The sequence below is a fragment of the Pseudenhygromyxa sp. WMMC2535 genome, from assembly GCF_011083025.2.
In genome coordinates this window covers 8,750,424-8,865,766 of record NZ_JABJWV010000001.1, presented here as the reverse complement: position 1 = coordinate 8,865,766, position 115,343 = coordinate 8,750,424, and the positions used below count along the sequence as shown (strand labels likewise).

Sequence of the window (115,343 nt, the reverse complement as noted above, 5' to 3'; positions counted from 1 at the left end):
GAGCTGTGGCCCGTCATCGCCGTCGTCGTCGTCGCTGCAGTTCTCCTCTCTGGTGATTCGGGTTGTTCCTGTGGTCACAACGGGGGCGCAGAGAATCACCCCGGAACGAATCATCCAGAGTAGGTGTGGCGTCGGCTGGTGAGGCTCAGCCGGCGTCGTCGAGGTGCGCGAGGATCAGCGCCGTCACGCGCTCGGGCGCCTCGATGTTGAGCAGGTGCCCCGCGCCGGGGATCTCCTCGACCTCGACCTGGGCCTGGCGGATCTCCTCGGCCGCGGCGTGCAGACACTCGGGCGGCGTGGACACGTCGGCCTGGCCGGCGATCAGCAAGCTCGGCGCCGTGATCGCGCCCAGCTCTCCGCGCAGGTCCGCGTCGCGCAGGGCCGCGCAGCAGCCCGCGTAGCCCTCGGCCTTGGTCCGCCGCAGGATCTCTCGGGCGGCCTCGACCTCCGCCGGCGCCTCGGACTGAAAGGCTGGCGAGAAGAAGCGCTCGATCGCCAGATCGGCGATCGGCCCCATGCCCTGCCCATGCACGGCGTCGATGCGCGCCTGCCAGCCCTCGCTGTTGCCGATGCGCGGCGCCGTGGCGCAGGCGACCAGGCGACGCACGCGGGCGGGCTCGTGGGCGGCGATCCACAGCGCGAGCTGCCCGCCCAGGGACAGGCCGCAGAGATCGAAGCGCGAGGCTCCGGCCATGTCGGCGACCCGCAGCACGTCGCTGGCGAGGTCCTCGAGGCTGTAGGGCCCCGGCGGGGCGGGCGAGCGCCCGTGGCCGCGCAGGTCGACGCGGATCAGCTGGCGGCGCTCGGCCAGGGCCGCCGCCTGGGGATCCCACATCGTGCGGTCCGAGCCGAGGCTGTGCAGCAAGACCAGCGGGGGCGCGGCGGGGGAGCCCTCGGCTCGCCAGGCGAGGTTGACGCTCACGGGTTGGCGGCCAGGGAAGAGGGGTGAGTGGCCAGGGGCGTGACCGTGATCTCGAGGTAGGGGAAGAGCGGGAGCTTGGACAAGATCGCGTGGAGCTCGTCGTGGTCCGCGACCTCGAAGACGCTGTAGTTGCTGTATTCGCCGACCACCCGCCAAAGGTGCGGCCACTTGCCCTCGCGCTGGAGCTCGAGGGCCATCTGCTTCTCCTGAGCCTTGCGCTCGAGGAAGTCTTCGGTGGCGGGGTGGGGCGGGTTGACGCGCATGTGAGCGAGGTAGAGCACGGGGATCTCCTGTCGGTTTGGTCGGGTTGGGTTGGGTTGGGTCAGTCGACGCGCAGGCGATCGAGGGCCTGCGCGTCCAGGGTCACGCCCAGGCCAGGGGCGTCGGGGACGTGCATCCAGCCGTCGACGATCGCCGGCGGCGTGATCACGTCGTCGGCGAAGGAGCGCCCGGAGTTGAGCTCGGCCGGGTAGCGCGAGGTGGCCGCGAAGGCGGCGGCGAGGTGGAGGTTGGCCACCGCCCCGAGGGCGCCCTCGATCTGACTGCCGACGACCAGCTCCGCGCCCAGGCCAGCGGCCAGCCCGACGATGTCGCGGCCGCCACGAAAGCCGACGCGCCCGGCCTTGAGGGCGATCCACCGGCAGCGCTGAGAGGTCAGCTGGCTGGCGGCGGCGTGGACGTCCGGGGCGCTCTCGTCGGCGACCACCGGGAGGTCGAGGTGCTGCGCCAGCCACTGGCGGCCGAGGACCTGGTTGGCCGGCGAGGGCTCCTCGACCCAGGCCAGGTTCACGCCGCGGGCCTGCATGGCGCGCACGGCCGGGAGCGCGGCCTCGGCCGACCACTTGTGGTTGGCGTCGACGTAGAGCAGCGCGCCGGCGCCCACGGCCTCGCGCACGGCCACGGCCCGATCGACGTCGCCGGCCGGGTCGAGGCCGACCTTGATCTTGAAGGCCTGCACGCCCATCTGTGCCTGGACCTCGACGGCCTCCTCGGCCATCTTCTCGGGGGTGTCGAGGCTCAGCAGGTGGGCGACGCGGACCTTGGGCGAGTAGCCGCCGAGCAGGGTCGAGACCGGCAGGCCGGCGCGCTTGCCCAGCAGATCCCACAGCGCCACGTCGAGGGCGGCGCGGGCGGTCACGTTGCCCACGAGATCGGTGAGCGCCGCGTGGACGCCCTCGATCGAGCAGCTGTCGAGGCCGACCACGCGCGGGGCGATCAGCTGGGTCAGGGCGTGGACCACCCCCGGCGAGGAGTCGCCGTAGGTCATCGGCCGCGGCGAGGCCTCGGCGATGCCCTGGTGTCCATCCTCGGCGTTGACCCGCACGATCACGTGCTCGGCCGCGTCGACCGAGCCGTTGGCGAAGCGCACGGTCGCGCGCGTGGGCAGGCGAACGGGGATGGCCTCGATCGACTCGATGCGCGTGCTCATGGCGTGGAGATCCGGTTGAGGACCACGTCGTGGGTGACCTCCCAGGCGACCTCGCTGCCCGCCGCGGCGCGCTGGAAGTCGACCATCAAGGAGCCCTTGACCGCGTAGACCGAGTCCGTCTCGATATAGGGATCGTTGGTGTCGTAGATCTGCGAGACCAGCGACTGAAAGCCCGGCGCGCGCACGATCATGTGGACGTGCGCGGGGCGGTAGGGGTGGCGACCCATGATCTGGAGGATGTCGCCCGCGGGGCCGTCGTAGGGGATGGGGTAGCTGACCGGGCGCACGCCTCGGAAGGCGTAGCTGCCGTCTGCGGCCGTGGTGAACACGCCGCGCAGGTTCATGTCGGGCTGGGCGGCGTCCTGCTGCTCGTAGAGCCCGTCGGGGCCGGTCTCCCACACGTCCAAGGTCGCGCCGGCGATCGGGTTGCCCGAAGGATCAGTGACCTTGCCGGCCATGCGCATGCTCTCTCCGTCGACGTCGCCGCGCTGCGAGATGCTCGCGTCTTTCCCGAGCTTGGGCGCGCCCTCGCGATAGAAGGGCCCGAGCACCGAGGACTCGGTGATGTTTTCGCCACCGTCATGGCTGATCGCGTCGACCAGGCTCTCGATGCCCAGCACGTCCGAGACCAAGATGAACTCGTTTCGCTTGTCGTCGGTCATCTGCCCGGCGCGGGTCAGGTAGTCGATGCCGACCAGCCACTCGTCGTGGGTCAGCTGGACCTCGCGGCAGAAGTCGTGAAGGTGGCGCACGAGCGAGAGCAGCACCTCACGGGCGCGTGGGTGGATGTCCTTGGACATGGACTGCTCGAAGACCTTGGTGATGTTCTCGATGGTTACTTGGCTCATGGGGCTCTCCTCCCTTCGCGGGCGGCCAGAATCGGGGTCAGTATCTTGTCTTTCAAATACAATTTTCTGAGTGTATTAAGTTGGATAACGAATGAATCTGCGCCAGCTGACCTACTTCGTTCGCGTGGCCGAGGAACGTCATTTTGGACGGGCCGCGCGCATCTTGAACGTCACGCAGCCGCCCCTGTCCCAGCAGATCAAGGCGCTCGAGGAGGAGCTGGGGGTGACCTTGCTGGAGCGAACCACGCGCTCGGTCGAGCTCACGCCCGCGGGCGAGCGCCTGTTGCTGCGGGCGCGAGACATCCTGGCGGCGCTCAACGACGCCGCCCTCGAAGCCCAGCGCGCCGCCGAAGGGCTGGTCGGTTCGGTCGCGCTCTCCTTCGTGGGTTCCGCCACCTACGCGCTCTTGCCCCAGGTCGTGCGAGCCCTGCGAAGTCAGCTGCCCGACGTCCACCTCGCGTTGTCGAGCGAGCGCCTGACCGCCGAGCAGGTCGAGGCGCTCTTGTCCGAGCGCATCGATCTCGCGGTGCTGTCCGTCGATGACTTCGAGACGCTCTCGCCACAGCTCAGCGTCGAGCCGATCCGGACGACGCCGCTGGTCGCGGCGCTGAGCCAAAACCACCCTCTGGCTCAGCGCGAGACCCTATCGCTGATCGAGCTGGCCGAAGAGCCATTGTTGCTGCACCCCTCGGGCGGGCGCTCGGTGCTGCACAGGAAGGTGCGCGAGCTGTGTGCTCAAGCGGGCTTTCGACCAAAGGTTGCCCAAGAGGTCAGTGAGACGGTGACCGCGGTGAGCTTGGCCGCGGGTGGGGTGGGTGTGGCGATCTTGCCCGAGAGCGTGCGCGCGCTGTCGATCGCCGGGACTGTCTATCGCTCGCTGCGTGACGCTGACGCCCATCTGGTGACCGCACTGGCCCTGCGTCGCGGGGACCAGCGCCCGGTACTCCAGCGAGTGCTCACAGTGATCCGCGAGTGCCTGGCGCTCGAACGCGGGTAGACGCTAGTTCATTAAATGGACTCGGCGGTCACGCGCTTCTTCGCACACGCGGTGCTGTCGTCGATCAGTCTCGGTTGGCGCGATGAGTCCCAGTCGGGGCGGTGAGTTTGGCGCGTGGAAGCGTGCGCTCACCGCCGCGTCGTCGTCGTCCGCGCGGGTGTACGATGGACATGCCGATGCAGCAGCGTACGCACGAAGTCGAGCTCAACCAGGTCCCGATCCGCTGGGAGCTGGACGCGGGCAACATGAGCTTCTTTGGCTTGCCTGCGGTCTTGTTTTGGCTCAACCCCTCGCTCTATCGCATGCTCAAGCCGCTGGTCGAAAACTGCGGCGAGGAGATGTTTCGCCTGCTGGTCGCCCACGAGTCCAGCAAGGGCACGGCGGAGGACTACCACAACATGGTCACGCAGCTGGGGAGCTCCTTCGACGAGGGCTTTTTGGCCTGGGGCGCGGCCGTGGGCACGGCCTCCTGGGGGCACTTCGAACTGCCGGAGTACGACCCCGAGCGCAAGCTCGCGCGGGTGCGGATCACCAACCCCTGGGAGCTCAAGATGGTCGTCGGGACCGGCGACTGCTGGGGCTGCCCTTTCATGCAGGGCAAGATCATCGGGGTGTTCTCCCACGCCTTCGGCGAGACCTGCTGGGCCGACGAGGAGAACGTGATCCTCGGCGATCAGCCGTCCGTGGAGTTCGTGGTCTATCCCGCCGACAAGACGATCACCAGCGAGATCGAGCGGCTACGCGAAGCGCGACGCAGCGAGCGTGAGCGCGAGCTCAAGGCCGAGGTCGAGCGCGCGACGGAGCAGCTCAAGGAGCAGCTCGGCGTCGTCGAGGAGCAGCACGCCGTGATCCGCAGCCTGTCGACGCCGCTGATCAAGGTCCGCGAGGGCGTGCTCGTGCTCCCGCTGATCGGCGTGTTCGACGATGACCGCGGGGGGATCCTGACCGAGAGCACCCTCGAGGCCGTGGCCGCGCACCGGGCCAAGCACCTGATCCTCGATTTCACCGGCGTGTCGCGCTTCGACGACCTCGCGGCCGGGCACCTGCTGCGCACGGTCCGAGCGGCGCGCTCGCTGGGCGCCCGGGCCATGCTCACCGGGCTCTCGCCCGACGCCGCGCGGGCCTTCGTCGCCCTCGGCAGCGAGCTCGCCGGCGTGCCGGCCCTGGCCACGCTCCAGGACGCGCTCGAGCGGGTCAACCACCTCGACCGCGATCGCTCGCTGGGCAGCGCCCGGACCAAGGGCTGAGCGCCGAGTTGGTCGCGCGTCGAGTCCCGGGCTCGGGTCAGGGCGTGATCACGCCGCGAGCGAGGACGACCTCGCCAGCGAGCTGGGAGCGCTCGGGGTGGGCATGGTCGCGGGAGTCGACGCGCTGGTAGCTGACCTGCCAGCGCAGCTCGGCGGCCTGGTCCGCGCGGGCGAGGGAGAGGCTCACGCTCGCTGGCCCGGACAGGCGATCGTCGGGGGCCTCCCCGATGTACCCGTGCCCATCGACCTCGGCATCGAAGTGGCGCGCGAGGTAGCGGCGCTCGACCTCGATCACCCGTCCGGCGTGATCGCGGGCCTCGACCGAGAGCGCGAGGCGGCGGAAGAGATCGCCGGTGGGGAAGCGATGGCCGACGCCGACGGGCTCGAGTTCGAAGCGCAGCGTGTCCGCGTCGACGCGGGTGACCGCGGCGTGGAGGCTGGCGCGGAGCAGCTCGGGATCGCGGGAGACGGACATGCCGTGGTCGCGGCCGCCTGTGTCCTCGCGCTTGGGGAAGTGACAGTCCGCGCAGTCGAGCTCGGACCACTCGCTGCGCTCGTGCTCGAGCATGGTCTTTTGCATCAAGGTCCCGGGGGCGCGGTGGGCCTTGCGGGGGAACTCGAACTGATGGCAGCTGGCGCAGGCGGTCTCGCCAAAGTCGGCGCTGCGGACCACGCGATGACCGGCCAGCGCCTTGGGTGATCCGCCGTCTTCGCCGAGCCCGGTGTGGACCACGTCGTCGCGCACGTGGCAGCTGACGCAGTCGACCCCGAGGGCGGCGAGCTGCGCGGGCGGCTCGTGCTCGGGGTCGGCCCGGGGCACGTGGCAGGTCCGACAAAAAGCCAGCGGCTCGCGGGCGTAGGAGGTCTGGAAGGCCGGCTCGATCCACGCGCGCTGGTGCAGCGAGCCGGTCCAGGTCTGGGCGGCGGCCGGGTGGCAGTCGACGCAGGCTTGGTTGTCGCCAGGGTCGATGTCGACGTCGACGCGCTCGGGCGTGGCTAGCTCGGGCGTAGTTGGGAGCGCGTCGGGGTCGGTGTCCCGTTGTTCGAAGGCCTGCGCCCTGTCCTCGGTCGCGGCGTCGAGCTCGGCCGGCGTCGGCTCCAGGGGATCGCAGGCCAGGCCGAGTAAGCTGGCGAGCGAGAGGCTGAGGATGGCGACCAGGCGCTGCATGGCGGACTCGCGTGTGCTCAGCCGAGGTCGGCGGGCAGGGCGTAGACGGCGTGGCTGTCGGGGCCGTTGAAGGCGACCCACAGGGTTTCGTCGTCGACGCGGGTCACGTCGAGATCGAGGCTGGCGCCCTCGGTGAGGGCGTCGAAGCCCTCGGGCAGGGCGATGGCCGTCCACGCTCCGGCGGCGTCGCGCTGCCACAGCTGCTCGCGCTCGCCGACGCCGACGACCGCGAGCAGCCCCACGTTGGCGGTCGCGGCGAGCTCGCGAAAGTCCCCCTCGTCCACGGGCGAGGCGTCGACGACCCAGCCGTCCGCGTCTCGACTGAGCAGCTGCTGGGAGATCTCGAGCTCGTTGTTGCGTAGCTCGACGCTGAGCTCGTCCTCTCCGCGGACGACCATGCGGCCGTAGCTGCGGTCGCTCACCACGGATGGGAGGTCCAGGGTCTCGACCTCGCAATTGCGCCGACAAGGCGCGCGCTCGACCACTTTGTTCTCGAAGGTGCTCTCACCGCGAACTTCGGAGAACACCAGGAGCCGACCCGAGGGCAGCTCACGGATATCTTGGACCGAGCCGCGGGTGTCGTCCCAGTCGAGGGGCACGGGCGCGAAGTTCTTGCCCGCGACGCGGCGGAAGAGCAGGCGCTCGTTGTCGTAGTCCTCGAGCGCCAGCAAATAGCCGCCGCGACCGCCGACCGAGCCCCAAAAGGCCGTGGCGAACTCGTGCCACTTGCCCTCGTAGGCCCAGACGAAGTCCTCGGGCAGGTCGCGGATGGGCTGGGGAACCCAGCGGTTGTTGCCCTTCCACTTCGCCATGCGCATGTAGATCCCCGCGCGCTCCTCGTAGCGCATGCGCACGGTCCAGGCGTTGTCGGGCCAGCTGCCGACGACCTCGTGCTTGCTCTTGGCCTTGCGGGGCGCGGCGACGAGCTCGCCCGCCTCGCCAATGGTGAAGCGCTGCTCACCCACGAACATCAGCACGCCGCGGTCGAGGTCGGCGAAGTGGGTCTCGGCTTCGGTCGTGCCGACCAGGGTCCAGCTCGGGCGGAGGCCCTCGGGCTCGACGCTGTCGTCGTCACTGTCACTGTCACCGTCACTGGCTCGTGCGCCCTGGCCAAAGCGCTGGGCGAGCTCGCCGTCGTGGATGATCTCGCGCGCCACCTCGTCCGTGTCCGGACCTTCGCTCGGCGTCATCACGGCGGCGAGAAGCTGCGTCTGTGGGAGGGTCTGGGCCTCCACTTCGGGGTCGTCGCATGCCGAGAGGGCGAGGGCGAGGGCGAGGCAGGGGATGACGAAGCGGGGGCGGGCGAGGCGGTCGAGGGCGAGGCGTTCCATGGCGGTGCCGGCCCTACGCGCGAGCCTCGACGCTTTGTTCCTTTGACGCGCGGACCCCCTCGGCGCTCGCTCTCGCGCCGCCGAGGGGGTCCGTGGAGCTCGATTCGTGGCGCTATTGTTGGGCCAGCTCGACGAGCAGCGCGTAGAGCTCGTCGTAGTTGGCATCGGTGGTCACCGGCTTGTCGGTGAGGTTGTAGACCGCCGCGAGCGCACCCTCGCCATCGAGGATGATCATGTCGCGATAAGTTGGGTTCCAGCTCCCCCACCAGTCGGCTTCGAGCGTGTCTTGCAGCCAGGGGATGTCGTTGCCCTCACAGGCGAGGTCGTTGCCGCTCTCGTAGCCGGCCCCGTTGACGCCGAGGATGTCGATCTCGAGCTCGGGGTAGTCGGCCGCGAGGGCGAACTGCATCTCGTTCAGGCGCCCAAACTGGGCGCGGCAGAAGCTTCATGTCGCGTGGCCAAAGTACCAGGCCGAGATCTGATCCGGGTAGTCGTCGGGGTGACGGGTCTGCTCGAAGGTCGCGGAGGTCGGGTTGACGTCGAGGATGGCGAGCACGCCGAGATCGACGGTGGGCCCGAGCTCGCCCGTGTCCGTCTCGGTCTCGGTGCCCGCGCTGGTCTCCGTGTCTGTCTCCGCGCTCGTGCCGGTGTCCGTGTCCGTGCTGGTTTCGGTGCTCGTGTCCGTCGACCCGGGCGTGCCCTCGCCGCTCGAGTCGGTGCCGGGGCCGACCTCATCGGACCCGCTGAGCTCGGAGCCCGCGTCGGCGACCACGTCGTCGGAGCAGGCCAAAGCGAAGGACGCGACCGCCACCAGCACACAGGTAGGCCTGAGTTGTCGCAGCATGCCAAGATTGTCGGCGCAGCGGGCCGCCGCCGTCAAAGGGCGCGGCCGGCCCCGAAAGCGGCCGGCCGCAGCGGGCCGCAGCGAGCCACTGCGACCGGTTGGGGAGAGGATGGGGAGCGGCTCAGCGCAGGTGGTGGACCTTTTGGATCCCGTACACCGGGGTGTCGATGCCCTCGTAGCGAGCCTTGAGCTGGAGCGAGAGGAAGCGCGAATAGAAGCGCGACTGGTGCAGGTTGCCGCCGTGGAACCACAGCGACTGCTGCTGCGTCGGCTTCCACATGTTGCGCTGCTCGCCCTCCCAGGGGCCGGGGTCCTTGGTCGTATCCGAGCCCAGGCCCCAGACCTTGCCGACCTTGTCGGCGACCTCCTGGCTGATCAGGTCGGCGGCCCAGCCGTTCATCGACCCGTAGCCCGTGGCGTAGACGATCAGGTCCGCCGGCAGCTCCTTGCCGTCGCTCAGGCGCACGCCCTGCTCGGTGATCTCCTGGACCTCGCGGCCGCTCTCGAGCTTGATGCTCCCGTCGATGACCAGATCGCAGGCGCCCACGTCGATGTAGTAGCCGGAGCCGCGGCGCAGGTACTTCATGAACAGCCCGCTGCCGTCGTCGCCCCAGTCGAGCATGAAGCCGACGTCGGCCAGCTTGGCGTAGAATTCCGCGTCCTCCTCGCGGATGCGGTCATAGGCCGGCTTTTGGAAGGTGTTCATGATCCTGTAGGGCAGCGAGGCGAAGATCATGTCGGCCTTGTCCGTGGTCACCCCGGCCTCGAGGGCCTCCTCGGAGTAGAGCGCCCCGAGCCCGTGCTTCATCAGCGGCCCGCTGCGCACGATGTGGGTCGACGAGCGCTGGACCATGGTGACCTCGGAGGCGCCGCACTCCCACAGCGCCGCCGCGATGTCGTGGGCCGAGTTGTTGGACCCGATCACGACCGCGCGCTTGCCCGCCCACTCGTCCCCGCCGCGGTGCTGCGAGGAGTGCTGCTGGATCCCCTGGAAGCGGTCCATGCCGGGGAACTGGGGCACGTTGGGCTTGCCGGACATGCCCGTGGCGAGGACCAGGTGCTTGGGTCGAAGCACGACCGGCTCGCCGTCGCGGTCGATGTTCACCACCCACTCGTCGCGCTCGGGATCATAGGAGGCCTTCGTACACGTGGACTTGGTCCAGTAGTTGAGCTCCATGATCTTCGTGTACATCTCGAGCCAGTCGCCGACCTTGTCCTTGGGCGGGAAGATCGGCCAGTGCTCGGGGAAGGGGATATAGGGCAGGTGGTCGTACCAGACGGGATCGTGCAGACACAGCGACTTGTAGCGCTTGCGCCAGCTGTCGCCCGCCCGCTCGTTGCGCTCGATGATCAGCGTGGGCACCCCGAGCTGACGCAGGCGCGCGCCGAGCCCGATCCCGCCCTGACCGCCGCCGATGATCACCACATAGGGCTGGCGCTCGTAGCCCAAGGTCCGCTCTTCCTCTTCGCGGGACTCGAGCCAGGTCTTGCGATTCCTCGCCACGCCGTGGTGCGCGCCCAGGATCCGCCGCTTGCCGAGCGGCTCCTCGTGGCCCTCGAGCTCGACCATCGTCGTCAGCAGCGTCCAGATGCGCCCCTCCTCGAGCCGCATGAGCCCCCAGCCGCGGGCGACCTTGGTCTCGAAGTTGAACCAGGCCGTGACGATGCCCGCCTCGTCGCTGACCTCGTCATCGGTGAGCACGAAGTTCGAGGGCTCGACCAGGGCGAGCTGCGACTCGAGCATCGCGCGGATCTGATCGTGGCCCTCCGAGGTGCGAATGTTCCAGGTGAAGGTCACGAGGTCTCGCCAGTAGCAGTCGTCTCGAAAGAGGGCGGTGACGCGGTCGATGTCCCGGGCCTGAAGCGCCTCGTCGAGGGCGGTGAGGGTGGACTGAGCTTGCTCGCGGGGGGTGGGTTCGTTCATGTGGTGGGAAAGCCTCCTGTGCGGCGGTGCTGAGCAACTGGCGTGCCAGGCTTTGAACGATGTTTTTTGGTGGATTGGAGGGGGTGGTGTGGCGTTGGGTGTGGCGGGCGCCACAGCGGGTGCCACAGCGGGTGCGTCACCTTATTCGGCCAAGGCCGCCGAATCAGCTACTCGCGGCGCCATCTTGGTGACCTGATGGCTGGTTTTCAGAAAAGTCATCCTTTGACATGACTCTGAGTAATCTGTTTATATATACTGTTGAGGGTAGTAGACGCTATGTTGTGAGTTCAACCGTCGCCCCCCGGCCGGGAGACGCCGAGCCGCCGCATGCGCCGGTGCACCGTCGAGCGATCGACCCCCAGCACCTCCGCCGCCCGCGAGACGTTCCAGTCGCACGCGTGGAGGACAGCCTCGAGCGCGGCGCTGGGCGCCAAGGAACGCGCCTCCCCGGCGGCGAGCGCCTCACTCGACCCGCTCGACCCGCCGGCCATGTCCGACACGCCCAGCCCCCCCAAAGCCGGCTCCCCGAGGTCCGCGGCCTCGATCTCGGACCCGCTCGCAAGCGCGATGGCCACGTCCAGCGTGTTGATCAGCTCGCGAACGTTCCCCGGCCAAGCCCGGCGAAGCAGCGCGAGCCGGGCCGCCGGGCTCAGGCGAAGCTGCCGGCTCCTGTTCCCGCCTCGCTGCCCGCCCCATTGTTCGCCCCACTGACTGGCGTAGGCACGGACGCGCTCGCGCAGCAGGCGGTCGATCAACCACTCGAGGTCCTCGCGCTCGCGCAGGGGCGGGATGACCAAGGTCGCGGCCGCCAGGCGAAAGAACAGGTCGGCGCGGAATTTACCCGCGCGCACGAGCTCGGGGAGGTCGCGGTGCGTGGCGGAGATCAGCTTGAGGCGCACCGGCCGGGGTCGGTGCTCGCCCAGGCGGGTGACGGCGCCCTCGGAGAGCACGCGCAGCAGCCTGGCCTGGAGGGGGTAGGGCATGTCGCCGATCTCGTCGAGGAAGAGCACGCCGCCGTCGGCGGCTTCGATGAGGCCGGGGCGGCCCTTGGCGAGGGCGCCGGAGAACGCGCCGGGGGCGTGGCCGAAGAGCTCGCCTTCGATCAGTGATTCGGGCAAGGCGGCGCAGTTGACCGCGACGAAGGGGCCGGCGTTCGAGCGCGAGGCGTGGATCGCCCGGGCGAAGCGCTCCTTGCCCGCGCCGGTCTCACCGCGCAGGAGGATCGCCAGCGGGCCGTGGGCGAGGCGGGCGGCCTTGGCCTGGAGGGCGCGCATGCGCGGATCGTCGCCGGCGAGCTCTCGAAAGGCGCCGGGCAAGCTGGGCGCGCGCAGGTGCTGGGTGGGGCGGGGCGGTGGATCGAGGGGGGCGATGGCGTGGCCAAAGAGGGCCGAGCCGTCGCCGAGCCGAACGCGGCGCTCCTCGGTGGGGCGCCCGGCGATCAGGCTGGGCAGCTCGTCCACGCACAGCTCGAAGAAGCGGGAGAGGGGCTGGCCAAATACGGCGCCGGGCGTGCGCCAGTCGACGCCGGCGATCCGGGCGAGGAGCTGGCGGGCCTCGTGGGTGGTGCCGACGATCCGCCCGGAGGCGTCGAGGGCGATGGCGGCCTCGGGGTCGACGTCGAGGAACTCGGGGGTGTGGGCGAGGCGGAGCACCCAGTGGTGGCGCATGGTCGCCATCATGTTGGCGAGCTCGATGCGGCGGACGGTGGCGTCGACGAGGTGCTGGGCGAGGCGCTGGCTGGCCTTGGGCGAGGGCGAGCGCAGCAGCGAGATGTCGAGGACGGCCTGGAGCACGCCCTCGGTGTCGAAGATCGGCGCGGCCGTGCACGACAGGCCGGTGTGGCTGAGGTCGAAGTGGTCGGTCTGGTGGATGACCACGGACTCGCCGGTGGCGATGCAGCAGCCCACGCCGTTGGTCCCCGCCGAGGACTCGGCCCACATCGAGCCGAGGTAGAGGCCGGCCTCGCGCAGGCGATCCTTGGGCCCGGTGTCGCCAAAGTAGTCGACGGTGACGCCGGCGCCGTCGGCCAGCAAGAGCACGTAGTTTTGCCCGGTGACCTGGCGGTAGAGCTCGGAGAGGCCGCTGCGAGCCATGCGGATGATCCGCTCGGATTGCTCGCGATGCTCGCGCAGCTTGCCCTCGGGCACGATGTAGGCCGGGCTCGAGCGCGCGGGGTCGAGGCCGTGCTCGTGGACGCAGCGCCGCCACGAGTCGATCACCTGATGATCCCGACGGACCCTTGCGCCAGTCAGGGCGCTCTCGATCTCGTCGATGTGGTGGATGGCGATCGACACGGCTTTTCAGTCTACAAGAGCGGACCCGAGCTGGCGCTGGCGCGGCTGGATACGGTGTTTTGGCGGAGGGACTCGCCTGGACGCGGCCGCGAATCGAGGTGCACGCCGATGCGGCGCAGGACCCTCGGCGCGCTCGACCTCACCACACGGTCTTCATCTTGCCGCCGTCGACGGCGAGGGAGACCCCGGTGATGTAGCCGGCGGCGTCCGAGAGCAAGAAGGCGGCGGCGCGACCGAATTCGTCGGGCCGGCCGTAGCGCTTCATCGGCAGCGCGGCCTCCTGGCGCTGGCGGACCTGCTCGGGGGTGGTGCCGGTCTGCTCGGCGCGGACCTGGTTGAGCGAGGCGACGCGGTCGGTGTCGATCAGCCCGGGCATGAGGTTGTTGAAGCGGACGTTGCGATCGGCGTACTCGAGCGAGAGGCTCTTGATCAGCGCGGTCACGCCGGAGCGCATCACGTTGGACAGCAAGATGACGTCGATGGGCTCCTTGACCGAGGACGAGGTCACGGTGAGCACGGAGCCGCCGCGGTCGAGCATGTCGGGGAGCACGGCGCGGATCATCCGCACGGCGCTCATCAAGGTCAGCTCGAAGGCGGCCTGCCAGTCCTCGTCACCGAAGTCGACGAAGTTTCCAGATGGTGGGCCGCCGGCGTTGATCAGCAGGCCGTCGACGGGCCCGAGATCGGCGCGGGTGCGCTCGACCCAGTCGCTGATGCTGTCTGCTTCGCCGGCGTCGAAGGTGTAGGCGCCGACCTGCGCACCGGTGGCCTCGCGGATCGAGCGCGCCGCCTCGTCGATGGCCGCGCGCCCCCGGCTGGCGATGGAGACCTTGGCCCCTTCGCGGGCGCAGGCCATGGCCACGCCGTAGCCCAACCCCCGACTGGCCGCGGCGACCATCACGACTTTGTCTTTCAGCTTCAGATCCATGGCCCCAAGCTACCAGTCCTCGAGCTGGCATCCATTGATAGGTCATTAAAGTGTGATTTCGACTGCTTCGCGGCATGTCCGAAAACCTGGTCTGGAATGAGAGTTTGTATTCTGGAAGGTGTCGAAAACCCGCGAAATTGGGGACTCGACGCGCGTAGAGGCCGCTGGTGTGGCGCGCGCTTCACTGTGATTTCGATGGGTATCGAGAGCTGCATTGGTCCTCCTGGCAGGGCGCAAAGGCCGGGAGAAGTCGGGGGCTCTACGATCGCGAAGCATGATCGCGAAAGCTGCGATTGTGTGTTGAGTCGGTCTTCTCTGGTCGAGAGCCCGGGATATGATGGCGGCTCCATGGCTAATTTGTGTCTGCGTCCGCTCACCCCAATTCTCTTGAGCACGTCGCTGCTCGTCGCTTGCGGCGACGATGGAGCGAGCACTGACGACGACGATGTCGGAGAGGGCATCGGTACCGGAGATGGGACCACGTCGGACACGGGCGGCGAGACGGGGACGACGTCGACGACCTCGAACACGGACCTCGACACCACCGATGGCTGCGAGAACCTCTGCGGCGACGAGTGCTGTGGAGACGACGAGGTCTGCAACCCCAACACGCTGGCTTGCGAGCTCGACTGCGGCGAGGAGGAGCCCTGCGGGGACCCAGAGGTGTGCTGCGGCGACGCGGAGATCTGCTACGCGGGCAGCTGCATCGTGCCCGGCGACGCCTGCCAAGCTGGGGTGTGCGCCACGGACACGGAGACGGGCTGCCAGGACGACGAGGTCTGCGACGGCGAGCTCGGCCTGTGCGTGCCGGACATCGCCAACGCCGACTGCACCTACACGCCCGAGGCCGGCGTGTTCGATCCGGTCCCGCGCTTCACCTGGGGCCAGCGCAAGAACCGTTCGTGCGACTCGGACGCGGACTGCCAAAAAGAGGAGATCTGTGACGCGGGCACCTGCGCGGTGACCTGGCCGCACGTCCTCCCGGGCGAGGAGGACATGCCGGACCACTATCAGGTGGTCTCGACGCCGGCCGTGGGCGATCTGGACGGCGACTGCATCCCCGAGATCGTGTTCAACACCTACAACAACTCGAGCTACACCAGCAATGGCGTGCTCCGGGCGATCCGCGGCGACACCGGCGAGATCGTGTGGACCTTCAGCGACTCGAATTACCGCTCCGACTCCGGTGCGACGCCGGCGATCGGCGACCTCGACTACGATGGCGTGCCCGAGGTGATCAACCCCGGCCAGGGCAGCTGGCTCTACGCCCTCGACGCCGAGGGCAACTTCTTGTGGCAGTCCGACACCTACTCGGGCTCGGGTAAGTCGGGCTCGCCCTCGCTGGTCAACATGGACCTCCAGGGCGACGCCGAGATCGTCTACGGGCGCGCGGTCTACGACTCCCAGGGCAGCCTGATCTGGGAGGGGACGGGGCACAACGGCAACAACGGCAGCGTCGGCAAGCTCAGCTGCGTCGCGGACCTCGACGGCGACCTCCGCCCCGAGGTCATCGCCGGCGGCACGGCGTGGACCTTCACGGGCAGCGTGGGCGTGGACTTCGAGGGCAGCCAGCTGTGGACCAACGGCTCCGACGGCTTTTGTGGCATCGCCGACTTCCAGCTCGACGGGGTGCCCGAGGTCGTGCTCGTGCGCTCGAACGACATCGACATCCTCGACGGGATCACGGGCACGACCGTGGCGAGCATCGCGATCGCGGGCGGCGGCGCCGGCGGGCCGCCGAACATCGCCGACTTCGACGGCGACGGCTTCCCGGACATCGGGACCGCGGGCGGCAACAACTACGTGGTCGTGCAGTTCGACGGCGTCGACACCCTCACCCAGCTGTGGCAGGCCGACACCAAGGACGGCTCGTCCCAGCGCACGGGCTCCTCGGTGTTCGACTTCGACGGCGACGGGCGCTCCGAGGTCATCTACGGCGACGAGTGGTACCTGCGGATCTATCCGGGCGTCGAGCCGGACTGCACCCTGGACCCGCCGGGGGCCGGCTGCGACGGCGACATGACCGACGACGAGATCCTGTTCATCGACATCAACTCGTCGCGGACCCGCGCCGAGTACCCGGTGATCGCGGACGTCGACGGCGACTTCAAGGCCGAGATCATCGTCTCGACCAACAACGAGTCGAGCCAGGGCGCGATCGGTGACGCCGGCATCGAGGTGTTCGAGGACCGCCTCGACAACTGGGTCGGGACCTTGCCGATCTGGAACCAGCACACCTATCACATCACCAACGTCGACGCGAAGGGCGGGATCCCGCTGATCGAGGACAACAACTGGGAGGTGCCCGTGGCCAAGCCCTACAACTCCTACCGGCGCAACACCCAAGGCGAGGTCGAGAACTGCGCCCCCGACCTCGTGCTCGAGGACCTCGAGCCCGTGGGCATGTGCCTCGACGAGGTCACCTTCAAGGTTCGCGTGTGCAACCAGGGCTGCCTGGGCGTCGGCCCTGGCGTGCAGGTGACCTTCAGCGAGGCCGAGGCCGGCGTCCTGGGCACGGTCGAGACCGACGCCGCGATCGCGGCGGGTGCCTGCCAGAGCGTCGAGATCACGCTGCCTGCCCCGGGCAGCGCGCCCTATGACGTGAGCGCGACCGTCGACGACGACGGCATGGGCCAAGGGGCGCTCAACGAGTGCGTCGAGGACAACAACTCGATCGGGCCCAAGGAGCTGTGCGTGTCGATCGGCTGATCGAGCGCCGCCGCTGAGCGACGAACAGACCCGCCGCTGGCTCAGGCCGGCGGCGGGTTTGTTTTAGAAGCCCCGGCCCACGAACACGCGGAAGTAGTCGAGCCCGAGCTCGGGGTCGAAGCCGTGGGCGTACTGAAAGAAGAGCGACACGCTCTCGCCGTAGCCGAACTTGAAGCTGGTGATCAGCGTGGCGCCGATGCTCCCGGCGAGGTCGCTGAATTTCAGCGGGTCGGTCCACGCCATGCCCCAGTCGGTGAACACCACGGCGACCATGCGCTCGAAGAAGGCCGGGACGCTGCCGAGGCCGCGGTCGATGTCGATCAGCGGGGCGCGGTATTCGGCCTGGAGCAGGCCGTAGTACTGGCCGGAGAACACGCTCGGGTCGTAGCCGCGCAGGGCCCCGGTCTCGCCCCAGGCGCTGCGCGCCACGGTCGTGCGGATCACGTCTTGCTCCTCGCTGAGGCCGCCGAGGCGAAAGGCGCCGCGGCGGCGCAGGCCGCCGGCCGAGGCGCCGCCGGCGAGGCGCAGGGCGAGGACCTGGTGGCCGACCCAGGGCATGCGGATCATCTCGGTGTAGGAGGCGCTCGCGCGCACGTCCCCGTAGTCGCCGCCGAGCCGGCGGTCGCTCACGGTCAAGCTGATCGCGGCCCGGCGCCCGGTCTCGTTGCCGTAGCCGTAGCGCACGGCCTCGCGGTTGTCGTAGCTCATGCCCAAGGTCAGCGAGGCGACGTCGCCGACCTCGGGCAGGTCCGCGGTCGGGGCGTTGGGGTCGACGACGTCGTCGAAGTCGTCGAGGTTCTCGTAGTTGACGAAGCTGTAGCTCAGCGAGGCGGTCGCCGAGTGTCGAGCGAGGCGCAGGACCGGGACCGAGAGCCCGGCGGACACCGAAGTGATCTGCTCGAGGTAGCCGTCGTAGGCGTAGGACTGGTCGTCGTCGTAGGCCGCGCTGCCCACGGGGGGATCGTAGATGTAGCGGCGGTAGCCGCTGCGCACGCGATAGTCGCGGCCAAAGCCCACGCTGAGGCTGGGGAAGAGCCGCGAGAAGCTGTAGGAGAGCGAGCCGCTCGGGCGCTGGACGGCGGTCAGCCACTCGAAGCTGGCCACGGCCGAGTGGAAGCCGATCACGTCCTCGAGCGCGACGCTCAGGCCGAGGGTCGAGAACAAGCTGCCGCTCTCGAATTCGAAGGACGCGGGGACCAGGGTCCGCGGGTAGAAGGTGCGATAGAAGCGGTAGGGTTTGGAGTCGAGGCTGGGCGGGCGGCCGCGGTCCTCGGGCAGCTCGGGGGTCGGGTCGTCGGCCGAAGGCCAGGCGGGGATCGCCGGCATCGGGGTGATGAAGTCCTCGGGCTCGAAGTCCATGGACCACAGGTCGTAGCCGGTGCTCGAGTAGCCGACGTAGGCCAAGGACGCGCCGTCGTGGCTCAGGGCCGGCTCGAAGGCGCCGCCGAGCACGTTGCTGACCTGGTGGACCTCGCGCTCGTGGGTGTCGTAGGCGTAGATGTTGTAGACCCCGCTGCGGTCGCTCGAGAACAGCAGCCAGCGCCCGTCGGGGCTCCACTCCGGCGAGTTGTCCTGGGCCATGTCCGCGGTGATCCGCTGGTGGGTGCGGGTCTCGAGGTCGTAGACGTAGAGGTCGCGCCAGCCGCCCTCGCGCCAGGCCGAGTAGGCGACCTTGGTGCCGCTGGGGTGCCAGTCGGGGTCGTAGACCTGCTGGACCTCGTCGAGGGGGGCCAGCTCTTGGACCTCGAGGGTGTCGAGGGCCAAGAAGGCGACGCGCGACTGGCCGGTGTCGTTGCGCACGAACACCACGCTGCGCCCGTCGGGGGACACGTCGGGGGCGCGCGCGCGCATGCCAAAGGTCAGCTGCTCGCGCCCGCGCCGGTTGGGCCCCTTCCAGCGGTAGAGGTCGCTCCAGCGGTAGCGCATGTCGTGGACCCCGACCATGTCGAAGACGATCTGGTCCTCGTTGGGCCCGATGAAGCTCGGCCGCGAGCTGTCCTCGACGTCGATGATCCGCTCGATGTCGGGGCTCTTGCCCTGGTTGCCGATGCCCCGGCCCTCGCGGATCCGCGAGCCCTTGGCCGGGACCCGGCGGATGCCGGCCTGCTTGTGGCCGTCGTCGTCGAAGAAGTAGAGGTGGCTGTCGTCGGGGCTCCACACCGGGTAGCGGGTGTGCGCGCCCGAGGCCCCGCTGCTCGAGGTGAAGGTCAGGCGCCGGCCCTGGCGGAGGCCGCGGGCGCGGATCTGCCGGGCCTCGGCCAGGAAGCGGCGCTCGAGGTAGGTCTGGTACTCGCGCTCGACCTCTTCGAAGTCGACGCCGATCACGTCCTGGAGCGCGCGGTTGATGCCCCAGGGCACGACCCGGCCGCCGTAGAGGTGGCTGAGCTCGGCGAGCTTGTCCTTGCCGTACTGCATGGCCAGGAAGTGCATCATGTGCAGGCCATAGAGATAGACGGACGAGCCGTGGGGAAAGACCCGGGCGTTGGAGTTGTACTGGTCGATGCGCTGGAAGCGACCGTCGAGCACGGCGGTGCGCACGAACATGTCGAAGAGCGCCGAGCGGTGGCGGCCCTGGCTGCCGAGCTCCGACTCGTACATCGTCGCCAGGCCCTCGATGATCCACCGCGGCTGGACGATGTTGGGCCCGAGCACCTTGCCGACCACGCCGAAGCCGAGCATCGCGTTGAGCAGGCGCGGGAGCCCGTGGACCGTGTCGATGTGGACGACGTGCACGAACTCGTGGGTGATCAGGATGTCGAGCCAGTCGTCGTAGCTGCCGAGCACGCTGAGGGTGTCGGGGGCGGCGGCGTAGAGCCGGATGCGCGGGTAGGGGACCGCGTTGGCGAAGCCGTTGGAGGCGTCGGTGGTGTCGGTGATCACCACGTGGGTGCGCAGCGAGGGCGCGTGGGTGAGCTCCCGGGTCAGGCGCTGCCAGGCGCGCTCGGCCAGCATCGCGATGCGATCGGCGACCTCCTCCTCGCCGACGTGATAGTGGATCACGAAGTGTTCGGTCTCGATGGTCCGAAACTCGAGGTCGGGGTTGGCCGCGGCGTCGCGCAGCGGCGCGAGCAGGACGAGCGCGAAGACCAGGAGGCTCCACAGCCACGCGCGCGCTGGCCTTGGTGTGCCGGACCTGCTCTTGCGCTCGCGCACTGGCGCCAGCCTACCGCGTTTTCGCGCGGGCGCGGCCATGTTGGGCGCGCTGGGCTCAGCTGGGCTCGGGATCCGGCGCTGGCTCGGCCGCCATGGTCTGGTCGTCGAGCCCGGTGAGCTTGGCGTAGCCGCCCTCGCTGACCCACAAGTCGAGGTGCTTGGCCCGCATGATCGGGAAGGGGTGGGTGCGCAGCACGGTGATCAGCAGCTTGTAGGCGCGATCCAGGGTCGAGACGTCGCGGTCTTCGTAGGCGCGGATCTGTGCGAGGAACTCGCTTGGGTCCATGTCGGCGAGCAGGCTCTCGGCGCCGCCGGCGAGCTTCATGAACACGCTCAGCGCGACCTGGGGATCCTGGACGGCGAGCAGCCCCGCTCGGTCGGCGGACAGCTCGGCTTTGCGATACCAGTCGAGCAAGGGCAGCGCCAGGCCGGCGCCGATCAGCGAGCCGAGCCCGAGGGTGACCCGGCCGACGGCCTCGAGCAGCACCGCGAGGTTCTCGGCGACCAGGGTGTAGAGCACGTGCTCGCACTTGATGTGCCCGAGCTCGTGGGCGATGACGAACAGCTTCTCGCGCTCGTCGAGGACGTCGAGCAGCGCGGAGGTCAGGACCATGAAGGGCTTGGTGTGCCCGTAGGTGTAGGCGTTGTAGGCCGGGTCGAGGGTGACGTAGAGCTCGGGCGGCTCGTCGATGTCGAGGATCTTGCAGCCCCACTCGAGGTAGCGGTGGAGCTTGGGGAACATCTTGGGGGTCACGCGCACGTTGTCGGCGGTGTTTTGCAGGTAGTAGACCCGCTCGAAGCTGTACTCCATGACCTTGGCGACGAGCTTGTCGAAGCCGGGGACCTTCTTGAGGGAGGCGGTCGCCTGGACGTCCCAGGGGTGCATGAAGTCGGCGCCCTGGAGGCCGGGGAAGGTCTTGAGCTGGGGCATGGAGCAAGTTCCGGGGAGGGGCGGGAGCCTGCGGCGAGGTGCCGCGTTCGGGGGACGATATCAGGGGGGAGGGGGTCGAAAAAATCGACCGCGGGGGCGCACCCTCGGCGCCTCGGCGTGGCTCAAAGAGGGCGAAGAACCACGACCATGCGCGCCATCACCACCGCCCGCACCCAGCTTTTCATGCTCCTTCCCTCGATCGCGCTCCTCGGGGCCGCCACCGGCTGCAAGCACGAGTCCGAGTCGACCGAGGCGCCGACCGTCGAGACCGCCGCCGTGTTCGAAGAGGAGGAGGCCGCGCCGGCCGCCCGCGTCGAGCTGCGCGACGATCGCATCGTCATCCACGAGAAGATCCAGTTCGACCTCGACAAGGCGACCATCCGCTCGGAGTCCGACAGCCTCCTGCGCGAGCTCGCCGCGCTGATCGAGCAAAACCCCCAGCTCGAGCAGGTGTCCATCGAAGGCCACACCTGCAACCTGGGCAGCGCCGAGTACAACCTCGACCTGTCCGAGCGCCGCGCCAAGGCGGTGCGCCAGCGCCTGGTCCGCGAGGGCGTGGCGGCGGAGCGCCTGAGCGCCCGCGGCTACGGCCTGACTCAGCCGCTCGCCGACAACGACGACGAGAGCGGGCGCGAGACCAACCGCCGCGTGGAGTTCCGCATCGTCAGCCAGACCGTGCTCGCCAAGAAGGTCGAGGTCGACGGCAAGACCGGCAACGAGCGCGTGCTCGAGGAGCACCGCGAGACCGTCCGCGACGAGCCGGCGCCGAGCCCCACCAAGAAGAAGCGCCGCGCCTGAGGGCCGCGCGCCTAAGCCCGAGTCCCCTCCGTGCTCGGGGCCGGCTCCACCCGAGGGCGCTCGGAGCTGGTCCCGAGCCGACATTCTTGCAGCTTGGTGAAGCCGCGACCGATCTGGTCACGGCCTCGCCGAGCTGTCATGTTTGGCGCGTGGGTGGGCGGGTCGCTCAGGGAGCGGCCGCGGCCTGCTTGGTCACGGCTTCGCCCAGGGCGGCCATGAGCTCGGCGCGCATCGCCGGCGGGATCGCGTGGCCGACCCCGGGGTAGGGGCGCAGCTCGACTTCGTAGCCGAGCTTGTCCAGGGCGGCGACGGCCTCCTGGGTGGGCGCGAAGGACACGGCTCGATCGGCGTCGCCGTGGAAGGCGAGGATCGGCGGGCTGTCGGGGCCCGGGCTGGACTGCGGCCAAAGTGGCGGGGGCAGCCAGCCGCCCACGGGGAAGGCGGCCGAGAACAGCTCGCCGTGGCGGACGGCGAGGGTGAAGCTGAGCATGCCGCCCTGAGAGAAGCCCGTGACGATCGGCTCGCCCGCGGTCGGGTAGGTCTTCGTCAGCGCCTCGACGGCGGGGGCGAGGGCGTCGGCGGCCTTGGCGATGCCCTGGGCGAGGCCCTCGATGTCGGCATCGCGGGCGCGGACCGGGAACCATGACCAGCCGGGCTCATAGGCGTCGAGGCCCTGGGGCAGGATCACGCGGGCCGGCTGATCGAAGCCCTCGAACAGGCCGACGAAGCCCTGCGGTGAGTCACCCAGGCCGTGGATGGCGATGATCATCGGCAGGGTGTCGCCGGCTTGGGCGCCGCCGGTGAGGTACTCGAGGTAGTGGACGCCGGCGGCCTCGGGCAGGCCGGCGGGGGCCTCGGGCGCGGTCGGGGCCTCGCTGCCGGGGACCTCTGCGGGGGGCGTGGGCGCTTCGGCGGGAGGGCTCTGATCGCGCTGGGTTGCGGTTGGCTCGGGGCTCGGCTTGGGGCCGCAGGCGACGGCCAGGGCGATGGCCAGGGCTGGCAGCGAGCTTCGCGTTCGCGAGTGGAAGAGCGGCACGGAGGTGCGCATGGGGGCGAGGGTAACCGAGTTGGTGGCCGAGCGCGCTCAGGAGCTCGGCGCGACCTGCTCTTCCGTGTCCTCGAGGGCGAGCGCCTCGGCCTCGAGCGCCTGCTCGGCCTCCTCGAGCGCCTGCTCGGCTTCCTTTCGCTCGGCCACCGCCCTGTTGTGCCGCACGATCAACACCGTCCCGTGGACCACGTCCGTGAGCCACACGAGCGCGAGGATCGAGGTGCCGATGAGCGAGCCCGAGAGCCGCAGCAGCAGGCCGAGGGCCGCGAAGGCCAGGAGGATCCGCGCGCCGGTCTTGTTGCCGGCGTAGGCGTGGACGGTGCCCAAGGACAGGCCGAGGAAGGCGAGCATCAGCACCGCCCCGATGGACTTGCGCTGCGCGGGCTCGAGCTCGGCTCTGGCGTCTTCCTCATTGTCCTCGCCTTCTTCGCTGCCCTCTTTGTCAGCAGCGGCCGCGTCGCCCCCGTCCTCGTCCTCGGTGTCCGGGTAGGGCACCAGGTCCTCGGCGGGGGGGCGGCGGGTTGGTGAGAGCTCGAAGCCGGCGGGGGCCTCCTCCGGGCCGAGGTCGGGCTCGGGGAGGCCAGCGATGATCTCGCTGGCGAGCTGGTGGGCGAGGCGCAGCTGGGAGGCTGGCACCATGATGCGCAGCTCGATGGCGCTGCCGAACAAGTTGAGCATGCCTCGCTGGTGTTCGCCGTCGACATGCACGGGCACCCCGCGGGCCTCGAGGGAGCCGCGGATCGCCATGGCCTCCGCGAGGTCCCAGCATGTGCAGACAGGTACGAGCTTGTCGGTCACGGGGCATCATATCCGAGCCGGGGCTGCGCTACAGTGGGAGGTGAAGTCATGTCGCCTCGAGCTTCAGCCACGCGCGCGCTCTGGCTCGCGCTCTCGATGTCGGGTTGCGGCCCCGGCGGGCTGGGGAGCGGGAATTTTGGCAGCGTCGGCGATGAGGTCGCGGGCGAGGGCGGTGCCGCGGACGTGGGGAGCGCGGACGATCCCGACGAGATCGGGGGCGAAGGTACTGGCGAGGGCAGCGGGGGAGAGGAGAGCGCGTCGACGAGCGCGGGGGAGAGCGAGAGCGACATTGGTGAGGGCGAGTCCGGCGGGGGCACGCAGACGAGCGGAGGCGAGGGCACGGACACGGACAGCGGCGAGGTCGGCGAGGGCCTCGACGACCCCGACGAGGGCCTCGACACCTGGGGCGTCCCCCCCGACGTCACCAACGAGCCCTGCGATCCCCTGGCCCAGGACTGCTTCCCCACCCACAAGTGCGTGCCCTTCGCGAGCGTCGAGGGCAGCAACTTCCTCGACGCCGACAAGTGCATGCCGATCCTCGGCGACAAGGTCTGGGGCGAGCCCTGCACCCTCAGCGACTTCAACGAGGCCCAGGACGACTGCGACGGCGAGGGCTTTTGTTGGAACCTCGAGTGGGTCGAGGGCGAGCTCCAGGGGACCTGCGTTCCTTTTTGCGTGGGCACGCCGCAGGACTTGGTCTGTCCGGCCGGCTGGGCCTGCCTGTTCTCGGGCGCGGTCTCGCTGTGCGCCAAGCAGTGCGATCCCTTGGTCCAGGACTGCCCCCTCGACTACGGCTGTTACTGGACCGGCAACGCCTTCGACTGCTCGCTGGTCGCCACGCCCGCGGGGGATCTGGAGGCCTGCGACGACTACAACGACTGCCTGGCGGGCTTTGGCTGCGTCGACCCGGCCCTCGTGCCCAGCTGCGTGGGGGACGATCCCGGCTGCTGCACGCCCTTTTGCGAACTGGGGGGGGCCGAGGTCTGCGCGGGCCCGCGCGAGTGCGTGGCTTTCTTCGCGCAGGACGAGGCGCCGCCCGGCTACGAGTCCACCGGGATCTGCGTACTTCCCTAGGAGCCCGTGGTGGAACCCAGCGCGGCTCCTGGCGCCGGGTTTCACCACGGGCTCCTAGATCGGTGAGCTTCGGTGAGCTGTCGGGACGTGGCCTGGGGCGGGGCCGACTCGCGGGCGCTCGCAGCCGCTGCCACGCCGTGCTATGGCCCGAGCATGCGCCGCGTCTGCGTGTTTTGTGGCTCGAGCCCGGGCGAGCGCCCGGCCTACGCGGGGGCCGCCCGCCGCTTCGCCGAGGCCCTGGCCGCCGAGGGCCTCGGGCTGGTCTATGGTGGTGGTCGGGTCGGGCTGATGGGGGTGGTGGCCGACGCCGCGCTCGCGGCTGGCTGCGAGGTGATCGGGGTGATCCCCGAGGCCCTGCAGGCGCGCGAGCTCGGGCACACCGGGATCACCGAGCTGCGCGTGGTCGAGAGCATGCACGTGCGCAAGTCGACCATGGCCGAGCTCTCCGACGCCTTCGTGGCCCTGCCCGGGGGGCTCGGGACGCTCGAGGAGTTGTTCGAGGTCTGGACCTGGGCGGTGCTCGGGCTGCACCGCAAGCCCGTGGGGCTGCTCGACGTCGAGGGCTACTGGGGCCCGCTGATCACCATGGTCGATCGCATGGTCGACGAGGGCTTCGTGGGTGTGCCACACCGCGGGATGCTCAGCGTTGCCGAGGAGCCCGCGGCCTTGCTCGCGCGCCTGGGCGCCTGGCAGGCGCCGGAGCTCGCCAAGTGGATCAGGCCTGATCAGACTTGATCAGGCCTGATCAGGCCTGATCAGACCTGATCTCCAGCGTCGCAGGAGAGCCCGCTCGCAACAGGTACAGGCGCCGACGCAGGGCTCTGCAAGTCCCTGCGCCGGCGCGCGCGAGCTGGGGCTCGCGCCGAGTCATGCTAGGTTCAGCTCTCGCCTTCGCCGACACCCTCGGTGCTGGTGCCCAAGAACGCGTGCGACGACGCGAAGTAGAAGTTGATCGGGCTCTCGTTGCGGAGCATGTCGATCACGCCCGCGTAGGCGCTCGAGGGCAGGTGCATGTAGATGATGCTGCCGCTCTCGCTGTCGGCGGGGAAGGTCATCCCGTCGTCGTGGAAGCGGACAAACCCCAAGGAGGTGCCGTTGTTGCTCAGGTGGATCTGGGCTCGGTTGTTGGAGTAGCCGTCCGAGGTTCCGTAGAAGAGGATCGAGTAGTCGGTGACTTGTGCCATGGTGACTAGTCTGAGTTCGCAATGCTGCATTGCAATATTTAAATGTGTGTATTTGGTGTGCGTGATGCGGCAGTTTGATAGTCTGGGTAATGTGCATATCGTAGGGTGCCCAGCCGCTGTTGTGACGACGAAGTGGGCTGGGGCTGGGGCCAGACCCCAACAGCCAGGGCCTGTGTCCGTGCGCCATGGTGTCAGCCGAGGCGCAGGCGCAAAACGAGGAAGTGGCCACGTGCACGCCGTCATGCGTGCGCGTGACCGCCTCTTTTGTGACGTCGTGTCAATGGCGGGTGAGAGACAGGCGACGGAGCAAAGGCGAGGTTGCTCGGCCCATGAGCCAGGCGCCGGTGAAGGCTTGCCAGTAGAAGCCCAAAGCCATGATGATTCCGTGAATTTCAGCGCTCAAGGTGGTGCCAGCGTTTTGCTCGAGCATGGGAGCACCAAGCCAGACGAGCATCAGGATGGATCCTCCGACAAACCATGGCTTGCGAATGGAGGACGGCCCGTCCTCGCGGCGGTGGTGCCAGCTAGAGCGGATGAAGACCACCGTCGTTACAATCGCGACGAGGCCGAGAGAGAGCAGGGCTTCCTCGATATCGTTGGCGCTGAGCTCTTCGTTGGAGCTGGGCAGGGTCAAGCTCGCGTAGACGACCGCCAGGAGCAGGGGGACGCCGAGATAGACCAAGGCTGCAGCCGGCGAGAGCAGCAGGCCGACGAGCACGCGAACGATCAACGCCGAGGTCGCCTGCCCAAAGCGGCTGAGGATCTCGGCGAAATCCTCGGTGTCGGAGGCCTGCTGCGAGCGACCCGCGGCCGAGTCGACGAGCTGTTGAGTGCTCTGCGCTCGCGGCTGGCTTGGGGGCCGTTCGCGATGGTTTGGGGCAGCTCGCGGGGGCTGGCGGTGTCTGTGCACGGACACGCTGGGCGCGCCCCCGAGCTGGGCCTCGAGCACTGCGATGACCTCCTGGGCGCTGTTTGGCCGCTGATTGCGGTCCTTGGCCAGCAGTCGCGCGAGCAATTGCTGGAGCGCGGGCGAGAGCTGGCGGCGAACCGGCTCGGGTAGGGTCGGCGCGGGGTGATTGCAGATCTGATCGAGCAGCTTGCGCGGTGAGTCGCTATGAAAGGCAGGCCGGCCGGCGAGCATCTCCCACCACACCAGGCCGAGGGAGAAGAGGTCGGAGCGGGGGTCGATGGGCTGGGCGTCGATGTGCTCCGGGCTCATGTACTGCAAGGTCCCGACGGGGTGGGTCGTCGAGCCGGCCACGGTCTGGAGCACCTTGGAAATGCCGAAGTCCATGACCTTGACCTGGCCGTTCATGAGCACCATGACGTTCTCTGGCTTGAGGTCGCGGTGGACCACCGGGGGGTGCCGCGAGTGGGCGGCGCGCAGCGCTCTGGCGATCTGCAAGGCGTAGTCGGTGGCCTCTCGCCAGGGGATCGCGGCGCGCTGGGTGAGCATGCGGCGAAGGGTCAGGCCTTCGAGGCGCTCGAGGATCATCACGGGCTGCTCCTCGATCTCGGCGCAGAGCAGGCAGCGCACGACGTTGGGATCGTCGATGGTCGCGAGCACGCTCATCTCGTTTAGAAATTGTCGGCGCCCGCGAGAGGTTCTAGCGAACTCGGCGCGGAGGATTTTGATCGCCACGGGCCGGTGGGTCAGCGCCTCCTCGGCGGCGTAGATTCTCGCCATGCCGCCTTCGTCGAGGAGCTCGTGAATGATGTAGTCACCAAAGCGGCGGGGGAAGCCGCCAGGGTCCAAGGGCTTGACCATGGTCGGAGCATAGCAAGGACCGCAGTTCGCGGGTTGGCGAAGCTGCGGTCCTCGTTGCGTCTGGTCGCGCGCGAACCCGAGCGCGCGAGCTCGCGCGCTCAGAGCACCGGGTGCGTGGGCAGGTAGCCGCCCGCGCCGAGCAGCGCGTCGGCGATCTCGCGCAGCGCCTCGTCGCCGTTCTTGCGGCCCTGCTCGATGGCACGCAGGTGCCGGCGGATGCGGCGATCGGCCTGCTCGCAGAACACCGAGGCCAAGGTGGCCTCGTGCTCGGCGTGCTTGCGGCCCTGCTCGAGCGCCCGGGTCGCCCGCGAGACCACGGCGACCATGGCGTAGAGGTCGATGGCCACGTTGGCGACGCGCTCGATCAGCATCTGCTCGTCGATGATCTTCTTGCCGAAGTGACGAAGCAGGCGCTCGACGGCCTGGCCGAAGGCCTCGGCCTTGTCCTCGATGTGCACGGCCGCGCGCTTGAGCTTGGGGGCGGCGCGCTGGAGCTCCTCGGTGATGACCCGGCTGCGCACGCGGCTGACGAGCTCGGTCAGCAGCATGCCGTAGTTCTCGACGGGGTCCTTGAGCGCCGAGACGAGCTCGCGCAGGTGCTCGCCCGGGGCCTGGATGCCCGAGAGCGCGATGAACAGCCGGAGGATCTCGTTGGTGCCCTCGAAGATCAGGTTGATCCGCGAGTCTCGGACCACGCGCTCGAAGATGTACTCGCGCGAGTAGCCGAGGCCACCCATGACCTGGAGGCACTCGTTGGCGATGTGCCAGGTGGCCTCGGAGGAGAACACCTTGGACATGGCGGCCTCGATGGCGTAGTCGCGGGCGCCGCGATCCATGAGCCCGCAGGTCATGTAGGTCATCGACTCGGCGGCGTAGGTGAGCAGGGCCATCTCGGCGAACTTCTTGCGGATCAGCTCGAACTCGCCGATCTTCTTGCCGAATTGCTCGCGCTGGTTGGCGTAGGCCGCGGCCTCGCGGATCAGCCGCTTGGAGCCGCCGACGCAGCCCGCGGCCAGGCCGAAGCGGCCGTTGTTGAGGATCGTCATCGCGATCTTGAAGCCGCCCCCGACCTCACCGAGGACGTTGGCCTTGGGCACCTTGCAGCCGTCGAAGTGGATCGGCGTGGTGCTCGAGCCCTTGATGCCGAGCTTGTGCTCCTCGGGCCCGCTCTCGACCCCGCCAAAGGCCCGCTCGACGAAGAAGGCGGTGATCCGGTCCTTCTTTTGCCCGTCGATCTCGACCTCGGTCTGGGCGAACACGGTGAACACATCGGCGAAGCCGCCGTTGGTGATCCACAGCTTGGAGCCGTCGAGGATCCAGTGCTCGCCGTCTTCGGACAGGCGCGCGCGGGTGCGGATGCTGGCGGCGTCGGAGCCCGAGCTGGGCTCGGTCAGGCAAAACGCGGCGACGAGCTCACCGCTGGCCAGCAGCGGGAGGTAGTGCTGCTTTTGCTCGGGGGTGCCGAAGAGCATCAGGCCCTTGAAGCCGATCGACTGGTGCGCGCCCAGGGTCACCGCGATGCTCGAGTCGGTGGCCGCGACGCGCTCGAAGAGCCGGGCGTAGCCGGTGTTGGACAGGCCGAGGCCGCCGTACTCCTCGGGGACCTGGAGGCCGAACAGGCCCATCTCCTTGAGCTCGTCGAGGAGCTCGGGCTCGAGCAGCTTGTCGTGGTCGACGCCGCCCTCCTCGACGCGCTCGCGCAAGAAGCGGTCGAGGGGATCGAGGAGCAGCTGGAGGGTCTCGCGCTCCTCGTCGCCGAGCTCGTCGGGGTAGGGGAAGACCTCGTCCTCCTCGACGGAGCCAAAGTAGAGCTGGCGAGCGAAGGACAGCTCCTCGTCCTTGGGGGGCTCGGCGGCGGCGTGCTTGGCAGACTTGGGGGCGTCGTCCATCAAGCGCAGGTTAGCTCGCGCTCGACCTCGGCGGCGAGGCGATCTTCGAACTGCTCACGATTGTTGCAGGTCTCGACCTTATCCTCGCCTGTGACGGCGTTGATGACCACTGCGGCGCTCTCGGCGAGGGAGCTGCCAAAGAGCATGTGAATGCCGATGATGGAGTCGCGGTTACGCTTGATCCATTCGGTCCACAGGTAGCGGAAGCGGGCGTCGTAGCTGCGCATGGCCTCGGCGTCGAGACCCAAGAAGATGTGGCCACAGCTGCCGAGCTGCTCGTCGATGGTTGCGATCAAGTGCTCGGCGAACTCGGCGTAGGCGTGGCCGTCGACGTCGACGCGGGCGACCCCCGGGCCGATCTTCGACAGGCGCGCGCGACCTGCTCGGCCGGCGACCCAAAGGCCGTCGGCTGTCGGCATGACCTCGATGTCGCGGCCGTGGTGTGGCATTAGCGCAGCAATCCAGCTGGCGAGCGCGGGCCCCCGCGACCGCCGTGGCTCCAGATGGTACCACTACACCCCCCAAGATGGACAACGCCGCAAAGACCGAACATCCGATCCTCGACGTCATCGCCAGGCGCTGGAGTCCCCGGGCCTTCGACCGGCGCGAGCCGACCCAAGACGAGCTCTCGCCGATCCTCGAGGCCGCGCGCTGGGCCGCCTCGAGCTACAACGAGCAGCCCTGGCGCTTCATCTTGGTCCCGCGCTCGGCGGGGTCGCGCTACGAGGACGCGCTCGCGGGGCTCAACGAGTTCAACCGCAGCTGGGCCGCCTCGGCGCCGGTCCTGGGCTTCTCCTTGGCACGGCGAAATTTCACGCAAACTGGGGCCCCCAACACCCACGCCTGGTACGACACGGGCGCCGCGACGGCGCTGATGTCGGTGCAGGCCGCAGCGATCGGGCTGATGATGCACCAGATGGCGGGGATCGAGCGCGAGGTGGTCCGCGAGCGCTTTGGCGTGGGCGAGGACTTCGACGTCGTCGCCGGGCTGGCGCTGGGCTGGCCGGGGGATCCGGCGTCGTTGCCCGAGGGCCTGCGCGAGCGGGAGACCGCGACGCGGCTCCGCAAGCCCTTCGCGGAGATGGTCCACCCCGAGCCTGGAGGCGAGGGGTGAGCCTGGGCCAGGCCGAGGTGCGCACCGGGCTGGGCGCGGCGGCGCTGCTCGCCGTGGTGCTCGCGGGCTGCGGGGGCGAGACCGAAGAGGCCGCCAAGCCCAGCGGGGAGCGGCGCGCGGCGCCCGAGCCCGAGACCCCCAAGGAGGCCCCGAGCGGGCCCTTTGGCGCCTACGACTTCGCGGCCGCGGCCAAGCGCTTCGAGGGCGCGTGGGTCGTGCCGGGCCTGGCACCCGGAGGCGAGACGGCGTGGTTCATCGAGGGTGACGAGCTGGTCGAGTTCGACGGCGAGAGCGAGCACCGCTACGCCTTTACGATCTACTCGCCCTGCCAGGTCGCGCTGACCGACGCCGACGCGGGCGAGACGACCTACCGCCCCTTCACCTTCGTCGGCGACGCGCTGCACGTGGGGGTGGCCTCGTCCACGGGGGTGGTGATCGGTGACGAGACGGTGGCCTGCGTGATGGGCCAGGTCTATGTGCTCGAGGCCGGGGGGCGCTGCTCGGCCTGGTCGGAGATCTTCGACGACTGGAAGCGCGAGGACGCCGAGTGCGAGATCGAGGGCGAGGGCGCGTCGCGCCAGTTGGTTGTCGGAGATCGTCGGCTGCGCTTCGAGGGCGAGGGTCTCTACGACGACAACTCGAAGACGAGCGTGGCCAGGCGCGAGTCGGACTTCGCGGCGGCCAAGGCCGCCCTGGCGAGCGCACCGTGAGCGCGGCGCGAGCGGGGGACGCCCGCGGGGCGCTGCGGGGTCGCTACGCCGCGCGCCTCGAGGCGCGCGAGGCGACGATGACCGCCCTCGAGGCCCGCAGCCGAGCGCTGTCGACGGCGCGGGTGATCACCTTCTCGCTGACGCTGATCATGATCTTCATGGCCTGGCGTGCGGGGCTCAGCGGGTGGACCGTCGCGGCGCCGGCGCTGATCTTCTTGGCGCTGGTGGTCGTGCACGATCGCGTGCTGCGGAGCCTGGCGCGGATCGGCCGGGCAGTAGGGCACTACCGATCCGGGCTCGCGCGCCTCGAAGATCGCTGGACGGGGGAGGGCGGCGCCCGGGGAGAGGGCACGCTGCTCACCGGGGAGCACCCCTTCGCGGGGGACCTCGATCTCGCGGGCGAGCGCTCGCTGTTCTCGCTGCTGTGTCGGGCGCGGACTCGGGCCGGCGAGGACACGCTGGCGGCGTGGCTGAGCCCCGGTGTCGGCCGCGGGGGCGAGCTCGTCGCGCTCGTCGATGCCGAGACGATCCGCGCGCGCCAGCGCTGCGTCGAGGCCCTGCGTGACGCCCTGGATCTGCGCGAGGCGATGGCCGTGGCCGGGCCGGTGAGCGCGGCGATCCGCGGGACGCCGCGGCGCGAGGCGCTGCCGGGTCAGGGGCCGCGGGTCGAGGTGGATCCACAGAAGTTGATCGACTGGGGCCTGGCCCCGGCGGTGATCTCGGTGCGCGCCCGGACGTGGCTGCGCGTCGCCGGGGCGGTGATGCCGGCGCTGGTCGTGGGCGGGGTCGTGGCGTGGACCCAGGGCCTGGGGGCGTGGGTGTTGCTCGCGGCCCTGGCGGTGGAGGGCGTGATCCACAAGGTCGTGGAGCCACGGATGATGGCGGTGGTCGGCCCGGCGGAGCGCGGCGGCGAGGAGCTCGCGGTGCTCGCCGAGCTCTTCGAGGTGTTCGAGGGCGCGTCGGAGCTGCTCGATGGCCAGCCGCAGCTGCGTGCGCTCCATGCTCAGCTGGGCGCCGAGGGCCAAAAGGCGTCGCTGGCCGTGGCCCGGCTGCGGCGGCTGATCGGCTGGTACGAGGCGCAGCGCAACGGGCTGTTCTTCGCCCTCGCGCTCGCGCTGATGTGGGGCCCGAGCTTCACCCTGGCGATCGAGCGCTGGCGCCTCGAGCACGGCCAGCGCATCGCCGCGTGGATCGCCGCCCTCGGCGAACTCGAGGCGCTCCAGTCCCTGGCCGGCTACGCCTGCGAGAACCCCGAAGATCCCTTCCCCGAGCTGGAGAACGCGGAGAGCGAGGGCGGCGTGCTCGAGGGCGAGGGGCTCGGGCACCCGCTGCTGCCGCGCTCGGCCTGCGTGCGCAACGACCTCGCCCTCGGCGATCCGGTGCGCGCCTACGTGGTCAGCGGCTCGAACATGTCGGGCAAGAGCACCTTCTTGAGGACCGTGGGCTGCAACGTGGTCTTGGCGCTGGCCGGCGCGCCGGTGCGGGCGACCCGGCTGCGCCTGAGCCCGACGCGCCTGGGGGCGACCTTGAGGGTGCAGGACTCGCTGCACGAGGGCGCGTCGCGCTTTTGGGCCGAGCTCACCCGCCTGCGGGCGGTCAGCGATCTCGCCGACGCCGGGCCCTGCCTGTTCCTGCTCGACGAGATCCTGCACGGGACCAACTCCCACGACCGCCGGATCGGCGCCGAGGCGCTGCTCGAGAGCCTGATCGCTCGGGGTGCCCTGGGCATGCTGACGACCCACGATCTCGCCCTCGCCCGGGCCGCGGAGTCGCTGGCGCCGCGGGCGGCCAACGTCCACTTCGAAGACACGCTGATCGACGGCGAGCTCGTCTTCGACTACCGCATGCGACCCGGCGTGGTCGACAAATCCAACGCCCTCGAGCTGATGCGCTCGATCGGACTGCTGCCATGACCTATCCCGCCCACCTCTACGTCGCGCTGCATTCGGGCAACCCCGGGGACGTCGACTTCTATCGCCAGCGCTGCGCGGGCGCGGCCTCGGTGCTCGAGCTCGGCTGCGGAGACGCGCGCGTGCTCGCGGCGCTCGCCGAGCCCGACCGCGAGCTCGTTGGCGTCGACCTCGACGACGGCCTGCTCGCGCTGGCCCGGGCGCGGCTGCAGGCCCTGCCGCCCGCGCAGGCCGAGAGGGCCGAGCTCGTGCGCGCCGACATGGGCGCCGAGCTCGAGCTCGGGCGCCGCTTCGATCGCGTGATCATCCCCTTTGGCGGGCTCTACTGCCTGCTCGAGCCCGCCGCGGTCGACGTGCTGCTCGCCAACGTCGCCCGTCACCTCGGCCCACAGGGGCGGCTGATCCTCGATGTCTGGGCCGCCGATGGCTTCCACGCCGAGGCCGAGCCCGAGGACCTCGATCCTGGCTGGCTCGAGCACGTCGGCGCCGTCGAGGTGGACGAGGGTGAAGAAGAGTCGGTCCGCTACGAGATCCTCGAGCGCAGCAGCTGGGACAAGGCGCAGCAGCGTCTCGATGTCACCTATCTCCACGTGCCCGTGGGCGGCGAGGAGGCCATCGAAGGTGAGCTGCCCCAGCGCTACCTGCTCTCCGAGCAGCTTGGAGAGGCCTTGTCGCGGGCGGGGCTGGAGCTGGAGTCGCTGCTCGGTGACTTCGAAGGGGCGGCCTACGACGAGGCGTCGAAGCTGATGATCGTCGTGGCTCGGCGGGCCGGCGAGGGCGACAGCTGATCAGCTTCCGATCAGCAGCTGATCTTTGGTTCACGGTCTGCGACTCGTCTTTGCGCGCGCGTATTTTCTGCGCACCTGGCGGTCGTGGACCGGTAACCTAGAGGGAGGCGCTGGACTCGACCATGATGATCGCCCTCCAAGAATTCGCTCACCGCTCTTCATCTCGCCAACCCTCGCGACGTGGCCTCGCGTTTGTCGCGCTCGTCGCGATGACGACGCTAACGCTGTCAACGATGGCCTGCGGCGGAGGCGAGGGCGACGATGGCGAAGAGGAGAGCAGCGAGGAGGAAGACGAGGGCGTGCCCGACACGGGGGACGGCCTGGGCATGGGCGACTGCGCCGACTCGTGCGGGACGCCGGGCTGCGGCGAGTGCCCCGAGGGCCCGACGATGATCGCCGTCGACGTCGAGGGCGGCGGCGTGCAGATCGACGCGACCGAGGTGAGCAACGCCGCCTACGCGCCCATGCTCGAGGTCGTCTTCGACGCCTCGGTGCTCCCCGCGGGCTGCGACTGGAAGAGCGCCTTCGAGCCCGAGGGCTGGGCGGACGAGCTGGTGGGGGAATTGCCTGTCGTTGGGGTGGACTGGTGCGACGCGGCTGTCTACTGCGCCTGGGTCGGCAAGTCGCTGTGCGGCGACGTGGCGGGCGGGCCGGCGAGCTACGAGACCGCCGAAGATCCCGTCACCGACCTGTGGTATCGGGCCTGCTCCAACGACGGCGCGCGAGACTACCCATACGCGTCCAGCTACGAGCCCGAGGCTTGCAACGGGGGAGACGCGGGGTTGGATGATCTCCAGGCCGTGGGCAGCATGGCGAGCTGCGAGGGCGGTCTGTCCGGCCTATTCGACATGAGCGGCAACGTCTGGGAGTGGACGGACGCCTGCGAGGTGTCGGGGGGCGACTTCGACACGCCATGTCGGAGGCGAGGTGGATCCCGTCACTCGGACGAGGACAACCTACGCTGCGCTGTCAACAGCACGCGGCCGCGCAGTGATCGAGACAACGCGGTCGGGTTTCGCTGTTGCGTGTCGCCCTAACGCGCGCAGGGGGGTCGAGAAACATCGGCTCAATATTCGTGTTTCCCAAGCGATTAAATCTGCACACTTAGACTCGTAAGTGAGTCAGCTCACGAATTAATATAGGATCCATGAGAGGAATTTGGTGCACTCATAGGGTATCACAAACAGAAATTTCAAAGAAATAGCAAGTTTTGTTAGCTGCCCCACTTTTCAGACAGGTTCGGCGAGATTCGCGCGAGCGTGAAGGGGATAGCCTCAAAACGGCATGTCTTTGCAGTCAATCTCTTCAAATCAGCCTGACCAACTTCTTCTTCTTCGGATTTCCAGATGACCTCTTCCCTTCATCGCTCGACCATCGCCCTTTTGCTCGCAACCACCACTTTGACCTTCGCGTGCTCGGACGACATCAGTGAGGCCGAGACGGCCTCCTCCGCCGAGAGCGGCTCCGAGACGGCGGAGACCGACACCGCTGACACCGAGTCGACCTCGAACGACGAGGTTGGGGAGTCGGAGTCGACCTCCGGCACCGACACCGACACCGACACCGACACCGAGACCGAGTCGACCTCCGAGACCGACACCACGGCGGAGACCGACACCGAGAGCGGCTCCGAGACCGCCGAGTCGGAGAGCGGCTCCGAGACCGCCGAGTCGGAGAGCGGCTCCGAGACGGCGGAGACCGACACGACCACCGGCGAGGAAGAGTCCGAGACCGGTTCGGTCGGCGGCCCCTGCGACGGCGGCTGTGGCCTGCCCGACTGTGGCGCGTGTCCGAGCGGCCCGAGCCTCGTCGACATCGGCTCGACCTCGATCGACAGCACCGAGGTCACCAACAGCCAGTACCAGTACTTCATGTCCGTCGAGTTCACCGAGGCCGGCCTCGCGGAGATCCTGCCCGAGACCTGCTCTTGGAAGGACGACCCCGACGAGTTCATCCCCGACAACTTCCCCGTCGAGCCGAACCCCGATCTGCCGGTGACCGGCGTCGATTGGTGTGACGCCTACGCCTACTGTGCGTGGTCGGGGCGCCGGCTGTGCGGCAACACCAACGGCAGCGCGGCGGAGTTCAGCGACGTGCAAAACCCCGCCAACAACGAGTGGTACAAGGCCTGCACCCAAGGCGGCGTCAAGAATTACCCCTACGGGCTGCTCTATGACGAGGACGCTTGCAATGGCGAGGAGGCGGGCTACGGTCAACTTCTACACGTTGGTAGCCTCGCAACCTGCGACGGTGGTTACTCGGGTATCTACGACATGAGCGGAAACGTCTGGGAGTGGACCAACGCCTGCGGCAGCGATGACGTCGACGACGAGGATCAGACCTGTCGCCGGCGCGGCGGCTCCTACTTCAGCGATGGGCCCACGCTGCGCTGCGGCATCGACAGCAAGCGCGCTCGGAACTTCCGTAACATCGACACTGGCTTCCGCTGCTGCGACGAGGGCTGAGCAGCAGGGGAGGGCCATAGCGAGTGAGGACGACATGACACGGCGAACGATTAAACTGGGGACGGCACTCTTATCCACGAGCTTACTGACGCTGGGCTGCGTCGGTGACGACATCCCGATTGGGGAGAGCTCGAGCACCGACGACGAGGTCGGTGAGCCGACGACCGAGACCGACACGGAGGAGTCGACGGATACGACCGAAGAGTCGACCGACGAGACCACCGAAGAAGAGTCGTCGACGGACACCACCGAGGAGGAGTCGACGGAGACGACGACCGAGACCTCGGGGACCACGGACAGCGCGGATACGCTCGGCGACGACCTCGACGAGATTCCGCCGGAAGAGTGGGAGCCGACCCCGAACCCCGACGGCGTGCCGACCCCGCTCCCCGGCGTCTACGACGACCTCGGCGAGGCCGACCCCGACGACGGCTTCCGGGCGTTGATCGGCCTCGACCTGCGCAACCGCGAGGAGCTCGAGGACTTCGTCCTCGACGTCTCCGACCCCAACAGCCCGGCCTTCGGTCAGTACATGACCGTCGACGAGCTGCTCGAGAACCACGCGCCGCTGGAGTCGGACTTCAACCTGCTCCAGGCCTGGCTCGACTTCGAGGGCCTCTCGGTCAACTACCTGGCCACCAACCGCATGCTGATTCAGTTCAGCGGTCTGGTCGGACAGTTCAACGAGGCCTTCAACACCACGCTGCACGTGTGCATGCGTAAGAACCCGCAGCAGGGCAACGACCCGATCCCCGTGTACTGCACGCCGGATCCGATGACCCTGCCGATCTTCGTGGCCGACCGCAGCCCCGGGATCGTGACCGCGGACCTGCTCGCCGAGGAGGGCAGCTTGCCCAACGAGGCCGGTGAGATCACCGTCTCGCCGCCGAGCACGGCGACCAACGGCTCGCGCCTGACCCCGGCCCGCGTCGCCCAGGCCTACGACGTCGACGACCTCTACGCCCTCGGCTACGACGGCAGCGGGCAGAAGATCGGCGTCGTGATGGGGGCCGCGATCCACTACAAGTGGGCGCAGACCTTCTGGCAGAGCTTCGGCATCGTCCGCACCAACCCCGAGGTCCTCAACTTGATGGAGGATCCGATCACCCGCTATGTCGAGTCCCAGCTCGACAACACCTGGGCCGGCGCCATGGCCCCGGGCGCGGAGATCGTCAGCTACGCGGGCCCCGACTCGCGCAACACCTCGATCGTGTTCGTCTACAACGAGGCCCTGACCCGCGCGCCGCTCGACGGCGTCTCGGTGATCACGACCTCGTTCGCACACCGCGAGGACTCGGAGCCCGAGGTCGTGCGCAACCAGTACGATCACTCGTCGCTGATCGGCGCGGCCCTCGGCCTCACCGTGCTCGCGGCGACCGGCGACTCGGCGCAGACCGATACGCCGAGCTCGAGCCCCTGGTGTAGCGGTGCGGGTGGTACGCGCCTGCACTGGAGCGGGAGCACCCTCGCCGGCGAGTCGCTCTGGGACGAGTCCGGTTCGGGCGAGACGCTGAGCTTCGACATCCCTGACTGGCAGGTCGCGGCCGTCGCTGACTACCCCTTCTACGACTCGGAGCACCGCATGACGGCCGATCTCTCGGCTGCGGCGTCCCCGTACTCGCCCTACTGGGTTTACTACAACTCGAACTGGGCGCTCTATGGTGGCACGAGTTTTGCGTCGCCCGTGCTTGCCGGTATCATCACGGTGATCAACCAATATCGCGAAGACAACGGCATGGCGCCGATGGGCTACCTCAACCAGATCCTGTACACCGACGAAGCGGTGCAGGCGACCTTCCGAGACATCACCTCGGGAGCGACCGAGTTCCACCAGGCCGCGTCCGGGTGGGACCCCGGCAGCGGGTGGGGATCGCCCCACTCCCTGGAGCTCGCCCAGACCTGGCCCTCGCCCTGAGGGTTCTCGGGCCGCGCCGAGTCTAGCCACCATGGCCAAGGCCCGGAGCCAGAAGACCGCTAGTGGTCAAAAAATCAACCCGCGCGAGCTGCAGCTGCTCGCGCGGGCTGGTCGTTTGGTTGCGGCGGTCCTGGTCGTCGTCTGGCTACTCCAGCTCGCCGGCCTGACCGGGCGCCTGGATCAGCGCGTCCATGGGCTGTGGTTCGAGCTCGGCGAGCGCGTGGGCGCGACGAGCAAGAGCTCGCAGAAGGTCCACCTGATCGTCGGCGACGCCGGGACGATCGAGAAGTGGGGTCCGCCGCCTTGGGACGCGAGCCGGCTCGAGCTGCTGATCGAAGCCACGACCAAGGGCGCGAGCGATCCCCTGCTCTTCGTCGAGGTCGGGCATCAGCGCATGTTCCAGCTCGACGAGGCCGACCTCGCCCACCTGCGCGAGCGCTTCCCCGAGGTCCGGCTGCTGCTGCGCGTGGGCGAGGACGCGCCGAGCTCTCCGTGGAGCGAGGGCGGCCTGCGCGACGGGGCGCTGCCCGTGTCCAAGGGCGGGCGCCTGGCCAAGATCATCGACAGCAGCGGGTCGATGTTCCCGCCGGTCCACGATCGCCTCTATGTGCAGTGGATGATGCCCGACAGCAGCCTGCCGCGGCTGTCGGCGAGCGTGCTCGTCAGCGACGATCACATGGAGCGCAATTTCGCGAACCAGCTGCTGCTGATGGGCGTCACGGATCCACAATTCGCGATCCCCATCGACACGCCGGTCGGTCCGCTGAGCCCGGCGGAGATCGAGGCCCACGCCCTGCGTGCCCTGGCCGACGGTCAGGTCGCGGAGCCGCCCTCGCCGGTGCTGGTCTACGTGCTCTGGGGCCTGTTCGCCTTCGCGCTGCTGTGGGCCCTCGAGCGCATGCGCGGCAAGAAGGCGGCGCTGATGCTCTTCGCCCTGGTCGTGGTGCTGGCGAGCCTCGACGGCGTGCTCTTGCTGCGCGGCGTCACGCGCCTGGGGATCTCCCGACCGCTGCTGATCATGGCGCTGACGACGGCAGGCTATTGGCAGGGCCAGGCCGTCCAGGCCTTCGAGCGCCTGCGCGCCCTCCGGGCTCGGGTGCTGCGCGAGGCCTCGGAGAAGCGCGACCTCGACCGCCCCGAGGACGACGGCTTTTGGGACGACCTCGCCGAGATCGGAGCCGAGTACGCCCAGGGTATCGTCGGCGGCGCGGCGGCCTCGACGATCATGGAGCGCCAGCCCGACCGCTGGAACCTCCAGGTCTGGGCCAGCGCCAAGCTCGACGCCGACAGCCACAAGTACCTGGCCGAGCGCGAGGCGCTGGATCTGCGCCGCGCGCCCTTCCGCGCCGCCTGGCTGACCCTGCGGGCGAGCTGGACGCGCGACCTGCTGCCCAGCGGCGCGCGCTTCGGCGAGCGCAAGACGCTGATCGTCCCGCTCGAAAATCGCGGCGAGCTCCTCGGCCTGTGGCTGATCCACGTGCTCATCGAGGTCGAGATCGGCCCCGACGACGTCGAGGTGTTCGAGAACCTCGGCCGCCAGATGGCCGGCGCGGTGCTGCGCAGGCGTGAGCGCAGCGCGCTGCGCTCGCAGTCGGCGCGGACGCGGCTGCGCGACCACCTCGACACGATCGTCGGCGGCCTGCGGCTGATCACCGACGAGCACCGCTGGGCCCTCGAATTTCTCGGTCAGCTGCCCGTCCGGGCGATCATCGCCACGGTCTGGGGCGAGGTCGAGTTCGTGGATCCGCAGCTCAAGAAACAGCTCTCGCAGCGCTACCCGGGGCTGTTCAGCGCGGACAAACCAGATGACAATCTGCGCACCGTGCTCGCCAGGATTACCGGAGGGAGCCTCGAAGACGCGAACCGTCTGATGCGCAAGGTGGCCAAGGGCGGAGACGCCAAGCTCGTCGAGCTCGAGCAGGCGCCTGGCTCGGGTCTCGACGGGGCCGAGGGGGACGACGTGGTCTGGGTGCTCTCGCTGATCCACAGCAAGGAGGGCATCGACCTGCCCGGCTTCAAGCCGGCCGTGACGGAGCACATCTTGTTGATGGCGCGCTCTTCGGCGCCCGCCAAGACGATCAGGACGGACAGCGGCCGCACCCTCCGGGTGCTCAGCGGCTTCGGCGGGTAGCGATGATCCAGGCGATCGTCCTCGAGCTCCTCCCAGCTCGCGGCCTCGATCAGTCGATGCTGCTGCCGGTCCTCGTGGGCCTGCTGGTGGTGCTCTTCTTTACCGAGGTGTTCGGCTGGGTGTTCGCCGGGGCCGTGGTCCCGGGCTACCTGGCCTCGGTCCTGGTCATCCAGCCGGTGACCGGGGTGATCGTGATCTTCGAGTCGCTGACGACCCTGGCGATCTCGGCGGGCCTGGCCAAGCTGCTGAGCAAGACGGACGTGTGGACGCGCTTCTTCGGGCGCGAGCGCTTCTTTTTGATCCTCCTGGTCAGCCTGATCGTACGCATCCACGATCACGCGTGGTTCGCCCCGTGGGCGATCAATTGGCTCGACCACCAGCTCGAGCTCCAGCTCGAGATCACCCAGGAGTTCTACAGCGTCGGCCTGGTCCTGGTCCCGCTCACGGCCAACATGCTGTGGAAGCCGGAGCCGCACCGCGGCCTGCTGCAGCTCGGCGTCGAGGTTGGGATCACCTTCCTGGTCGTCGCCTTCGTGCTCCTGCCCTACACCAACTTGTCGCTGAGCAGCGTCGAGCTGACCTACGAGAACACGGCGGTCAACTTCGTCGCGCACGCCAAGGCGCACATCATCTTGATGAGCGCCGCGCTGCTCGCGGCCCAGTTCAACCTGACCTACGGCTGGGACTTCAACGGCATCCTGGTCCCAGCGTTGTTGGCGCTGCTGTGGTTGACGCCGCTGAAGCTGGTCGCGACCTTGGTCGAGGCCATCGTCGTGCTCTACCTGACCCGCGGCTTCCTCAAGCTCCCGGTCATCCAGCACCTCGACTTCGAGGGCCCGCGCAAGATCGTGCTGGTCTTCAGCCTGGCCTTCTTGTGGAAGCTGGCCCTGGGCTTCGCGCTGATCCCGCTGTTCCCGGAGCTCAAGATCAGCGACACCTACGGCTTCGGCTACCTGCTCTCGAGCCTGCTCTCGGTCAAGATGCTGAGCAAGAAGAGCGTGCGCGCGGTGATGCTGCCGAGCCTGGTGGCCTCTGCGGGCGGCTTCGTGATCGGCAGCTCGATCGGCTTCGTGCTCGAGCTGCTCTCGCCCGGGGTGCCCGAGGCGCGCGCGCTGGCGGTCAACGACAGCCTGCGCCTGGGCAAGACGCCCGTCGGGGTCATGGCGCTGGCGCGGATGCAGGCCGGGAGCTACGGCGACGAGCTCGAGCCGCCGCCGCAGTCGGAGCTCGTCAACCTCCAGCGCTTTTGGAAGAAGGCCGCGACCTGGGTCGAGGGCGAGGGCGAGATGCCCGGGGAGGAGGACGCCCACCTCCAGGCCCTCGGCCTGCGGATCTACGAGCTGCCGGACATCCCCGTGGGTCGCATGCCGCAGCCGGGCAGCCTCGACGCCCGGACGCAGCGCGACTGGTACGGCTTCGTCGAGCAGGGCGAGGGACCCTACCGCGGCTGGCCGGTGGCCCTGCTCGCGCCGGGGGCCAAGGGCCCGGTGATCGTCGTGCCGGCGCCCTACAGCGAGGCGCCCGTGGCCGAGGCCGCGGCGGTGGTCTGCCGCGAGCTCGACTGCCGGGCGGTGCTGGTCGCCGGGCGCGAGCAGGCGGCCGAGGGCACCTCGATCAACCCGCGCCCGCTCGAGAAGGCGATGGAGGCCTTCGCCGAGGTGCCGATGGTCGTGCTCCGCGGCGAGCCCTCGCTGCTCCCGGAGAGCGTCGAGGCGCTGATCCCCTTCGTCGACGGGGTCACCGATGACGAGGACCAGGCCATCCCCGAGGCCGCCTACGCCCGCGTCCACCCGCTGCGCGGGAGCTTCGATCTCCACGCCCCCTGGTCGCACTACAGCCTCGAGTGGGAGCCCCTCGACACGGGCGTCCGGCCGCCGGGGGGCGACGCGCTCTTCGTGCTGATGCGCGTCGAGATCCCGGCGCTCGAGGCCCGGGTGATCTCGGGGCTCGACGAGTTCGTATACGGCGGGACGGCGCCGCGGGGGCCCGAGCCGGTCGCGCCGACGATCCGCGGGGTCGGGCTGCTCGCCGAGCTCTCGCGCATGCACGACCAGCGCGAGCCGCCGGGGCTGGCCGGAGCCAAATACCGCGAGCCCTCGCCGGCCGAGCTGCGCGTGCTCGAGGAGCTGGTCGTCGAGCCGCTGGTCCGCTGGTCCAAGGATGTCGAGGCCGACGACGTCAGGACATCACGCTCGCCGCCGCCGGGGGTCGCCGCCTGGGCCTCGCTGCTCGAGTACGAGCTCGCCGACTTCGGGGCTTGTGACGAGGACGCGGCAGGGGAGGCCGAGCCCGGGGCCGAGCCCGAGGCCGAGCCCGGGGCCGAGACCTCTGCGGAGCTGCCCGAGCCCTGCATGCTCATCTTGCGCGAGCAGGACCGGGAGGACACGGCGGGCTGGGGGACCTTGCTCGTGCGCCGAGGCGAGCACGCGCCGACGATCATCGAGGTCCCGCGGCCGCACCGCGAGTTCAACACCTGGCGCGTGGGCGCCGAGCTGTGGCAGCTCAGCGACTCCCAGGCCCTGCTGATCGCGGGCGCGGACGGCCTCCCCGACGGTCTCGGGTCGGGCCGCGAGCGGGGGATGTCCTCCTCCGACGCCGAGGAAGGCGACGACGCCGAGGCGCCCACGGACGATGGCGAGTCGACCGAAGACGAGCCGGCGCGCCTCGATCGTCGCCTGGATCTCGGGCCCAGCCCGGTCCGCCCCGGCAACCTCGAGACCCCCTTTCAGGCCATGCACCAGGGCATCGAGCGCGCGCTCGCGGCCCGGCCGGGCGCGCCGCTGATCCAGGTCCGCGGGGTCGCCTCGTACCGCGCCCTTCGCCGCGAGGTGATCATCGGCATGGGCCAGCCCTCGCTCGAGGAGCTCGAGGGTGATGCCTGCCTCGGGCTCCTCGTCCCGCCGCTGCGCGCGTTGGTCGAGAGCTGGGGCGGCTGTCAGGTCGCCGACGGATCGCAGGAGCTCTACCTGCTGTCCGGCGCCGGCGTGCCCCAGCTCGAGTACAGCCGCGAGCTCGGCGACGAGCGTGAGCTGCGGGTGCTGTGGCTCAGCGCGAACATCCGCTCGCGCTTCGCCACGGACAGCGGGCGCGGGGAGCTGCGCGGGCTCTTGCAGGCGGGGATCCCGGTGTCCGCCGGCGGCGAGATCGCGCGCTTGCTCGCGCCGCTTTGGTCTCCGACGCCGCAGGGCGAGGTCCAGGCGGACGAGCGCGCCAGCGAGGGCGCCGACGCCGAGGCGGTCGCGGGCGCGGTCAGGATCGCCGAGCAGGCCGAGTTCCAGCGCGCCGTGGCGCTGGCGATCGGCTACGCGGAGACCACCAACTACCATCAGCTGCGGGCGCTGCGAGAGCTCGACGCGGCCTCGTCGCGGCTGCGCGTCCAAGCTGGCGTCGGCAGCGACTGGGGCCGGCCCTTCTTGGTGATCGAGCTCGTCGGGGATCAGCTCGGGCGCCGGGCCCTGGTCTCGCTCGAGCACCGGCTCTCGGGCAGCGTCGAGTTCAGCTGGGCCGAGCTCGCGTCGGAGGACGACGGCGGGGCGGGCACGCTGCGGGCCGCGGCCATGGGCCGGCCGCAGACGATGATCGTCAAGGACCTCGTGCTCAGCCGGTCGCCGGAGGTGTTCGAGTGAGCGTCCCCGGGCGCAAGCCGACCCCGGATCAGGCCGAGCGGATCGTCGCGCGGCTGCTCGAGCCGGCCAAGCACGGGGCCAGGCCGCGCGACAAGGTCATCGCGATCATCACCTTGATCGTGGTCGCGATCTTCTTGCTGCTGCTGACCTCGCGGCGCTCGACCTGGTCCGAGGACGTCCGCTCGCCCCTGTCCGAGAAGATCGCCGGCGCCGATCGGATCAGCTACTACGTGCTCGGCGAGCACACCGGGCCGAGCTTTCGCCTCGGGCCCAACGAGCGCTCGCTCAAGCTGATCTCCCACCTGATGCTGCCGGTCAACGACCTCGGCGTGGTCGGGGGCAAGAGCCAGCAGGGCTACGCCTACGCCAGGGACGCCGAGTACGCCTACGGCATCGAGCTGAGCCTCGAGACCCTCGACGGCGAGCCCTTCGAGGTCGGCGGGCAGCCCTGGCGGCGGCAGATCAACATTCGCACGCGGCAGAGCAAGGACGGGGGCGACAACTTCGGGTGGCGCTACGAGAACTCCTTCATGCTGACCCCCGCCCGCGAGGTGACCGACGATCGCCTCACGCGGCTGAGCCTGCCCGAGGCCGAGGGCCGCGATCGCATCCTCCGCATGCGGCTGATCCCCGGCAAGCCGGCGGATCGCGTCGGCGGGCTGATCCGGCTCTACGTCCGTGAGGAGCGCCCCGTGGACGACAAGACCCTGCGCCAGCTCGCCCTCGATCCGGGGACCGGCAAGGCGCTGGTCGATCGCGTGACCTACCACGACTGGGAGGAGCTCTCGGCGGCCGAGCGCGCCTACAAGCTGCGCTACATCTGGCGGCGGCTCTCGGCCCAGGGCCTGCCCGGCGTCGACTACGAGCTCCGCAGCGTCTACGAGACCGGCTTTCGCCTGCCGCGGGGGACCGAGGCCGAGGTCGACTACCTGCCGGTCACGCCCACGCGCTGGCTGGCCTTCAACGTCACCGGGCCGGCGGAGCTCGAGCTCGATCTGATGCCCGGGGAGCACGAGCCCAAGCGGCTGGTGATCGAGCGCTACGGGGTCGATGGCGACTTCGAGGAGGTCCACCCCGGGCCCGAGGGCGAGATCGAGGTCCCCGCGGGGATCCACTGCTACGTGCTGCGCAGCGATCGCCCGCGCGACTACAAGGTCAAGCTCAGCGTCAGCAAGGCCGAACTCCCGCGGGTGTGGTTCACCGAGGCCGAGCTCCCGACGCGCATGGCCGAGGACGGCCGCGAGATGCTCGAGCCCGACACGCGGCGGATCCCGGTGGTCCGCATGGGCGCGCGCCAGCAGGTCGAGCCGCGCTGGGAGCTCGCCGGGCCGCCGGATCCCGTGTCTCGCATGCTGCGCTTCGACGTGCGCGTGGAGGCCCGCTTTCGTGACTCGTGGTGGTGGGAGACCCCGCCGCCGACGCCCAGCTTGCGCTACTGCTTCGTCGACAGCGAGGGCGCCGAGCTCGGCTGTGAGCGCTGGGAGGGCGAGCCGATCTGGGAGTCGCACTTCGAGGGCGTCGAGCGCATGCCCAAGCGCGCGGCCGGGGTCGAGCTCGGGGACGTCGACGCGCTCGATCCCGGCGCCGAGCCGGTGAGCGAGGGCTGGTTCGAGGTCTCCGAGCCGCAGACCCTGCGCGTGGTCGCGCCGCTCGAGGCCGCGGGGATCGTCCTCGCGCGCGACGACCTCGCCGTCGAGGCGCCGGACAGCCCGCCAAACTGGGACCTGCTGGTGCGCGGCTACGGCTACTGGCCGGAGGTCGAGACCGAGGTCGCCGAGCCGTGGCGGCTGCACGCCAGCGAGATCTATCGCTGGCGCTATCCGCCCCTGGATCTGCGGACATGGTTCCCGATCCGGCCGGTGAATTTCGACGCCCTCGAGGCCGACGAGGCGATCGCCGACCTCGTCGCGCAGATCCGCTTGATGCCCCGGGGCGAGGACAAGGGCCGCGGGCGCGGCGGCCCGGGCTTCGGCGACGACCCGCCCTGGCGCGGGCGGTGGTTCGAGCTCTACGCGGGCGAGGACGGCTGGGATCCGGGGCCGTGGGTGAGCGTGGATCCCCGCGGTCGCCACCGCCGGCGCTCGATCGTCGAGCAGCTCGACGACGAGGCCGGCCAGCGCCTGCGCGATCGCTGGTCGGGCAGCTTGTTCACCGAGGTCGTGCTCGGCCGGCGCGTGGTCGTGGATCTCGACGCCGCGGGCCCGAGCGCGCCGGAGCTGCACTGGCAGGTCGATCCGGCCCTGCTCGGTCGCAAGTGGATCGTCGAGGTCGGTGAGCGCGAGCTCGAGCAGACGATCACCGCGACCCGCGGGCGCTGGCGCCTGCCGGTCGAGGGCGGGCGCCGCAAGCTGCGCGTCGACCTCGAGGGCGGCAGCCTCGGCCAGTCCGGCGAGGTCCTGGCGTGGATCGACCGCCCGGTGCTCGTCGCCAGCCCGCCGGTCTCGCGCCGGCGCAGCGTCCACGAGCTGACGACCTCCCTGGTGTTCCCGATCCGCAAGCCCAACGAGGACGCGCTGACCTTCAACGTGGTGGTCTACCTGCCGCGCCGCCGCGAGCAGGCCGAGCTCGAGCTCTCCGTCGACGGCGGGACCCCGCGGCGGCGGACCGGCGTGGCCTTCGACAAGCTCAGCGTGGCCGAGCGCCGCTACGAGATCGACGTCGACGCGGCCCGGGACGAGCGCGGGCGGGTCGTCGACGAGCGCGCCCGCGTGCGCTTCGAGGATCTCGAGGGCCAAAAGGGCGTGCCCCTCGAGGCCGTGACCTTGCTGATCACCTTGGGTGAGGACGTGGTCCCCGGGAGGCACGAGGTCCGCGTCAGCCTGCGCGACGGCGGGCGGGTGTGGGTCCGCGGCTTTCACCGCGGGGTCGGGGACGACTCGCTGCCGGCGGCGAGCTGGGGCGAGTCGGCGAGGGCGGCGGATCTGCGCGTGTTCGAAGCCGAGGCCGAGGGCGAGGACGAGGACGACGCGGGCGAGGAGCAGTCGCCTTGAGCCGCGACGAGCGAGCGCTCGAGCCCACGCGCGGCGCGGGCCCTCGCCGGGCTGCGCTGAGCAAGGTGGCGATCGGCGCGGCCCTGGTCGCGACCATGGACGCGACGGGCTGCGCGAGCGCGGGCGAGCTGACCCGGCCCGCGGCGCTCGCCGAGGAGGGGGCCGTGGCGGTCGACGCCCTGTCCAAGCTGCTGTGGCCCGCGGGCGTGAAGCAGCGCTGGGCCGCGAGCAGCGAGGACGAGCTGCGCGAGCTCGAGGCCCTGGTCGACCTGCTGATGCGCCGCGCGGAGCAGGGGGAGCTCAGGCGCGGGGAGGCTCGCCGCGCCCTGGCCATGGCCGCGCGCGTGGGCCTGGAGCTGAGCAGCGTCGAGACCCAGGCTGGGCAGCGGCGCATGCAGCTGTGGATGCTGCGCGAGGCCGGCGAGCGCCGGCGGGGCCTCGGCGCCTACCTGATCCGCCGCGGCCCGCTCGGGGTCCGCGGTGACGAGCTGATCTTGCAGGCGCCGCACCCCTTCTTCGATCGCCACACCGGGGTCATCGCCTTGCACCTCTTCCTCGAGCAGGGCGCGAGCCGGGCGCTCTTCGTGGGCTCGATCCATCGCTACCGCCGGGCAGACGGCAGCAAGCGCAGGGATCCCGCGGGGGACAACCCGGCGGATCCCGCCCACAGCCTCGACCACCCCTTCGCGCGGGTGAGCGCGACCTTGCTGCGCCGGCGCAAGATCCAGCTCATTCAGCTGCACGGCTTCGCGCGCGACGCAGAGGCGGGGGAGCCCGAGATCATCGTGTCGGCCGGGAGCGAGCTGCCCAACCACGCCAGCGCGGCCGTCGAGATCGGCCTGCTCACGGCGCTCGAGAGCGTCGACACCTCGCACTACGGCATCAGCGTCGAGCGCCTCGGCGGGACGACCAACGTCCAGGGCCGGGCGGCGCGGGCGGCCAAGCGCTGCTTCGTGCACATCGAGCTGTCCGAGGGGCTGCGCGAGCGCCTGCTGAGCGAGGCGTGGACGCGCGCGCGCTTCGGTCGGGCGCTCTTCGAGGCGAGCGAGAAAGAGGGCGCGCGTGGGTGTCGGTGAGCTGCGCGCCCGCTGGCCCGGGGGGCTGCTGCTGCTCGCCTTGCTCTGTGCGCTCCTGACCCGCCCGGCGAGCGCCTCGCCACCCTCATCCTCGGCGCCTTCGCCCGTTTCGCCCGTCGCGCCCGCACCCGCCGAGGCGCCGTCGCGCGCCGACGATGATGGCGGCGAGGCGCGAGCGGCCGCGGTGTCCAAGCGCTTCGAGGGTCGCGCCTCGGGCCAGAGCAGCCGCGAGCGCCTGGTCTGGCGCCCGGCGAGCGTGGCCTGGCCGATGTCGCCGCTGACCCTGCTGCGGGCGAGCGACGCGAGCGGGGAGGGCGAGGCCCTCGTCCACGCCGTGGACAACCTGCCGGCGCAGATCGAGCAGCGCGAGGCCATGCTCGACGGCGAGCTGTCGGCGCCCTCTGTCCGTGGCCCCGTGGCGATCGACAGCCAGCGCGCCGTCAACGTGTGGCTCGCCGCGCTCGAGACCGTCCGCGTGCGGCGGATCTCCGGCGAGGGCGAGCTGCGCTTCGTCCGTCTGGTCGAGGGCGCCTCGGTCGCGATCGAGCGCGGCCGCCTGGTCGAGCCGGGCCCCGGCGGCGAGTCGCGCTGGGAGCTGACTCAGCCGCCCTCCGATGGCTCGATCTGGTCGATCGAGTCCGACGCGCCGGTCGAGGTGTTGATCGAGCGCGCGGTCCAACGCAGCCCGCGCTACAGCGCCGTGGAGGTCGAGGACGCGCTGCTGCGGTGGATCGAGAGCGGCGCCGGTGTGGATCACATGCCGCGGGTGCTCGAGCCCGCCGAGGCCCTCGAGGCCGCGCTGCGTCTCGACGCCGAGATCGGCCGCGAGCTGAGCGAGCTGATCGAGGGCGACCGCGACCTGACCCGGGCCGTGGTCGCCTGGCGTCAGCTCGCGGCGTCGCAGGGCCTCGATCGCCTGCGCATCCCGGTCCGGCCCTACTTCGTGCGCAACCGCGACCGCAACCGGCCGCTGCACCTCGACGACACCGAGGGGATGACCCTGGACACCGAGGACACGCGCAGCTATCGGCTCGCGCGCCTCGACGAGGAGGAGCACGGCGAGCGCCGGCGCTGGACCTTTCAGCAGAGCGGGCCGGGGCTGCTGCGCGTCGGCGCCCGGGCGTGGTCGCCGGAGGGCGAGCGCCTGCGCGACGCCGAGCTGCGGGTGATCGCCGGCGAGCGGGTCATCGCTCGGCTCCCGCTCTCGCGCCGCGCGGCTCGCCACAGCGTGGATCCGGGCGCGGCCTTCCCCGTGTTCGAGCCGCTGCTCGCGAGCGACGGCCACACCGTGGGCGAGTTCTCCGAGGCGGTGATCCCCCTCGCGCCGGGGCGCCGCGAGTACACCATCGAGCTCGTCGGCGGCCCGGCGCTGCTCGAGGTCCGCCAGGCCAAGCGGATCGAGTCTTCGCTGGCGAGCCTGCGCGGCTGGACGCCACGCAAGCGCGCCAAGGCTGCCCAGCGGGCGCTGGCGCGCAGCGAGCGAGGCGAGCGCGGGTGGATCGAGGCCCTGCTCGCCGCCGCGCTCTACGAGGTCCCGACCCTCGACCCCAACGACCCGGGGCTCGCGGCCCTCGGCGAGCGCAGCCCGGCCCTCGCGCTGCAGCTGCTCGCGGCCCTGGCCGAGGACACGCGGCGCGGCGACGAGGAGGTCCACGACATGGGCTTGCGGGCGGTCGAGTGGCTGGCTGCGCTGGCCGCCGACCGTGAATTCGATCCCCGCGCCCGCGGGCAGCTGCGCACGCGCTGGTTGGTGGTCGCGGCCACGCGCCGGGATCGCAAGCTCGCCCGGGACCTGGTCGACGCGGGCGCAGACGTCGGGCCGGATCCGATCTACGAGCTTCCCCTGGCGGGGCTCCTGGTCCTCGCCGAGCAGTTCACCGCCAACGTCGACACGGTCCGCAGCGCGGCCCTGGCCCTGATGGAGATCGCCAGGCGGCGCGCCCCGGAGGACGAGCGGATCCGCGGGCAGCTGCTCTACATCTGGAACGAGTTCACCCGCTGGTCGCGGCGGCGGCCGGTGGTCGACAGCGACCGCGCGCTGCGGCCCGCCGGCGAGTGGCTGATGCCGCGGGCGGTGATCCCCAACGACCCCGGCGACCGCGGGGCGACCTGGCTGCGCTTGATCCCCGGCCAGCCCGCGCGCGTGCGGGCCAAGCTCGGCGGCGGGCTGATCGCCCGCGAGCTCGACGGCGATCCAGACGCGGACGCCGGCGCGGGCGAGGACGACCGTCGGCGCATGCGCCTGCTCGACGTCCACGTGTCGACGCCCCTCGACAGCGTCGAGCCGGTGCGCCTGCGCGTGGACGATCGCGCGTGGTGGAGCCCGCAGCTTCAGGGCGTGGTCCGGCATCGCGTCGCCGTGGCTGCCGGCGTCCACGAGGTCGAGCTCCAGGCCCCCGCCGGGACCACGGCCTGGGCGCAGCTGCCTCCGGCCGAGGACCTCGACGAGCTCGACCCCGGGATCCTCGGTCGCAAGGAGCGGATGTGGCCGCTCGACCGCGTGCGCTGGCGCCTGCCGGGGCCGCCGCTGCCCGGCTTCGTGCGCCTCGAGCTGCGCTGGCTCGAGGACGAGGCGCCCCGGCCGATCCGCATCACCATGCGCGAAGACGGGGTGCTCGGCCCGGGCACCACGCTGATCTTCGATCCGCGCGAGATCGTGGCGCGGGAGTCCCAGGCCGAGGGCGAGCAGGCCCGCGAGTCCGCGACCCTCGGCGGGAAGATCGTCGTCGACAGTCTGGCCGTGGACCCCGAGGCGACGCCGCTGGGCGCCTCGCCACGGGCCGGCGTGCGCCACGACGCGGTGTTCGAGATCGACGCGCGCAGCAAGTGGATCTGGTTCGAGGTCGAGGGCGACGCCAAGATCGCCGCGGCGCTCTCGCTGCGCCGGGCCGCGCACCCCGACGAGATCCGCGACCTGGGGATCCAGAGCTGGGGCCCGGACAAGGCCGAGGACGACGACCCGCTGCTCGAGGATGACTTCGAGACGCTCGGGGCGATGAGCTCCGACGAGCTGATCGACGAGCTCGCCCGGCTCAGTCGCGTGCTGCTGCTGATGCCCGACGACCTCGAGCTGCGCGCCCGCCGAGCCGCGCTCTTGCTGATGCTCGGCGAGACCGGCTACGTACGCGCGGACCTGATCTGGCTGTCGACGCGCATCGACGACGAGAGCCTGTCGCTGGACGAGCGCGCCCGCGCGGACCGGCTGCTCGTCGAGCTCGAGGACAATTTCGACGCGCTGATCGAGCCGCGCGAGATCATCGTCTCGGATCCCTCGCACGTGGGCGAGCCCTTCCTGGTCGAGCCGGCGATCGCCGCGTTGGTCGGAGACGACCGCCGCCCGCTCGATCCCTGGCTCGAGCTGTGGGCCAAGGGCAGGGCACGAAACCCACGCGACGCGCTGGGCCTGCTCGACGAGGCGATCGCGGCGGGTGTGGGCCGCGGCCCGGTGACCGCGGCCGAAGTCGAAGCCGAAGCGGAGGGCGAGGCGGAGGACGAGCAACCCGAGGCGAGCGAGCCCCGAGGTGAAGCTGACGAAGCAGAGCTCTCCCCGGAGCGGGTGGCCGCGCTCTTGCCCGTGGCGACCCGCGCGACCTGGATGAGCGTGCACATCCAGCAGGGCGTGAGCACCGAGGCCGGGCAGGCGCGCGAGGCCAGCCGGCTGTGGCTGCGGCTCTACGGCCTGGTCAGCGGGGGCTTGGGCCGGGCGCGGGAGCCCGTGGCCGTCGGCCTGGCGGCGGTCCGTCCCTTGCTCGCGCACCTCGACGGTCCCGACAGCGACGTCCGCGACGCGGGCATGGCCTTCGGCTTGGCGCGGGAGCTCGAGCCGCGCTACAGCCACACCAGCGTGCGCCACCTGGCCTTCGTGGCCGCGCTGCGCAGCGACTGGCAGCGCTTCAGCCACAGCGAAGACAACGCGGGCTTCGAGCGCCTCGAGCTGCCGATCGCCGAGCTCACGCCCAGCCCCTCGGCGAGGATCCGCGAGGCCATGCTGGTCGCGCCGTGGCCGGCCGAGGACGCGAGCGAGCTGCTCTCGCCCGGGCGCAAGGACGTGCTCGCCTGGGACGCCGCGCGCGGCGAGGTCGAGGTCGATCTGTGGTGCCGAGTCGCGCGCCCGGACCTCTCGCCCGATCGCTCGGAGCTGGTCGCCGATCCCCGCGCGCTCGCGCCGGCCAGGGTCCACCTGCGCCTGCGCAGCGGCGACGAGGACGTCGACGTGCGCGAGACCGTGGAGGTGGTCGACGCGGAGCTTCGCCAGGTTCGCCTGCCGATCGCCGAGAGCGAGCGCCACCGCCTGGAGTTGGTGCTCAGCGACGATCCGATCTGGCTGTGTGGCTGGCGGGCGCGGACGATCCCGAGCGCGGCCAAGCAGGCCAAGCAGGGCGAGAAGGCCAAGCAGGGCGAGAAAGCCGAGCAGGCCGCGGCGGGCGAGGCGATCGAGCCGCGCCGCCGCGCGCAGTGGTGGACGGCGGCGCCCGGGAAGCCCGTGGAGCTCGTGGTCCTCGGCCCCGTCAACGTCGACGTCGAGGCCCGGGCGATCGCCTCGGGGGAGGGGACGGCGACCAGTCTCGAGGTCGAGGCGGTGCCCCTGCGCGAGGGCGAGCCGCTCGGCCCGGGCCTCGAGCCGGTCGCGGCCACGGGCTCGCTGGCGCTGTCGTCGACCGTGGAGGAGCCGGTGATCACCGAGGAGAGGCGGCGCTTCGCGGTCACCGAGGCCGTCGGCCACACCTTGCTGCTGACCGAGCCCGTGCCCTATCGCGTGCGTCTGCGCGGCGACCAGGGCCGGGTGCTGGTCCGTGCGCGTCTACGCCGTGACCGCGAGGACCTCCCGCCCCCGGCGCGGGTGTCGATGCGAGAGCTCCGCCTCGACTTCAAAGAGCCCGAGTCGGTGCTCGACTGGCGGGGCATCGGCGTGGCCGTGGGCATCGACGCCGCCGAGGCGCCGCAGGCGATCCGCAACCGGATCGGATCCCTCGACGCCCGGGTCCGCGTGGGCCTCGACGACATCGGCGAGTTCGATGATCTGCGCCCGCGCCTGGGCATGGAGGCCAGCGCGGCCTGGCACCGCGCGGTGATCGAGAACCGCCTGTGGGTCACGGTCGCCGGCGAGCTGCTCGTGCGCGACCAGACCCCGGTGGCCGGCGGCGGCGCGCTCGGTGTGTCGGGGCGCGTGCCCTATCTGTGGCTGCGCGCCGGCGTGGATCTCGAGGCTCTGGGCTCGCGCTACGGCGAGCGCGGGGCGAGCAGCGTGCGCGTCAGCGCCTTCGTCGATCGCCCGACCTGGCTGGGCTCCTACCTGCAGCTGCGCCCTGGGATCAACGTCGGCTACCGCTGGCAGTCCCTCGATCCGGGCGACCTCGACGCGGCGCTCGAGGTCCACCCGCAGATCTATCAGGACTACATCGAGGACCACCCCTTCGTGCTCGAGCCCGAGCTCGAGCTGCGCGTCTATCCTTTCCAGGACATGGCGGTGTCCGCCGAGGCCTCGCTGATCCCCAACAGCGACCTGGCGAGCGTCGACCGCGTCGACCTCGAGCTCGGCCTCGACGGCATCGGTCGCCTGCCTCAGCCCTGGGTGCCGATCTGGTCCGCGGGCTACCAGGCCTCGACGCGCTTCGCCGACGCCGATCGCTCGACCACCTTCGTGCGCCACTCCGTCGATCTCAGCCTCGGCGTCGCGGTGTGGCTGCGCGACGCCATGCGCCTGAGCTTCGGCGCCGCCGATCGCCTGTTCTTCACCCCCGGCCTCGAGGACACGCCGCCGCGCAACGTGTTCGAGCTGTGGCTGCGCCTCGACGCGACCTTTGGCCGGCGGATGCGTGACTACGGGCCGCGGGAGCTGTGGTTCAAGGAGCCGTGGGCGCCGCGGGCCTGGGCGGATGACGAGCACCAGGCAGGCTCGACGACAGCGCCGCTGCCGGGGCTTCGGCGTGGCCGAACGCACACGCGTGATAGCGTGAATGACGCGGAGCGCGGGGATGCGCAGGGCTGGGAGGCCGAAGAGGTGCCCGCCGACTGAGCTTCAGGTCGCGCCCAAACGGCCCAAAAAGCGCGCATTTTCATGGTCGTGGGCCGACTCGCGGCTCGCTCCTCTCGCGGCGATGAAGCATGAGTCACTCTGTGACCAATTGTCGCTGGCGCCCAGGCCGATGGGCGGGGAACACACACCAGGGTGGTCAAGGCCGAGGATATTCGGCAAATTGCTACGCCCAGGCGGTCCACGGGTGACGATCTGGAGCGAGACTCTCGCTCCAACGCCAAGGGCGACACCCTGTGCCCTCGCGCCTTCGCGCCCAATGTTCTCTCGCCGCCAAGACGACGAGTCGGCCACTCCCGATCCCCGCGCACTCGCGGGGACCCAGGCGTTGCTCGATCAGGTCTTGCCGGCGCTGCAGCTGAGGGTGCGTCGGCGACATGTCGCCGTGCTCGCGGAGGAGGTCGTGAGCATGGCCGATCCCGCGGAGGGCTGGGGCCTCGACGCCCTCGGCGCGCAGAGCTGGGCCGACGGCCTCGTCGACCCCGAGAAGCCGCTCGCCCTGGCCAGCCTCGGGGTGCTGCTGATCCGCCTGTGCGATCGCCTGCACCTCGAGCTCGCCCAGCTCGACCGGCGCGTGGCCGAGCACGTCGAGGGCTACTCGCGGGCCGAGGACGAGCTCGGCCGCAAGCGTCGGCTCGAGCAGATGATCGCCGAGACGGCGCGGGATCGAAAGAGCGCGCGCAAGGACCAGCGCGCGCTCAAGCGCTACCTCGACTTCGACGCGCTGCGCGAGCGCTTCGACAACCAGCGCGACCTGATCTTGGTCCGCCTCGAGCTGGCGATCATGGCGATCGGCCCGGCGGTCGAGCAGGCGCTGGCGGCCGCGGGTGGATCGCATACGGCCCGGACCAACGTCAGCGAGCTGCTGCGCCAGGCCGAGCCGCTGCGCTTCTTGGTCGACCAGCTGAGCTCGCTGCGGCGCTGGCCCACGCGCCTGGCCTGCCTCGAGTCGCTCGAGCGCGTGCTCGATCACCTGGGCCTGCCCACGCCGATCCTCAGCGCCGCCGGTGGCCACCGCCGCGAGGTCATGCCCATGGTCGAGGAGCTGCGCCAGGCCCTCGAGGGCGTGGCCATGGACCGCGACGAGCACGAGTGGGTCCAGGCCAAGGCGATCACCTGCATGCGCCGCGTGGACGTGGGCGCGGCCCGCAAGCTGATGGCCGCGCGCCTCGGGCACGAGGGCGAGGTCCCCGACCCCTGGCCGCAGCGCGACTTCCTGGTCCGCCGGCTGATCATCGCCGAGCTGTGCGTGCGGGCGCGGCCCCAGGCGCGGCCGTCGAAGCCCGGCTCCTCGCGCAAGCGTGCCCCGCTGCCCGGCGACCCCGCCGATCTCGAGATGCTCCTGCGCGCCCTCGAGCTCAGCGACCCCAGCGAGCACGTGCGCATGGCTCACTGCGAGGCGCTGATGACCCTGGCGGCGGCGCAGCCCGACGCCGTCGCTACGTGGGCGCGCTACCTGACGCGGACCGAGGGCGCCGACGGCTCGGCGGACGACGTCGAGCTCCCGCGGGTGCGCGCGCGGGCCTGCCTGGCGCTGAGCGAGGCCCTGGCCGAGACCTTCGAGCACGCCGCCGACGAGACCCTCGAGGAGGTCGGCGAGGCGGCCGTCGACAGCCTCGCGACGAGCATCGCCAACGACGGCAACGCCCTGGTCGCGCGCGTCGCCTGCGAGCAGGCCGTCAGCTTGATCGAGGTGTTCACCGAGCACCCGCGGACGCGCGAGCAAAGCGATCGCATCGCGGCCCACGCCGGGCGCTTCGAGGAGGCGCTGCACGCCTGCCTGCGCGACGAGGGTCGCAGCGCGGTGATCCACGAGGCCGCGTCGGCGGCCCTCGAGGGCATCGACGCCGCCTTGCGCCCCGAGCGAAAGGCGTGGACCGAGGCCCTGGCCGCCGCGATCGACAACGTCCACTCGGGGACCCGCGCGCGGATCGAGCTGCCCAAGGTCGGCGGCCGGGCCCCGGACGAGCAGGACCTCGCGCGGATCTTGGCGATGCTGACCCGCAACGACTGGGGCGTGGACGTCGAGCCCCAGGGCCCCAACGCGCCGATGACCCTGCGGCGCGGGGATCATCGGGTCAAGCGGCTGTGGCGGATCATCCACGAGCTGCGCCACCCGGCCAACAACAAGCGCCAGGCCTTTCGCCACACAACCGGACGCAGCTACCGCGGCCGCCTGCGCGCGCACCCGGGGCGCCTCGACGAGGTCACGGCCACGGTCGTCCCCGGTGAGCGCCTGCACCTCGACGCCGAGGGCGGCTGGGCGCGGCACCTGCCGCTGGTCGACGACATCTTCGGCTTGCCCTGGCTGCGCGGCGGCGACCGGCGGGTGGCGCTGAGCTCGAGCCACGGGCGGACCACGCTGCACCTGGGCGGGAGCTTCTTTCAGCGCCTCAAGCGACGCCTGCGCCTGAACATCAAGTACGCGGAGCTGGCCGAGCTGCGCCGCCGGGCGCTGATCGCCGAGGAGCCGATCGAGCGCCGGCGCTTCCTGGAGATCCTGCGCAACGACTACGGCGTCGAGGCGGCGTTCGAGGCCCACCCCAGCCTCGCCCTCGGCGGCGAGCCTGCCCACGCGCGCCCCGTGCCCAAGCGCCTGGCCGCGCTCTTTCCCCCGTCGCGGGCCGACAAGGCGGGCGCGAGCAAGCAAGATGGCGCGCAGATCGTCGTCAGCGGGGCGCAGGTGGAGGCCAGCCAGCCCACGGCGAGCGCGTCGCTGCTGCCCGCGCCGATCTTGCTCGTCGCGGCCGCCCCCGACTTCGGCGAGTGGATGCGCGACAACGTGCACTACTTCTTGACCCTCGAGGGCAACAGCCAGGAGGCCCTGGGCCTCTACGCCCTCGGCCTGGCGATGCTCTTCCTGGGCTCGGGCTACGCTCGCCGCCGCGTCATCGCCGAGGCCCGGGCGGCGATCCCCCTGTCCGTGGGCGGCTGGGGCACGCGCGGGAAGTCGGGGACCGAGCGGCTCAAGGCCGGTCTGTTCCACGGCCTGGGCTTTCGGACCTTCTCGAAGACCACGGGCTGCGAGGCGATGTTCATCCACGCCTCGCCCGGCGGCCCGCAGGTCGAGATCTTCACCTTTCGGCCCTACGGCAAGGCGACGATCTGGGAGCAGCGCGACCTGCTGACCCTGGCCGCGGGCCTCGAGTCCGAGGTGTTCTTGTGGGAGTGCATGGCGCTCAACCCCGAGTACGTCGACATCCTCCAGCGCGGGTGGATGCGTGACGACTACGCGACGATCACCAACACCTACCCCGACCACGAGGACATCCAGGGCCCCGCGGGCATCGACGTCGCCGGGGTGATCGGCCGCTTCGTGCCCGAGGGCCAGCTGGTGATCAGCTCGGAGCTCGGCTTCAACCCGGTGCTGCGCGACTCGGCGCGCGAGCGCGGCTCGGAGTTCATCGAGCTCGGCGACTACGAGGGCGACCTGCTCCCCGACGACCTGCTCGGTCTCTTCCCCTACTCGGAGCACCCGCGCAACATCGCGCTGGTCACGGAGCTGGCCCGTCAGCTCGGCATCGACCCGGAGCTGGCGATCGTCAACATGGCGGACTACGTGTACCCCGACCTCGGGGTGCTCAAGCGCTACCCGGAGGTCGTGGTCCGCAGTCGGCGGATCGAATTCGTCAACGGCTGCTCGGCCAACGAGCGCGCCGGCTTCCTCAACAACTGGCGGCGCACGGGCTGCGACGCCATCGCCACGGCCGCCGATCCGGCCAAGATGGTGGTCACCGTCGTCAACAACCGCGACGACCGGGTCAGCCGCTCCGAGGTGTTCTCGCGCCTGCTGGTCAACGACGTCGAGGTCGATGCCCACGTGCTGATCGGCACCAACTTGTCGGGCCTGCTGATCTTCTTGGATCGCGCGCTCGAGAATTTCGTGGCCGAGCAGGAGCTCGTCGACGACGAGGGTCTGCAGGCCGGCGGCGCCGGACATACGCGCGCGCGGACCCGCCTGCGCAACCTGCTGCGTCGCGTCCGCGCGCCCGTCGACGACTGGTGGGCGGGGCAGCTCGGCAAGCTGCTCGAGCTCGGCTTCGCGGCCATGGGGCGGCGCTTCGACATCGCCAGCGCCGAGGCCGAGGCCTTCCGCGCGCGCGTCGAGGCTCTGCGCGCCGAGCAGGGCGCGCTCGAGTTCGAGGCGGTCAAGGGTCGGGTCAGCAAGGACGGGGACTACGTTGGCGCCCTCGACCGCCTGTGGCAGGCTAGCGCGGCGGCGCCAGAGCTCGCCGCCAAGTACGAGGTCTCGAGCGCCCCGAACTTCGAGGAGTTCCGCGCCCACTTCGACGATCGCGTGGCCCGGGCGGTGATCGCCGGGCGCTTCGACCTGCGCCTCGAGAAGGTGCTCGATACCCGCGACAGCGCCGGCCTGACCAGCATCAGCAACGATCTGCGCAAGTCGTGGATCGGCCTGTTCAAGGGCCAGCTGCACATCGTCTGGGACGCCGGCTCGACCGGTGACCAGGTCATCGATCGCGCGTCCAAGGCCGTCCCCGTCGGCGTCCACGCCACGGTCCTCGGCACCCAGAACATCAAGGGCACCGGCCTCGACTTCATCTACCGCTGGCTGGCCCTCGACGCCGTGGTCATCGGCCTGAGCAAGCTCGAGTCGGACAACGAGCAGATCCGCCTCGACGCCCTGCGGGCCCTCGACTCGCACAGCGACTTCGGGTTCACGGACACGGGCACCCTGGTCACGCGCCTGCCCGACTTCAAGGGCGGCACGCCGCAGGAGGTCACTCAGCGCAAGGCCCTGCTCGAGAAGGCCAAGATCATCCACCAGCAAAAGCTGTCCAAGCTGTCGAGCTCCGCGAGCGGGGCCGCGGCCAAGGGCGGCAAGTTCTGGACGTGGATCGAGGGCTGGATCGACTTCATCGACGGGGCGGTGCGCTACCGTCAGTCGCGGGCGCTGGTCGACGATCTGATCAACTACCGCGTCAGCCACAACCGCATGGCCGTGGAGATGCGGGAGATCTACGCCCGGGCCAAGGGCGGGTGGCTGGGCAAGTACCTGGCGGCCAAGGTCGGCCTCGAGAAGAAGGGCGAGGACGAGGAGGAAGAGGAGGGCGAGGCGCCCGCGCTGGCCGAGGGCGCGCCGGCATCGGCCGAGCCAGCGCCAGTATCCGCCGAGTCAGCGCCGGCATCGGCCGAGCCAGCGCCAGTATCCGCCGAGTCAGCGCCTGCATCGGTCGAGCCAGCGCCGAGCTCCGCCGAGCCAGCGCCAGCCTCCGCCGAGCCAGCGCCGGGCTCCGTCGAGCCAGCGCCAGCGTCCGCCGAGTCTACCGAGCGGGGCCCTGTCGACTTGGTGGTCGTGCCATCCGAGCCCTCGGAGGCAGCGGTCGCCGAGGCGCCGAAAGACGCGAGCGCGCCGGTGGAGGCTCCCGCGTTGGTCGAGGTCGAGACCGCTTCGAGCCTGCCCTCCGAGGCCGCGGAGTCGGCTGAAGTGAGCGCGGGGACGGCCAAGCGAGCGCGCGGGAGCTCGCCCGACGCAGCCGACGACGGCGCGGCTGATGTGATTGATGTGGCCGAGACGAGCGCGCGCCGACCCAGGCCGGCGCGTCGACGCCAGCGTCAGCGGATCATGCAGGCGCGCAAGCGAGCGGCCGCGGGCGGACGTCGACGTCGCGGCAAGGGCGAGCGCCGGCGCTGAGCCCAGCGTCCTCAGTCACACAGCCCCGACTCGTTGCTGCTCTCGATCTTGGCCCCGCCGACCTCGAGCATAGCGATGAAGGCCTGCGCCAGGCACTCGGACAGCTTGGGGTTGCTGGACACGCGCACGTCCCCGCCGACGGAGACCAGGCCCCAGCCCTCGAGGGTGTCGAGCTCGGCGTTGTCGATGATCTCGAGGTCCCCGCCGATGGCGGTGAAGGCCTCGAAGCCGGTGAAGTCGACGATCATCGCGTTATTGGTGATCGCCACGTTGCCGCTGACCCCGGTCAGGGACTCGAGGCCCGAGAGATCCGTGAGCGCGGGGTTGCTATCGATCTCGAGCCGCGACATCGAGGTGGTCGCCGGGAAGGAGCCGAGATCCGTGAGCCCGTCGTTGGCGTTGATCGTCGCTCGGCCGAGGGCGAGGTCGGGGAACTCGGGCAGCTCGATCAGCAGGTTGTTGCCGGTCAGGATCAGCTGGTCGACGCGCTCGAGCTGCTCGAGGCCGGCGAGGCTGTCGAGGAAGGGGTTGTAGCGGATGTCGAGGATGCCGACCTGGCGCAGCTCGGACAGGCCGGCCAAGCTGGTGATCCCGCCGCCAGAGACGATCACGTGCTCGGCCACGCAGCCGCTGAGCGCGGCCTCCTCGATGTCGGCGTCCGAGGCCAGGATGATGTCCTCGCCGGGGGTGTCGGTGTCGAGGCAGGTCTGCGCCGCGCCGGTGTCGGTGTCGGTCTCGGCCTCCTCGTCGCCGGGGGTGTCCTCGGGGGAGCAGGCGAGCAGGGCGAGGCCGAGGGCGAGCGGGGAGGCGAAGCGAAGGGCGCGCATCGCTGGAGTATGCCCCAAAGCGCGAGGCGGGAGACGCGATGTGGCGGCTCAGCGAGCGCGCGCGCCAGGATCGAGGAGGGGCAGCAAGTGCTCGCGTAGATCCGCCAATAGCTGTCCGAGGCCAGCGCGCTCGCCTCGGCGCCCGAGCTCGTCGAGGGGGTGATCGAGGCAGGCTTCGATGCGCGCCTTGTCGCCGTCCGTGAGCGCCTGGAGCACGCGCTTCGCGTCGGTCGGCGCGTGATTGGGGCGCGAGGTCAGGCGCTCGGGTTGCGCGCGTGGGTTGAAGTTCAAGCCGAGGTCTTCGAGGCGGCGAGCCTCCGTGTCATTGCGAGGATCGAAGCCGCAGACCAGCCACGCCTCGGCCTCCGGCTCCGGCATGGCCAAGATGATGGGAAAGTCCCACTCGAGGCCCGTGACGACCTGATCGAAGCCTGCGCGGCGCTCCTCGACTCGGCCGTCTCCGTCGCGGGCGAGGATGACCAGCTCGGGGCGAGGCCGCGCCATATCGAAGGCAGTGAGCAGTCTACGGACCATGCTCGCTTCGGGTTTGAGGGGCTGGCCAGCGATCTTTCCGTGTAGTTTCAGGGGGCGTCCGCCGGGGCCGATGAGCTCGGGCTTCGTGCCGATCTTGAACGCCTCTTCGCCCATGGGACCAACCCAGCGCCACATGTCGTCGAGGACGTCGCCAAGGTCCCAGCTCGCGCCCTCGACGACGACGCGGCGCGCGAGCTGCTTGACCAGCAGGTCGTGGTTGCTGTCTTCACGGGCCCAGCCGATGTGAATGGTCAAGCTTAGGCCTCGCCCTCGGCTTTGGGTCCTGTGGCCGAGCGGACCCAGGACTCGCCGACGGACTGCCAAAATTCACCGGTCTGGAGCTTACCCTGCCACTCGGGCCACTCGGGGTGATGGTCGAGGCGCGCCGCGGCGACCTCGCTGCCCTCGAGCGAGAGCACCTGGACCTCCTGCGGCCGAAAGTTGTCGAGGAGGTAGGGCGAGTGCGATGTGCACAGCAGCTGGCACTCGGGGCGCGCGTCGAGTAGGGCGCGCAGGCTCGTGATCAGCTTGGCCTGGGCGTCGGGGTGCAGCCCGCGATCGATGTCGTCGAAGAGCACCAGGGAGGGGCCCCTGGTGTGATGGATGACGGCGAGCAGGCCCAAGGTGATGAGCGTGCCCTCGCTGAGCAGGTCGCCGGGGATCGGGCCGACGCCGTCGATCTCGATCTCGAAGCGGTGCGCGGCGGTCTTGCGCCGGGTGATCCGGGGGACGAGCTGCTCGTCGATTCGAATGTTCTCGCGCTCCTCGACTTCGAGCTCGTCGGGGAAGGTGCGGATGCGACCGGTGATGCCGATGATCTCGCGGAGGTTGGCCTCGATGGACTCGAGGGCGTCACGATCCGCGCCGGCGAAGTAGGCGAGCAGGGAGGCCAGGCCGGCGCCGCTGGGGGCGATTGTCGGGGTGGCGGTCGCGGGGGAGGGGGCGCCGAGCTGCTTTGCGTTGAATTCGATCAGGCTCGGGTGCCAGGGGAGGTTGTTTTGCGGGAGCTCGCGGCGGTCGTTGGCGATGATGAAGGCGCTGGCGATACCATGGGAGAATGGGTGCTTCGCCTTCGGCCCCAGGGAGCGAGCCAGCGCTTCGGGGGGCATGGTTGAAGATGTCACGTGAAGGCGCCCAAGTTCGTTGGTGAAGACGACGACTGCTCGAGGGTTTTCTTGGCAGACTCCCAGGCCAAAGTACCGCGTCTTTGGGCTGGCGTTCATGAGCCTGGAGAGACTCTCGATGCGTGTAGGTGGCGACTTCTCGTGAACCAGACTGTGGAGCAGCCTCAACCCTTCGAGGACGGAGGTCTTGCCCGCGCCGCTCGGACCCACGAGCACCGTCAGCTGCTGCAGGCCCAAGAGATCGATCTGGCGCAGGGACTTGAAGTTCTCGAAGTGAGCGGAGGTGATCACCGGCGTCGACCAGTATCGCACCCCCACGCAGGCGCGTCGACTCCGCGAGATTCGTTCAGCGCGCCGTAGCCGGCCGCTCGCGGGGCAGCACGACCACCAGCGCGTCCTTTTCGACCTCGCCCCCCTCACCATGGGCGAGCACGCGGATCACCCGATCCCGCAGCTTGGGACTGCGCGCGAGCAGCACGGCCAGCGGCGCCATGAGCTGCTCTTCGAGCACGCGCTTGAGCGGCCGGGCGCCGCGGGTGGGGTGCCAGCCCCAGTCGGCCAGGGTCGTGCATGCCTGAGCGCTGACCTCGAGGCCGAGGTTGCGGCGGGTCAGGCCGGTGCGCCCGCCGAGCTTGGCGAGCTCGAGGTCGACGATGCGCCGGATGTCGGCGGGGGCGAGGTTGCGGAAGGGGACGAGGGAGTCGATGCGGTTGAAGAACTCGGGGCGAAAGTGGCGACGCACGGCGGCGTCGAAGCTGCGCGCGCGCTCGTCTTCGCTGGGGACGCCGAAGCCCGCGGGGCCGCGCTGGGATACGCCGAGGTTCGAGGTCATGACGATCAAGGTCATGCGAAAGTCGATCAGCGAGCCGCCGGCGTCGGTCATTCGGCCCTCGCCGAGCACGGCGAGCAGCAGGTCGAAGACCTCGGGGTGGGCCTTCTCGATCTCGTCGAGCAAGATCAGCGAGAGCGGCTGCTGGCGGACCTTCTCGGCCAGGCTCGAGACCCCGGGGCCGACCGCGAGCAGGCGCTGGGCGGCGCCGGGGAGCATGTACTCGGACATGTCGAGGCGGATCATCCGATCGGCAGCGCCGAACATGTAGCGGGCGAGCTGCTTGGCGAGCTCGGTCTTGCCGACGCCGGTCGGGCCGACGAAGAACAGGCTGCCCACGGGGCGCTCGGGGTCGTCGAGGCCGGCCTTGAAGCGAGCGAGGACCCGGGCCGCGGTCGCGCAGGCCTGGTCCTGGCCGATCACGCCGACGCGCAGGCGAGCGGCGATGTGCTCGGGGCCGGCGACGGCCTCTTCGCTGATCAGCTCGAGGGGGAGGCCGGTGTGGCGCGAGAACGCGGCGGAGGCGTCGGGCGCCCGGAGGACCTTGGTGGCCGCGAGCGTGGGTCCGAGCGGCTGGGCCGCGGCCGTGGGATCCGTGGTGTCCAGGGAGGGCGATGGCGGGCGGTCGAAGTCGACGCCGGGTGAGGTCGAGCGCGGGTCCTCGGCGCGGCCCGAAGCCAGCTCCGAAGCCAGCTCCGAAGCCAGAGAAGTCGCGAGATCGAGGCCGTGCTCCTGGTTGAGCCAGTCGAGGAAGCGAAAGCCCTTGCCCGGAAAGCAGGTGTCGCGGCGAAACAGCTCGAGGTGCTGGACGAGGCGGCGCAGGGCCTCGGGCTGGAGCTCGAGCCTGGGGTTGACCCGGGCCTGGTAGGCGCGCAGCAGCCCGGGCATGGCGGCGGTCGGGGTCTCGTCGAGCTTGATGATCGAGAACGCGGCGAGCAGGCGCGGGTGCTTGGTCTTGAGCAGCTCGTACTCGCGGGGGTGACACTCGGCGATCAAGCTGACGTCGCCGGCCTCCATGGCCGGGAGGAAGAAGTCGGCGATCGAGCTGCGGGCGCTGCGGGTGTCGAGCAGGGGCGGGAGCTGGCCGGCGTAGAGGTAGTCGCCCTCGTGGCTGAGCTCGTGGACGATGTCGAGGCAGCGCTGTTCCCACTGGCCGAGGTACATCATCCCGGCGATGATCCGCTCGGCGGAGGTCGCCCAGATCTTGGGGGCGCTGCGCGAGCCGGCGCCGCTTCGGCGCCGCGAGAACTCCCGGGCCAGGGTCTCGACCCAGGTGGTCTTGCCGACCCCGGGCCCGCCGACGAGCAGCAGTGAAGCCGGGGTCTCGCGCGCCCACAGGTGGGCGTGGGCGCGCAGGTCCGGGGGCTCGACCAGGCGCGAGCGCTTGCGACGGCTGCGCTCGACGAGCTCCTCGGCGACGGCGTGCAGGGCCGGGAAGGCCGACCAGGACATCGCCGCGCCGCGATCGCGGCGGCGTCGGCCGAGCACCGATGGCGACCAGGCGATGACCCGCTCGGGGCCGAGCACGCGGAAGTCGAAGAGCGTGCTGGCGTCGCGGCCGAGCAGGGCCGAGCTCACGGCCTGGCGCAGGACCGTGGCCGCGATGTCGAGGTCCTCGAGCACGAAGCGCCAGCCAAAGCGGGGCAGGATCACGCGGTAGCCGCCCTTGGCGAGGCGCGACCAGGCGAAGGTCAGGCGCAGGGGGATGGGCTGCTTGCCGATCACCCAGCGCTTGTCGACCACGGCCTGGGGCTGGATCTCGACGCGGACGGTGCGGACCGAGAGGCTCTCGTCCCACATGAAGGGATCGAGGGCGGCGGGGTCGCGGGCCAGCATGTCGGCGATCAGCTGCTCGAGGTCGTCGAGGACCTCGGCCTCGCTGGCGCCGAAGGCCGAGGGCGCGAACTCGGCCCAGCTGCGGGCGAGCAAGCTGGCGGTCAGCTTGCCGTCGTGGTGACCCACGAGGTAGACGCGCAGCGACTCCTTGGGGACGCTCATGGGCGATCGTCTCCGGGGTTGGGGCTCAGGGCGACGCCGACTCGCATCAGCCACAGCAGCTCGAGCACGGCCTCGAGGGCCGCGCCGCCGTGGCTGGCCGCGTGGCTGAGGGGATAGTCCTCGACCTCGACCGCCTGCGGGCGCCCTGGCCGGGCCTCCTCGAGCTTGAAGCGGCGGATGATCGCCAGCATGGCGTCGGGGTTGTGGGGCAGGTTGGACGAGGCGGGCTGGCGGTGGCCCTCGAGGGCCATGGCGAAGGCCTGGCGCTGGCTCAAGGTCCGCTCGATGGCGCGCTTGGGATCGTCGCCCGCTCGCGTATCGAGCACGCGCACGCGGACGATCTCCTGGCCGCCGCCGAGGACCTCGAGCACCTGGCTGCCGGACTCGCCGGCGAAGAACTCGCGCACGCTAGGCCCGACGAGCTGGAGGACCAGGAGGTCGACGTGGGGGTCGGCGGCGAGCTCGAACAGGCCGGGCGAGGTGGCGCCCTCGCTGCGCCCGGCGAGCACGCGGTGGTCGTCCTCGTCCTCGGCCTCGCCCCGGCGCAGGGCCGCCCAGGCCTCGACGTCGCCGCGGCCTTGCTCGACGTAGGCCCGGGTCAGGCGCTCGAAGAGCCCGCCGCCGCGGCGAGAGAAGCGCTGACGCCCGGCCCCCGGCCCCGGCGCGCCGACGCGGCCGAGCTCGAGGAAGACCACGTGCTGCTCGGGATCTTCGGCGTTGGCGATCGCGCGCTCGAGGAACCAGACCTCGGCGATCGCCCGCAGCATGGTCTGGCGCTCGCGCAGGGGGAGGTTGGGGACCAGCGCGCGGCGATCGAGGCGACGGCGGCGGAGCACGACGCCCTCCTCGCCCTGGATCTCCTCGCTCTCGAAGCGCTCGAGCTCGAGCTGCTCGCCCAGTCCCTCGTGGGGGCCCGCGGCCTCCTCGACCTTGCCCTCGAGGCGCTGGTCGTAGGACGCGTGGAGCTCGAGGGCCGCGCGCAGCTCGCTGATCTCGCCGCGGAGGATCTCGAGGTTGTAGAGCGCGTTGGCCTCGGGGGTCGAGTCGGCCTCGCCGGTCTTCTCGCCGGTCTTGCGGTTGAAGGCGTCGAGGAGCGCGGCCAAGGTCCGCGAGAGCGCGGCCAGGCGCGGGCTGTGGTCGAGGCTGCGCAGGAATTCGAGGGCCGCGGGGAGCTGCGCGACCAGGGCGTTGGTCGGGCGCTCGAGCAGCTCGCTCATGCGGCTGTGATCGGGGATCGGCTCGGCCTCGCGCAGGGCCTGCTCGTGCACGCGCAGGCGCCCGCGGGCGCCGGTGTAGATCCACAGCAGGCGCATGCTCGCCCCGGGCGAGCGCGTGAGCGTGTCGACGAGCAGCGAGCCGACGTTGTCCTCGAGCCAGCGCTTGAGCGAGCGCGCCCCGTCCTTGGCGTCGAAGCCCTCGGCGACGACGAGATCGAGGACCGAGTCGGTGTAGCGCACGAACACGTTGCGCTCGCTCAGGCCGCGGCGCCCGAGCAGGCGGCCGAGCTCCTTGCGGGCGATGGCCCGGGCGGCGGGGCGATCGAGGGGTCGAAACTGGACCACGCGATCGATGCGGTTGAAGAGCTCCGGGGGGAAGAACTCGCGCACGGCCCGGGCGATGTCCTGGAGCACGGCCTGGGCCTGGCTGCTGTCCTGGCGAGCGCCGAAGCCCATGGCCGGGACCGCGCTCGCGCCGAGGTTGGAGGTCATGATGACCACGGCGTGGCGGAAGTCGGCGACCTCACCGGTCGCGTCGCTGAGCCGGCCGTCGTCGAAGAGCTGGAGCATCAAGTTGAGGACCGAAGGATCGGCCTTCTCAACCTCGTCGAGCAGGACCACGCAAAAGGGCTGGGCGCGCACGGCAGCCGTGAGCACGCCCTGGGGCGTGTAGCGATCGCCGATCAGCCGAGCCGCGGCCCCGGGCACGTTGTACTCGCTCATGTCGAGGCGGACGAGGCGAGACTCGTCGCCGAAGAGGTAGGCGGCGAGGGCCTTGGCGAGCTCGGTCTTGCCCGTGCCCGTGGGCCCGGTGAACAAGAACACGCCGTAGGGGCGGCTGGGATCGCAGAGCCCCGCCTTGATGCGGACGATCAGATCGCGGACGACCTCGACGGCCTGGGGCTGGCCCATGACCTGGGCGGAGAAGGCCTCGTAGACGGCTCGCGGGCTCAGCGGGTCGTCGGCGGCGAGCAGCAGCTCGGGCATGCCGGTGCGCTCCGAGAGCAGGCTGATCAGCTCGGCGGCGCCGATCCGTGGGCGGCCGTGGCCGTCTGGTGGCGGGCGCAGGAGCACGTCGGCGAGCTCGAGATCGCCGATGCGCTCGCTCGAGACCCGGTGGCGCGCGGCCAGGGCCCGGAGCAGCTCGAGGGCCTTGCCCGGGTGAGCGCCGCCCGAGTCGAGCGAGCCGGCGAGCTCGAAGATCGCGCGATAGACCCGAGCGTCGAAGGCACAGCCGGCGACGCGCTCGAGCTTGCGGCCCTCGTGGACGAGCATGCGCAAGGTCGTGGCCGGGGTCGTGGGCTCGACGTGGATCGTGGTGAAGAGGTTGGCGAAGGCCGAGGCGTCGGCCTGGAGCTGCTGGAATTGCTCGGGGCTGCACGCGCCGATCAGCGTCAGCTCGCCCCGCGCCACCGGCCCGCGGAAGAAGCTGGCGAGGCTGCGGTCGCTCTGCTGGGACTCGCCGATCCGCCCCCAGGCGTGGAGGTCGTCGGCGTAGAGCACGATCTGCTTGGCGTAGGTCTCCTCGAGCAGCTCGACGCAGCGCTGCTCCCACTGGCCGAGGTAGCTCATGCCCGCGATGATCCGCCGGCCGCTGATCTGCCACACGTGGTGGACGCGATCGAGGTTCTGATGGCTGGCCCAGCCGTCGGCGTCGAGGAGATCGAGGACGGCGCGGTGGACCAAGGTGGTCTTGCCCACGCCGGGCGGGCCGATCAGCAGCGCGGGGGCCTTGCGTTCGCCGCACAGGAGCTGGCGCAGCTGCTCGCGGTAGGGCTCGCGGATCATCCCGGCGGACAGGGCCTCGGGGCCCTCGTCGCTGGCCTTGCGGGTCAGATCGATGCCCAGGTCGTCGAGCAGGCTGGTCCCCGGTCGGCGCTTGCGGGCGCCGATGCGCGCCATCTCGGGCCCACGGCGGCGGCTGGAGAGCGCGCTGAGCAAGGACTTGGGCTCGGCCCGAAAGGCGATCAGCTTGAGCTGCTCGCGGCCCTGAGAGCGCAGCCAGTCGAGCTCCTCGCCGGCCAGGCCCGCGCTCAGCCAGGCCTGCTGAAAGAAGGTGGCCGCGCGCTCGCCGAGCTTGCCCTCGTGCAGGTAGGGGAACCACTCGTTGGGGCGCAGCGGATGATAGGCGATGGGCAGCAGGCGGTCGGGGCCGAGCGGGCGCGACTCGAGCACCAGCGGGACGCGCCCGGCGAAGCGCTCGCGGCCCTCGGGGCGGCGCAAGGTGATGTCGATGGCGAGGCGCACGAGCTTGCGCCCGCGGACCAGCTGGAGCTCGGGGAGCTCGGCCGCGGCGCAGCCGCGCACGCGCTCGCGGCAGGCGGCGACGAAGCGCTCGCGCAGCTTGGTGGAGGTTCGCCCGGTGACGCGGATCGGCGCGGCGCCGAAGCCCAGCGAGACCCAGGTGCCGGCGGTGCCGACCTGGCGCTGGAAGACCGTGACCGAGAAGTCCGTGGCCGCCATCAGCTCGAGCCCTCCGGTCCGTGGTAGGCGCGCTCGGCCAGCGGGGCGAAGAGCACCTCCTCGATGCGCGACCAAAATTGTTCGGGCTCGACGGCCATCGGCGCGCTGGCGATGCTGCCCTGGAGCAGCCCGCGCTCGTCGAAGTAGGCGCGCTTGCGCTGGCTGTCGAGGTCGGCGCGGCGCTGGGGCTTGGGGATCTTCAGGTGGTCGCCGGCCCACGCCTCGGGCTGGATCTCGGCCGCGTCGGAGATCAGGCGGATCACGAGGTGCCCGGGGCGGCCCTCGTCGTCGCGGCGCGCCTCGGGCAGCCAGCGCGACTCGTAGCGAAACAGGCCGAGCTGGGCGCGCAAGATGGCGCCGGCGTGGCGGCCCTCGACGCACATCAGCAGGTCTCGCCAGCGTCGCTTGCGGTGGCCGTCGAGGTCCTCGAGCAGGGCGCGACGGATCCACGGCCCGCCGCGTGGCGGACCCCAGGCGCGGTCGGACGGCCAGCGGCGGGCGCGGGCGTCGTCGCCGGGCTCGGGCGCGTCGCCGGCCACGTGAAAGCGCAGCGCCCAGCCGCGCGCGTCGAGCTCGTCGAGCAGCGGGAGCAGGTAGGGGCACAGGGCGCCGCGGCGATCTTGCTCTTGCAGGTGGACGATGACGGCGTGGCGCTCGTGCTCGAGCAGCAGGGCGTCGACGATGGCCAGGCGCAGGGCGGCGTGGGCCTCCTCGGCCGCGTCGAGGAACACCCCGGCGGGCTCGCCCTCGTAGAGCGCGGCGATGGTCAGCTCCTCGGCGCTCTCGATCGACTCGCGCAGCTCGGTCAGGCGCTCGACGGTGCCGGCGATGCGCCCGTGCTCGGTCTGGAGGCGGGTGAGCTCGGCCGAGTGCTCCCAGGCCGAGCGCTCGGCCCGGCGCTGGTGGGCCCCGTGGCCGAGCTCGGCCACGAGGGTGCGCAGGCGCTCGGCGAGCTCGCGCAGGGGCGGGAGCTCCAAGGCCGCCTGGGCGCTGCGGCGCAGGGCCGAGACCCGCTCGAGGTCCTCGAGGGTCCGGCGCGTGGCCTTGCCCTGGGCCGCGCCGATCTCGATGACCAGGCCATCGTGCTGCTCGCGTGCGAGGGGGCGCAGGCCCGGGGGGAGGCGCTCGCCGGGCTTGGCTGCGCTGGTTCCATTGGCGGAGTCGCCCGCGGCCTCGTCGACGACCACGGTGCAGCCCTCGCCGCGCTCGCCGAGGGCCGCGAGCGCCCGGGAGACCGGCGCGACCAGACGATCTTCGAGGGCGCGGCGCAGGGCCCGGGCCCCATAGGCGTCGGAGTAGCCGTCGTGGGCCAGGCGCTCGAGGGTCGCCGGTGAGACCAGCAGCTCGACGCCGCGCTCGGCCACGCCCTCGCGCTCGCGGACCCGGGCCAGGGAGACCTCGGCGACCTCGTGGATCTGCTGGCGATCGAGGGGGTGGAAGGGGATCACGCGGTCGAGGCGGTTGACGAACTCGGGGCGGAAGTGCTGGTCGACCTGCTCGAGGTAGTAGCGCTCGCGCTCGCGCAGGGCCTGCTCGTCGAGGCCGTCCTCGGCGCTCGGCCGGGGGGCGGAGTCGAAGCCCGAGCGCGGCCGGTGGTGGGCCGCCCCGAGGTTGGAGGTCATGATGATGATCGCGTTGTGAAACCAGGTCGTGCGCCCGCGGGCGTCGGACAGCCGGCCCTCGCCGCAGACCTGGAGCAGGAGATCGAAGACCGCCGGGTGGGCCTTCTCGATCTCGTCGAGCAGGAGCACGCAAAAGGGCTGCTGGCGGACCTTGCGGGTGAGCACCCCGTCGTCGCGGTCGCTGCCGCGGATCAGCCGCTCGGCGGCCAGCGGGTCCATGTACTCGCTCATGTCGAAGCGAGTCATGCGCTCGGGCGAGCCGAACAAGAAGCGCGCGAGGGTCTTGGCGACCTCGGTCTTGCCCACGCCGGTCGGCCCGATGAACAAGAAGGTGGCGAGCGGCTTGGCCGTGGGCTGGAGTCCGGCCTTGACCGTGCACAGGGTCTCGGCCACGCGGTCGATGGCCTCGCGCTGGCCGATCACCCGGGCGCGGAAGTACTCGACGACGCGGGCGTGCTCGAGGCGACGATCCTCGCGCAGCAAGAACATCGGGATGCCCGAGTGGATCGAGAACCCGCGATAGACGTCCTCGGGGCCGATCGCCCGCGGCTTGCCGCGGGCGTCGAGCTCGCCCTCCTGGGTGGCGCGCAGCGAGAGGTAAAAGCGCAGCGCCTTGCCGGGGAAGGCCCGGTAGCTCATGTAGCGCTGGGCGAGGTCGACCAGGGGCGTGAGCGCGTCGTGGCCGGAGATCCGCGACAGGGTCGGGCGCCCGGGCTCGTAGCGCGCGTCGAAGCGGGCGCGGGCGTCGAGGACCTCGCGGGTCTGCTCGGCGCTGAGCTCGGCCACCTCCACGCGGTTGAGCAGGGCGAAGAAGCCGACGTGGCGCTTCTCGTGGTGCTCGAGCAGGTCGGGGCTGATCTCGCCGAGGATGCGGATGCGGCCGCGCTCGATCCACGGGCGCATGGACGCCGCGACGTCGCCGAGCTCGCCGCTGGTCCGCGCGAAGAGGTCCGAGAGGTTGTCGAACACGAGCACGGCGTCGAGCAGCTCGGCGGCCGCCATCACGTCGTGGACGCGCTGCTCGAGCTGGCCAAAGCCCGACTGGCCGGCGACGAGCTGGGCGCCGGAGGTCGCGACGAGCTCCGGCAGCGCCCGCCGCTCGCCGCGGGGGCGCTCGAGCCAGCGCTGGATCAGCCCGTGGATCACCGCGCTCTTGCCCGCGAGATCGGGGCCGACGAGCATCAGGGCCATGCGCTCGGGGCCGCGGAGCAGCGCGTCGAGGGCCGCGATCTCGCGCTCGCGATGGAGCACGGGCGGGGCTCGCCGGCGCCTGGCCTCCTCGAGCATCGAGGCGCCGACGCTGCTCAGGAGCTGGCGGGCCTCGGCCTCGCTGCGCTCGCGGGCGTGACGGCGGCGGGCCGCCGCGCGGGCCTCGGCGCCGCGTCGCTCCTCGCGGTCGACCTCGAGGTGCAGGCGCGCGAGCTCGAAGGGGTCGGCCCCGCGCAGCAGCTCGAGGAAGGCGCGGCCGTCGAGCTCGCTGGCCGCGAGCACCCGCTGGATCTCGGCCTGGACCCGCGCCTCGAGCTCCTCACCCTCGGCGACCCAGAGCACGTGGCGGAGGTTGAGGACCACGACCCAGGCGCCGTCGATGTCGGGGACGAGGGCGCAGGGGAAGGGTAGGGGGGTGCGCAGGCGCAGGCGCTCGGGGAGGTCGTCGCGGGCGAGCTCGACCTCGATCCGGTGGAGCTGGACGTCGCCGTGGGGATCGAAGCGGGCGAGGGCGGCGCCATCGAGGCGAGCGAGGTGCTCGCGCAAGAACAGCTCCTGAAGCTCGAGCACGGCCTCGCGACTGGCGCCGTGGGCGACGTGCTCCGGGCTGGCGAACGGCCACGCCAGAAAGTCGCCGCTGGCCAGCGCTTCGATGATCAGGAGTACGTCGAGCTCGAGCGGTTCGCTCATTGGGCGAGGCGGCGGGGCGGGCGGACGCGCGCGAGTGTAACAGCCGCGCCCGAGGTCGGGGGAGCCCCGCCGCGGTCAAACGCGCACACGGCCGCGACGGTCCTTCCCGTAGAGGTCGTCAGTGACCTCGTCGGAGGCGACGTCCGCGGCCGCGGGAGGATTCCGGCGGCACCTACTTGATCGAGATTTCCTTGGTGATCACCGCGCCGCCGCGCTCGACGACGACCGAGAGGTGGCTGGCCCGGCGCAGCTTCTGATACATGCCCAGGGCCTCGTCGATGGACCCGAGCTTCTGGCCGTTGATCTCGCTGATCACGTCGCCGTTCTCGAGGCCGATGAGCGTGGCCAGGCTGCCGCTGCGGATGCGAGACACCCGAAAGCCGGCGTGCTCGCCATCGCGCGAGATCGGGGCCATGCGCGCCTGGGTCATCAGCTGCGTGGGGTTGGCCAGGAGCTGGTCGACGAACTTGCGCTCGACGACGCAGGCGTTCTCGTTGCTGCAGTCGATGGCATCCTCGGCGCCCTCGATGGCCACGGACTTGCCCTTGGAGGCGGTGGGCTTGGCGGTGGTGGTGGGCTTGGCGGCCGCGGGCGCAGGGGCGGGCGCGGGCTCGTCACCCAAGGTGATGTACTCGCGCCGGCCCTGGTTGAGGACCACGACCCGGCCGCGCTCGACGGCGAGCAGCGTGACCCCGGCGCGGAGCTGCTCGTTGGCCGTGTAGGGCCCCAAGCTGTTGCTGTCGAGGTCGCGGATGGTCGCCATCGACAAGGTCGGATCGTCGGACTCCATGGTTGCCAGCAGCTGCAGGCGCAGGCTGCTGCGGGTCTCGCCGAAGCTCGCGCTCGGACCCGCGGAGGCGAGCACCGTCTCGGAGACCTCGACGGGGACGCAGGTCGGGCAGAACAAGTTGGCGTTGGTGATGGTCTCGGCGGCGGCCTCCTTGCGGGGCGCCTTGCTGGCGAGGCCGAGGGTCGCGTTGGCGCGGGCCGAGGCGAGGGTCTTGGCGGCGGCGTCTTCCTCGTCGCCCTCGCCCTCGCCCTCGCCCTCCGCCGCGTCCTCGCTCGCTGTGGTTGCTTCACCGACATCGAGGAGGAGCCTGGACACCACCGTCGTGGTGAGCGCGCTACCCGCGAAGAACACGATCAAAGCCGAGCCGAAGAGCTTGACCATCCCGACGTGGTTCGAGAGCAGGCGCTGCATGCAGGGCGTTGGTGCAACCGACATGCCATGAGCGGGAGAGCGCTCGGCCGCCTGAAAAGCACGTGGATCCATGGCCGGGGCTGACGCTTTGACGTCCGGCTCGTGACAAAATGGCAGAGGCCGAGGGCGAGTCGCGGCCATGACGACGACGTGGCCGTCATGCGTAGGGGTGTTGGCGCCCGTGTGCGAGGTGGGCCGGGGTGCCCGCCGCTCAGGCAGCCTCGTCGTTGGCGAGGGCGCGGCGCAAGGACGCGAGCGCCCGCGACAGCCGGCTGCGCACCGTGTTGCTGGGGATGCCCAGGGCCTCGGCGATCTCGACGTTGGTCATGCCATCGAGGTGCATGCGGACCACCTCTCGAAAGGGGCTCTTGAGCTCGGTCAGCGCGAGCTCGAGGGCGGCGTGGCGCTCGAGCCTGACGATGCGCTCGCTCGGGCTGGTGTCGTCGGCCGGGGTCTCGTGCTCGGGGTCGCAGTCCGGGCGGCGCAGGGCCTGGCGGTGGCGCTCGGCGAGCACGCGCCGCGCGACCGAGTAGACGTAGTGGCGAAAGCTCGACGCGTGGCGAAAGCGCTCGCTGCGAGCCACGGTGTGCAAGAGCGTGTGCTGAGCGAGCTCCTCTGCCTCTTCGGTGGGGACGCGGGTCCGAAAATAGGTCCGCAGCGCCGGGTAGTAGCGCTCGGCGAGGGCGTTTCCCGCCTGTCGATTGCCAGAGAGGTAGTCCGCGATCAGTTGTTCATCCTGCACTTCATTGCGCACGCCGGCACCTTATCACCGTGAATGTATCGATTTGGCGTGCAGATATGCCTGCCTGTCCAACGGGTTGGCCACCATGCAACATTGCAAGGTGTGATTATGAAGGTCCGCCGTCCCGAAGCTCGTCAGCTCTCGAGTTTGCGGGCGAGGGTGTTGCGACCGATACCGAGGCGGCGAGCAGCCTCGCTCTGATTCCCGTCGCAAGCCTCGAGCACCAAGCGGAGGTGCTCGCGCTCGAGCTCGGCCAGGCTCGTCCCGGGGTCGCCGAGGGCGGGTCCATCGCTGGACTTGCCGGAGTTTGGGCCACCCTTGCGACGGACGAGGGGCAGATCTTCCGCGTCGATGACGGCGCCATCGCAGAGCACGACGGCAGACTCGATGCAATTCTCGAGCTCGCGGATGTTGCCGGGGAAGTCGTGCTCGAGCAGCCGGGCGATGGCGGCCTCGGTCACGCGCTGGATAGGCCGGCGGTGGCGCCGACCGTAGCGCTCGACGAAGTGCTCGATCAGCCGCAGGCGATCCTCGGAGCCGCGCTCGCGCAGGGGCGGGAGCTCGATGGGGACCACGCGGATGCGATAGTAGAGGTCCTCGCGGAACTCGCCGGCGTCGACCATGGCGGGCAGGTCGCGGTGGGTTGCGAAGATCACCCGGATGTCGGTGCGCAAGGTCGCGGTCCCGCCGACGCGCTCGAACTCGCGGTCTTGGAGCACGCGCAGCAGCTTGCCCTGGAGGGCCGGCGGGAGCTCGCCGATCTCATCGATGAACAAGGTCCCGCCGTCGGCGACCTCGAACTTGCCGGGGGCGGTCTTGTGGGCCCCCGTGAACGCGCCGCGCTCGTGACCGAAGAGCTCGTTCTCGATCAGCGCCTCGGGCAAGGTCGTGCAGTCGACCTTGACGAAGGGGCCGGCGCGGCGCGGCGAGTTGACGTGCACGGCCCGGGCGATGAGCTCCTTGCCGGTGCCGCTCTCCCCGGTGAGCAGCACCGTCGCGTCGGTCGCCGCGGCCTTGCGGACGATCGCGTAGACCGAGCGCATGGCCGGGGACTCGCCGACGATCTGGTTGAAGGTGTAGCTGGGCCCCGGGGCCTGGGGCGCGGCCTCCTTGGGCGGGTGGGCCACGGGCCTGCGCGCGCGCAGCTCGGCGTAGAGGCTGGTGGCCTCGAGCACCTGGCCGGCCGAGGCTGCGAGCTCGGCGGCCGCGAGCTCGTCCTCGCTGGTGAAGGCCCCCCGCTGGGCCCCCCGCTGGGCCCCCCGCTGGGCCCCACGCTGGGCCCCACGCTGGGCGTTGAGCAGCTGGAGCACCGCGATGACCTCGCCGCTGCTGTCGCGGATCGGGATCGCCAGCAGCGAGCGGGTCGAGAAGCCCGTCTGGCGGTCGAAGGTCGCGTCGAAGCGCGGGTCGGCTTCGGGTTCGGCGACGTTGAGCACGCGACCCTCGGCGGCCGCGGTCCCGGCGATGCCCTGGCCGAGGTCGAGGCGGATGTGCTCGAGCTCGGGCAGGTGGGCGACGACGGAGCTGAGCGTGCGCGTGCGTCCGTCGACGAGGTAGAGGGTGCCGCGCTCGGCCGCGAGGCGCTCGACGATGCTGTCGACCAGGGCGACGAGCAGCGCGTCGAGCTCGACCCCGCGGGTCAGGTAGGGGGCCGCGGCCATGGCCACGCTGTCTGCTCCGCGGGTCTTGCCGGTCGCGCTCACCAGCTCCAGGGTCGCGCAGGCGCGGGCGCGAGGGAAGGCGCGTGCGCTCGGATCGATGGCGGTCACGCCGAGCGCCGCGCCGTGTCGAGGAGGGTCGAGGGGGCGCCGAGCTCGATGGCCACGCCCTCGGCGGCCACGATGGTCCCCGCGAGTCGCCGCCGAGCCCGGGCCGCGAGCGCGTCCATGAAGCCGTCGTCGTGGCTGGGATCGTGGTGAAAGAGGCACAGGCGCCCGATTCCGGCGCGCTCGGCGAGGGCGGCCCCGACCTCGAAGGTGCTGTGCCCCCAGCCCTTCCGGCTCGCCCCGCCCACGCCGGCGTACTCCTCGGGGGTGTACATCGCGTCCCAGATCAGCAGGTCGGCGCCGCGGCATAGCGCCACGAGATCCTCGGGCAGGGCGTCGGCGTCGTGCTCGAGATCCGTGGCGTAGACCAGCGAGGCGCCGCTTTGCGGATGATCCACGCGCCAGGCCACGCAGCCGTTGGGGTGATCGACGGCGACGTGGCGCAGCTGGGCCTCACCCACGCGGACCACCTGGCCGTAGCCGAGCTCGTGAAAGCAGAGCTCGGCGCGCATCATGTCGAGGCCCACGGGGAAGGTGGGCGCGCGCATCTGCTCGTCGAGGACCGTGCGCAGATCGGGCTGGCCGGGGGCGCCACGCACGTGCCAGAGGTCGATGCGGTTGCCGGGCACGTAGGCCGGGCCGAAGAAGGGGAAGCCCTGGATGTGGTCCCAGTGGAGGTGGCTGAAGAAGAGGTTCACGTGGGTCCGCTCGGCCCCGCCGGCGCGGCCCAGATCCCCACCCAGCGCGCGGATGCCGGTGCCCGCGTCGAAGATCAGCTGCTCGCCAGCCACCTCCACGGCGACGCAGGAGGTGTTGCCGCCGTAGCGGCGGGTGGCCTCCCCAGCGGTGGCGATGGACCCTCGGACTCCGTAGAACTCGATGTGCATGGCCGAGAATTTTGCAAAACCCGTTCGGCGTAAAAAGACGAGTGATTTCAGCTTACTAGACTCAAAGTAGGCCGCCCCTGCGCCAGCTCGGTGCACCGCCTGATCGATCTTGATGCAGCATGGAGCTCATGGCGCGCAGGCTCCTCGTGTCGATCGGATCGCTGTGGCTCCTGGCCTGCAAGCCCGCGCCGACGAGCGCGCCCGTGCAGGAAGATGGCGCGGCGACGCGTGAGGCCGATGGCGAAGTCGAGGCGCCCGCGAGCTTCGTCGAGGGGCGGGGCGAGGCCCGCGAGCGCGGCGAGCCCCAGCAGCTGGGCGGCCTGCGTCTGTGGACCCAGGCTCGGGCGGTCGAGATCGCCGACCCCGACGCGCCCACGGGCTTCGAGATCGTCATCGAGGTCGAGGTCGATCCCAGCGTTGAAACCAGCGGGGCCTACGACTTCGGGGCCGGGCCCAAGCCGATGATCTACGCCGAGGTCAGCGCGCTGCCGGCCGCTGGCGAGGACCCGAGCGCGCCACTGCTGATGGCCTGGGGCACGGGCTGCGGGCGCGAATCCAACGACGATCTGCTCGCGCCCGGTGACTATCGCCGCTTCGTGGGCGTGTCGGAGCGCGGCCTGGCGCCAGGTCAGCAGGCCCGGGTCAGCTTTGGCTTTTGCACGCTGGGCTTCCCGGACGGGACGTGGGCGGAGGTGTTGCTCGGCAGCTTGGACCTCGCCGTCGACGCGGCCGGGGAGGTGGCGCTCCGCCTCGAGCTGGCGGCGGAGCCCACGGTCACGCCCACGCGCTGAGCCCTGCGCAGGTCAGCCCCACACGGGCGCGTCGCGCCAGCGGTCGGGCCAGGCCTCGCCACGGTTGCCGGGGATCTCGATGCCCTCGGGGTCGCGCACGAAGTTGTCGAGATCCGCGAACGCGCGCTCGCGGTTGGTCTTGCCCTCGCGGCGGCGCATCGGCAGCAGCCGCCCGCCCACGGCCAGCGAGACGATCTCGTGGGGCGCCGGGCGGAGGTCGACCAGCGCGCCCTTGCGGCCGGCGTTGAGCAGCTGCTCCTCGTTGCCGATCGGGTCGGCGACGGTCTTGGCCTTGAACGTCCAGACCAGCAGCGAGGTCGGATCGCGCTGGGCGAACTCGGCGTTGTCGGTCATGAAGTCCGGCATGCCGTAGTAGGTCTTGCCGATGTCGTCTTGGTTGACGGGGCCAGCCATCACGCACACGCCGGCGAGGAGATCGCAGCCCTCGGGCAGGCCGACCACGCCCATGAGCTCGGCGTAGAGCCCCCCGCGGCAGGCGGCGGCCCCCACGGCGCGCACGGCCAGCTCCCAGTCGATGCCCTCGGCGGCGATCTCGGCCTTGGACAGGCCGGCCAGGTAGATGCGCTGACCGGCGAGCGCGAAGGCCTTGCGCCCGCGCTCGGCGTTGCGCGAGAGCGCCTTGCCCAGGGGCACGTCGGCCCACTTGGGGATCTCGGCGACCACGCGATCGGTGATGCTCTCGAGCTTCTCCCGGATCTTGCGCAGGCGGGTCTTGCCGTCGGGGGTGAGCACGTCGATGCGGTCGAGGAGCATCAGGTGCTTGCCGCGCTCGCGCTCGGCCCCGGTCCACCGGGTGAAGGCGTTGTAGGCCGCGCGCCCGGCCTGGACGGTGAACTCCTCGGACACGTCCATGTCCTGGAGTTCGCGGTAGGGCGCCGGGGCCTTGGCCTCGAAGTTGACCCCAGGCTGGATGCGCTCGCTGCGAAAGGCGAGCAGGTTGGCGCCGAGCTTGCGCCACAGCGCGGGGTCCTCGAAGTGCAGGGCCTCGTCCTCGAGGGCGTCGCCGACCTGGGCGACCATGTGCAGCCGCCAGCCGCCGCGGCGGTCCTCGCCGCTGAGCTTGCACATGCGCTCGAGCTCCGCGATGACCTCGGCGTTGCGCTCGCGGGCCTCGCTGCAAAAGGGCGCCTGGATGATCTGCGCCCGGCGCTGACCCTTGGAGGCGATGACCACCGCGCGCTCGAGGGTGTCGGCGAGGATCCCCAGGTGCAGGTGCTGGAGGTAGCCGATGGTCGGGATGTCGGTGGAGTGGCGCAGCTGCTTGTCCAGGGCGCGGCGGGGCACCGAAAGCAGGCTGCGCAGCGGCTTGTGGCCCACGAAGGTCAGCAGCAGCGTGAACGGGGTCTTGTAGGGCCGCGAGAGGATCAGGTGGGTGTAGCGGGCGCCCTCGAGGGCGGGGGCCTCGAGATCCTCGAGCTTGGCGAGCAGCTCGGCGATGCGCTTGGAGTCCTCGGGGCCGAAGCTGACCTGACGTTGGCCGCGGTAGTTTGTCGACTGCCGGGCGATCATCACGCCCAGCGCGCTCTCCTCGAAGAGCTCCGCCTCGCGGACCGGCTCGTCGCTGGCTGGGGCGAAGCCCGTGGGCGGGCGCAGCGAGAGCAGGCGCAGCGCCTCCTGGCCGTCCGCGTGGCTGAGACCCACGCGGGTCCGGTAGCCCACCGGCGAGCCCGAGTCGAGGGCCGTGGGCAGCGAGTAGCGAGAGCGTCGCTCGCCCGGGAGCGCGAAGCGGGCGTCTCGGCGGGCGCGCTGCTCGGCAAGAGGGGGCGTGATCTCGACGACCTCGAGGGTCTTGGCGTCCGGCTGGACCATGGGGCGGAACGTACCCGATCCGGGGGCACCTCCGCCAAGCCTGGTCCCAGCCGCGGGGGCGCGGCCGCGATCACGAGTGCACGGGGTAGCCGAACTCGTGGCGCCGCGCCTCGTAGGTCTCGGCGATCACCTGCTCGAGCCGATTGCAGGCCTCCTCGACCCCGAGCTCCTGGGGATCCAGGGGCGGGAGGATGATCATCCCCAGGCGCCTGCGCGTGCGGATCGCCCGGTCGTCCTTGCCGAGGGCCTCGAAGGTGCCGAGCAGGACCACCGGCAGCAGCTTGCGCCCCTCCTCGGCGAGGATGCGGATGCCGGCGCGCTTGAAGGGCTTGAGCTCGCCGTCCTGGCTGCGCGTCCCCTCGGGGAAGATGACCAGCGGCCAGGGCGAGCTCTGGGCGGCCTCGCGGATCACCGTGCGCGCCGAGACCCCCTTGCGACGATCGATCAGCACCCCGCGGTTGCGCAGGTAGGAGCCGAACACCGGCATCAAGGTGACGATGCGCTTGGCGATGAAGCTGACCGAGTGGGGGAAGTGGGCCAAGATCAGCACCCAGTCGAGGTAGCTGAGGTGGTTCGAGGCGAGGGCGTAGTGCTCGAGGCCGCGGCAGTTCTCCTCGCCCTCGACGTGCACGTTCATGCGGACGACCTCGAGGATCCGCCTGCTCATCAGCCTGGCGATGTGCTGCTCGATGACCCCGTCACGGCGATCGATGATGTTCCCGATGAGCTTGAAGACGTGGAACCAGCTGATCAGAGAGAACAGGCGGATCCACTGCCAGGCGCGGAGAAGCTCGACGATGACTCGCATCGAAACCCGAAATGTGTCGCTCAGCCCCGGGCAACTTGCAACACTGTCAGGCGGCGGGGTCCGCGAAAGCGCGCTGATAGGCTTCTAGAGCCTCGTTCGTGAACAGCACGAAGTGCACTTTGACCACGCTGCCCCAGCCTGGCTGCGACTCCCGGACGACCGAGAGGGCGATCTGCGCGGCTCGGTCCACGGGGAAGCCGTAGGCCCCGGTGGAGATCGCGGGGAAGGCCAGGCTGCGCAGGCCACGTTGTGCGGCGATGCCCAGGCAATTGCGGTGGGCCGCGCGCAAGACTCGATCGGGCTCGGGGGTCCGGTGGTAGATCGGCCCGACCGTGTGGATCACCCAGGCGGCCGGGAGGTCGAAGCCAGGGGTGATGCGGGCCTCGCCGAAGGGGCAGCGGATCCCGTGGGTGCGCGGGAGCGCGCGACATGCCTCGAGCAGTTTGGGCCCGGCTGCGCGGTGGATGGCTCCGTCGACGCCACCGCCTCCGAGTAACTTCGGGTTGGCAGCGTTGACGATCGCGTCACACTCGAGGGTGGTGATGTCGCCGCGCGTGATGCTGATCTCGACGGGCATCCCGCGAGCATAGCGAGTACCGCTGGGGGCGTCGACGAGGCGGGGGTGCGCGGCTATGCTGCGCCCTCGCATGTCGCGCTACACCATCGTCGAACTCCACGGTGACGGCATCGCTCGCGAGCTCTCGCAGAGCGTGCACACCGTCGCGGAAGCCCTGCCCTTCGAACTCGACTTCGTCCCCGTCGACCTCTCGGATCAAAACCGCGAGGCCCGGGGAGACGTGATCTACGACGAGACCGAGGCCGCCATGCGCCGCCACGGGACCTCGATGAAGTACCCCACGGCCACGACCCGCGAGAGCCCCAACCGGGTGATCCGCGAGCGCTGCAACTTCGCGGTCATCCACCGGCCGGTGCACACCATCCCGGGGATCCAGACAAACTTCAGCAAGACCATCGACCTCGACATCATCCGCATCGCCACGGGCGGCACCTACGAGGACGCCGGGCGGCGGATCAACCGGGACACGGCGGTCTCGATCCGCACCATCGAGCGTCGGCCCTCGGTCCTCGCCGCGCGCTTCGCCTTCCGCCTGGCCCAGCTGCGCGGGACCAACGTGATCGCGACCTCCAAGTACACGATCCAGCAGGCCACCGACGGCCTGTTCCAGGAGGCCGCGCGCCTGGTCGCTCAGGACTACCCGGCCACGGAGTTCCGCGAGGAGCTCTTCGACGCCCTGCTCGCCGGGGTGATCATGCGACCCGAGCGCTACGGGGTGATCGTCTGCCCCAACGAGTACGGCGACTTCCTCTCGGACATGGCCTACGGCCTGATCGGCTCGATCGGCCTGGGCGACAGCGCCTCCTACGGCTTCAACGAGAGCGGCGAGGTCAGCGTGGCGATGTTCGATCCCGCGGGCGGCACCGCGCCCGACATCGCCGGTCAGAACAAGGCCAACCCGACCGCCGTGCTCATGGCCATGGCCAACATGCTGCGCCACATCGGCGAGGTCCCGGCGAGCAAGGCCCTGCGCGGGGCGGTGCTCGCCTCGATCGAGGCCGGTGAGAAGACCGCCGACATCGGCGGCCAGCTCAGCCTCAGCGCCTTCACCGAGGTGGTGATCGGGCGCATGAAGGACGCCCTAGGCTGAGCGGCTTCGCCCGCGGGGCAAACCAGGTTTCAGCTCGAGAGGGGCTGCTCGCGCCGGATCCGGCCGCGGGTGGCCCCTCTCGAAATTCGGTCGCGGTGAGCGATCGATGCGGCCGGTGGTACACGACAAAGTGAGCCGCGGGCGACGGCTCGCACGTCTTCGACGCTGGCCGGTTCAGCCCGGCCAGTCGGGCAGCGTCACGCCCTCGCAGTCCAGGACGGCGGTGTCCGTGTTGGGGCCGCCATAGAGCCCGCACTGATCGAGGTTGAAGAGCGTGGAGGCGTCGCCGGTGTTGTTCTGGACGCAGATCTCCTGGCCTTGCTCGAGCTCGTCGTCGCACTGGGGACGCACGCCGTCCCACAGCAGCCCCGGCCCGTCGTTGCCCTCGAGCAGGCTGGCGACGGGCTCGCTGGGGTCGTAGCCGATATTCGTGAGCGTGTTGTCGTGAACGTGGATCCCACGGTTCACGGCTGAAGCGCTTGGATGCTCGGTGGTCTCGAAGAGCTCGCCCGCAGTGTTGAGCATCACCACCCCGGCGGTGTCGTGGCTGTCGAGCTCGTTGTGGTCGATCTCGACGAGGCTGGCCGAGAGCAGGGCGACGCCGACCCCGCTTGGAAGATCGGAGTCGACCCAGCTCTCGGGGCTGATTGGCCAGTCCTCGAGGTTGTTGTCGTGGATGTCGTTCTCGTAGATTCGAGTGTTCGCTCCGATGATCCCATCGAAGTGCAGGAAGTCGTAGACCATGACGCCCATGGCGTTGTCGTGGAGCTCGTTGGCGAACACCCAGACGTCGGTGACGGCGGTGATGGCCACGCCTGCGGTGCTCTGCGAGACCAGGTTGTCGTGGACTGCGAGGCGGATCCCCGAGAACGCGACGATGCCGGCCGAGCGGGCGCCGGTGAGCGTGGACCCGCTCACCACGGCGTCGCTGGCTACATAGAGCTCGATGGCGTAGGTCCCGTGGCCGGTGGGGTCCTCGGACGACCATTGGACCGCGACCCGCGAGATGGTCGTGTTGGTGGCGGCGTAGACCGTGATGCCCTCGCCGGCGGTGTCCTCGATCTGGAGATCCTCGATGGTGACGCCGTCGGTTCCGTCGAGAACCATGACACCCGCGTCTTCGAGGGGCTCGCTCGCGCTCTGCTCGCTGAAGTCGAGGATGGTCTTGTCCTTGCCAGCGCCGCGGAGGGTCAGGTTGTCGATCGAGATGGACAGCTGCGTGGACAGCCCGCCGTAGTCTCCCGCCGCCAGGCAGATCACGTCGCCCTCGCTGGCCGCGGAGAGCATGCCCTGGATGACCGCGAAGTTGTCCTCGCTGGGCCCCGCCCAGGCGTCCGCGCCCTCGCAGTGCGCCGGCAGCTCGGCGCCGGTCTCCTCGCTCTCCTGGCTGGTGTCGGCCGCGTCGCTGACATCGGCCTCGTCTTCGGCTGAGACGAGGTCGTCGCCGCAAGCCACGGTGGCCATGCCGAGGGCGAGGCTCGAGCAGGCCGTTTGGAACCACGTGTATGGCGCAGCCATGCGTGGAGGATGCATGCATTCGCAGGTTATTGGGCGCTCAATCTGCATTGGAGGGCATGAACCTCGGTGACGGGCGCATGGATTGTTGGTGTGGCTCACCGGCTTGACGCTCCGTCAGCAGGTGAAGCTAAAGTCGCAGCCGTGACCAACGAGCGAGCTGTGTGCGTGGGAGTGCTCTTGACCTGTACGCTGACGATGGCGGCGTGCGGTCAGGGATCGAAGCAGGCGGGCGAGCCCGAGGTCGAGCCCGCGCCGTCCGAGCCCGCGCCCGCGCCGTCCGAGCCCGCGCCCGCGCCCGCGCTCGTGTCTGATGAGCCTGTCACGTCTTGCCCGCTGAGCCTGCCCCTCGACGCGCGCTACGAGCTGTCCACAGAGGGCGGCGCGCCGGCGAGCTTCGCCTACCCGGGGAAGATGTCGGCGCAGCCCCCAGAGCAGCACCGCTCGCGCTTCGTCTACACGGGCGAGGGTGATCAGATGCGCGCCAGCTTGTCCCTGCGCTGGCGCGAGCCCGTGCCCGTCCCCGGCTTCGAGAAGGGCACCCCAGCGGCGGACGTCGAGCTGGGCATGCGCTCGCTCGAGGCGTCGATCCCCGAGCACGTGAAGGCCCGCCGCGGCGAGCTCGAGGCGAAGGACGAGGCCGAGGTCGCGCCGCGCTACATCCTCTTCGAGGGCTTCGAGACCAAGCTCGACGGCGAGGTGGTCTCGCGGCGCAGCGAGGCCAAGCTCTACTGGCCCGCGGGCGACGGCGAGCACTTCACCAGCTACGAGATCGAGCTCGAGAGCGCGATCTCGGCGTGCGACGACCAGCTGGGGGCGCTCGTCGAGGCGGTGGTGCGCAGCGTCGACGGCCAGCCGCCGAGTAACGCAGAGGCTGGTTGAGGCTGGCTGCTACTTGGACTCGACGCCGGAGGGCGAGAACTCGAGGGTCAGCGTCTCTTCGGGGATCGTCAGGCGCGTCGTCTTCATCGGCGCGCCGGCCTTGGTCCGGTAGCTGAAGGTCTGCGTGCCGGGCCTGAGGCGGAGTGTGTGCTGCTTGGTCGCGAAGTTGTCGAGGACGTAGCTTCTCCGGCCGACGACGACCTCGGCCCAATTCGTGCCCGAGGAGAGGCGCATGGTGACTTTCGTACGGCTGACGGGCTGCTTTTTCGGTTTCTCTGGATCCGGCGGCTTCACAGTGGGGGCGATGGGTGTTTGCTCGGGCTCGGGCTCGGGCTCGGGCTCGGGCTCGGATTCGGGCTTTTCGACGGTGGGAGGCTCCTCGGGCTGAGGCTGGCTCGCCAGATCCGGGGCAGGACCCGAGGGGCTGGGATTGGACGCGACCTCGGCGGTCGGTGGCACCTCGGACTGGAGGTCGTCCTTGGTGCCTGAGACGAGCACGAGCGAGAGCGCTCCCGCGACACACAGGAGGCCACCGCCAGCCAGGCCGACCGCGAGCGGGACAGGAAATCGCGCGGGCGTGACCGCGGGGGCAGGTGCGAGCTGCCTGCTGTGGGTGAGCGAGGGCTCCGTCGCGGGGAGACGATCGCTGACGCTCATCGACGCGCCGGCGTGTCCCGTGGCGCTCGGCTCCGTGGCCTGCGAGTCGAAGGGGGAGGGGGCGAGCTGCGTATGGCCGTGAACGACCACCCGCGGCTGAGAGGCGGGCCGCGTGACCGCGCTGGGCCGCGTGACCACGCTGCGCGTCGACGCGTCGTAGGCCGACTCGGGCGCAGCTGCGATCGTCGTGGTCGCGGTGCTCAGGACATGGCGGACGAGCTCGTCGAGCTCGAAGCGCGCGTCGCGGTAGCCGGGCCAGGCGCTGAGCTGGCGAAAGGCCGCGCGGGCGCTGGGGATCCGCGCCTGGGCCAGGGGCTCGAGCAGCCCGCGGCGCAGCGCCTCGAGGCCCTCGGGGACGGTCTCGGCCGCGCGGACCATCGGGGGGTAGCTGCCATCGATGACCATGCCAAAGAGCTGACCCTCGTCGATGACCTTGGACCGAAACCTGACGCCGTCGAGGAGCTCGTGGAGCATCGCGCCGACCGCGAAGAGATCGAGGGTGGGCTGGCGGGTCTCACCGCGCAGCTGCTCGGGCGGCATGTAGCGCAGCTTGCCTTTGACGTGGAGTCCGCTGGTCTCCTCGGAGGACACCCGCGCGATGCCAAAGTCCATCAGCTTGACCTCACCGTGGATCGAGATCATCACGTTTTGCGGCGAGACGTCGCGATGGATCACCGTGCGCGGGACCCCGTCGACGACCAGCTCGTGGGCGAGGGCCAGCGCCTTGAGCACCTCGCCGATCACGAAGCCCACCTGCGCGTCGGACAGGCGCTCGCCCCGGGAAGCGAGCTTCTTCATCAGCTGCGCGAGATCGAGGCCCTCGATCCACTCCATCACCATGTAGCACAGCTGATCTTCGGTCTCGTCGGCGTCGAAGACCTGGACGATGTTGGCACCGTGTAGCTGCATGGACAGCCGCGCCTCCTCGAGGAACATCGCGCGCATGTTCGGATCGCGGGCCTTGTCGCTGTTCATCAGCTTGATCGCCACGCGCTTGGCCGCCCCGCCGAGGGCCTCGCGCTGGCCCATCCAGACCTCGCCCATGCCGCCCACGCCGAGGCGACGGGTGAGGGTGTAGCGTCCGATCTGTGGTCGTAGGGTCATTTTCTGGGGCTCTTTGGGGGGTGTTGGAGGGGGAGGGCGCTCAAAAGCGCAGGGTCACGCCTGCCATGACTTGGTGGCCGCGCTTGCCGGCGACGCGGACCTCGTCGACGGTCAGAAGGACGCCGGAGACGACGAAGAGGCCGCCGCCGATGGCCGTGAACGCGCCGCCGAGGGCAGGGGGGATGTCGTAGATCTGGCCGCACTCACTCTTGGTGGTGGTGTCGGTCGGCTTCTTTCGGGTATTGCTGCAGCGCCCGTCGAGGGCCAGGAGGGTGGCGCCCGTGGTGATGACGGCGACGCCCAATCCGAGTACCACTAATTCGACGGATCTGTGGGTGATTCTCTTGGGGGTCCGGGGGGAGCCATCTTCGGGATTTTGCTCTGGTGGTGGGTCAGGGCTCGGGTCCGCGTAGGAGATCAGGTGTTTTTGGATCTTATCGTCGAAGGTGACCTCGTAGTGTTTCCAGGGTGCAGGTTTGTCTCTTGCGCGGATCCAGATCTGGTGGGTGCCGAAGGCGAGCTCCTGGTCGTCGTCCGAGGAGACGGAATGCTCGTCGAGGAGCACCTCGCAGTCGACGGCGCAGTAGAAGAGCAAGGTCGCCAGTCCGGCTTCTTCTAGCGCGCGTGCGCGGTCTGCATGAAGGTCGGCCACATCTGGGCCGAAGGCGGTGACGGGCGCTTGGCCTCGAGGGTCGACGAAGATGAGCTCGTCCATGGCCTCGTTGGCGAGCGCTTGTTTGCCCTCAGCGAGGTAGAGGCGGATGAGGATGACGCGAGCCTCGAGGAGGAGCTCGCGGGGGGTCTCGGAGAGCTTCTCGGGAGTACTGGTGGCGGAGGCGATGGCCTCTTCGAGGTCAGCGATGGCTGCGGGGCGGTCGTCTCGGGCGGCTTCGTCGATGGCTTCTAAGAGGTCTTCAAAGTCATCGGATATCGATGCGATGTGGATATAGTGAGGAATTGGTAAATGTGTGGTTGCGCGCAGTGCTAGGTATGTAATTGTTGTGGCTGTGTATTGGTGAGACATGTCGTGTGTCTAATTTGGCTCAGTGCAGTACTTGTCGTCTACTAGGCAGCTTGAGTTACATGTGAGGTATCCGCTTTCAAAACCGAAGTCGAGGCATGTTAAGTTTCCTGAATATGTTCCCTCGCACTCTTCGTCAGGGTCAAGTATTCCGTCTCCGCACATGTTGCAGTATTCGCATTGTGATGTTGTTGCATTGCATTCCTCTTCGTCGCATAGTATTTGACCGCATTTTTTGTTTGATGTAGTCGCGCATGTTTTTTCACCTGTGTATTCTCCATCGCACTCTTCCCCGTATTCTTTGATTCCGTTTCCGCAGGTCGAACAGTTTTCTGTTCCGATGGATGTGCATCCGTTTTTGCAGCTCAGGCTTCCTGTGGTAAAACCGATGCTTTCACAGGTGGAGTTACCGAAATTTGCGCCGTCACAGACCTCCGGTCCATCCAGAGTTCCGTCGCCACAGGTGTAACAGTCGCTGATGTCGAATGTGCATTCAGAATTGCACGAGAGTGAGCCCGAATTATAGCCAGCGTTCGAGCAAGAGGACCCGCCGAGGTCGGAGCCATCGCATAGCTCTCCGCTCTCGAGCTGGTTGTTTCCGCATTCGGGATCAGGAGTCCCACTCTCGCTCGAGGTCCCGGTCGTCGTCTCGCTATCGTCTTCTGCACCGTCGTCTTCTGCACCGTCGTCCTCTGCACCGTCATCGTCTTCCGAACTGCTGGACTCGCTAGTACTTCCAGAGCTGCCAGTCGTGCTTTCGTCGGAATCACTGCCTTCTTCACTCGAGGTTCCGGATGGATCATCATCACTACTATCGGAGCTCTGAACACCCGAGGACTCGCTGGGGCCACTTTCATCTCCGCTTCCAGAACCCGTGTTCCCAGACTCTGCGCTCTCTTCCTCAGCTATGGGCTCATCTTGGCAGCCTTGGAGCGATTGCTCACTGCAAGGGTCGACCAAACACCCCGGTATCGCCAGCGCCAGAGCAAGTACAATGAGTGACTCTCGAAGTCCCAAAAAATGCGGAGGATTCGCGCGAATCGCTTCGTTTGAGGACGGCGGTTGGGCACCCGTCCCTTTTTTGGGCTCGCTCCGAGTTTGCAGTGGGGTGGATGCCTCGTCGCACATCACCCCGACAGTCGGTCAGGCCGAAAATTTGTTGGCGACTACCTGAACGACTCACGAAGCCAGACGACGATATCAACCTCGCGCATACGCACGACCCCCCGCGAGTACCAGGGCCACTACTGAAGCACCGAGACGATCAACCCAACCACCAAGATCGCCGCCAGGACCCCCAGCACCACCAAGAACACCTTCACCCGATCCACAGGCGCCTCCCCGACCACCTCGCCGCTCTGCCCGTTGATCAAAAAGCGCCATGGCCTGTCCCGAAAGCGGAAGGCGCCGATATAAATCGGGACCATCAGCAGGCGGACGTCCTCATCTTCGATCACCGGGCTGACCTTGCAGTGGACCAGCTGGTGCGCAGCGCTGATCCGCCGCATGTGGTCCGCCGCCAGGTCGCGGTGGGCGCGGAGCTTGGCGCCGCGGCGAGTCAGGGCGGGCGGCTCCCAGATCATCGTGGCGCCGTCGCGGGTCCAGGCGGCGGCGCGCTGCTCGTCGAAGGGCTGGAGGGCGTAGAGCTCGGCCTGGCTCAAGCCGGCGGAGGCGGGGACCATGTGGTGCAGGCGCAGGTGCTCGACGCCGGAGACCGGGGCCTTGCCGGACTTGGTCGCCGCGCGGCGCAGCCCGGCCCAGTGGGTCTCGAGGGCGCTGTGAAAGCGCCACGCGGGCAGCAACATCGGCCGCAGCTCGATGGCGGTGGTCCGCAAGATCGCCGGGCGAAACCACGAGCTGGTCGCCCACGCGCGGAAGCGGTCGTCGGCGTCGGGGGCAGAGACCTGCATGGGCAGCCAGGCGTCGGGGACGGGCAGGGGCTCCTCGAGCTGCTGGACCTCCAGGGTCAGCGAGCCGCAGAACAAGCACGCGGCCCCGGACTGGCGGGCGTCCCACACGACCACGCCGCCGCAGGACTGACAGCGCAGCAGGTCGCTCATGCAGGGTTCTCCAAGGCCAGGCTACTCGAAGCGCTTGGCTTTGAGAGCTGGGGAGGATTGGAGGGCGTCGTCTTGGCTGGAGGCCGAGCGGCGAGGACCATCTTCCCCACGCATCCAGGCGGGCCAGCGAGCGACCTCTTCCTTGGCTTGCTTGGCGGTCTCCCAGATCGCTCGGGCCTTTTGATCCCTGGGTTTGATCTTGATCTTGGTCGTCACTCAGTCCTCCTCGTTGCTGAAGAGCTCCGCGATGATACTGCTCGAGCGTTGCTCTCGCTCGATGTAGGAGATGGGCAACATGGGAACTCGCGCCATCGACGCCGAGCTGATCTCCCAGCTGGCTGCTTTTCCGCCCGTACCCCGCTCTTTTCGCTTCACAGGGTAGCCATCGCCCAGCTTCATCGAGAAGAGATCGAAGTAGCGGCGAGGGCCAACCCCCACGAAGGGCGCGAAGCTGACCTTGGTGCTGTCCGGGCTTGGCACGCTGGACTCGACGGTGGTGATGGCGTCGTCGTGGAGGTCCAGGGCCTTGCTCTTCTCGTAGGGCTCGATGTAGACGACCTGGCTGATCCCGGCGGCTACGATGTGCTTGGCGCAGTTGTGGCAGGGAAAGCTGGTCGCAACGCGTTGCGCGATCTCGCTGGCGATCTCGCGCTTGAGGCGTTCGTTGGCGTCGTATCCGCGGACATGGTCGCGCTGATCGCCTTTTCCAGGCCACTGAAGCCCTCCGTGCGCGGCGGGGGACGTCGTTGCAGCCGGTCGCCACGACGCCCACTTCTTCACGCCAGACGACCGCGCCGACTTGCCGCGAGAGGTCGCCCGAGCGAAGAGACGACGCGCAAGCCAGGAACATGGCGTGCTCGCCGGGCTCTGGGGACACATTTGGGGCGCCGAACACCAATCTCAAGAAGCGACCGAGCTGCTCTCTCAGCGTCTCGTCTTGGCGGATGAACACGTCGGCGAGCTGAAAGGCGGCGCGTGTGTTCTGGCCATGAGCGTTGGCCTCTCCGGCGTCACGCTGGATGATCTCGTCGATCTGCTCGCTGCTCAGGCCCTTTTGATCTTCGAGATAGGCGCGTCGCTCCTCCATGTCTGCGAAGATACCGATGAGGAAGAAGCCCGGACCATAGACTGCCCGGAGCGCACGAACCTCGTCTGGATGTTTGATGGAGCGCAGGATGTGTGCCGTGCGAGGCATACGCTCGGCGCGGCCCTGCTCGTCTTTGGGGCGTTTGTGGTGAATCTCGGCGAGAGCCCACAGCGCGAGGACCTCACCGGTTTTCGTTTGCTGGCCATCGGATGGGCCGGTGGCTCAGCCAGGAAGCCCCTTTGTGGCCAAAATGACGGCCAGCACCACCAGCCCAACCACCACCACCCCCGCCAAGACCGCCAGCGCAATCTTCAGCTTCGACTTGGGCACCACCCCCACGACCTCGCCCGTCTGCCCATTGACCAGCAAGCGCAGCTGCACGTCGCGGTGCTCATAGGACGCGATCCACACCGGCAGCAGCACCAGACGTCGCGCGCGGATCTCGATCTGGCTGGCGATCTGCTCGACGCGATTGTGGTCGCCGGGCAGGAGCTGGGCGGGGAGGCGCTGGCGTTCGGCGTCGCGCAGCTCGACGGTGGCGGTCTGGTCGGCGTTGACGGTGGCCACGCTGGGGAGCTCGGCCTCGAGGCCCGAGAGCATGCGGGGGTCGAAGTCGCGGGCCCAGCCGAGGTCGAAGGGCTCGAGGGCGTTGGACTCGGGCTCGCTGAGGCCGACGGAGGCGGAGACGAGGTGGTCTTCGATCTGGCGCGCGGCGCTGCCGGTGAGGGTGAACCACTCGGTCTCGCGCTTGCGCTGGGTCTGGGTCTTGCCGTTGATGTGGGTGGTGACGGTCCTGTACCAGTCGACGCCGACGCGGGCCTGGTATTGGCTGCGGACGACGCCCTCGTAGACCCAAAAGGGGACCAGCATGCCACGCAGGCCACGGCCGTCGACGCGCAGGTCGTGGAGCTCGCGCGGGGCCCAGCGGTGGCCGGCCAGGTAGGTGCGCAGGCGATCGAGGGCGCCGGGCTTGGGCACGCGGAAGGGGACGATGGCGTCGATCGCGGCGGTCGCCCGCGACTCGTCGACCATCGGCGCGCCACAGTAACCGCAGGTTGCGCTCAGGCCGACGCCGGTGAGCTCCACGGTCGCGCCGCAGCCCGTGCACTGACGCAGGTGTAGCGCCGGGCTCGGACCTGCCATGTGTGCCTGAGGAGGCTCCACGGGCCCATGCTACCGCGCATCGTCCAGCTCTGATAGCTTCCCGGTCCCATGTCCTACGACCACGCCGCGATCGAGGCCCGCTGGCAGGCCTTTTGGGATGAGCACGCGACCTTCGAGGCCAAGGTCGACGCGTCCCGGCCCAAGTACTACGTGCTCGACATGTTCCCCTACCCGAGCGGGAGCGGGCTGCACGTCGGTCACCCCGAGGGCTACACGGCCACGGACATCATGGCCCGCTACAAGCGCATGAAGGGCTTCAACGTCCTCCATCCCATGGGCTGGGACAGCTTCGGCCTGCCCGCCGAGCGCTACGCGATGAAGACGGGCACGCACCCGCGCACGCGCACGGACGAGTGCATCGGCAACTTCAAGCGCCAGCTCGAGCAGCTGGGCTTCTCCTACGACTGGTCGCGGGAGATCGCGACCACGGACCCCGGCTACTTCAAGTGGACCCAGTGGATCTTCTTGCAGCTGTGGGGCTGCTTCTACGACCGCGAAGCCCAGCGCGCCCGGCCGATCGCCGAGCTGGCGATCCCCCCCGAGGTCGAGGCCGAGGGCGAGGAGGCGGTGCGGGCCTATCGTGACGGTCGGCGCCTGGCCTACCTGCACGAGGCCCCGGTCAACTGGTGCCCGGATCTGCGGGTGGTGCTCGCCAACGAGGAGGTCGCCGAGCAGGTCGAGGCCGGCCACGAGGTCATCCGCGTGCCGATGAAGCAGTGGATGCTGCGGATCACCGAGTACGCCCAGCGGCTGATCGACGACCTCGAGGGCCTCGACTGGCCGGCGAGCGTGCTCGAGATGCAGCGCAACTGGATCGGCCGCTCCGAGGGCGCCGAGGTCCAGTTCCAGGTCGAGGGCATCGAGGGCGAGGCCGGCCGGCTGAGCGTGTTCACGACCCGGCCGGACACGCTCTTTGGCGCGACCTACATGGTCCTGGCCCCGGAGTACCCCGAGCTCGCCGCGCTGATGGAGCGCTGCGGAGTCGACCAGGCCACGGTCAGCGCGGTCGAGACCTACCAGCGCGACACGGCGCTGCGCAGCGAGCGAGACCGGCAGATCGACGCCGCCGAGGGCAAGAAGACCGGCGTGTTCACGGGCCTGCACGCGATCAATCCGGTCAACGGCGCCCGCGTCCCGATCTGGATCGCCGACTACGTGCTCATGGGCTACGGCACCGGGGCGATCATGGCGGTCCCCGGTCACGACAGCCGCGACCACGCCTTCGCCACGACCTTCGACATCCCGATCGTCCAGGTCGTCGCGCCGACCGACGGCGCGGCGGTCGATGTCCAGGCCGCGGCCTACACCGAGGCCGGCGTGGCCGTGAACTCGGGGCTGATCGACGGCCTGCCCACGGCCGAGGCCAAGGCCAAGATCACGGCCTGGCTCGAGGACCAGGGCAAAGGCGAGGGGCGGATCAACTACAAGCTCCGCGACTGGTTGTTCTCGCGCCAGCGCTACTGGGGCGAGCCCTTCCCCCTGGTCCATGGCCCCGGCGGCGAGGTCCGCCCGGTGCCCCTCGACGAGCTCCCCGTCACGCTGCCCGAGGTCGAGGACTTCAACCCCTCGGAGACCGGCGAGCCGCCGCTGGCCAAGGCGCTGAGCTGGCTGGTGCTGCCCGACGGCTCGCGGCGCGAGACCAACACCATGCCCCAGTGGGCGGGCTCGTGCTGGTACTACCTGCGCTTTTGCGATCCGGGCAACGGCGCGGCCTTTTGCTCGCCGGAGGCCGAGCGCTACTGGATGCCCGTCGACCTCTACATCGGCGGGGCCGAGCACGCGGTCTTGCACCTGCTCTACGCCCGCTTCTGGCACAAGGTCCTGTTCGACCTCGGCCACGTGCACACCCGCGAGCCCTTCCAGAAGCTGGTCAACCAGGGGATGATCCTCGGGGCCACCTACGTGCCCAAGCAGCCCGACGCCGAGGGTCCCAAGCGGATCTACGTGCAGGACGAGGTCGAGGAGGTCGAGGGCGAGTTCGTCCACAAGCAGACCGGCGAGGCGCTCACGATCCAGTGGGACAAGATGTCCAAGAGCCGCGGCAACGTGGTCAACCCCGACGACGTGGTCGAGGAGTACGGCGCCGACACCATGCGCCTGTACGAGATGTTCATGGGCCCGCTCGAGGCCAGCGCGCCCTGGCAGCCCGAGGGCGTGTTCGGCTGCTTCAAGTTCCTGGGCCGCGCCCACCGGCTCTTCTTTGCCGGTGAAGAGGGCGAGGCGCCGAGCCTGCGCGAGCTCGGCGAGGGCGAGGGCAACGAGGCCCAGCGCCGCCTGCTCCACCGGACCATCGCCGAGGTCAGCGAGCGCATCGAGCGGATGAGCTTCAACACCGCGATCAGCTCGCTGATGGTGTTCGTGCGCGACATCGAGAAGCAGGGCGGGGCCGTCATGGGCCGCGAGGCCGGTGGGATCTTCGCCAAGCTCCTCGCACCCTTCGCGCCGCACCTCGCCGAGGAGTTCTGGCGCGCGCTGGGCAACGAGGGATCCCTGGCCTACGCGCCCTGGCCCGCGGCCGATCCGGCGCTGCTCGTCGACGACAGCTGGACGCTGGTGCTCCAGGTCAACGGCAAGAAGCGCGGCGAGCTGGCGATCCCCGCCAGCCTCGACGCCAAGAAGGCGCGCGAAGCCATCATCGAGATGGCCACGAAGAGCGAGGCCGCCGAGCGCTTCGTGGGCGACAAGCAGCCCAAGCGCGTGATCTACGTGCCTGGGCGGCTGATCAACTTCGTGCTCTGAGCGGGCTCGGGCGCTGAGCGCTGGGAGCGGGACCTGCTCCCGACGAGCGCCTCGATGGGCGGCCGCGGCCGCGCCTCGAGGCGCTTCGTCATTGGGGGCTCGGGAGAGAGGCGCTCGCTGCGGTCCCTGGGCGCGAGTGTGGTCTTCGAGCAGGCCGAGGTCGTTGAGGTATGATGCAAGCGCGCATGGATCTCGACACGAAGCGCAAGATCAAGGCCGCCTGCCGCCCGGACGAGCCGGTCGCTACGGATGACCCGCGGCACTACGACTTCGACGTACCCACCAGGCTGCGCGGGTTGCCCTGGCGAAGCTGGTTGGCCGATGAGATCCTCATGTCCTCCGGGTCCACGGCGCAGCTCGTTACCGGTCTGCGTGGAAGCGGGAAGACCACTGAGCTGCGTCAGCTCGAGGTCGCGCTCGAAGAGCAGGGCTACGAGGTCATCTACGCGGACATCGGTCGCTGGCTCAACGACCGTGAGCCGATCACGGTGAGCGATCTTCAGCTGAGCCTCGTGCTCGCGCTTTTTTCCGCTGCCATGCCTGAGGGGGCGTCTGAACGCGTTCGGGAGTTGTGGCGTCGCGTGAGCAACCTGCTTTGGGCCGACGTCACGCCTGCGGTGGGTGGAGGCGGGCCGGTGTCGGTGCAAGCGGGCCTGGAGATCTCCGACACGGTTTTTCAGCAGGCTTCTCGCAGGCTTCGAGAACAAGATGGCCTACGCAAGGGCGTGTTCGATCTGATCGCGGAGCGGGTGAAAGACGGGAAGACCGTGCTCTTGCTCGACGGGGGAGAGAAGCGGGCGACGGGGAATTTGGACGCGGACGAGGTCCGGGCAAAGTTTCAAAACGCATGGTTTGCGGCCTTCATTCACGAGGGCCAGGGGCTCCGGCCGCCTGTCCATGTGATCTACACGGTGCCGCCATTCATGATCCGGCGGACATCGGAGCTCGCCGCGAGCTTTGGCAGCGAGCTGCGCTTCTTGCCCATGGTTCGCGTGTTCGAGCGCAGCATGAAGGTGAGCCGCGAGGGCCTCGAGGCGATGGTCGAGGCGCTGGCCTTGCGAGTGCCGATGGCGTACTTCGAGGACGCGGCCACGCCAGCTTGGCTCGCGGCGCACTGCGGGGGCTACTTCCGCGACCTCTTGCGATTCATCAATCACATGCTTCACGTGGTTGGTGAGCGGGCGCAGTTCAGCCGCGCTGACGCCGAATTTGCCGTCGAGCAGGTTCGTCAGACCTACACGCAGGGCTTGGGGCTGAGCCTCGAGGAGCGACAGATCCTCAAGCAGCTCTACCGGGAGAAGAAGCTCGGCGAGTTCCCCAGCGACGAGAAGGCGCGGGTGCGCATGGATGTGCTGCTCGAGGGCAACAAGATGTTCCGCTATCACAACGGCCGAGACTGGTACGCGGCGCATCCCTTGTTCAGGGGGCTCCTCGAGCTCGAGCCGGCGTTGACCTGGGCCGAGGCCGAGGGGTTCGGCGAGGACCCTTGAGCAGCCACGCGCGGAGGGCAGAGGATTGGCTCGCCCTTGGTGACAATCGGGACGCGTGGGCGCGTCTGTCCGAAGGGCTGCGCCTGGCCGGCAGCTTCGAGCTGTTGATCGCGGAGGTCGTCGGGCCCGAGGGGGCGGCGCAGTTGAGCGCGCTCGCCGGGGCGCACGCGCGCGCGCTCGGGCGGGCGCTCGTGGAGCTCGACGCGGCAGATGAAGACGTCGTCTCTCAGCTGAGGGCGCTTCACGGGGAGGCCGCGGCGCTGATCGTGCTCGACACCGTGGGTGCGAGCCGCAGAGCGTCCGAGCAGCTAGCGAGCTGCCTTCGGACCCTCAACCCGCTGCGAGATCAGCTGGCCGCGGAGCTCTCGAGCCCGGTGCTGATGATCCTGCGACCCGACGGGCTCAGGCGCCTCTCCGATCTGGCCCCGGACCTGTTCAGCGTCCACACCGCTCGCTTTCGCTTTGTCGGCGGGGAGCACCCCACGCTGGAAGACCGCCCGCGGTGGCTGATCCTCGACCATGAATGTGCCGGGCTGCTGGGGATCGATCCCAGCTTTGGCCCGGCTGATCGCAGCAGGGAGCCCACGCTCGCGCGTGAGCCTCCACAGCCAGGTTTGCTCATTGGGCGGGAGCTGGAGCTGGACGGCCTCGTCACTGGGCTCGAGCCTGGGCTCGAGCAGGTGATGACCCTGGCGGGTCCGCCTGGCGTCGGGCGGACGGCGCTGGTCGCCGCGGCCGTCGAGCGTGTTCGTGCGCGCTGGGATCGCGTGGTGTGGCTGGACTGTCGGCTCGAGAGGAGCTGGGCAGACAGCGACGCGATCATCGACGCCGTGCTCCGGGTGTTGGCCCCCAAGGAGACACCCCCCTTGGCCGTGGAGGACGCGAGGGGACGCTTCGAGGCGCTGACGACCCGCGAGGCGGTGCTGATCGTCGCGGACGATCTGAGCAGCCCTGGTCCCACGCCCGGGCGGCGGTCTTGTCTGCTGCGGATCACGGAGGCGTTGGCGGCAGGTGAACGCGGCCAGACCCTGGCGCCCTTGGCGGGCGCGGACCTGGACGCGCTGGTGGACGCGCAGGGGGTGCCAGACGAGGCGAAGGCGTGGGTCTGTGACGCGAGCGAAGGCCTGCCTGCTGGTGTTCGACTCTGGGCACGATGGCTGCGTGCGGGCGGCAGCCTCGAACTCCAGCGACCGCCAGCAACGCCGTCGTTGGCGGAGCAGTGCGCAGCTTTGGCGCGAGGGCTCGGCGACGAGGCGTGGCGGGTATACGACGAGCTGCAGGCGCTCTCGGGCTGGATGGACGCATTCGAGCGCGGGCCCGTCGTTGGGCCGGGACTGGCGGCGCTCGTGGATCACGGTGTGGTGGTCGCGGAGGAGGAGCTGCTTCGGTGGGCGGAAGACGGGATCGGCGGGTGGACATCGGTGCGCCGCGACACTGACTGGGGCCGCCTCGCCCAGGTCGCCGAAGGACCGCTCGCGGATCAGCTTCACAACACCCTGGCGACGCTCCTGCAGATCAGCAGCGTGCACGCCATGTTGCTCTCGTGGGGGGTGGAGGCGAGCGACGTCGAGCGCTGCGCGGCCTCGATCGCGCCCGCGCGGCGGGCCGAGGTCTTTCGGGCGGCGACCGACGCGTTGGTGTCGAGTCGCGAGGAAGAGGCGCGGCTGCTGACCCAGGGGGTGGAGGCGGCCTTGCGCTGCGGGCAGGTCGAGCGCGCGCATGACTTGCTCGATTTGTCGAGGCGTTGTGGGTCCATACCATCGCGCTTGTCGATGTTGGTCGAGCTGCGACCAAAGGAGTGGGACAGCGATGCGATGGCAGGGCTGGCGGGGGCGTTCTTGGGCTTTGAGCAGGATGATCCAGCGGACGACGCGATGCGGCTCATCCTTGGAGAGGAGCCCATGGGCCGCTATGGGCGACCGTCCATGCCCACGGCGCCCGCGGCTCGGGTGGCCTTGGCCCTGCGCTCGGATCCGTGCCCGGCGGACGAACTGCTCGAGCTGGCCCTGGCCCTCGATGCCGACACGCCTCTCGATCGCCTGGCCGCGCACTTCGTCCATGCTCGCCTCGCGTGGATAGGGCTCTTCGAGGACGACTGGTCTGGCTTCGCCCGCAGCTTCGCGCAGGTCGAGGCCAGCGCGCGGGCCTGGGGCTGCCCCTATGCGTTGGCGCGCCTTCGCCTGCTCGAGCTGGCGGCGTTCGAGGCCCGGGGCGAGCTCGATCGCTTCGCGGCCAGCTTCGAGCCTGCGCTGGCCGCGGTCGATCGCTGTCTTGGCAGCCGCTCGCGCGAGGCGACGGGGCTGCTTCAGCACGCTGCGTGGGTCATGACCGAGCTCGACCGCAGCGATGAGGCCGACGCGCTGCTTGGCCAGGTCCGAGCGCGGCGCCGCGATATTTGAGGCGCCCAATGCCGGGCCGCCTCGAGAAAAATGCGCGAGATGATGGTTATTTGGATCCGAACGAGGACCTCCTCACACGAAGGTCCCGGGCACAGCCCCCCCCCGACAGGAACTCGAATGACGATGTCTTTCTACCCCTACAAGCGCGCAGGCCTGGTCCTGGGCCTATCCACGCTATTCTTCGCGGCTGCACCAGGAGCCGCGCACGCGACGATCTACTTCTCCGCGCCGGGCGAAGCTGGCTCCGAGAACTTCCCGGTTGCGCCGACCGAGCTGATCGCCGTGGACGAGACTACGGGCCAGGTCACGGCGCTGGGTTCGGTGACCTACGAGGGCGAGGACTCCGCGATCAGCGCGTTGGCGATGTCTCCCCAGGGCGAGGTGATCGGCTTTTTGCTGCTCGATCCCCAAAACGATCTGACCGCGAGCATCGCGGTCAGCATCGATATCGACACGCTCGTCGCCACGGCCGTCTCGGAGCCCTTCGTCGCCCAGCTGAACGGCGCGGCCTACGATCGCTTTGGTGGTCTGTGGGTCACGGACCGGTCGACCGCGACGATGATGCCCTTCGTGATCGGCGACGCGGATCCGCTGAAGACCGACCAGGCCTTCGCGCTGCCCGTGCCCCCGGAGCCCTATACGAACAGCAACGGCCACGACATCGCCTTCGACGTCGATAACAACTGCTACTACATCGCAACCTCGTCGAACTCCTCGTCGCCGCTCTATGCCTGTGACGTCGAGGCGGGCAGCTTCGAGGAGATCGGGCCGCTGCTGGGCGCGGGCTTTGGCAACGACCCGGAGACGGACTTCAACTCGTCGTGCCTGGCCTTCTCGCTGTCGAGCACCGACTGCGAGCAGGTGATGGCCGCATGCGACGGCTGGGCCGAGGACGAGGTCGGGATCGTCGATCTCGACACCCTGACCTTCAACCAGACCGCGACCTTGGGGGTCAACCTGTCTTGGTACAACTGGCCGGACATGGCCGGGTTCCCCTCGGTCACCAACACGCCGGAGTGTGACTTCTGCGGCAACGGCGAGCTCGACATGGGCGAGGAGTGCGACGACGCCAACGAGGTCGACGACGACGCCTGCTCCAACGCCTGCCTGTGGAACGACAGCGACGGCGACGGGGTCCACGACGGCGACGACGTGTGCCCGGGCTTCGACGACAGCGTGGACACCGACGCGGACACGATCCCCGACGGCTGCGACAACTGCCCCGAGGACGCGAACCCGGATCAGGCCGACGCCGACGAGGACAACGTCGGCGACGTCTGCGACGAGAGCTCGGAGACGGACACGACGGACGGCTCGGAGACGGATACGACGGACGGCTCGGAGACGGATACGACGGACGGCTCGGAGACTGGCGAGTCGGGCAGCGATGAGGGCGACGAGTCGGACTCGGGGGATGACGTCGGCGACGAGTCGGGCGAGTCGGGGAGCGGCGCGACCTGCGGCACGGACAACCCGGAGTGTCTGCTGGATGACGGCTGCACGAGCTGCAGCAGCGATCCCAAGAAGTCGGCGCCCTACAGCTTCATGGTCTTCATCGGCCTACTGCTGCTCCGGCGTCGTCGCCGGAGCTGATCGCCGTGACGAAGGGGCGCTGACGCGGCTCGCGGCCGGGGATGGTCTGGCCCGGCCGCGGGCGCGTCTGCGCTGCTCGGCGTCAGCCTGGCTCGGCGTCAGAGCAGGCCGCTGCGCCGGCGGAGGATCCACTCCCCGCCAAAGGCGCCCAGGGCGATCACGACCATGAGCCAGCCGTCCCACAGCGGCCGATCTTCGCGGCCGTCCGCGGGGCGCTCGAGGTCGTCGAGGGGCTTCATCGGCAAGCTCGCGGGCAGGGTGTCGCCGGCCGGGCCGTCGACGAAGCGCCCGCCGCTTTGCTCGGCGAGCGCGCGCAGCAAGGCGGTGCCGGGGTCGGCGTCGACCTCGGCCAGCTCTCGGCCGCCGCCGCCGATCAGGAACACCCGCCGGGCGGCGACGCCGAGCTCGGGGGCGTCGTCCTCCTGGGCGCCGGCGGGCTCGCCTCCGGGGCCCTCGCGGGTCGCCACGGCCTCGTAGGCCCCGGGCCCGAGGCCCTCGAGGCGGGTGGCCGCGCGGCCGAGGGCGTCGGTCGTCAGCGCGCCCTCGCGGGCGTCGGCCTTGGGATCGCCGCTGGCCTCACCGCTGGCTTCTTCGGGCTGGTCGGGCTGGTCGGGCTGGTCGAGCCGGCGGATCTCGTAGTGGACCTCCACCTCGGGCTCGGGGGCGTAGCTGGCCGAGACCGTGCGCACCGAGAGGTCCACGGCCTCGCCCACGGCGTGCTCGCGCTTGCCGATCTCGAGCACCAAGCGGTCGGCCGAGGCGTCGCGCAGCAGCCAGCGCACGGCGCCGAGCCACAGCAGGTCGTAGGGGCGGGCGCCGTCGATGAGCGGGAGGTCGGGGGCGAAGCCCAGGCGCCAGGTCGCGCCGGTGGCCAGGACCATGACGCGGCCCTTGCCGGGCTCGGCCACGCTGAGCAGGGGCGTCGGCTGACCGCCAGCGCGGGCGCTGGGGTGCTCGAGCAAGGTCGTGGCGCCGATCGAGGCGGCGTGGGGGGCCATGGGCAGGGCGTTGAAGCTGTCGAGGGCCGGCAGCCCCCGCCAGTCGGCGCGCCCGCTCTCGCCCAGCCAGGCGGTGATCGGGTGGCGCACGCCGGCCTCGGCCAGGCGCGGGGCGAAGGGCTCGCGCTGGAGCCCGGCGAGCTCGCGGGTGTCGACGGGCATCAGCTTGGCGATCGCCGCGCTGGCGTAGTCGCCGGTCGCCAGGCCCATGTCGCCGCCGATCACCACCAGCGAGCCGCCCTGCTCGACGTAGTCGGCCACGTTGCCCAGGTAGGTGTCGTGGCTGACGGCGTCGAAGTTGTGCATGATCACCAGGTCGAAGCTGCCGAGCTGCTCACGAAAGAGCTCCTCGGTCGGGAAGGCGATCAGGCTCATCGGCGCGGTGCCGTCGTCGCGCAGGGTGTCGTCCCAGTCGCGCAAAATGTAGTAGCTGAGCAGCTCGACGTTGGGGTCGCGCTTGAGCAGGGTCCGCAGGGCGCGGACGTCCCAGTCGGGGCGGCCGGCGACGTGCAGGACGCGGACCTTGTCGCGCAGCACCTTGATCACGAAGGCGCGGCGGTTGTTGGCGAGGCTGGCCTCGGGCGGGTCCTCGCGCGCGGGGCGGACGCGGAATTCGTAGACGAACTGCCCGGTGCGATCGGGGGCGACCTCGAAGCGCAGGGTCTGGCGGTCGCTGTCGCCGCTGACGGCGGCGCGCTGCGTCTCGACCAGCTCGCCGTCGCGGCGCAGCTCGACGATCACCTGCTCGCCGTCGAAGCCGTGGGCGACGAGCTCGGCGGAGAATTCGGTCACGTTCTCGACGAAGGCGAACTCGCCGACGTGGAGCTCGGAGATCGCCAGGTCGCGCAGGGTCGGCGCGCCGAGGGCCGCGGTGGTGATCGGCAAGTCGAGGTCGGCGGCGACGGCCTCGAGGTGGGCGGCCTCGGCCTGGCCGCGGACGACGAGGCCGTCGGAGGCGACGACCACGGCGGCCAGCGGGGCGCCCTCGCCCCGGGCGGCGAGCTGCCGGGCCTCGGCGAGCTCGACGAGGGCGCGGGTCAGATCCGAGGCCGCGGCGTCGGGCTCGATCGCCAGGGCGTCGGCCTGGTCGCGGGTCAGGGGGGTGGTCCGGGAGCCGAAGGCGCGGACCTCGACGTCCACCCCGGGCTCGCCGCGCTCACCCTCGCGCCAGCTCGCCCGGGCGTCGGCGCTGGCCGACCACAGCGCCGCCAGGCGATCCCAGCGGCGGGTGGTCTCGCTGCCCGGATCGGCGCCCTCGGGGGCGTCGGCGAGATCCATGCTCGCCGAGCGATCGAGGAGGACCACGACCCGGCGCGCGCTCCCGGTCCAGGTCTGCTGGCGCAGGCCGAGCTCGAGGACCACGCAGACCAGGGCCGCGACGGCGACCAGGCGCAAGCTGAGCAGGGCCCAGGCGCTGCGTCGCCTGGTCCGGGTTGTGCCTCGGTGGGCGCGGACCAAGGTGAGGCCGGCCTCGCTCAGGGCTGCGCCCACGCACAGCACGAGCACGGCCCAGCCCAGGGGGCCGAGCTGGTGACCGATGATCAGCGACCAGTCGCTGCTCATGCTCATTGCCACCGCCGGCTGTGCAGCAGGGTCTCGACGTGGGCGCGGTCGGACTTGTAGTCGGTGCAGGTCGCGTAGAGCAGGATGTTCACCCCCAGGCGCATGGCCCACTCGCGCTGGACGTTGCCGCCGGGGGTGCACGGCCAGCGGTGCAGCCCATCGTCGCCGCGGGCGAGGGCGCCGCCGAGGTCGTTGGGGATGTAGAGCAGCTTGATGCGCCCCTCGTCCTGGACGCCGAGCAGCTCGTCCTCGGCCCGGGTCCGCCCGGCGGGGAAGTCGATGATGTAGAAGCTGCGGTAGAGCACGTGCTCGGCGGCGATCGGCGTCAGCTCGCTGCCCGGGAGCACGCGCGCGACGAGGGCCGCGAGGTCATTGCGAAAGCCGCGATCCGTGCCCCCGTCGGCGTCGTCGAAGACGATCATCCCGCCGAGATCGACGAAGCGCCGCAGGGCGTCCTCGCTGGCTCCGGCCCCGGCCTGGGTGCTGGCGGCGAGGCTGGGCAGCCCGCCGCGGCCGGCGACGTACAAAAAGGGCGTGGCGAACAGCTCGTCTTCGTTCAGCGAGACCGTGGTCGGCTCGTGCATCGGTGCCAGGCGCGTGCGCAGGCGCAGCTCCTGACCGAGCTCACGCATGGCACCAGGCCGCGGGTTCCAGTCGCCGCCGTACTGGAGCTGGGGCAGGTCGATCTGTAGCTCTGGCCCGGCGCTGGGCCCAAAGAGCGCGCGGGCGTCGGGCTCGAGGTCGTCGTCGGTGGCGGAGGGCGGGGCGGCGAGGGCCGACCGGGCGAGGCTCGAGGCCGCCGCCGCACCAGCGAGGGCCGCCGCGCCCCTGACGAGCCCGCGCCGGGACCAGGGCAGGGCCGGGCTGGAGGCGTCCAATGTGCGCTCGCGGGGCCGTCCTTCGCCGGCTGTGAGGCCTGCGAAGTGGGCGAGGTCGCGCGTCACGGGCTCGAGCTCGGGCGAAGCGGGCTCGCTCGAGGACAGCGCGGGGTGTCGAGGTGGTCGTCGGCCTCGCATGGTTGCGGGGCTTCACTGTATCCTGCCCCACGCCCGTGGCCAGCCCCACTCCAGTTTTGCAAGTCGAGAACCTGCGCAAGGAGTTCGTACGCGGCTTTTTGCGCCGGCGCACCGTCGCCGTGCAGGGCGTCAGCTTCAGCGTCGAGGCCGGCGAAGTGTTCGGTTTCTTGGGCCCAAACGGGGCCGGGAAGACCACCACCATGAAAATGCTCATGGGCCTGATCCACCCGAGCGCGGGCTCGGCGACGATCCTCGGCGCGCGCATCGGTGACCTCGAGGCCAAGCGGCGCATCGGCTACCTGCCCGAGAACCCCTACTTCTACGACTACCTCTCGGCCGAGGAGTACCTGCACATGGTCGGGCGGATCTACGGCCTCGATCGCGCGCAGCGGCACGAGCGGGCCGGCGAGCTGCTCGAGCGCCTCGGCCTGGGCATGGCCAGCAAGCGCGCGATGCGGAGCTACTCCAAGGGCATGCTCCAGCGCGTGGGCCTGGCCCAGGCGCTGATGGGGGACCCCGAGCTCGTCGTCCTCGACGAGCCGATGAGCGGCCTCGACCCCATCGGCCGCCGGGAGATCCGCGAGCTCATGCTCGACCTGCGCGCCGCCGGCAAGACCGTGTTCTTCTCGACGCACATCCTGTCCGACGCCAACTTGCTGTGCGATCGCGTGGGCATCATCGTCAAGGGCGAGCTGCGCGACGTCGGGCCGCTGGGCGAGCTGCTCAGCCCCGCCGTCCACCACGTCGAGGTGGTGTGGTCGGGCAGCGAGGAGCTGCGCGCGCGCATGCGCGAAGAATTCGCCGAAGGCCGCCACGAGAGCAGCTCGGAGGGCGAGGTGTTCGTGGTCGACGCCGAGACCAGCGAGGTGGTCCAGGCCGAGGTCGACCGCTTCGTGGCCGCGGTGGCCGGGGGCGGCGGCTCGCTGCTCCAGGTCAACCCGCGGCGCGAGACCCTCGAGGAGCTCTTCGTGCGCGACGCCGGCCTTCGCCCAGAGGATCAGAGGAGCTGATGAACGCCGTCTTGCAGATGATGGATCGCGTGTGGGCGATCGCCCTCAACACCTTTCGCGAGGCCGTGCGCAACAAGGTGCTGGCGATCCTCGTGCTCTTCGCCGTGGCGCTGATGGGCTTTTCGCTGGTCCTCGGCCAGCTCTCGCTCCACGAAGAGGTGCGGATCATCAAGGATCTGGGCCTCGCGGGCATCAGCATCTTCGGGGTGATCATCGCGCTCTTCTTGGGTGTGAACCTGCTCAGCAAGGAGCTCGACCGCAAGACCGTCTACGCGATCGTGCCCAAGCCGCTGCACCGCTGGGAGTTCCTGCTCGGCAAGTACGTGGGCCTGGTCGTGACCATGACCGCGCTGATCGTGCTCATGAGCCTGGTGTTGGCGGGCTTCCTGGCCATGCAGGGCGGGCGCCACGGCGTGACGATGATCCGCGCCGAGGTCCTGATCTGGCTCGAGCTGCTGCTGCTCATGGCCGTGGCCATGCTCTTCTCGAGCTTCAGCTCGCCGTGGCTGTCGGCGATGTTCGCCGGGGCGCTGTGGGTGATCGGCCGCAACACGGCGGAGCTCGAGGCCTTCGCCGGGGGCAAGCTCGCCGGCTCTGCGGGCGGCGGGGTGCTGCGGGTGGTGCTCGAGCTGCTGCCCGACTTCCGCATGTTCTTCGTGTCGGGGGCCAACTTCGACGAGGCGGTGGTCAGCGTCCACGACAGCTTCGTGACCTGGAGCTACGTGGGCAACGCGGCGCTCTACGCCGCGTCCTACAGCGCCACTTGCCTGCTGATCGCGATGTTCTTGTTCGCCCGGCGGGACTTCACTTGAGCGCGGAGGCGCCGGCGACCGAACAAAGCGCCAGCGCGGGCGGGCGGGCCAGGCTGCTGGCCAAGGTCTCCCTCGGCCTGGCGCTGGTGCTCTTACCCGTGGCCGCGCGGGCGCTCGTGGAGGGGCGCGTCGAGCTCGCCCGCGCCGACGCAGCCCGCGACGTGGGGGATCTCGACGCGGAGCTGCGCCACCTCGGACGAGCCGCGCGCTGGGCCGCGCCGATCTTCGATCACGACGAGCGCGCTCGGGCGCGCCTGCGCGAGCGCGCCGAGCAGGCCGAGGACGCTGGAGACGACGCCGAAGCGCTGGCCGCGTGGCGAGAGCTCCGGCGCGCGTTGCTGAGCGTCCGCGGGCCGCTGGGCCCCGACGCGGAGAGCTTGGCGCTCGCCAACGAAGGCATCCTCGCGGCCCTCGGCGAGCGCGCCGGACCGCGCTTCGATCGCGCGCGGGCCGAGGCCGAGCTCGCCGCGCTGCCCGGCCCCGAGCCCGTCCGCAGCCATCTCGCCGTGGCCTGCATGCTGGGCTGGATCGTCGCCACGCTCGGTTTCTTCTTCCGCGGACTCGACGGTCAGGGGCGGTTGATCCCAGGTCCGGCGTCGCGCTGGGGCGTGGGCGCGGTGGGTCTGTTGATCGCCTGGATCGCGTTGATGTGACCGGTGGGGCGCCGGCGCCTAGACCGAATCAGCGCGGCGCAGTTTTTCCTGGCCCAGTCATCGAGCCAATCCCCGACCTGTCGTGAAACTGTATTGAATCGATGGCGTCTCGCGCATGGTGCGAGACCACGCATTTGTTCGAGATCGAAGGCGGAGCCACCGCCAGCTCGCTGGGTGCGCTCCCGCTCTTCGAGTTGGGCAGCGAATTTTTTGCTTGGATTGAGCTGCCTCGCGTGCTCCTCTCGGATGTCTTGGGTGATTTCTCTTCTCTGACGGTTCGCGGCGTCGGTTTCGAATGGCAGCTCGAAGGCGGGCAGCTGCACGTCCTCGGCATGCCGGCGGTCGTGATGTGGAGCGAGACCACGGTCGCCGGGATGATGCAGGGCATGCATCGCATGGTCGGCACCGAGCGCTTCGTGCTGTGGATGCAGGCGGGCGGGCTCGAGAGCGTGGACGGCGACTGGAAGGTGATCTCGCAGGCCGAGTCTTTCGAGGCTGGCTTCGCCGAGCTCGCCAACTATGCGCTGACCTGCGGCTGGGGAGCGTGGACCTTGGTGTCGATCGACCGCGAGACCAAGCGGGCCGTGTTTCGCACCCAAAACAATTGGGAGTGCATCTACCAACAGGCGCTCGGCGTGCGTTGGGGCAGCGGCCTGACGGCGGGCAAGTTCGCCGGGTATTGCTCGCGGGTCTTTGGCACCAACTGCTGGGCGACTCAGACCTGCTATCAGGCCGGAGAAGACGCCTACGACGAGTTCGTCGTCGAGCCTTCGAGCGAGTCGCCGGAGGAGCGTCTCGACGCGCTGCTCAAGGCCGACAAGCGCACGCGTGCCGACCTCGCGGCCGCCCTCGAGCGCCTCGAGCAGGAGAACGTCGAGCGCCAGCGAGCCGAGCGCGAGGCTCGGCAGCGCCTCGAGACCATCGAGGCCATGTCCGCGCCGACCTTGCAGGTCTGGCGCGGAGTGTTGGCGCTGCCCGTGTTCGGCAGCGTGTCGGGCAGCCGGGCCGACCGGATCATGGACCAGCTGCTCGCTGACATTCAGCGCACCGGCTCGCGCTTCGCGATCCTCGACCTCACCGGCGCCGACGTGGTCGACACGAACAGCGCCGACCACCTGCTGCGAGTAGTCAAGGGCGTCGGCTTGCTCGGGGCGACCTGCGTGATCTGTGGGATCCAGCCGGCGGTCGCCCAGACCATGGTGGCGCTCGAGGCCGACCTCGGCGGGGCGGTGACCAAGGCCACCTTGGAAGACGCGCTGGGCTACTGCATCGCCCATAGCTGACCCCCTGCGTTCGCGCCTTCACACCTGCGTGGGGCACGAAACTCGTACCCACGAGGGTCATCTGCGCATGCTTCACTATGTGGCAATTGCGCAATGACGATAAAGTGCGTGCCAGAGCTCACCGATTTCTGTGTTTGTCTATTTATTCTCTAGTATTGAGCGCTTCAGGGTTGAGTTTCGGCAGGAATGGTGCGAAAGCTCGGCCATGCTTGCTCGTTTGGGGCGTCCGGATTTCTTGTTGCTCACCACATTTGCGGCTGGTCTGACGGCCAGCCTCGCGCCATCGCTGGCGCAGGCCGAGGAGCCGCAGCCGGCGGCCGAGACCGAAGCGGAGCTCCAGTCGAGCTTCTCCCTCGACCCCGACCCCGCCGTCTATGGCGGCTGGGCGAGCAACTACTGCGGGTGGCCGACCACGACCTACCTCGCGTTCAACCAGTGGTCGTGCACTGGCACCTTGGTGCACCCCAACATCGTGGTCACGGCGGCCCACTGCGCCGAATCGACCACGGGTCGCCCGGTCACGGTGCACTTTGGCGAGGAGGAGGGGGGCGGCGAGCGCAGCGTGAGCGGGACCTGCTACTCCAACCCGGGCTGGACCGGCTCCGTGGGCCCCACCGACTACGGCTACTGCCTGCTGGGCGAGTCGGTCGACGACATCCAGATCGTCCCGCCGGCCGTCGGCTGTGAGACCGACGCGCTCTCGGCCGGGCGCGAGGTCCAGATCGTCGGCTTTGGCCTGTCCAACAACGGCGGCTCCGGGACCAAGCGCGAGGTCACGACCACGATCAACGGCATCAGCCAGCAGGCTTCGGTCGGCGGCGACGGCCTCGACAGCTGCTCCGGCGACTCGGGCGGCCCGGTGTTCATCAAGCTGTCGAGCGACTTTGGCGGCGACGACACCTGGCGCGTGTTCGGCATCACCTCCGGCGGCGGCGAGTGTGGCACCGGCGGGATCTATGCGTTGATGCACGTGGCCATCCCCTGGGTCGAGGAGCACTCCGGCGTCGACGTCACGCCTTGCCACGACCTCGACGACAACGACGACTACGTCTGGGCGCCGACCCCCGACTGCGGCGGCTTCCCCTACGATCCGGGCGCCAGCAACGGGAGCTGGAGCAGCGGCTGCCAGGGCGACGTGAGCGGCTTCTCGGGCCTGTGCGGCGAGCCCTTTGGGGCCGAGGACGACATGGACCCGCCGACGGTCGAGATCACCGCCCCGGCCGACGGCACCACCTACGACACCGCGCCGGCCGAGATCACCGTCAGCGTGGCCGCCGACGACGGCGAGGGCTACGGCGTCGCGGAGGTCCGCCTGCTGGTCAACGGCGAGGAGTTCGGGGGCAACACCGACGGCACCGCGCCCTACGAGTGGGCCGGCATGGTCTTCCCCCAGGGCGCCTACACCCTGACCGCGATCGCCGTCGACTACAGCGGCAACGAGGCGATCTCGGATCCCGTGGACATCGGCGTGGGCGAGGAGGCGCCGGACTCGGAGGACAGCGGCGATAGTGGGGACAGCGGTGGCAGCGGCGGCGACAGCGGTGGCGACAGCGGTAGCGATGACGACGGCGCCGACGAGGTCGGTGGCGAGGACACCGGCGGCGGCGACGTGGGCCTCGACGACGACTTGATCGAGATCGGCTGCGCCTGCGCGGCCTCTCAGGGCGCGGCCGGTGGCGCCGGTGGCCTCGGCCTCGGGGCGCTCTTCGGCCTGGGGCTGCTCGGCTACCGCCGGCGCCGTCGCCAGGGCTGAGCGGCCAGCGAGCTCAGTGAAGCGCGAGCCGGGGGGGGCGTGCCTCTCCGGCTCGCGCTGTTTTTGGGGGCTGTCAGACCCTGCGCAGGCCGCAAGCCCTTCGCTCGCCTCTGCGGCCGGGGTCTGCGAGCATGGCCGCGATGTCCGGTCCCTTCGAATTCACCCTCGGCCTCGATCTTCGCCCGCAGACCACCGGCGCCATCGAATACGCGATGTGGCTGTGCAAGACCGCCAACATGAAGGCCGCCGGACACGTCCGGCCGCTGCACGTGATCGAGCCCGACGCCATGGTCGAGCTCATGCGCCACGCCGACGAGGCCACGATCATCGGGGCCTTCAAGCAGCGCGGCAAAGAGATCCTCGACAGCATCGCCCACGACGGTCACATGCACGCGCCCGAGGTGCTCGGCGGTGACGCGGTCGAGCTGCTCGAGACCCGCGCCGTCGACCAGGGCAGCACCGCGCTGATCGTCGGACGGCGGGCGCCGGGCGACGCGACCGGGAGCTTCCCGCGCTTGGGCATCGTCGCGCGCAAGCTCTTGCGTAGGCTGCGCCTGCCGATCATCGTCGCGCCCTCGGACCTCCTGGCCTCCAACGTGGGCGAGGGTCCGGTCGTGGTCGCCGTGGACTTCCAGGAGTCCTCGGCCCGCGCCGTGAAGTGGGCCCAGGGCGTGGCCGACTCCCTGGGCCGCGAGCTGCTCTTGCTCCACCTGGCCGAGATGCCCGACCAGCTCGGATATGCGGGCTTCATCCAGTCCGAGCGGTGGGAGCAGCTCGCCCGCGAGATCCTCGATCGCGGCAACGAGCGCATGGCCCAGTTCATGCGCGCCCACGACATCTCCGGCGTGCGCACCAGCGTGGTCCGCGGCCCGGTGCTCCCTGGCCTGATCGAGGCGGCGAGCGCCGCCAAGGCGTGCATGCTGGTCAGCGGCTCGGGACACCACGGCATGCTCCACCGCGTGATCGTGCCCTCGGTCGCCTCGGAGAGCGCGGCGATCTCGTCGGTGCCCGTGGCCGTCGTGCCCTGATCCGACTCGCTCGGGTCGAGCGGGGTTGATCAGCTAGATCAGGGGCGGCGGGCAAACACAGCCCCGCCGCCGGCGACGGTGGTGTTGCGAGGCCGAGCAAAACGCTCGCCCGCGAGGACGCCACCATGCCCGACGACGCAGCATCCAGGTTTGGCCCCCTGCCCAAGGGGCCGCTCTCTTCCGAGCTCTCCAAGCAAGCGCAGGCGAGCGCCACGGACATGCTCGCCTCGCTGATCGCGGACCAGCCCTCGTCCGTGGTCGAGGTCGAGACTCCTCCCGCAGAGCAGGTCGCGAGCGCGCAGCCCCGAGGCGAGTACGAAGCGAGCGCCGCCCTCGTTGCGAGCGAGGCGCTATTCGAAGCGCGGGAGCTGCTCGAGCTCGACGCAGACCCAGCGCCCGCGGGACGGCACGAGCACGAGCACGAGCACGAGCACGAGCACGAGCACGAGCACGAGCACGAGCACGAGGGCTTCGGCCCCGAGCACGACCACTTTGGCCTGGGCCCCAAGGTCAGCGTCGACGCCGACGGGAAGCGCTGCGTGCTCGCGGCCACGCAGGAGCTCGTGCTGCGCTGCGGCAAGGCCAGCATCACCTTGCGCGCCAACGGGCGGGTGATCGTCCGCGGGACCCACGTCGAGACCCGCGCCGATGGGGTCAACCGCGTGCGCGGTGGCAGCGTCGCGCTCAACTGAGGCCCAGGGATCTCATGGCAGCGAGCTTGGAGATCATGAACATGGACCCCGAACGACGAATCTTGTGGGAGGTCGCGGAGGAGCACCTCGACGAGGCCGCGTTCTTGTTCGAGCGCTGGGATCACGCCCTGGACTCGCCGCTCTATCGCCTCGACGAGCTCGCGGGCAGCTTCGAGGCCAGGACGCTGGCCCACATCGAGGGCCTCGCCGCGGGCGGTCAGCCCGTGCGCGCGCGCCTGCTCGAGCCGCTGATCGGCGACACCGAGGCCGACCCCGGGCAGGCCGTGATCGCGGCCGCGATGCTCCTGAACAACGCCTCGAGCGAGGACTGCGGGAGCGTGCTCGAGGTCCTCGATGGCCTCGACGGCTTCGCCAGCCTCGACGAGGCCGCGCGCGCGCACTGGCGGGCGCTGACCCGGGCCGTCGAGCTGAGCGAGCGCCCCGGCCTGGTCGAGTGGTTGGGCTGGGGTCTGAGCGAGCGCGCGGGCCCAGGTCTGGCCACGCGCCTGCGCGGCCTGGCGGCGCGGGGCGTGGTCGCGGACGCGCGGGCCGTGGCGTGGCTGAACGACGACGACCCGGCGGTGGTCGCCGCGGCCTGCCACCTGGCGCGGGGCAGCCAGGATCCCGCGGTCCTCGACGCCCTGCGCGGGCCGCTGATGGCCGAGGCGCTCGGCCCACGCCTCGCCGCCCTGGACGCGGCCTGCGTGACTCGGCCGGCGCCGATCTTCTCCTGGGTGCTCGAGCTCGCCTGGGCCGGGGAGGGGCAGCTGCGCGAGCGGGCGCGGCTGTGGGCGGCGCTGCTCGGCGGCGCGGGCGTGCACGCGCGCCTGCTCGCGGCGGTCATGGGCGCGGGCGTGGCCGATCTGAAGCCGGCCTCGCTGTGGCCGCTGGCCTTCACCGGGCGCCTGGCCGCCGTCGACTTCGCCGTCGAGCTCATGGCTCACCAGGACCTCGAGCCGGACCTGGCCCGGGCCGCCGGCGAGCTGTGCTCGCACATCGCCGGCCTGCCCGAGGACGACCGCTACTGGCTGCGCGAAGACGAAGACGAAGACGCGGACGAAAACGAAGATGAGGATGAAGACGAGCCGGAGCTCGAGGTGGAGCTGGTCCCGGGGCCGATCGCCGACCTGCGCCTGCCCAACCCCGACGAGGTCCGCAGCTGGTGGGCGGGCGCGCGCGCGCAGCTGGACGAGCGCAGACGCTACCTGGGCGGCGTGGCCATGGACGGCGAGCGCTTCATGGCGGCCCTGCGGACCTTGCCCTGTCGCCGCCGCCACCCGCTGAGCCTCGAGCTCGCCGCGCGCAGCGGCGGCCAGCGCCTCCTCGACACCCGGGTCTTCTCCAGGCGCCAGTACGCGCAGCTCGAGCAGCTCGCCCAGCTGCCCGCCATCGACCCCCAGGCCAGCCTCGCGAGCTGAAGACCATGCTGCAGGTCGAGAACCACACCCCCTTCGCCATGAGCCTGGCCCCGCTGCCCGGCCGCGACGGACGCGAGACCCTCTTCGTGATGATCCGGGCCAGCTTCGCCCTGAACCGCGCGGGCGTGGGCGAGCCGAGCGACGAGCAGCCCGAGCCCGAGCTCGTCGATCGCTACCGCGGCGAGGACGGGGCCTCGAGCCTGCTGTGCGCCTCGGACCTGCACCCCGGCAAGCGCGGCACCGACGTGGTCTTGATGGGCAGCGCCTGGGCCAGGGGCGGCGTGCCCACGCAGATGGTCGACACCTGCGTGCGCGTGGCCGAGCGCGCCAAGGTGGTCCGCGTCTACGGCGATCGCAGCTGGCGGCCGGGCGCGGTCGGTCCACGGCCCTCGCCCCCCGAGCCCTTCGTGTCCATGCCCCTGATCTGGGAGCGGGCCTACGGTGGCCGCGGGCCCACGGATCCCCGCACCGAGCGCTACACGGTCGAGGCGCGCAACCCCGTGGGCCGCGGCTTCGCCAAGGGCAGACCCAACGCGGAGCTGCACGTCGAGCCGGTGCCCAACCTCGTCGATCCGCGGGTGCCCTTCGAGCGCTTTGGTCAGGACGCCCTGCCGGCCTGCTACGCCTTCATCGCGCCCCACTGGCAGCCCCGGGCCGCGCTGGCCGGGACCTACGACGCCGCCTGGCAGCGCCGCCGCGCGCCCTATCTGCCCGAGGACTGCGACCCGGGCTTCTTCAACGCCGCGGATCCGCAGCTGCGCTTCGATCGCTTCTTGCTCGGCGACGAGCCCGTCGAGCTCCACGGGCTCACGCCGGAGGGCACGCTGAACTTCGCGCTCCCGCGCCTCGACTGGAAGATCGAGGTCAAGCACGGCCGGCGCTGGCGCCTGGACTGCGCGCTCGCGGCCGACCTGGAGACCGTGCTCTTCGAGCCCGATCTCGGCCGCGTGAGCCTGAGCTTTCGCGCCGCCCACCCCTGCGACAAGCACCTCCTCGACATCCGCAAGGTCAAAGTCGACCTGCAGAGCACGGACGAGAACTGATGGCACAGACAGTATTCGCCAACGGCCGCGGCGTCGATCACAAGGGCAGCGGAGGCCTCAGCCCCGTCTTCCCCGACGTCTGCAAGACCCCGAGCCCGGGCGGCCCCGTGCCGCTCCCTTACCCGAACATCGGCAAGTCCAGCGACACCGACAAGGGCCCAAAGTCGGTCAAGGTCGACGGCGAGATGCCGATGACCGAGGGCGCGGTCTATGCACGGACCAGCGGCGACGAGCCCGGGACCCTCAAGGGGGTGATCAGCAACGCCGTCATGGACGAGGCCGAGTACGTGCTCTACAGCTTCGACGTGAAGATCGAGGGCAAGGGCGTGTGCCGCCTCGGCGACTCGCTCTTTCACAACAAGAAAAACATCATGGGTTGAGGCGGGACGCATGGAGATCAACTTGAGCGTGCAGCGGGTCGCCCTGGCCAACGCCGCCGGCTTGTACACGCAAGCCGTGGAGACGGCCGTGCGCGCCGGCGTCTCGCGGGTGATCGAGAGCAGCTTCATGGACCTGCACGACGACCCCGTCTACCTCGCGCCCTTGCCCGAAGATGTGCTGCCCCCGCTCTCGGGGAGCCTGCCTGCGGCCAGGGCCAAGGCCCTGAACGTGCGGACCACGAGGATGCTGAAGATCGCCGGCCTCGCCCTGGCCACGCTCGTGGGCGACCTGCGCCTGGCCACGCCGCCGCCGCTGCTGCTGGCGGCGCCCAGGGATCCGCGCCTGCCTCGTGACCTGCTGGGGCTGCTGGCCGTGCAGTCCGGGGTGGAGCTCGACTGGTCCAGGAGCCGGCTGGAGCCGGGCGGCCGGGCCACGGCGCTGACCCTGCTCCAGCTCGCCGACGCGCTGATCTCCCAAGGCCGGGCGCAGGCGGTGATCGTTGGCGGGGTCGACAGCGGGATCGATCTCAAAACCCTCGCCGAGCGCTCGCTCGCCCACCGGCTGCACACGCTGGAACACTCCGACGGCTACTCGTCGGGGGAGGGCGCGGGCTTCTTGCTGGTGTCCCGCGGGCGGCTGGCGGAGGTGGAGCGAGGGTGCGGAGCCCGGATCTCGAGGCTGGGCCTGGGGCTGGAGCCCGGGACGCGGGAGAGCGAGGCGCCCTACCTGGGCGAGGGGCTGGCGGAGGCGATGGGGCAGGTGAGCGAGGGGCTCGGGGAGCGGGTCTCGACCGTGTTCACGAGCTTCAATGGGGAACACTACTGGACGCGAGAATTCGGCGTGGCGATCCTGCGCAACCGCCACGCGCTGACCGAGGATGTCCGCTTCATGCACCCGGCGATGAGCTACGGCGATCTCGGGGCGGCTGCGGGGATTAGTGCGCTTGGACTCGCCATCGAGGGGCTGCGGCGGAGACGCTTTGCGGGGCCTTTGGTGGTTTACGCTAGCTCGGACGATGGGGTTCGGGCTGTTGTGGTTGCTGGAAAGGAGTGAGAGAGATGGCTCAGGTTGCATTACATGCTGCTGTTTTAGGACATGATGGTAATAAAAAAATTGAATGTCCGTTTTGTAATAGCTATAAAAATGCTGAGAGTGTCAAATATAAGACGAGGAGGGGGTGCGAGAAAGAGTCTGGGCGGCTAGGTAAAGCTATATGGAGGGCTTTTGTGAATGGTGATGAGGGGATGGGTTATGCTAAGTGTGGTCATCGATTTGTGTATAAGACTGACAGTAATAAACCATATCGTTCCTCTCTTGGAAGTGATGGTCTGGGCAAGGAGGGGGGTGCGAGTTGGGGCGTTGATTTTTGTGGGTTGTTGGGTTCTTGTGGTGAGTGTGATATTGGTGATGGTGTTCGTGAGGTTGGAGGTGAGGCTCATCATGTTATACCTGGCGTTGAGTCAATGGATGGATCTCATTTTGAGATTTGGGCATGCGCTGATGAGGGTAAGATTTTTAGTGATATAGGATATAGTGTTGATGGGCCAGCTAATGGGATTTTTCTCCCCGGATATCCAAAGGGTAGTTTGTGTGAGAAGTGTAAATATAGTGTCGCTAAGAAAGTGATGGTGGCAGTTGAACGACAGTTTCATACGGGGAGGCACTGTGGTGGTTACGGTGATATGAAGTACGGGGGGGATTCTGTGAGCGTGAATGAGTCTGTTGGTATAGGGAAATTCAAGTGGGTTGACGACAACGAAAAATGGTCCGGCTCTGAGTGGGACAGGTTTGAGGCGAGGAGGGAAAAGAGGCATAAGGGTAAGAGTGAGTTTGAAAAGAAGAAGGCTCCAGATCGGAGGCTTGGTGTGAGTTCTGATGGCAGTGTTTCATATGCACAGGAGGCGAGAAATCGCTGTGATTTTGTGGGCGCGCTGGCAACTAGTTTTACGATGAATGGGGGAGGGTGTGGTAAGGATAATTGTCGTCCTCGAGAAGTGAAAGGTGGTAAGTCTAGGTATAATCCACCGTACGCTATCATTGATTGGATTAACTGTGAGTCAAAGGATCTTGCGAAGAGAATC

At 70.0% G+C, this 115,343-nt stretch carries 83 protein-coding genes (1 of these 83 only partly in view); 39 read left to right on the top strand and 44 right to left on the bottom strand.

Going from position 1 to position 115,343, the window contains the following annotated elements:
* Positions 1-145: 145 nt before the first annotated feature.
* Genes pcaD through G6O69_RS34200 form a run of 4 tightly spaced genes read right to left on the bottom strand, consistent with a single transcriptional unit; the run spans position 146 to position 3,199 of the window.
* On the bottom strand, positions 146-922 hold the full coding sequence (gene pcaD, locus G6O69_RS34215) for a 3-oxoadipate enol-lactonase (protein WP_172307668.1): 777 nt from the start codon (positions 920-922) through the stop codon (positions 146-148).
* The gene (locus G6O69_RS34210) at positions 919-1,203 is read right to left on the bottom strand and encodes a muconolactone Delta-isomerase family protein (RefSeq protein WP_346017121.1); all 285 of its coding nucleotides are present in this window, start codon (positions 1,201-1,203) and stop codon (positions 919-921) included. The genes pcaD and G6O69_RS34210 overlap by 4 nt, the downstream gene beginning before the upstream one ends.
* A gap of 41 nt (positions 1,204-1,244) precedes the next feature.
* Complete coding sequence (locus tag G6O69_RS34205) at positions 1,245-2,351, bottom strand: mandelate racemase/muconate lactonizing enzyme family protein (RefSeq protein WP_172307667.1); 1,107 nt, start codon at positions 2,349-2,351, stop codon at positions 1,245-1,247.
* Positions 2,348-3,199, bottom strand: a complete 852-nt coding sequence (locus G6O69_RS34200; RefSeq protein ID WP_172307666.1) for an intradiol ring-cleavage dioxygenase — start codon at positions 3,197-3,199, stop codon at positions 2,348-2,350. Before G6O69_RS34200 ends, G6O69_RS34205 begins: the two co-directional genes overlap by 4 nt.
* A gap of 91 nt (positions 3,200-3,290) precedes the next feature.
* Here G6O69_RS34200 and G6O69_RS34195 point away from each other — a divergent pair, with 91 nt between their 5' ends.
* Both G6O69_RS34195 and G6O69_RS34190 read left to right on the top strand, forming a co-directional pair.
* Positions 3,291-4,196: a LysR family transcriptional regulator gene (locus tag G6O69_RS34195; protein ID WP_172307665.1), complete on the top strand. Its 906-nt coding sequence runs from the start codon at positions 3,291-3,293 to the stop codon at positions 4,194-4,196.
* A gap of 176 nt (positions 4,197-4,372) precedes the next feature.
* Entirely contained in the window at positions 4,373-5,443 is a 1,071-nt protein-coding gene (locus tag G6O69_RS34190; RefSeq protein WP_172307664.1) for an STAS domain-containing protein, read from the top strand.
* Positions 5,444-5,480: 37 nt separating this feature from the next.
* On the opposite strand, the gene G6O69_RS34185 is transcribed toward G6O69_RS34190, so the two are convergent.
* The 8 genes from G6O69_RS34185 to G6O69_RS34155 form a co-directional block, all read right to left on the bottom strand.
* Positions 5,481-6,611 carry a multiheme c-type cytochrome gene (locus G6O69_RS34185; protein WP_172307663.1) on the bottom strand — a complete coding sequence of 377 codons (1,131 nt, stop codon included), beginning with the start codon at positions 6,609-6,611 and terminating at the stop codon, positions 5,481-5,483.
* 17 nt (positions 6,612-6,628) lie between these two features.
* Entirely contained in the window at positions 6,629-7,942 is a 1,314-nt protein-coding gene (locus tag G6O69_RS34180; protein WP_172307662.1) for a hypothetical protein, read from the bottom strand.
* 112 nt (positions 7,943-8,054) lie between these two features.
* The gene (locus G6O69_RS34175; protein ID WP_172307661.1) at positions 8,055-8,351 is read right to left on the bottom strand and encodes a hypothetical protein; all 297 of its coding nucleotides are present in this window, start codon (positions 8,349-8,351) and stop codon (positions 8,055-8,057) included.
* 36 nt (positions 8,352-8,387) lie between these two features.
* Positions 8,388-8,786: a hypothetical protein gene (locus tag G6O69_RS34170; RefSeq protein ID WP_172307660.1), complete on the bottom strand. Its 399-nt coding sequence runs from the start codon at positions 8,784-8,786 to the stop codon at positions 8,388-8,390.
* 121 nt (positions 8,787-8,907) lie between these two features.
* On the bottom strand, positions 8,908-10,710 hold the full coding sequence (locus tag G6O69_RS34165; protein ID WP_172307659.1) for an NAD(P)/FAD-dependent oxidoreductase: 1,803 nt from the start codon (positions 10,708-10,710) through the stop codon (positions 8,908-8,910).
* 287 nt (positions 10,711-10,997) lie between these two features.
* Complete coding sequence (locus tag G6O69_RS34160) at positions 10,998-13,004, bottom strand: sigma-54-dependent Fis family transcriptional regulator (protein ID WP_172307658.1); 2,007 nt, start codon at positions 13,002-13,004, stop codon at positions 10,998-11,000.
* An 11-nt stretch (positions 13,005-13,015) separates the two neighbouring features.
* A complete protein-coding gene (locus G6O69_RS40905; protein WP_255215949.1) occupies positions 13,016-13,150 on the bottom strand; it encodes a hypothetical protein in 135 nt (44 codons plus the stop codon).
* Complete coding sequence (locus tag G6O69_RS34155; RefSeq protein ID WP_172307657.1) at positions 13,144-13,932, bottom strand: SDR family oxidoreductase; 789 nt, start codon at positions 13,930-13,932, stop codon at positions 13,144-13,146. The genes G6O69_RS40905 and G6O69_RS34155 overlap by 7 nt, the downstream gene beginning before the upstream one ends.
* A 348-nt stretch (positions 13,933-14,280) precedes the next feature.
* Between G6O69_RS34155 and G6O69_RS34150 the strand changes: the two genes are divergently transcribed.
* Positions 14,281-16,641 carry a VCBS repeat-containing protein gene (locus tag G6O69_RS34150; protein WP_217909973.1) on the top strand — a complete coding sequence of 787 codons (2,361 nt, stop codon included), beginning with the start codon at positions 14,281-14,283 and terminating at the stop codon, positions 16,639-16,641.
* Between the two features lie 63 nt (positions 16,642-16,704).
* On the opposite strand, the gene G6O69_RS42535 is transcribed toward G6O69_RS34150, so the two are convergent.
* Positions 16,705-19,794 (bottom strand): DPP IV N-terminal domain-containing protein, encoded by a 3,090-nt coding sequence (locus G6O69_RS42535; RefSeq protein WP_172307656.1) that lies wholly within the window; start codon positions 19,792-19,794, stop codon positions 16,705-16,707.
* A 55-nt stretch (positions 19,795-19,849) separates the two neighbouring features.
* Positions 19,850-20,725, bottom strand: coding sequence for a M48 family metallopeptidase (locus tag G6O69_RS34140; RefSeq protein ID WP_172307655.1), 876 nt, complete (start codon positions 20,723-20,725; stop codon positions 19,850-19,852).
* A gap of 147 nt (positions 20,726-20,872) precedes the next feature.
* Here G6O69_RS34140 and G6O69_RS34135 point away from each other — a divergent pair, with 147 nt between their 5' ends.
* Positions 20,873-21,523, top strand: coding sequence for an OmpA family protein (locus tag G6O69_RS34135; RefSeq protein ID WP_172307654.1), 651 nt, complete (start codon positions 20,873-20,875; stop codon positions 21,521-21,523).
* Positions 21,524-21,534: 11 nt separating this feature from the next.
* Here G6O69_RS34135 and G6O69_RS40895 read toward each other — a convergent pair whose 3' ends face one another.
* From G6O69_RS40895 to G6O69_RS34125, 3 genes are read right to left on the bottom strand one after another with little or no spacing between them, the layout of a single operon-like run.
* Positions 21,535-21,663: a hypothetical protein gene (locus tag G6O69_RS40895; RefSeq protein WP_255215948.1), complete on the bottom strand. Its 129-nt coding sequence runs from the start codon at positions 21,661-21,663 to the stop codon at positions 21,535-21,537.
* Between the two features lie 26 nt (positions 21,664-21,689).
* Positions 21,690-22,571, bottom strand: a complete 882-nt coding sequence (locus G6O69_RS34130) for a prolyl oligopeptidase family serine peptidase (protein WP_172307653.1) — start codon at positions 22,569-22,571, stop codon at positions 21,690-21,692.
* Positions 22,572-22,607: 36 nt separating this feature from the next.
* Entirely contained in the window at positions 22,608-23,369 is a 762-nt protein-coding gene (locus G6O69_RS34125) for a hypothetical protein (protein WP_172307652.1), read from the bottom strand.
* 48 nt (positions 23,370-23,417) lie between these two features.
* Between G6O69_RS34125 and G6O69_RS34120 the strand changes: the two genes are divergently transcribed.
* Together G6O69_RS34120 and G6O69_RS34115 are read left to right on the top strand one after the other, a co-directional pair.
* Positions 23,418-24,443 (top strand): hypothetical protein, encoded by a 1,026-nt coding sequence (locus tag G6O69_RS34120; protein WP_172307651.1) that lies wholly within the window; start codon positions 23,418-23,420, stop codon positions 24,441-24,443.
* Between the two features lie 153 nt (positions 24,444-24,596).
* Complete coding sequence (locus G6O69_RS34115; protein WP_172307650.1) at positions 24,597-25,178, top strand: TIGR00730 family Rossman fold protein; 582 nt, start codon at positions 24,597-24,599, stop codon at positions 25,176-25,178.
* Between the two features lie 143 nt (positions 25,179-25,321).
* Here the strand turns inward: G6O69_RS34115 and G6O69_RS34110 are convergent, their stop codons facing one another.
* The 4 genes from G6O69_RS34110 to G6O69_RS34095 form a co-directional block, all read right to left on the bottom strand.
* A complete protein-coding gene (locus G6O69_RS34110; RefSeq protein ID WP_172307649.1) occupies positions 25,322-25,627 on the bottom strand; it encodes a hypothetical protein in 306 nt (101 codons plus the stop codon).
* Positions 25,628-25,904: 277 nt separating this feature from the next.
* On the bottom strand, positions 25,905-27,395 hold the full coding sequence (locus G6O69_RS34105; protein WP_172307648.1) for a serine/threonine-protein kinase: 1,491 nt from the start codon (positions 27,393-27,395) through the stop codon (positions 25,905-25,907).
* A gap of 98 nt (positions 27,396-27,493) precedes the next feature.
* On the bottom strand, positions 27,494-29,284 hold the full coding sequence (locus tag G6O69_RS34100; protein WP_172307647.1) for an acyl-CoA dehydrogenase family protein: 1,791 nt from the start codon (positions 29,282-29,284) through the stop codon (positions 27,494-27,496).
* Entirely contained in the window at positions 29,284-29,733 is a 450-nt protein-coding gene (locus G6O69_RS34095) for a hypothetical protein (protein WP_172307646.1), read from the bottom strand. Before G6O69_RS34095 ends, G6O69_RS34100 begins: the two co-directional genes overlap by 1 nt.
* Positions 29,734-29,810: 77 nt before the next feature.
* Here G6O69_RS34095 and G6O69_RS34090 point away from each other — a divergent pair, with 77 nt between their 5' ends.
* The 13 genes from G6O69_RS34090 to G6O69_RS34030 all read left to right on the top strand — a co-directional run bounded on the left by G6O69_RS34090 (position 29,811) and on the right by G6O69_RS34030 (position 59,696).
* On the top strand, positions 29,811-30,398 hold the full coding sequence (locus G6O69_RS34090; RefSeq protein ID WP_172307645.1) for a nitroreductase family protein: 588 nt from the start codon (positions 29,811-29,813) through the stop codon (positions 30,396-30,398).
* Positions 30,395-31,108 carry a hypothetical protein gene (locus tag G6O69_RS34085; RefSeq protein ID WP_172307644.1) on the top strand — a complete coding sequence of 238 codons (714 nt, stop codon included), beginning with the start codon at positions 30,395-30,397 and terminating at the stop codon, positions 31,106-31,108. Before G6O69_RS34090 ends, G6O69_RS34085 begins: the two co-directional genes overlap by 4 nt.
* On the top strand, positions 31,105-33,021 hold the full coding sequence (locus G6O69_RS42530; RefSeq protein ID WP_346017120.1) for a DNA mismatch repair protein MutS: 1,917 nt from the start codon (positions 31,105-31,107) through the stop codon (positions 33,019-33,021). Before G6O69_RS34085 ends, G6O69_RS42530 begins: the two co-directional genes overlap by 4 nt.
* Positions 33,018-33,806 carry a class I SAM-dependent methyltransferase gene (locus G6O69_RS34075; RefSeq protein ID WP_172307643.1) on the top strand — a complete coding sequence of 263 codons (789 nt, stop codon included), beginning with the start codon at positions 33,018-33,020 and terminating at the stop codon, positions 33,804-33,806. Before G6O69_RS42530 ends, G6O69_RS34075 begins: the two co-directional genes overlap by 4 nt.
* A gap of 233 nt (positions 33,807-34,039) precedes the next feature.
* A complete protein-coding gene (locus G6O69_RS34070; protein WP_172307642.1) occupies positions 34,040-34,843 on the top strand; it encodes an SUMF1/EgtB/PvdO family nonheme iron enzyme in 804 nt (267 codons plus the stop codon).
* A 309-nt stretch (positions 34,844-35,152) separates the two neighbouring features.
* Positions 35,153-36,271 (top strand): formylglycine-generating enzyme family protein, encoded by a 1,119-nt coding sequence (locus G6O69_RS34065; RefSeq protein WP_172307641.1) that lies wholly within the window; start codon positions 35,153-35,155, stop codon positions 36,269-36,271.
* Positions 36,272-36,305: 34 nt separating this feature from the next.
* Complete coding sequence (locus G6O69_RS34060; protein WP_172307640.1) at positions 36,306-38,186, top strand: S53 family serine peptidase; 1,881 nt, start codon at positions 36,306-36,308, stop codon at positions 38,184-38,186.
* A 31-nt stretch (positions 38,187-38,217) separates the two neighbouring features.
* On the top strand, positions 38,218-40,317 hold the full coding sequence (locus G6O69_RS34055) for a hypothetical protein (RefSeq protein ID WP_172307639.1): 2,100 nt from the start codon (positions 38,218-38,220) through the stop codon (positions 40,315-40,317).
* A 2-nt stretch (positions 40,318-40,319) separates the two neighbouring features.
* Positions 40,320-43,943: a poly-gamma-glutamate biosynthesis protein PgsC/CapC gene (locus G6O69_RS34050; RefSeq protein WP_172307638.1), complete on the top strand. Its 3,624-nt coding sequence runs from the start codon at positions 40,320-40,322 to the stop codon at positions 43,941-43,943.
* Positions 43,940-46,933, top strand: coding sequence for a hypothetical protein (locus tag G6O69_RS34045; RefSeq protein WP_172307637.1), 2,994 nt, complete (start codon positions 43,940-43,942; stop codon positions 46,931-46,933). The genes G6O69_RS34050 and G6O69_RS34045 overlap by 4 nt, the downstream gene beginning before the upstream one ends.
* The gene (locus tag G6O69_RS34040) at positions 46,930-48,009 is read left to right on the top strand and encodes a hypothetical protein (protein WP_172307636.1); all 1,080 of its coding nucleotides are present in this window, start codon (positions 46,930-46,932) and stop codon (positions 48,007-48,009) included. The genes G6O69_RS34045 and G6O69_RS34040 overlap by 4 nt, the downstream gene beginning before the upstream one ends.
* Complete coding sequence (locus G6O69_RS34035) at positions 47,996-54,025, top strand: hypothetical protein (protein WP_176397255.1); 6,030 nt, start codon at positions 47,996-47,998, stop codon at positions 54,023-54,025. The genes G6O69_RS34040 and G6O69_RS34035 overlap by 14 nt, the downstream gene beginning before the upstream one ends.
* A 277-nt stretch (positions 54,026-54,302) precedes the next feature.
* Positions 54,303-59,696 (top strand): hypothetical protein, encoded by a 5,394-nt coding sequence (locus G6O69_RS34030; protein ID WP_172307634.1) that lies wholly within the window; start codon positions 54,303-54,305, stop codon positions 59,694-59,696.
* 11 nt (positions 59,697-59,707) lie between these two features.
* On the opposite strand, the gene G6O69_RS34025 is transcribed toward G6O69_RS34030, so the two are convergent.
* The 10 genes from G6O69_RS34025 to G6O69_RS33980 all read right to left on the bottom strand — a co-directional run bounded on the left by G6O69_RS34025 (position 59,708) and on the right by G6O69_RS33980 (position 76,805).
* Positions 59,708-60,523, bottom strand: coding sequence for a hypothetical protein (locus G6O69_RS34025; RefSeq protein WP_172307633.1), 816 nt, complete (start codon positions 60,521-60,523; stop codon positions 59,708-59,710).
* A gap of 48 nt (positions 60,524-60,571) precedes the next feature.
* Positions 60,572-61,312 (bottom strand): hypothetical protein, encoded by a 741-nt coding sequence (locus G6O69_RS34020; RefSeq protein WP_172307632.1) that lies wholly within the window; start codon positions 61,310-61,312, stop codon positions 60,572-60,574.
* Between the two features lie 2 nt (positions 61,313-61,314).
* Positions 61,315-62,472 (bottom strand): ATP-binding protein, encoded by a 1,158-nt coding sequence (locus G6O69_RS34015; RefSeq protein ID WP_176397254.1) that lies wholly within the window; start codon positions 62,470-62,472, stop codon positions 61,315-61,317.
* A 55-nt stretch (positions 62,473-62,527) separates the two neighbouring features.
* Complete coding sequence (locus G6O69_RS34010) at positions 62,528-65,008, bottom strand: AAA family ATPase (RefSeq protein WP_172307630.1); 2,481 nt, start codon at positions 65,006-65,008, stop codon at positions 62,528-62,530.
* Positions 65,005-68,688, bottom strand: a complete 3,684-nt coding sequence (locus G6O69_RS34005) for an AAA family ATPase (RefSeq protein ID WP_172307629.1) — start codon at positions 68,686-68,688, stop codon at positions 65,005-65,007. The genes G6O69_RS34010 and G6O69_RS34005 overlap by 4 nt, the downstream gene beginning before the upstream one ends.
* Positions 68,688-72,209, bottom strand: coding sequence for an AAA family ATPase (locus G6O69_RS34000; protein ID WP_172307628.1), 3,522 nt, complete (start codon positions 72,207-72,209; stop codon positions 68,688-68,690). Before G6O69_RS34000 ends, G6O69_RS34005 begins: the two co-directional genes overlap by 1 nt.
* A gap of 172 nt (positions 72,210-72,381) precedes the next feature.
* Positions 72,382-73,434, bottom strand: a complete 1,053-nt coding sequence (gene gspC / locus G6O69_RS33995; protein WP_176397253.1) for a type II secretion system protein GspC — start codon at positions 73,432-73,434, stop codon at positions 72,382-72,384.
* 187 nt (positions 73,435-73,621) lie between these two features.
* The gene (locus G6O69_RS33990; RefSeq protein WP_172307626.1) at positions 73,622-74,164 is read right to left on the bottom strand and encodes a sigma-70 family RNA polymerase sigma factor; all 543 of its coding nucleotides are present in this window, start codon (positions 74,162-74,164) and stop codon (positions 73,622-73,624) included.
* A 122-nt stretch (positions 74,165-74,286) separates the two neighbouring features.
* Positions 74,287-75,921, bottom strand: coding sequence for a sigma-54-dependent Fis family transcriptional regulator (locus G6O69_RS33985; RefSeq protein WP_346017119.1), 1,635 nt, complete (start codon positions 75,919-75,921; stop codon positions 74,287-74,289).
* A complete protein-coding gene (locus G6O69_RS33980; protein WP_172307625.1) occupies positions 75,918-76,805 on the bottom strand; it encodes an MBL fold metallo-hydrolase in 888 nt (295 codons plus the stop codon). Before G6O69_RS33980 ends, G6O69_RS33985 begins: the two co-directional genes overlap by 4 nt.
* A gap of 128 nt (positions 76,806-76,933) precedes the next feature.
* On the opposite strand from G6O69_RS33980, the gene G6O69_RS33975 reads away from it, so the two are divergent.
* Positions 76,934-77,596 (top strand): hypothetical protein, encoded by a 663-nt coding sequence (locus G6O69_RS33975; protein WP_172307624.1) that lies wholly within the window; start codon positions 76,934-76,936, stop codon positions 77,594-77,596.
* 12 nt (positions 77,597-77,608) lie between these two features.
* Here the strand turns inward: G6O69_RS33975 and G6O69_RS33970 are convergent, their stop codons facing one another.
* The 3 genes from G6O69_RS33970 to G6O69_RS33960 form a co-directional block, all read right to left on the bottom strand.
* Positions 77,609-79,426, bottom strand: coding sequence for a hypothetical protein (locus tag G6O69_RS33970; protein WP_172307623.1), 1,818 nt, complete (start codon positions 79,424-79,426; stop codon positions 77,609-77,611).
* 70 nt (positions 79,427-79,496) lie between these two features.
* Positions 79,497-80,234 (bottom strand): lysophospholipid acyltransferase family protein, encoded by a 738-nt coding sequence (locus G6O69_RS33965; RefSeq protein WP_172307622.1) that lies wholly within the window; start codon positions 80,232-80,234, stop codon positions 79,497-79,499.
* A 46-nt stretch (positions 80,235-80,280) separates the two neighbouring features.
* A complete protein-coding gene (locus G6O69_RS33960) occupies positions 80,281-80,811 on the bottom strand; it encodes an O-acetyl-ADP-ribose deacetylase (protein WP_172307621.1) in 531 nt (176 codons plus the stop codon).
* A 70-nt stretch (positions 80,812-80,881) separates the two neighbouring features.
* Here G6O69_RS33960 and G6O69_RS33955 point away from each other — a divergent pair, with 70 nt between their 5' ends.
* Positions 80,882-81,901 carry an isocitrate/isopropylmalate family dehydrogenase gene (locus tag G6O69_RS33955; protein WP_255215947.1) on the top strand — a complete coding sequence of 340 codons (1,020 nt, stop codon included), beginning with the start codon at positions 80,882-80,884 and terminating at the stop codon, positions 81,899-81,901.
* Positions 81,902-82,075: 174 nt separating this feature from the next.
* Here G6O69_RS33955 and G6O69_RS33950 read toward each other — a convergent pair whose 3' ends face one another.
* Entirely contained in the window at positions 82,076-83,419 is a 1,344-nt protein-coding gene (locus G6O69_RS33950) for a parallel beta-helix domain-containing protein (protein ID WP_172307619.1), read from the bottom strand.
* A 141-nt stretch (positions 83,420-83,560) separates the two neighbouring features.
* Between G6O69_RS33950 and G6O69_RS33945 the strand changes: the two genes are divergently transcribed.
* Positions 83,561-84,298 carry a hypothetical protein gene (locus G6O69_RS33945; RefSeq protein ID WP_172301287.1) on the top strand — a complete coding sequence of 246 codons (738 nt, stop codon included), beginning with the start codon at positions 83,561-83,563 and terminating at the stop codon, positions 84,296-84,298.
* Between the two features lie 9 nt (positions 84,299-84,307).
* Here the strand turns inward: G6O69_RS33945 and G6O69_RS33940 are convergent, their stop codons facing one another.
* Together G6O69_RS33940 and G6O69_RS33935 are read right to left on the bottom strand one after the other, a co-directional pair.
* Positions 84,308-86,059, bottom strand: a complete 1,752-nt coding sequence (locus G6O69_RS33940; RefSeq protein ID WP_172307618.1) for a serine/threonine-protein kinase — start codon at positions 86,057-86,059, stop codon at positions 84,308-84,310.
* Positions 86,060-86,099: 40 nt separating this feature from the next.
* Positions 86,100-86,375: a hypothetical protein gene (locus G6O69_RS33935; protein ID WP_176397252.1), complete on the bottom strand. Its 276-nt coding sequence runs from the start codon at positions 86,373-86,375 to the stop codon at positions 86,100-86,102.
* Positions 86,376-86,696: 321 nt separating this feature from the next.
* Between G6O69_RS33935 and G6O69_RS33930 the strand changes: the two genes are divergently transcribed.
* Positions 86,697-86,966 (top strand): hypothetical protein, encoded by a 270-nt coding sequence (locus G6O69_RS33930; protein WP_176397251.1) that lies wholly within the window; start codon positions 86,697-86,699, stop codon positions 86,964-86,966.
* A 126-nt stretch (positions 86,967-87,092) separates the two neighbouring features.
* On the opposite strand, the gene G6O69_RS33925 is transcribed toward G6O69_RS33930, so the two are convergent.
* The 5 genes from G6O69_RS33925 to G6O69_RS33905 form a co-directional block, all read right to left on the bottom strand.
* The gene (locus tag G6O69_RS33925; protein ID WP_172307616.1) at positions 87,093-88,040 is read right to left on the bottom strand and encodes a hypothetical protein; all 948 of its coding nucleotides are present in this window, start codon (positions 88,038-88,040) and stop codon (positions 87,093-87,095) included.
* A gap of 284 nt (positions 88,041-88,324) precedes the next feature.
* Positions 88,325-89,140 (bottom strand): hypothetical protein, encoded by an 816-nt coding sequence (locus tag G6O69_RS33920; protein ID WP_172307615.1) that lies wholly within the window; start codon positions 89,138-89,140, stop codon positions 88,325-88,327.
* A gap of 21 nt (positions 89,141-89,161) precedes the next feature.
* Entirely contained in the window at positions 89,162-89,356 is a 195-nt protein-coding gene (locus G6O69_RS33915; RefSeq protein WP_172307614.1) for a hypothetical protein, read from the bottom strand.
* Positions 89,357-89,920: a hypothetical protein gene (locus G6O69_RS33910; RefSeq protein ID WP_172307613.1), complete on the bottom strand. Its 564-nt coding sequence runs from the start codon at positions 89,918-89,920 to the stop codon at positions 89,357-89,359.
* A 529-nt stretch (positions 89,921-90,449) separates the two neighbouring features.
* A complete protein-coding gene (locus G6O69_RS33905) occupies positions 90,450-91,370 on the bottom strand; it encodes a hypothetical protein (RefSeq protein ID WP_172307612.1) in 921 nt (306 codons plus the stop codon).
* A 69-nt stretch (positions 91,371-91,439) separates the two neighbouring features.
* Here G6O69_RS33905 and leuS point away from each other — a divergent pair, with 69 nt between their 5' ends.
* From leuS to G6O69_RS33885, 4 genes are all read left to right on the top strand, one after another.
* The gene (gene leuS / locus G6O69_RS33900; protein ID WP_172307611.1) at positions 91,440-94,130 is read left to right on the top strand and encodes a leucine--tRNA ligase; all 2,691 of its coding nucleotides are present in this window, start codon (positions 91,440-91,442) and stop codon (positions 94,128-94,130) included.
* 170 nt (positions 94,131-94,300) lie between these two features.
* Positions 94,301-95,620 (top strand): hypothetical protein, encoded by a 1,320-nt coding sequence (locus G6O69_RS33895; RefSeq protein ID WP_176397250.1) that lies wholly within the window; start codon positions 94,301-94,303, stop codon positions 95,618-95,620.
* Entirely contained in the window at positions 95,617-98,019 is a 2,403-nt protein-coding gene (locus G6O69_RS33890) for a hypothetical protein (protein ID WP_172307609.1), read from the top strand. Before G6O69_RS33895 ends, G6O69_RS33890 begins: the two co-directional genes overlap by 4 nt.
* Before the next feature lie 123 nt (positions 98,020-98,142).
* Entirely contained in the window at positions 98,143-99,612 is a 1,470-nt protein-coding gene (locus G6O69_RS33885) for a hypothetical protein (protein ID WP_176397249.1), read from the top strand.
* 98 nt (positions 99,613-99,710) lie between these two features.
* Here the strand turns inward: G6O69_RS33885 and G6O69_RS33880 are convergent, their stop codons facing one another.
* The gene (locus G6O69_RS33880; RefSeq protein ID WP_172307607.1) at positions 99,711-102,179 is read right to left on the bottom strand and encodes a hypothetical protein; all 2,469 of its coding nucleotides are present in this window, start codon (positions 102,177-102,179) and stop codon (positions 99,711-99,713) included.
* Positions 102,176-103,189 carry a DUF4159 domain-containing protein gene (locus tag G6O69_RS33875; protein ID WP_172307606.1) on the bottom strand — a complete coding sequence of 338 codons (1,014 nt, stop codon included), beginning with the start codon at positions 103,187-103,189 and terminating at the stop codon, positions 102,176-102,178. The genes G6O69_RS33880 and G6O69_RS33875 overlap by 4 nt, the downstream gene beginning before the upstream one ends.
* A gap of 35 nt (positions 103,190-103,224) precedes the next feature.
* Between G6O69_RS33875 and G6O69_RS33870 the strand changes: the two genes are divergently transcribed.
* The 12 genes from G6O69_RS33870 to G6O69_RS33815 form a co-directional block, all read left to right on the top strand.
* Positions 103,225-104,199, top strand: a complete 975-nt coding sequence (locus tag G6O69_RS33870; RefSeq protein WP_172307605.1) for an ABC transporter ATP-binding protein — start codon at positions 103,225-103,227, stop codon at positions 104,197-104,199.
* Positions 104,199-105,011 carry an ABC transporter permease gene (locus tag G6O69_RS33865; protein ID WP_172307604.1) on the top strand — a complete coding sequence of 271 codons (813 nt, stop codon included), beginning with the start codon at positions 104,199-104,201 and terminating at the stop codon, positions 105,009-105,011. Before G6O69_RS33870 ends, G6O69_RS33865 begins: the two co-directional genes overlap by 1 nt.
* The gene (locus G6O69_RS33860; protein ID WP_172307603.1) at positions 105,008-105,664 is read left to right on the top strand and encodes a hypothetical protein; all 657 of its coding nucleotides are present in this window, start codon (positions 105,008-105,010) and stop codon (positions 105,662-105,664) included. The genes G6O69_RS33865 and G6O69_RS33860 overlap by 4 nt, the downstream gene beginning before the upstream one ends.
* A 101-nt stretch (positions 105,665-105,765) precedes the next feature.
* Positions 105,766-106,947, top strand: coding sequence for an STAS domain-containing protein (locus G6O69_RS33855; protein ID WP_255215946.1), 1,182 nt, complete (start codon positions 105,766-105,768; stop codon positions 106,945-106,947).
* 238 nt (positions 106,948-107,185) lie between these two features.
* Entirely contained in the window at positions 107,186-108,700 is a 1,515-nt protein-coding gene (locus tag G6O69_RS33850) for a trypsin-like serine protease (RefSeq protein WP_255215945.1), read from the top strand.
* Positions 108,701-108,840: 140 nt separating this feature from the next.
* Complete coding sequence (locus G6O69_RS33845) at positions 108,841-109,728, top strand: universal stress protein (protein ID WP_172307601.1); 888 nt, start codon at positions 108,841-108,843, stop codon at positions 109,726-109,728.
* Positions 109,729-109,853: 125 nt separating this feature from the next.
* Positions 109,854-110,420, top strand: coding sequence for a hypothetical protein (locus G6O69_RS40890; RefSeq protein ID WP_172301285.1), 567 nt, complete (start codon positions 109,854-109,856; stop codon positions 110,418-110,420).
* Positions 110,421-110,434: 14 nt separating this feature from the next.
* Positions 110,435-111,838, top strand: a complete 1,404-nt coding sequence (locus G6O69_RS33835; protein WP_172307600.1) for a hypothetical protein — start codon at positions 110,435-110,437, stop codon at positions 111,836-111,838.
* A gap of 5 nt (positions 111,839-111,843) precedes the next feature.
* Positions 111,844-112,881, top strand: a complete 1,038-nt coding sequence (locus G6O69_RS33830; protein WP_172307599.1) for a DUF2169 domain-containing protein — start codon at positions 111,844-111,846, stop codon at positions 112,879-112,881.
* The gene (locus G6O69_RS33825; RefSeq protein WP_172307598.1) at positions 112,881-113,261 is read left to right on the top strand and encodes a DUF4150 domain-containing protein; all 381 of its coding nucleotides are present in this window, start codon (positions 112,881-112,883) and stop codon (positions 113,259-113,261) included. Before G6O69_RS33830 ends, G6O69_RS33825 begins: the two co-directional genes overlap by 1 nt.
* 10 nt (positions 113,262-113,271) lie before the next feature.
* On the top strand, positions 113,272-114,315 hold the full coding sequence (locus G6O69_RS33820) for a beta-ketoacyl synthase N-terminal-like domain-containing protein (protein WP_172307597.1): 1,044 nt from the start codon (positions 113,272-113,274) through the stop codon (positions 114,313-114,315).
* Positions 114,316-114,320: 5 nt separating this feature from the next.
* Positions 114,321-115,343, top strand: partial view of an AHH domain-containing protein gene (locus tag G6O69_RS33815; RefSeq protein WP_172307596.1) — the 5' portion only. It continues 66 nt past the right edge of the window; only the first 1,023 of its 1,089 coding nucleotides appear in the window; its start codon is at positions 114,321-114,323; its stop codon lies beyond the right edge, outside the window.

What these genes read in the sequence shown, in the direction of transcription:
- G6O69_RS34175 (WP_172307661.1), bottom strand. Translation starts at nt 8,351, where the DNA reads ATGCAGTTCGCCCTCGCGGCCGACTACCCCGAGCTCGAGATCGACATC.
- G6O69_RS33845 (WP_172307601.1), top strand. Translation starts at nt 108,841, where the DNA reads ATGTCCGGTCCCTTCGAATTCACCCTCGGCCTCGATCTTCGCCCGCAG.
- G6O69_RS34055 (WP_172307639.1), top strand. Translation starts at nt 38,218, where the DNA reads ATGGCCAAGGCCCGGAGCCAGAAGACCGCTAGTGGTCAAAAAATCAAC.
- G6O69_RS34110 (WP_172307649.1), bottom strand. Translation starts at nt 25,627, where the DNA reads ATGGCACAAGTCACCGACTACTCGATCCTCTTCTACGGAACCTCGGAC.
- G6O69_RS33950 (WP_172307619.1), bottom strand. Translation starts at nt 83,419, where the DNA reads ATGGCTGCGCCATACACGTGGTTCCAAACGGCCTGCTCGAGCCTCGCC.
- G6O69_RS33885 (WP_176397249.1), top strand. Translation starts at nt 98,143, where the DNA reads ATGTCTTTCTACCCCTACAAGCGCGCAGGCCTGGTCCTGGGCCTATCC.
- G6O69_RS34170 (WP_172307660.1), bottom strand. Translation starts at nt 8,786, where the DNA reads ATGCTGCGACAACTCAGGCCTACCTGTGTGCTGGTGGCGGTCGCGTCC.
- G6O69_RS34005 (WP_172307629.1), bottom strand. Translation starts at nt 68,688, where the DNA reads ATGGCGGCCACGGACTTCTCGGTCACGGTCTTCCAGCGCCAGGTCGGC.
- G6O69_RS34095 (WP_172307646.1), bottom strand. Translation starts at nt 29,733, where the DNA reads ATGCCACACCACGGCCGCGACATCGAGGTCATGCCGACAGCCGACGGC.
- G6O69_RS34140 (WP_172307655.1), bottom strand. Translation starts at nt 20,725, where the DNA reads ATGCCCCAGCTCAAGACCTTCCCCGGCCTCCAGGGCGCCGACTTCATG.
- G6O69_RS40890 (WP_172301285.1), top strand. Translation starts at nt 109,854, where the DNA reads ATGCCCGACGACGCAGCATCCAGGTTTGGCCCCCTGCCCAAGGGGCCG.
- G6O69_RS34190 (WP_172307664.1), top strand. Translation starts at nt 4,373, where the DNA reads ATGCAGCAGCGTACGCACGAAGTCGAGCTCAACCAGGTCCCGATCCGC.
- leuS (WP_172307611.1), top strand. Translation starts at nt 91,440, where the DNA reads ATGTCCTACGACCACGCCGCGATCGAGGCCCGCTGGCAGGCCTTTTGG.
- G6O69_RS33830 (WP_172307599.1), top strand. Translation starts at nt 111,844, where the DNA reads ATGCTGCAGGTCGAGAACCACACCCCCTTCGCCATGAGCCTGGCCCCG.
- G6O69_RS34075 (WP_172307643.1), top strand. Translation starts at nt 33,018, where the DNA reads ATGACCTATCCCGCCCACCTCTACGTCGCGCTGCATTCGGGCAACCCC.
- gspC (WP_176397253.1), bottom strand. Translation starts at nt 73,434, where the DNA reads ATGTCGGTTGCACCAACGCCCTGCATGCAGCGCCTGCTCTCGAACCAC.
- G6O69_RS34120 (WP_172307651.1), top strand. Translation starts at nt 23,418, where the DNA reads ATGTCGCCTCGAGCTTCAGCCACGCGCGCGCTCTGGCTCGCGCTCTCG.
- G6O69_RS34060 (WP_172307640.1), top strand. Translation starts at nt 36,306, where the DNA reads ATGACACGGCGAACGATTAAACTGGGGACGGCACTCTTATCCACGAGC.
- G6O69_RS33980 (WP_172307625.1), bottom strand. Translation starts at nt 76,805, where the DNA reads ATGCACATCGAGTTCTACGGAGTCCGAGGGTCCATCGCCACCGCTGGG.
- G6O69_RS34100 (WP_172307647.1), bottom strand. Translation starts at nt 29,284, where the DNA reads ATGGACGACGCCCCCAAGTCTGCCAAGCACGCCGCCGCCGAGCCCCCC.
- G6O69_RS34105 (WP_172307648.1), bottom strand. Translation starts at nt 27,395, where the DNA reads ATGGTCAAGCCCTTGGACCCTGGCGGCTTCCCCCGCCGCTTTGGTGAC.
- G6O69_RS33965 (WP_172307622.1), bottom strand. Translation starts at nt 80,234, where the DNA reads ATGCGAGTCATCGTCGAGCTTCTCCGCGCCTGGCAGTGGATCCGCCTG.
- G6O69_RS33835 (WP_172307600.1), top strand. Translation starts at nt 110,435, where the DNA reads ATGGCAGCGAGCTTGGAGATCATGAACATGGACCCCGAACGACGAATC.
- G6O69_RS34155 (WP_172307657.1), bottom strand. Translation starts at nt 13,932, where the DNA reads ATGGATCTGAAGCTGAAAGACAAAGTCGTGATGGTCGCCGCGGCCAGT.
- G6O69_RS34115 (WP_172307650.1), top strand. Translation starts at nt 24,597, where the DNA reads ATGCGCCGCGTCTGCGTGTTTTGTGGCTCGAGCCCGGGCGAGCGCCCG.
- G6O69_RS34025 (WP_172307633.1), bottom strand. Translation starts at nt 60,523, where the DNA reads ATGCGCGCCCTTCGCTTCGCCTCCCCGCTCGCCCTCGGCCTCGCCCTG.
- G6O69_RS33875 (WP_172307606.1), bottom strand. Translation starts at nt 103,189, where the DNA reads ATGCGAGGCCGACGACCACCTCGACACCCCGCGCTGTCCTCGAGCGAG.
- G6O69_RS33955 (WP_255215947.1), top strand. Translation starts at nt 80,882, where the DNA reads ATGTCGCGCTACACCATCGTCGAACTCCACGGTGACGGCATCGCTCGC.
- G6O69_RS34205 (WP_172307667.1), bottom strand. Translation starts at nt 2,351, where the DNA reads ATGAGCACGCGCATCGAGTCGATCGAGGCCATCCCCGTTCGCCTGCCC.
- G6O69_RS34150 (WP_217909973.1), top strand. Translation starts at nt 14,281, where the DNA reads ATGGCTAATTTGTGTCTGCGTCCGCTCACCCCAATTCTCTTGAGCACG.
- G6O69_RS34065 (WP_172307641.1), top strand. Translation starts at nt 35,153, where the DNA reads ATGACCTCTTCCCTTCATCGCTCGACCATCGCCCTTTTGCTCGCAACC.
- G6O69_RS34185 (WP_172307663.1), bottom strand. Translation starts at nt 6,611, where the DNA reads ATGCAGCGCCTGGTCGCCATCCTCAGCCTCTCGCTCGCCAGCTTACTC.
- G6O69_RS34010 (WP_172307630.1), bottom strand. Translation starts at nt 65,008, where the DNA reads ATGAGCGTCCCCAAGGAGTCGCTGCGCGTCTACCTCGTGGGTCACCAC.
- G6O69_RS34180 (WP_172307662.1), bottom strand. Translation starts at nt 7,942, where the DNA reads ATGGAACGCCTCGCCCTCGACCGCCTCGCCCGCCCCCGCTTCGTCATC.
- G6O69_RS34200 (WP_172307666.1), bottom strand. Translation starts at nt 3,199, where the DNA reads ATGAGCCAAGTAACCATCGAGAACATCACCAAGGTCTTCGAGCAGTCC.
- G6O69_RS33960 (WP_172307621.1), bottom strand. Translation starts at nt 80,811, where the DNA reads ATGCCCGTCGAGATCAGCATCACGCGCGGCGACATCACCACCCTCGAG.
- G6O69_RS33975 (WP_172307624.1), top strand. Translation starts at nt 76,934, where the DNA reads ATGGCGCGCAGGCTCCTCGTGTCGATCGGATCGCTGTGGCTCCTGGCC.
- G6O69_RS33905 (WP_172307612.1), bottom strand. Translation starts at nt 91,370, where the DNA reads ATGGCAGGTCCGAGCCCGGCGCTACACCTGCGTCAGTGCACGGGCTGC.
- G6O69_RS33825 (WP_172307598.1), top strand. Translation starts at nt 112,881, where the DNA reads ATGGCACAGACAGTATTCGCCAACGGCCGCGGCGTCGATCACAAGGGC.
- G6O69_RS33920 (WP_172307615.1), bottom strand. Translation starts at nt 89,140, where the DNA reads ATGAGCGACCTGCTGCGCTGTCAGTCCTGCGGCGGCGTGGTCGTGTGG.
- G6O69_RS34165 (WP_172307659.1), bottom strand. Translation starts at nt 10,710, where the DNA reads ATGAACGAACCCACCCCCCGCGAGCAAGCTCAGTCCACCCTCACCGCC.
- G6O69_RS33880 (WP_172307607.1), bottom strand. Translation starts at nt 102,179, where the DNA reads ATGAGCATGAGCAGCGACTGGTCGCTGATCATCGGTCACCAGCTCGGC.
- G6O69_RS34000 (WP_172307628.1), bottom strand. Translation starts at nt 72,209, where the DNA reads ATGAGCGAACCGCTCGAGCTCGACGTACTCCTGATCATCGAAGCGCTG.
- G6O69_RS34135 (WP_172307654.1), top strand. Translation starts at nt 20,873, where the DNA reads ATGCGCGCCATCACCACCGCCCGCACCCAGCTTTTCATGCTCCTTCCC.
- G6O69_RS34130 (WP_172307653.1), bottom strand. Translation starts at nt 22,571, where the DNA reads ATGCGCACCTCCGTGCCGCTCTTCCACTCGCGAACGCGAAGCTCGCTG.
- G6O69_RS33865 (WP_172307604.1), top strand. Translation starts at nt 104,199, where the DNA reads ATGAACGCCGTCTTGCAGATGATGGATCGCGTGTGGGCGATCGCCCTC.
- G6O69_RS33820 (WP_172307597.1), top strand. Translation starts at nt 113,272, where the DNA reads ATGGAGATCAACTTGAGCGTGCAGCGGGTCGCCCTGGCCAACGCCGCC.
- G6O69_RS34050 (WP_172307638.1), top strand. Translation starts at nt 40,320, where the DNA reads ATGATCCAGGCGATCGTCCTCGAGCTCCTCCCAGCTCGCGGCCTCGAT.
- G6O69_RS33930 (WP_176397251.1), top strand. Translation starts at nt 86,697, where the DNA reads ATGAAGGTCGGCCACATCTGGGCCGAAGGCGGTGACGGGCGCTTGGCC.
- G6O69_RS34070 (WP_172307642.1), top strand. Translation starts at nt 34,040, where the DNA reads ATGGCCTGCGGCGGAGGCGAGGGCGACGATGGCGAAGAGGAGAGCAGC.
- G6O69_RS34030 (WP_172307634.1), top strand. Translation starts at nt 54,303, where the DNA reads ATGTTCTCTCGCCGCCAAGACGACGAGTCGGCCACTCCCGATCCCCGC.
- G6O69_RS40895 (WP_255215948.1), bottom strand. Translation starts at nt 21,663, where the DNA reads ATGACAGCTCGGCGAGGCCGTGACCAGATCGGTCGCGGCTTCACCAAG.
- G6O69_RS34195 (WP_172307665.1), top strand. Translation starts at nt 3,291, where the DNA reads ATGAATCTGCGCCAGCTGACCTACTTCGTTCGCGTGGCCGAGGAACGT.
- G6O69_RS33940 (WP_172307618.1), bottom strand. Translation starts at nt 86,059, where the DNA reads ATGACCCTACGACCACAGATCGGACGCTACACCCTCACCCGTCGCCTC.
- G6O69_RS33895 (WP_176397250.1), top strand. Translation starts at nt 94,301, where the DNA reads ATGATGCAAGCGCGCATGGATCTCGACACGAAGCGCAAGATCAAGGCC.
- G6O69_RS34090 (WP_172307645.1), top strand. Translation starts at nt 29,811, where the DNA reads ATGGACAACGCCGCAAAGACCGAACATCCGATCCTCGACGTCATCGCC.
- G6O69_RS33855 (WP_255215946.1), top strand. Translation starts at nt 105,766, where the DNA reads ATGGCGTCTCGCGCATGGTGCGAGACCACGCATTTGTTCGAGATCGAA.
- G6O69_RS33970 (WP_172307623.1), bottom strand. Translation starts at nt 79,426, where the DNA reads ATGGTCCAGCCGGACGCCAAGACCCTCGAGGTCGTCGAGATCACGCCC.